This is a genomic window from Cobetia sp. QF-1, from assembly GCF_002213105.1.
In the GTDB taxonomy this organism is placed as follows: domain Bacteria; phylum Pseudomonadota; class Gammaproteobacteria; order Pseudomonadales; family Halomonadaceae; genus Cobetia; species Cobetia crustatorum.
Genome location: NZ_NBVS01000004.1, coordinates 115343 through 230685, shown reverse-complemented (window position 1 = coordinate 230685; position 115343 = coordinate 115343). Strand labels below are relative to the sequence as shown.

General features: G+C 56.4%; 105 protein-coding genes and 2 pseudogenes (2 of these 107 running past the window's edge). 53 read left to right on the top strand and 54 right to left on the bottom strand.

Annotated elements, in window-relative coordinates; all coding sequences use genetic code 11:
• Together CFN46_RS09535 and arfA are read left to right on the top strand one after the other, a co-directional pair.
• Positions 1–637: the 3' portion of a glutamate carboxypeptidase gene (locus CFN46_RS09535; protein WP_088743358.1), read on the top strand. Its footprint begins 611 nt before the window's first position; only the last 637 of its 1248 coding nucleotides appear in the window; the start codon falls outside the window, past its left edge; its stop codon occupies positions 635–637.
• A gap of 235 nt (positions 638–872) precedes the next feature.
• The gene (gene arfA / locus CFN46_RS09530; protein WP_024952257.1) at positions 873–1076 is read left to right on the top strand and encodes an alternative ribosome rescue factor ArfA; all 204 of its coding nucleotides are present in this window, start codon (positions 873–875) and stop codon (positions 1074–1076) included.
• Between the two features lie 86 nt (positions 1077–1162).
• Here the strand turns inward: arfA and CFN46_RS09525 are convergent, their stop codons facing one another.
• The 4 genes from CFN46_RS09525 to CFN46_RS09510 form a co-directional block, all read right to left on the bottom strand.
• A complete protein-coding gene (locus tag CFN46_RS09525) occupies positions 1163–2566 on the bottom strand; it encodes an NAD(P)-binding domain-containing protein (protein WP_088743357.1) in 1404 nt (467 codons plus the stop codon).
• Between the two features lie 366 nt (positions 2567–2932).
• Positions 2933–3301, bottom strand: coding sequence for a hypothetical protein (locus tag CFN46_RS17435; RefSeq protein ID WP_141103651.1), 369 nt, complete (start codon positions 3299–3301; stop codon positions 2933–2935).
• Positions 3302–3688: 387 nt separating this feature from the next.
• Complete coding sequence (locus CFN46_RS09515) at positions 3689–4930, bottom strand: NADH:flavin oxidoreductase/NADH oxidase family protein (protein WP_254918466.1); 1242 nt, start codon at positions 4928–4930, stop codon at positions 3689–3691.
• 204 nt (positions 4931–5134) lie between these two features.
• Positions 5135–6223, bottom strand: a complete 1089-nt coding sequence (locus tag CFN46_RS09510) for a CNNM domain-containing protein (RefSeq protein ID WP_088743355.1) — start codon at positions 6221–6223, stop codon at positions 5135–5137.
• 415 nt (positions 6224–6638) lie between these two features.
• On the opposite strand from CFN46_RS09510, the gene CFN46_RS09505 reads away from it, so the two are divergent.
• Positions 6639–8174 (top strand): NAD(P)/FAD-dependent oxidoreductase, encoded by a 1536-nt coding sequence (locus CFN46_RS09505; protein WP_246116531.1) that lies wholly within the window; start codon positions 6639–6641, stop codon positions 8172–8174.
• Between the two features lie 108 nt (positions 8175–8282).
• On the opposite strand, the gene CFN46_RS09500 is transcribed toward CFN46_RS09505, so the two are convergent.
• The gene (locus CFN46_RS09500) at positions 8283–8981 is read right to left on the bottom strand and encodes a hypothetical protein (RefSeq protein ID WP_024952263.1); all 699 of its coding nucleotides are present in this window, start codon (positions 8979–8981) and stop codon (positions 8283–8285) included.
• Between the two features lie 495 nt (positions 8982–9476).
• On the opposite strand from CFN46_RS09500, the gene CFN46_RS09495 reads away from it, so the two are divergent.
• The gene (locus CFN46_RS09495) at positions 9477–10610 is read left to right on the top strand and encodes a helix-turn-helix transcriptional regulator (RefSeq protein ID WP_176426448.1); all 1134 of its coding nucleotides are present in this window, start codon (positions 9477–9479) and stop codon (positions 10608–10610) included.
• 106 nt (positions 10611–10716) lie between these two features.
• Here the strand turns inward: CFN46_RS09495 and CFN46_RS09490 are convergent, their stop codons facing one another.
• From CFN46_RS09490 to CFN46_RS09475, 3 genes are all read right to left on the bottom strand, one after another.
• Positions 10717–12696, bottom strand: a complete 1980-nt coding sequence (locus CFN46_RS09490) for a tripartite tricarboxylate transporter permease (RefSeq protein ID WP_088743353.1) — start codon at positions 12694–12696, stop codon at positions 10717–10719.
• A 192-nt stretch (positions 12697–12888) separates the two neighbouring features.
• Positions 12889–14043 carry a tricarboxylate transporter gene (locus tag CFN46_RS09480; protein ID WP_088743351.1) on the bottom strand — a complete coding sequence of 385 codons (1155 nt, stop codon included), beginning with the start codon at positions 14041–14043 and terminating at the stop codon, positions 12889–12891.
• 121 nt (positions 14044–14164) lie between these two features.
• Positions 14165–15277 (bottom strand): 4-oxalomesaconate tautomerase, encoded by a 1113-nt coding sequence (locus tag CFN46_RS09475; RefSeq protein ID WP_169734529.1) that lies wholly within the window; start codon positions 15275–15277, stop codon positions 14165–14167.
• A 137-nt stretch (positions 15278–15414) separates the two neighbouring features.
• Between CFN46_RS09475 and CFN46_RS09470 the strand changes: the two genes are divergently transcribed.
• Both CFN46_RS09470 and CFN46_RS09465 read left to right on the top strand, forming a co-directional pair.
• The gene (locus tag CFN46_RS09470; RefSeq protein WP_024952345.1) at positions 15415–16305 is read left to right on the top strand and encodes a LysR family transcriptional regulator; all 891 of its coding nucleotides are present in this window, start codon (positions 15415–15417) and stop codon (positions 16303–16305) included.
• Between the two features lie 210 nt (positions 16306–16515).
• A complete protein-coding gene (locus CFN46_RS09465) occupies positions 16516–18318 on the top strand; it encodes a dipeptidase (protein WP_088743350.1) in 1803 nt (600 codons plus the stop codon).
• A gap of 131 nt (positions 18319–18449) precedes the next feature.
• On the opposite strand, the gene CFN46_RS09460 is transcribed toward CFN46_RS09465, so the two are convergent.
• Entirely contained in the window at positions 18450–19568 is a 1119-nt protein-coding gene (locus CFN46_RS09460; protein ID WP_141103650.1) for a phosphotransferase family protein, read from the bottom strand.
• A 160-nt stretch (positions 19569–19728) separates the two neighbouring features.
• Between CFN46_RS09460 and CFN46_RS09455 the strand changes: the two genes are divergently transcribed.
• Together CFN46_RS09455 and CFN46_RS09450 are read left to right on the top strand one after the other, a co-directional pair.
• Positions 19729–20484, top strand: a complete 756-nt coding sequence (locus tag CFN46_RS09455; RefSeq protein ID WP_024952342.1) for an HAD family phosphatase — start codon at positions 19729–19731, stop codon at positions 20482–20484.
• Between the two features lie 565 nt (positions 20485–21049).
• The gene (locus CFN46_RS09450; RefSeq protein WP_088743349.1) at positions 21050–22681 is read left to right on the top strand and encodes a BCCT family transporter; all 1632 of its coding nucleotides are present in this window, start codon (positions 21050–21052) and stop codon (positions 22679–22681) included.
• A 169-nt stretch (positions 22682–22850) separates the two neighbouring features.
• Here CFN46_RS09450 and CFN46_RS09445 read toward each other — a convergent pair whose 3' ends face one another.
• Positions 22851–23867: an LLM class flavin-dependent oxidoreductase gene (locus CFN46_RS09445; protein WP_088743348.1), complete on the bottom strand. Its 1017-nt coding sequence runs from the start codon at positions 23865–23867 to the stop codon at positions 22851–22853.
• Between the two features lie 226 nt (positions 23868–24093).
• Between CFN46_RS09445 and CFN46_RS09440 the strand changes: the two genes are divergently transcribed.
• Positions 24094–24867 (top strand): extensin family protein, encoded by a 774-nt coding sequence (locus tag CFN46_RS09440; protein WP_088743347.1) that lies wholly within the window; start codon positions 24094–24096, stop codon positions 24865–24867.
• Positions 24868–24909: 42 nt separating this feature from the next.
• Here CFN46_RS09440 and CFN46_RS09435 read toward each other — a convergent pair whose 3' ends face one another.
• On the bottom strand, positions 24910–25332 hold the full coding sequence (locus CFN46_RS09435) for a hypothetical protein (protein ID WP_088743346.1): 423 nt from the start codon (positions 25330–25332) through the stop codon (positions 24910–24912).
• Between the two features lie 298 nt (positions 25333–25630).
• Here CFN46_RS09435 and CFN46_RS09430 point away from each other — a divergent pair, with 298 nt between their 5' ends.
• The 3 genes from CFN46_RS09430 (at position 25631) to CFN46_RS09420 (ending at position 28385) form a co-directional block, all read left to right on the top strand.
• Positions 25631–26284, top strand: a complete 654-nt coding sequence (locus CFN46_RS09430; RefSeq protein WP_088743345.1) for an SCO family protein — start codon at positions 25631–25633, stop codon at positions 26282–26284.
• Positions 26281–26757, top strand: a complete 477-nt coding sequence (locus CFN46_RS09425; protein ID WP_024952336.1) for a DUF2946 family protein — start codon at positions 26281–26283, stop codon at positions 26755–26757. Before CFN46_RS09430 ends, CFN46_RS09425 begins: the two co-directional genes overlap by 4 nt.
• A 110-nt stretch (positions 26758–26867) precedes the next feature.
• Positions 26868–28385 (top strand): PepSY domain-containing protein, encoded by a 1518-nt coding sequence (locus CFN46_RS09420; RefSeq protein WP_088743503.1) that lies wholly within the window; start codon positions 26868–26870, stop codon positions 28383–28385.
• Positions 28386–28615: 230 nt separating this feature from the next.
• On the opposite strand, the gene aguA is transcribed toward CFN46_RS09420, so the two are convergent.
• The 3 genes from aguA to CFN46_RS09405 all read right to left on the bottom strand — a co-directional run bounded on the left by aguA (position 28616) and on the right by CFN46_RS09405 (position 32691).
• Positions 28616–29761: an agmatine deiminase gene (gene aguA / locus CFN46_RS09415; RefSeq protein WP_088743344.1), complete on the bottom strand. Its 1146-nt coding sequence runs from the start codon at positions 29759–29761 to the stop codon at positions 28616–28618.
• A 1-nt stretch (position 29762) separates the two neighbouring features.
• Positions 29763–31109, bottom strand: a complete 1347-nt coding sequence (locus CFN46_RS09410) for a Na+/H+ antiporter NhaC family protein (protein WP_024952333.1) — start codon at positions 31107–31109, stop codon at positions 29763–29765.
• Between the two features lie 151 nt (positions 31110–31260).
• Positions 31261–32691, bottom strand: coding sequence for an aminotransferase (locus tag CFN46_RS09405; protein ID WP_024952332.1), 1431 nt, complete (start codon positions 32689–32691; stop codon positions 31261–31263).
• A 316-nt stretch (positions 32692–33007) separates the two neighbouring features.
• On the opposite strand from CFN46_RS09405, the gene CFN46_RS09400 reads away from it, so the two are divergent.
• The 3 genes from CFN46_RS09400 (at position 33008) to CFN46_RS09390 (ending at position 36898) form a co-directional block, all read left to right on the top strand.
• The gene (locus CFN46_RS09400) at positions 33008–34264 is read left to right on the top strand and encodes a M20 family metallo-hydrolase (protein ID WP_088743343.1); all 1257 of its coding nucleotides are present in this window, start codon (positions 33008–33010) and stop codon (positions 34262–34264) included.
• Positions 34265–34327: 63 nt separating this feature from the next.
• Complete coding sequence (locus tag CFN46_RS09395) at positions 34328–35842, top strand: aldehyde dehydrogenase (protein WP_088743342.1); 1515 nt, start codon at positions 34328–34330, stop codon at positions 35840–35842.
• Between the two features lie 273 nt (positions 35843–36115).
• Positions 36116–36898 (top strand): response regulator transcription factor, encoded by a 783-nt coding sequence (locus tag CFN46_RS09390; protein WP_254918447.1) that lies wholly within the window; start codon positions 36116–36118, stop codon positions 36896–36898.
• An 87-nt stretch (positions 36899–36985) separates the two neighbouring features.
• Here CFN46_RS09390 and CFN46_RS09385 read toward each other — a convergent pair whose 3' ends face one another.
• The 5 genes and pseudogenes from CFN46_RS09385 to CFN46_RS09365 form a co-directional block, all read right to left on the bottom strand.
• Positions 36986–37570, bottom strand: coding sequence for an NAD(P)H-dependent oxidoreductase (locus CFN46_RS09385; RefSeq protein ID WP_024952328.1), 585 nt, complete (start codon positions 37568–37570; stop codon positions 36986–36988).
• A gap of 227 nt (positions 37571–37797) precedes the next feature.
• Positions 37798–38013 (bottom strand): annotated as a pseudogene (locus tag CFN46_RS17735) (transposase); the annotation flags it as partial.
• Positions 38014–38362: 349 nt separating this feature from the next.
• Positions 38363–38674: a putative quinol monooxygenase gene (locus tag CFN46_RS09375; RefSeq protein WP_024952325.1), complete on the bottom strand. Its 312-nt coding sequence runs from the start codon at positions 38672–38674 to the stop codon at positions 38363–38365.
• Between the two features lie 243 nt (positions 38675–38917).
• Entirely contained in the window at positions 38918–40408 is a 1491-nt protein-coding gene (locus CFN46_RS09370) for a CoA-acylating methylmalonate-semialdehyde dehydrogenase (protein ID WP_088743340.1), read from the bottom strand.
• Between the two features lie 71 nt (positions 40409–40479).
• Positions 40480–41829, bottom strand: coding sequence for an aspartate aminotransferase family protein (locus CFN46_RS09365; protein ID WP_088743339.1), 1350 nt, complete (start codon positions 41827–41829; stop codon positions 40480–40482).
• 211 nt (positions 41830–42040) lie between these two features.
• On the opposite strand from CFN46_RS09365, the gene CFN46_RS09360 reads away from it, so the two are divergent.
• Positions 42041–43003, top strand: coding sequence for a LysR family transcriptional regulator (locus tag CFN46_RS09360; protein WP_024952322.1), 963 nt, complete (start codon positions 42041–42043; stop codon positions 43001–43003).
• An 87-nt stretch (positions 43004–43090) separates the two neighbouring features.
• Here the strand turns inward: CFN46_RS09360 and folD are convergent, their stop codons facing one another.
• Positions 43091–44038, bottom strand: coding sequence for a bifunctional methylenetetrahydrofolate dehydrogenase/methenyltetrahydrofolate cyclohydrolase FolD (folD, locus tag CFN46_RS09355; RefSeq protein ID WP_051510930.1), 948 nt, complete (start codon positions 44036–44038; stop codon positions 43091–43093).
• A gap of 37 nt (positions 44039–44075) precedes the next feature.
• Entirely contained in the window at positions 44076–44954 is an 879-nt protein-coding gene (gene purU / locus CFN46_RS09350) for a formyltetrahydrofolate deformylase (RefSeq protein ID WP_024952321.1), read from the bottom strand.
• Positions 44955–45361: 407 nt separating this feature from the next.
• Between purU and CFN46_RS09345 the strand changes: the two genes are divergently transcribed.
• A complete protein-coding gene (locus CFN46_RS09345; protein WP_088743338.1) occupies positions 45362–45667 on the top strand; it encodes a hypothetical protein in 306 nt (101 codons plus the stop codon).
• A 151-nt stretch (positions 45668–45818) separates the two neighbouring features.
• On the opposite strand, the gene CFN46_RS09340 is transcribed toward CFN46_RS09345, so the two are convergent.
• Entirely contained in the window at positions 45819–46703 is an 885-nt protein-coding gene (locus CFN46_RS09340) for a LysR family transcriptional regulator (protein ID WP_088743337.1), read from the bottom strand.
• A gap of 122 nt (positions 46704–46825) precedes the next feature.
• Between CFN46_RS09340 and CFN46_RS09335 the strand changes: the two genes are divergently transcribed.
• The 7 genes from CFN46_RS09335 (at position 46826) to CFN46_RS09310 (ending at position 52057) form a co-directional block, all read left to right on the top strand.
• A complete protein-coding gene (locus tag CFN46_RS09335; protein WP_088743336.1) occupies positions 46826–47116 on the top strand; it encodes a putative quinol monooxygenase in 291 nt (96 codons plus the stop codon).
• A gap of 14 nt (positions 47117–47130) precedes the next feature.
• Positions 47131–47277 carry a hypothetical protein gene (locus CFN46_RS17425; RefSeq protein ID WP_176426447.1) on the top strand — a complete coding sequence of 49 codons (147 nt, stop codon included), beginning with the start codon at positions 47131–47133 and terminating at the stop codon, positions 47275–47277.
• Positions 47278–47415: 138 nt separating this feature from the next.
• Positions 47416–48606: an L-dopachrome tautomerase-related protein gene (locus CFN46_RS09330; protein WP_176426446.1), complete on the top strand. Its 1191-nt coding sequence runs from the start codon at positions 47416–47418 to the stop codon at positions 48604–48606.
• A 325-nt stretch (positions 48607–48931) separates the two neighbouring features.
• Complete coding sequence (locus tag CFN46_RS09325) at positions 48932–49945, top strand: zinc-binding alcohol dehydrogenase family protein (protein WP_088743334.1); 1014 nt, start codon at positions 48932–48934, stop codon at positions 49943–49945.
• A 95-nt stretch (positions 49946–50040) separates the two neighbouring features.
• A complete protein-coding gene (locus CFN46_RS09320; protein ID WP_024952316.1) occupies positions 50041–50421 on the top strand; it encodes a VOC family protein in 381 nt (126 codons plus the stop codon).
• 235 nt (positions 50422–50656) lie between these two features.
• On the top strand, positions 50657–51136 hold the full coding sequence (locus CFN46_RS09315; protein WP_024952315.1) for an RcnB family protein: 480 nt from the start codon (positions 50657–50659) through the stop codon (positions 51134–51136).
• 507 nt (positions 51137–51643) lie between these two features.
• Entirely contained in the window at positions 51644–52057 is a 414-nt protein-coding gene (locus CFN46_RS09310; RefSeq protein WP_088743333.1) for an RcnB family protein, read from the top strand.
• 629 nt (positions 52058–52686) lie between these two features.
• Here the strand turns inward: CFN46_RS09310 and CFN46_RS09305 are convergent.
• Positions 52687–53112 carry a DUF1090 domain-containing protein gene (locus tag CFN46_RS09305; RefSeq protein WP_088743332.1) on the bottom strand — a complete coding sequence of 142 codons (426 nt, stop codon included), beginning with the start codon at positions 53110–53112 and terminating at the stop codon, positions 52687–52689.
• Positions 53113–53269: 157 nt separating this feature from the next.
• Here CFN46_RS09305 and CFN46_RS17730 point away from each other — a divergent pair.
• Together CFN46_RS17730 and CFN46_RS09295 are read left to right on the top strand one after the other, a co-directional pair.
• Positions 53270–53650 (top strand): annotated as a pseudogene (locus tag CFN46_RS17730) (integrase core domain-containing protein); the annotation flags it as partial.
• Between the two features lie 377 nt (positions 53651–54027).
• Positions 54028–54282, top strand: coding sequence for a TAXI family TRAP transporter solute-binding subunit (locus tag CFN46_RS09295; protein WP_176426445.1), 255 nt, complete (start codon positions 54028–54030; stop codon positions 54280–54282).
• A gap of 145 nt (positions 54283–54427) precedes the next feature.
• On the opposite strand, the gene CFN46_RS09290 is transcribed toward CFN46_RS09295, so the two are convergent.
• The 7 genes from CFN46_RS09290 to CFN46_RS09260 all read right to left on the bottom strand — a co-directional run bounded on the left by CFN46_RS09290 (position 54428) and on the right by CFN46_RS09260 (position 61772).
• Positions 54428–55810: an amidase family protein gene (locus CFN46_RS09290; RefSeq protein WP_024952783.1), complete on the bottom strand. Its 1383-nt coding sequence runs from the start codon at positions 55808–55810 to the stop codon at positions 54428–54430.
• Positions 55807–56490, bottom strand: coding sequence for a DUF2848 domain-containing protein (locus tag CFN46_RS09285; RefSeq protein ID WP_088743330.1), 684 nt, complete (start codon positions 56488–56490; stop codon positions 55807–55809). Before CFN46_RS09285 ends, CFN46_RS09290 begins: the two co-directional genes overlap by 4 nt.
• 113 nt (positions 56491–56603) lie before the next feature.
• Positions 56604–57884 (bottom strand): TRAP transporter large permease, encoded by a 1281-nt coding sequence (locus tag CFN46_RS09280; protein WP_088743329.1) that lies wholly within the window; start codon positions 57882–57884, stop codon positions 56604–56606.
• On the bottom strand, positions 57884–58501 hold the full coding sequence (locus tag CFN46_RS09275) for a TRAP transporter small permease subunit (protein WP_024952780.1): 618 nt from the start codon (positions 58499–58501) through the stop codon (positions 57884–57886). Before CFN46_RS09275 ends, CFN46_RS09280 begins: the two co-directional genes overlap by 1 nt.
• 217 nt (positions 58502–58718) lie before the next feature.
• Entirely contained in the window at positions 58719–59765 is a 1047-nt protein-coding gene (locus CFN46_RS09270; protein WP_024952779.1) for a TRAP transporter substrate-binding protein, read from the bottom strand.
• Between the two features lie 88 nt (positions 59766–59853).
• Positions 59854–60654, bottom strand: a complete 801-nt coding sequence (locus CFN46_RS09265) for a putative hydro-lyase (protein WP_024952778.1) — start codon at positions 60652–60654, stop codon at positions 59854–59856.
• A gap of 215 nt (positions 60655–60869) precedes the next feature.
• Positions 60870–61772, bottom strand: coding sequence for a LysR family transcriptional regulator (locus CFN46_RS09260; RefSeq protein ID WP_035160198.1), 903 nt, complete (start codon positions 61770–61772; stop codon positions 60870–60872).
• 438 nt (positions 61773–62210) lie between these two features.
• On the opposite strand from CFN46_RS09260, the gene CFN46_RS09250 reads away from it, so the two are divergent.
• The 6 genes from CFN46_RS09250 to CFN46_RS09225 all read left to right on the top strand — a co-directional run bounded on the left by CFN46_RS09250 (position 62211) and on the right by CFN46_RS09225 (position 68252).
• Complete coding sequence (locus CFN46_RS09250; protein ID WP_254918445.1) at positions 62211–63185, top strand: LysR family transcriptional regulator; 975 nt, start codon at positions 62211–62213, stop codon at positions 63183–63185.
• Positions 63186–63353: 168 nt separating this feature from the next.
• Positions 63354–64217 (top strand): MBL fold metallo-hydrolase, encoded by an 864-nt coding sequence (locus CFN46_RS09245; RefSeq protein ID WP_088743328.1) that lies wholly within the window; start codon positions 63354–63356, stop codon positions 64215–64217.
• 223 nt (positions 64218–64440) lie between these two features.
• A complete protein-coding gene (gene dctP / locus CFN46_RS09240; protein ID WP_088743327.1) occupies positions 64441–65463 on the top strand; it encodes a TRAP transporter substrate-binding protein DctP in 1023 nt (340 codons plus the stop codon).
• Between the two features lie 151 nt (positions 65464–65614).
• Entirely contained in the window at positions 65615–66187 is a 573-nt protein-coding gene (locus CFN46_RS09235; protein ID WP_088743326.1) for a TRAP transporter small permease, read from the top strand.
• Entirely contained in the window at positions 66184–67461 is a 1278-nt protein-coding gene (locus CFN46_RS09230; protein WP_088743325.1) for a TRAP transporter large permease, read from the top strand. The genes CFN46_RS09235 and CFN46_RS09230 overlap by 4 nt, the downstream gene beginning before the upstream one ends.
• A 5-nt stretch (positions 67462–67466) precedes the next feature.
• Entirely contained in the window at positions 67467–68252 is a 786-nt protein-coding gene (locus tag CFN46_RS09225) for a M15 family metallopeptidase (protein ID WP_246116528.1), read from the top strand.
• A gap of 132 nt (positions 68253–68384) precedes the next feature.
• On the opposite strand, the gene CFN46_RS09220 is transcribed toward CFN46_RS09225, so the two are convergent.
• From CFN46_RS09220 to CFN46_RS09210, 3 genes are all read right to left on the bottom strand, one after another.
• Positions 68385–69647: a Zn-dependent hydrolase gene (locus CFN46_RS09220; RefSeq protein ID WP_024952772.1), complete on the bottom strand. Its 1263-nt coding sequence runs from the start codon at positions 69645–69647 to the stop codon at positions 68385–68387.
• A 102-nt stretch (positions 69648–69749) separates the two neighbouring features.
• Positions 69750–70550 carry a FadR/GntR family transcriptional regulator gene (locus CFN46_RS09215; RefSeq protein WP_254918444.1) on the bottom strand — a complete coding sequence of 267 codons (801 nt, stop codon included), beginning with the start codon at positions 70548–70550 and terminating at the stop codon, positions 69750–69752.
• A 191-nt stretch (positions 70551–70741) separates the two neighbouring features.
• On the bottom strand, positions 70742–71935 hold the full coding sequence (locus tag CFN46_RS09210) for an alpha-hydroxy acid oxidase (protein ID WP_211242465.1): 1194 nt from the start codon (positions 71933–71935) through the stop codon (positions 70742–70744).
• 299 nt (positions 71936–72234) lie between these two features.
• On the opposite strand from CFN46_RS09210, the gene bla reads away from it, so the two are divergent.
• The 3 genes from bla (at position 72235) to CFN46_RS09195 (ending at position 75690) form a co-directional block, all read left to right on the top strand.
• On the top strand, positions 72235–73179 hold the full coding sequence (gene bla / locus CFN46_RS09205; protein WP_246116526.1) for a class A beta-lactamase: 945 nt from the start codon (positions 72235–72237) through the stop codon (positions 73177–73179).
• Between the two features lie 218 nt (positions 73180–73397).
• On the top strand, positions 73398–74504 hold the full coding sequence (locus CFN46_RS09200; protein WP_088743501.1) for an NADH:flavin oxidoreductase/NADH oxidase: 1107 nt from the start codon (positions 73398–73400) through the stop codon (positions 74502–74504).
• 292 nt (positions 74505–74796) lie between these two features.
• Positions 74797–75690 carry a DMT family transporter gene (locus CFN46_RS09195; RefSeq protein ID WP_217897807.1) on the top strand — a complete coding sequence of 298 codons (894 nt, stop codon included), beginning with the start codon at positions 74797–74799 and terminating at the stop codon, positions 75688–75690.
• A gap of 176 nt (positions 75691–75866) precedes the next feature.
• Here CFN46_RS09195 and CFN46_RS09190 read toward each other — a convergent pair whose 3' ends face one another.
• The 4 genes from CFN46_RS09190 to CFN46_RS09175 all read right to left on the bottom strand — a co-directional run bounded on the left by CFN46_RS09190 (position 75867) and on the right by CFN46_RS09175 (position 79030).
• Complete coding sequence (locus tag CFN46_RS09190; RefSeq protein WP_088743324.1) at positions 75867–76523, bottom strand: lysophospholipid acyltransferase family protein; 657 nt, start codon at positions 76521–76523, stop codon at positions 75867–75869.
• 8 nt (positions 76524–76531) lie between these two features.
• Positions 76532–77464: a phosphatidate cytidylyltransferase gene (locus CFN46_RS09185; protein ID WP_024950977.1), complete on the bottom strand. Its 933-nt coding sequence runs from the start codon at positions 77462–77464 to the stop codon at positions 76532–76534.
• On the bottom strand, positions 77457–78128 hold the full coding sequence (locus CFN46_RS09180) for a CDP-alcohol phosphatidyltransferase family protein (protein WP_024950978.1): 672 nt from the start codon (positions 78126–78128) through the stop codon (positions 77457–77459). Before CFN46_RS09180 ends, CFN46_RS09185 begins: the two co-directional genes overlap by 8 nt.
• 71 nt (positions 78129–78199) lie before the next feature.
• A complete protein-coding gene (locus tag CFN46_RS09175; RefSeq protein WP_024950979.1) occupies positions 78200–79030 on the bottom strand; it encodes a helix-turn-helix domain-containing protein in 831 nt (276 codons plus the stop codon).
• A 118-nt stretch (positions 79031–79148) separates the two neighbouring features.
• Here CFN46_RS09175 and CFN46_RS09170 point away from each other — a divergent pair, with 118 nt between their 5' ends.
• Positions 79149–80357, top strand: a complete 1209-nt coding sequence (locus CFN46_RS09170; RefSeq protein ID WP_246116524.1) for an MFS transporter — start codon at positions 79149–79151, stop codon at positions 80355–80357.
• A 163-nt stretch (positions 80358–80520) separates the two neighbouring features.
• Positions 80521–82536, top strand: coding sequence for a bifunctional 2',3'-cyclic-nucleotide 2'-phosphodiesterase/3'-nucleotidase (locus tag CFN46_RS09165; RefSeq protein WP_217897806.1), 2016 nt, complete (start codon positions 80521–80523; stop codon positions 82534–82536).
• 97 nt (positions 82537–82633) lie between these two features.
• Here CFN46_RS09165 and CFN46_RS09160 read toward each other — a convergent pair whose 3' ends face one another.
• Positions 82634–82939 (bottom strand): hypothetical protein, encoded by a 306-nt coding sequence (locus tag CFN46_RS09160; protein WP_024950982.1) that lies wholly within the window; start codon positions 82937–82939, stop codon positions 82634–82636.
• 166 nt (positions 82940–83105) lie between these two features.
• On the opposite strand from CFN46_RS09160, the gene CFN46_RS09155 reads away from it, so the two are divergent.
• Positions 83106–83948, top strand: coding sequence for an alpha/beta fold hydrolase (locus tag CFN46_RS09155; protein WP_246116523.1), 843 nt, complete (start codon positions 83106–83108; stop codon positions 83946–83948).
• A 254-nt stretch (positions 83949–84202) separates the two neighbouring features.
• On the opposite strand, the gene CFN46_RS09150 is transcribed toward CFN46_RS09155, so the two are convergent.
• Positions 84203–84787 carry an N-acetyltransferase gene (locus tag CFN46_RS09150; RefSeq protein WP_088743323.1) on the bottom strand — a complete coding sequence of 195 codons (585 nt, stop codon included), beginning with the start codon at positions 84785–84787 and terminating at the stop codon, positions 84203–84205.
• A 461-nt stretch (positions 84788–85248) separates the two neighbouring features.
• Between CFN46_RS09150 and CFN46_RS09145 the strand changes: the two genes are divergently transcribed.
• From CFN46_RS09145 to CFN46_RS09130, 4 genes are read left to right on the top strand one after another with little or no spacing between them, the layout of a single operon-like run.
• Positions 85249–86784, top strand: a complete 1536-nt coding sequence (locus CFN46_RS09145) for an ABC transporter substrate-binding protein (protein ID WP_217897805.1) — start codon at positions 85249–85251, stop codon at positions 86782–86784.
• Complete coding sequence (locus CFN46_RS09140; RefSeq protein WP_088743321.1) at positions 86781–87707, top strand: ABC transporter permease; 927 nt, start codon at positions 86781–86783, stop codon at positions 87705–87707. Before CFN46_RS09145 ends, CFN46_RS09140 begins: the two co-directional genes overlap by 4 nt.
• Entirely contained in the window at positions 87704–88603 is a 900-nt protein-coding gene (locus tag CFN46_RS09135; protein ID WP_217897803.1) for an ABC transporter permease, read from the top strand. Before CFN46_RS09140 ends, CFN46_RS09135 begins: the two co-directional genes overlap by 4 nt.
• Positions 88600–90111 (top strand): ABC transporter ATP-binding protein, encoded by a 1512-nt coding sequence (locus CFN46_RS09130; RefSeq protein ID WP_217897802.1) that lies wholly within the window; start codon positions 88600–88602, stop codon positions 90109–90111. Before CFN46_RS09135 ends, CFN46_RS09130 begins: the two co-directional genes overlap by 4 nt.
• Positions 90112–90247: 136 nt before the next feature.
• Here the strand turns inward: CFN46_RS09130 and CFN46_RS09125 are convergent, their stop codons facing one another.
• Positions 90248–90748 carry a TspO/MBR family protein gene (locus tag CFN46_RS09125; protein ID WP_088743320.1) on the bottom strand — a complete coding sequence of 167 codons (501 nt, stop codon included), beginning with the start codon at positions 90746–90748 and terminating at the stop codon, positions 90248–90250.
• Between the two features lie 111 nt (positions 90749–90859).
• Positions 90860–91750, bottom strand: a complete 891-nt coding sequence (gene rhtA / locus CFN46_RS09120; RefSeq protein ID WP_035158829.1) for a threonine/homoserine exporter RhtA — start codon at positions 91748–91750, stop codon at positions 90860–90862.
• 159 nt (positions 91751–91909) lie between these two features.
• Here rhtA and CFN46_RS09115 point away from each other — a divergent pair, with 159 nt between their 5' ends.
• Entirely contained in the window at positions 91910–92482 is a 573-nt protein-coding gene (locus CFN46_RS09115) for a helix-turn-helix domain-containing protein (RefSeq protein ID WP_088743319.1), read from the top strand.
• A 6-nt stretch (positions 92483–92488) separates the two neighbouring features.
• Here CFN46_RS09115 and CFN46_RS09110 read toward each other — a convergent pair whose 3' ends face one another.
• A complete protein-coding gene (locus tag CFN46_RS09110) occupies positions 92489–93289 on the bottom strand; it encodes a helix-turn-helix transcriptional regulator (RefSeq protein WP_024950990.1) in 801 nt (266 codons plus the stop codon).
• Between the two features lie 205 nt (positions 93290–93494).
• On the opposite strand from CFN46_RS09110, the gene CFN46_RS09105 reads away from it, so the two are divergent.
• From CFN46_RS09105 to CFN46_RS09095, 3 genes are all read left to right on the top strand, one after another.
• A complete protein-coding gene (locus CFN46_RS09105; RefSeq protein WP_088743318.1) occupies positions 93495–94346 on the top strand; it encodes a carbon-nitrogen hydrolase family protein in 852 nt (283 codons plus the stop codon).
• A gap of 98 nt (positions 94347–94444) precedes the next feature.
• On the top strand, positions 94445–95779 hold the full coding sequence (locus CFN46_RS09100) for an APC family permease (protein ID WP_088743317.1): 1335 nt from the start codon (positions 94445–94447) through the stop codon (positions 95777–95779).
• A 299-nt stretch (positions 95780–96078) separates the two neighbouring features.
• Positions 96079–97116, top strand: a complete 1038-nt coding sequence (locus CFN46_RS09095; protein ID WP_024950992.1) for a hypothetical protein — start codon at positions 96079–96081, stop codon at positions 97114–97116.
• A gap of 164 nt (positions 97117–97280) precedes the next feature.
• Here CFN46_RS09095 and CFN46_RS09090 read toward each other — a convergent pair whose 3' ends face one another.
• The 3 genes from CFN46_RS09090 to CFN46_RS09080 all read right to left on the bottom strand — a co-directional run bounded on the left by CFN46_RS09090 (position 97281) and on the right by CFN46_RS09080 (position 99275).
• Positions 97281–97796, bottom strand: a complete 516-nt coding sequence (locus tag CFN46_RS09090; protein WP_024950993.1) for a DUF3455 domain-containing protein — start codon at positions 97794–97796, stop codon at positions 97281–97283.
• Between the two features lie 237 nt (positions 97797–98033).
• On the bottom strand, positions 98034–98573 hold the full coding sequence (locus CFN46_RS09085) for a redoxin domain-containing protein (protein WP_024950994.1): 540 nt from the start codon (positions 98571–98573) through the stop codon (positions 98034–98036).
• A 126-nt stretch (positions 98574–98699) separates the two neighbouring features.
• A complete protein-coding gene (locus tag CFN46_RS09080) occupies positions 98700–99275 on the bottom strand; it encodes a manganese efflux pump MntP family protein (RefSeq protein WP_024950995.1) in 576 nt (191 codons plus the stop codon).
• Positions 99276–99646: 371 nt separating this feature from the next.
• Here CFN46_RS09080 and yghU point away from each other — a divergent pair, with 371 nt between their 5' ends.
• Complete coding sequence (gene yghU, locus CFN46_RS09075; RefSeq protein WP_024950996.1) at positions 99647–100510, top strand: glutathione-dependent disulfide-bond oxidoreductase; 864 nt, start codon at positions 99647–99649, stop codon at positions 100508–100510.
• Between the two features lie 163 nt (positions 100511–100673).
• Here the strand turns inward: yghU and CFN46_RS09070 are convergent, their stop codons facing one another.
• Positions 100674–101741 carry an alcohol dehydrogenase family protein gene (locus CFN46_RS09070; RefSeq protein ID WP_088743316.1) on the bottom strand — a complete coding sequence of 356 codons (1068 nt, stop codon included), beginning with the start codon at positions 101739–101741 and terminating at the stop codon, positions 100674–100676.
• Entirely contained in the window at positions 101738–102259 is a 522-nt protein-coding gene (locus CFN46_RS09065; protein WP_024950997.1) for a TetR/AcrR family transcriptional regulator, read from the bottom strand. Before CFN46_RS09065 ends, CFN46_RS09070 begins: the two co-directional genes overlap by 4 nt.
• A gap of 524 nt (positions 102260–102783) precedes the next feature.
• Between CFN46_RS09065 and CFN46_RS09060 the strand changes: the two genes are divergently transcribed.
• Together CFN46_RS09060 and CFN46_RS09055 are read left to right on the top strand one after the other, a co-directional pair.
• On the top strand, positions 102784–104862 hold the full coding sequence (locus tag CFN46_RS09060; protein ID WP_088743496.1) for a TonB-dependent siderophore receptor: 2079 nt from the start codon (positions 102784–102786) through the stop codon (positions 104860–104862).
• Positions 104863–105178: 316 nt separating this feature from the next.
• Positions 105179–105943, top strand: coding sequence for an HD-GYP domain-containing protein (locus CFN46_RS09055; RefSeq protein ID WP_176426444.1), 765 nt, complete (start codon positions 105179–105181; stop codon positions 105941–105943).
• 254 nt (positions 105944–106197) lie between these two features.
• Here CFN46_RS09055 and CFN46_RS09050 read toward each other — a convergent pair whose 3' ends face one another.
• Positions 106198–107067 carry a DUF1989 domain-containing protein gene (locus tag CFN46_RS09050; RefSeq protein WP_088743314.1) on the bottom strand — a complete coding sequence of 290 codons (870 nt, stop codon included), beginning with the start codon at positions 107065–107067 and terminating at the stop codon, positions 106198–106200.
• A 96-nt stretch (positions 107068–107163) separates the two neighbouring features.
• Complete coding sequence (putP, locus tag CFN46_RS09045) at positions 107164–108648, bottom strand: sodium/proline symporter PutP (protein ID WP_088743313.1); 1485 nt, start codon at positions 108646–108648, stop codon at positions 107164–107166.
• Positions 108649–108831: 183 nt separating this feature from the next.
• Between putP and CFN46_RS09040 the strand changes: the two genes are divergently transcribed.
• Positions 108832–109758, top strand: coding sequence for a LysR substrate-binding domain-containing protein (locus tag CFN46_RS09040; RefSeq protein WP_088743312.1), 927 nt, complete (start codon positions 108832–108834; stop codon positions 109756–109758).
• A gap of 133 nt (positions 109759–109891) precedes the next feature.
• Here the strand turns inward: CFN46_RS09040 and CFN46_RS09035 are convergent, their stop codons facing one another.
• The 4 genes from CFN46_RS09035 to CFN46_RS09020 are packed head-to-tail and all read right to left on the bottom strand — an operon-like array spanning position 109892 to position 112854.
• Positions 109892–111205, bottom strand: a complete 1314-nt coding sequence (locus tag CFN46_RS09035) for an arsenic transporter (RefSeq protein ID WP_088743311.1) — start codon at positions 111203–111205, stop codon at positions 109892–109894.
• 40 nt (positions 111206–111245) lie between these two features.
• Positions 111246–111980, bottom strand: coding sequence for an arsenical resistance protein ArsH (arsH, locus tag CFN46_RS09030; protein WP_088743310.1), 735 nt, complete (start codon positions 111978–111980; stop codon positions 111246–111248).
• A gap of 39 nt (positions 111981–112019) precedes the next feature.
• The gene (arsC, locus tag CFN46_RS09025) at positions 112020–112451 is read right to left on the bottom strand and encodes an arsenate reductase (glutaredoxin) (protein ID WP_088743309.1); all 432 of its coding nucleotides are present in this window, start codon (positions 112449–112451) and stop codon (positions 112020–112022) included.
• The gene (locus CFN46_RS09020; protein ID WP_088743495.1) at positions 112444–112854 is read right to left on the bottom strand and encodes a helix-turn-helix transcriptional regulator; all 411 of its coding nucleotides are present in this window, start codon (positions 112852–112854) and stop codon (positions 112444–112446) included. The genes arsC and CFN46_RS09020 overlap by 8 nt, the downstream gene beginning before the upstream one ends.
• Positions 112855–113305: 451 nt before the next feature.
• Between CFN46_RS09020 and CFN46_RS09015 the strand changes: the two genes are divergently transcribed.
• Entirely contained in the window at positions 113306–113689 is a 384-nt protein-coding gene (locus CFN46_RS09015) for a hypothetical protein (protein ID WP_088743308.1), read from the top strand.
• 146 nt (positions 113690–113835) lie between these two features.
• Entirely contained in the window at positions 113836–114903 is a 1068-nt protein-coding gene (locus CFN46_RS09010) for an NAD-dependent epimerase/dehydratase family protein (RefSeq protein ID WP_088743307.1), read from the top strand.
• A gap of 17 nt (positions 114904–114920) precedes the next feature.
• Here CFN46_RS09010 and CFN46_RS09005 read toward each other — a convergent pair whose 3' ends face one another.
• Positions 114921–115133, bottom strand: a complete 213-nt coding sequence (locus tag CFN46_RS09005; protein WP_052384432.1) for a DUF3820 family protein — start codon at positions 115131–115133, stop codon at positions 114921–114923.
• A gap of 136 nt (positions 115134–115269) precedes the next feature.
• Between CFN46_RS09005 and CFN46_RS09000 the strand changes: the two genes are divergently transcribed.
• Positions 115270–115343, top strand: partial view of an aldehyde dehydrogenase family protein gene (locus CFN46_RS09000; protein ID WP_088743306.1) — the beginning only. 1393 nt of this gene lie beyond the right edge of the window; only the first 74 of its 1467 coding nucleotides appear in the window; its start codon is at positions 115270–115272; its stop codon lies beyond the right edge, outside the window.

Below are 115343 nucleotides of genomic sequence, written 5' to 3'. Positions count from 1 at the left end.
CGTCACTGTTGTCACCAAAGGCATCAATTACGCCTTCCTCGAGGTGAAAGGTCGTGCATCGCATGCCGGTGGAGCGCCCGAAAAAGGCCGCAATGCCATCATGGAGTTGTCTCACCAATTGCTGCAGCTGGATGAGCTTGGTGATCCAGACAAGAAGACGACGCTCAACTGGACGGTTGTTGAAGGTGGCACCAAGCGCAATATCATCCCCGAGCATGCTACGGCAGAAGGGGATATGCGCTATTTCGATAGCGGCGAGTACGAGCGCGTTCTGAATGAGGCTCAGAAGATTACCGAGCACCAGCGGGTTGAGGGTACCGAGGTAGAATTCCGTCTTGAAAAAGGCCGTCCACCACTTCCTGCAAACCCTGAAAGTCAGATGCTTGCTGAGCAAGCTCAGAAGATTTACCAGGAGCTCGGCCTGAATCTTCAGGCAGTTGAGATCGGCGGGGGGACTGATGCAGCCTATGCCTACCACGCGGATGCCGATGGCCCCGCGGTGCTGGAGTCTTTAGGCCTTGTGGGTGGGCGTTATCACAGCGATGAAGAGTTTGTGCTGACGGATAGCGTGGTGCCGCGCCTGTATCTGACGACCCGAATGATCATGGAGCTCTCTCACGAAGCATCTAGGGACTGAGTCTTTAAGCATCGTCATGCTGCTTCTCTGTGAGTGAGAGTGAGAGCGAAAGCGCCCCTGCCTTCCAATGGCAGGGGCGCTTTTAGTAACAAGAGCAGTAGAGGGTAGTAAAGAGTAAGTAATAGAGGGCGTTGCATTTGCGCCTGCGAAGGATATAGTCACAGCGTTCATTCCTTGGGTATTTTCTGAACCGCAGGGATGAGGCGTACAGGATTTTTTCAGGAGATACCGACAGATGACACACAAGCGCAAGGTGCAAGACAACGCTCTCAAGGCGGCATTGCGAACTCCGATGTTCAAGCAACGCATCGTCAAGGCTCGCAAAGGGAAAGGCAGTTATCAGCGTGGTGGCAAGCAGAGCAATCGGCAGGGTAGCGGAGAAAACAGAGAGGCTCCTTCAGTCAGCGTGACGCGTATCGTGGTAATGCGCGCTGCTTGAAGAAGCCTTTTTGATCCATTATCTGGTTCAACACACGAACGCCGTCGGGGCAGCCCGGCGGCGTTCGTGTGTCTTCCTTGCAAGTATCAGACATCGACCAAGGTGGCTTCCTCTGTCTTGGCCGCAGCATTATTTACGGGCGTGTGCTGTGGTTGCGCCAGATAGGTTTCCAGCGAATCATCCATCGCCTCAAGCCACGGCGTGTGATGCTTGGGGGCCAGTGTGCCGGTCATCAGTGAGCGATACGAGTAGTCACGGAAGGTCATGATGTTCTCGTGCTTATGATGCTCCCACTCGAGGAAGGTGCGGTTGACGCCATCGATATCGAAACTCGGATAATCGGTCTCACCAATCAATGATTTCACGTAATCCCCCTGGAAGAGGATCATCGACTCATCGTCATCAAGCGCTTCCTCGCGGGCACGCCATGCCAGGCTATCCGCCTGCATTTCATCTACTGAGGGCAGGGCGATGCCATCGAGAATCACGTCACGTACCCACCAGGCCTGCGCATCGAACATGTTGAAGGTGTACCACTGGTCCTGCATGCCGAGATAGAACAGACGTGGGTTCTCTTCCCACACCACACCCTTGTAGAGGCCCAGCGGCCACATGCGGTTGTCTGTCTTGAGACACAGGGAGTCGTCGAGGAACGGGAAGTGATGCAGATAACCGGTGCACAGGATTATGGCGTCGATGTACTTGCTACTACCATCCTTGAAGTAGGTGGTATCGTTCTCGACCTTCAACAGCAGTGGCTTTTCTTCCCAGTTATCCGGCCAGGCAAAGCCCATCGGAGCGGTGCGATAGCTGGTGGTGATACTGCGCGCACCGTACTTGTAGCATTGCGAGCCGATATCTTCGGCGGAATAGCTGCTGCCAATCAGCAGGAGATCCTTGTCTTTGAATTCCAGAGCGTCACGGAAGTCGTGTGCATGGAGAATGCGGCCATTGAACTCCGAGAATCCAGCGAATTCCGGTACGTTGGGGGTCGAGAAGTGCCCAGATGCCACGATGACGTGATCGAATATTTCGCTGGTGACTTCGTCGCGAGCCTGATCGTGAACACTGACCGTGAATAGCTGCGTCACGTCATTGAAGGTGACCTGACGCACCGGGCAGCCAAAGCGGATGTACTTGCGGACACCGGCCTTCTCGACGCGCCCCTTGATGTAATCGAAGATGACGGCACGTGGCGGATAGGATGCGATGGGCCGATCGAAATGTTCTTCAAAGGAATAGTCGGCGAATTCGAGACATTCCTTGGGACCATTCGACCACAGGTAGCGGTACATGCTGCCGTGGACAGGCTCACCATGGGCATCCAATCCTGTCCGCCAGCTGTAGTTCCATAGGCCGCCCCAGTCATCCTGTTTTTCAAAACAGACCATCTCGGGGATGTCGATACCCTTGTCAGCGGCAGATTGAAAGGCGCGAAGCTGTGCCAGGCCACTGGGCCCTGCGCCGATGATCGCAATGCGTTTTGTCATGGGTATGTTGTCCTGTTGATAAAAATTTAATCAAGAATATTTATAGAATTCGATAAGCAATATATCTGCTAGTGGTTCCTTGCGTTAGGTGGTGATAATTGGGTTTAAGAGTGTAAATTAGACTATCAATAAGCATCTTTTCTAGTCGTTATCAAACAACTAAAATATTCACGAAATTGATCTCGTGAAAGATTGATTTGTCAACCAAGTATGGGGGTTGATATCCAAGTTAGCGTATCATCGCAGAAAAAGGTAACTATCTCAAATTATCATAAAATGTAATTCAATTATCATCAGTAAAAACAGTGCATTTATTTGGAATTTTCATCAGTGAGGGTTTGTCATTGTAGATGTCTCTATACCAAGTCATAGAGAGGGTTCTATTGTTCTATGTAGATTTAATCCATGTAAATCCTCAGTAATGGCTGCGGGAAGCACTAGCGTATCTGCGTTTTTTGCAAAATCGATGAAGTGCGGGTTGGTACCATTCTGATCGGCAGAGATAGCGATGGTGCCTTCTGACGTCTCAATGCGATAGGCGAGATTAGGGACATCACCATGAGGAATTCCCATCGCAGTGATGTTAAGTCCATCCTTTTCATAGACGGTCTGTGGATGAGTGCTTTTATAATCGACATCCTCCATATCTACCTTGAGATTGATGCCATCATTACCACTGAATATACCTGCAAGATAACTATAGACACCCCCATTGGCGCCAAACATTCGCTGCATAAATTGTGTCAGGCTAGGAAAGTAGTGATTGCCTTGGGGACCGCTGATGGTTATTTCCTTCATATTTCAGAAGGGTAGGGTTGAGCCAAGGGAATAGACGCAAGATGGTGGCAAGAGAATGTGTATCGTGGAAAGGAGGGGCACCAGCTAATGGATATCATCTTCGGTAACCTTGACCGTGAGTCGCCAAGATTTTGCCGGCACATGGTCAAGAAGCTTCTCGAGAGAAAGGAGGACACTCTGAACAGCCTCTGAGACGTCGCGAGTGGGTATGACGACGTCTCAGAGATAAAGTCTTCGGGCTAGCTTAGATATGCGTGCCTAGCAGTTGAAACATGCGTTAGGGAATGCCATCACGCAAGGCATCGACCCCGTTGTAGCTACGCGTCAGCCAATAGCCTCATCCCTGAAAACGAAGTGCGCCCGCCATGTTTCGGCACGTGCTGCATCACGTGCTTCATACTCGGCAAGGACTTCGTCCAGTTCGCCGAGAGACTCATGCTCTCTATCCTCGCCCAGTTGCGTCAGGCGCAGGGTATACCAGGCCGTTACGCTCCCTTCGGGAGGAGAAACAAAGCGTGGCAATTCAGGCTCTACACCTTCTCCGGCTTGCCAGTGGTGAGGTAGCGCCGGATCAAGTGCCAGCGATCGGGCGAGCCCCACGATATCGACCGCCCCCTCATTCACCGCGGCCTGTGCCTGGGCTAGGGTCTTGAAGCCGCCGGTCGCCATCAGTGGCAGGGAAGTCACTTCGCGGGCGCGCTTGGCGAATTCGACAAAGTAGGGACCGGAAGCACTGGCATCCGAGGCGGAACGTGCACCGGGGAAGTAGGTGCCGCCGCTGATATCGATCAGGTCGATGGGTGTGCGTTCCAGTGCGGCGATGACGTGCAGCGCTTCGCTTTCCTCGAAGCCGCCTTCTAGTTGGTCGGTGGCGTTGAGCTTCACGGCCACGACGAAATCTGTACCCACAGCCTCACGTACTGCTGCAATGGTTTCGAGGAGCAGGCGCATACGATTCTCAAGGCTGCCGCCGTAATCATCCTTGCGCTGATTGAAGAGTGGCGAGAGAAACTGACTGAGCAGGAAGCCATGCGCGGCATGCACCTGGACGCCACCAAAGCCGGTATCCCGTGCCAGGCGCGCAGTGCGTGCAAAGATACCCGGGAGTGCCTTGATATCCTCCAGACTCAGTGCTTGGCAACTCAGCCCCGGCACGTCGAGTGCGCTCGGTCCGTGCGGGATGCTGGTGGGGGGGTAAGCCATCGCGCCGGCATGCCCAAGTTGTAGCCACAGGCCAGTGTTATGTTGGCTTCCCTGCACGGCAAGCGCCTTGAAGTGTTCAAGGTTAGATGCGTCATTGAGCACCAGATTGCCCGGTTTCTCTGCGTGATGATGGTCCGGCTGTACTTCGCCAATCAGCGATGCCGCCGCGCCGCCTTCGGCCCAGCGCTCATAGAGGCGCATCTGGGCATCTGTCGGGTGGCCGGTGCCATCGCCGAGTGAATCCGACATGGCTGCTTTGATGATGCGGTTTTTCAGCACCTGCCCGCAGCGGAGTGTGAGAGGCGAAAAAAGTCGCTCCTCTGTCGAGCGAGTCGCAGTATCTTGCGAGAGGGGCTTGGTGATCATCAGTGAGCCTTTGCGTGTAATAGGGGAGCAGATATCATTTTGCCATGCTGATAGAGCGCTGATAATCCGTCATCGCGTGGTGTGTGCCGCGGCACGCTATCGGTCGAGTATTTCTCGCCCAACCCAACACGCCGCTGGAGTGTCTCCGGCGGCGTGTTGATCAGCAATGCAGGGTGTGGCAACAGAGATAAGCCTTATCGCTTACTTCAGTACGTCACCCTCAGTCGACGTCTTTCCGCTGTCGGCAGATGCCCCTTTCTGTTCTGACGCCTTTTCCTCATCTGCGCCGATCCGCTTGATCCAGCGCTGCCGTGCAAAGCGACGCAAGTTGGCCACGTTATCCGTCTCGTCGATGATGTCTTCGCCGAGAATAGTTTCCATCACGTCTTCCAGCGTGATGACCCCCAGCCAGTTGCCGAGGTTGTCGTAAACCACGCACAGGTGCTGACGCTCACGCTGCATGCGACCGAAGGCGTGCTCGACGTTATCATCCGCGTGAATCTCGCTGATCGGGCGCATCAGCTCCTTGAGCTGAGTGTCGGGGTCAGCCTGATGCGCGTCAGCACGGTGAATCATGCCTAACGCGCGCTCATCATCTGTCATGACCGGATAGCGACTGAAAGGCCACTTGGCCAGCTGATCATTGAATTCTGCCACCGTCATCTCTGGGCTGACCGTCTGACATACTGGGCGTGGCGTCAGCACATCACGCACTTTCATCTCGTGAAGGTTGAGGATGTTGGTGATGACGCGTTGCTCGTCACTTTCCAGTGCTTTCTTTTCCAGTCCCAACTGCGCCAATGCCTTGATTTCTCCGCGTAGGTCAATGTCATGGGCATGCTTGCCGATGCGTGAGGTAATCATTTCCGACAACCATATCAGTGGCCTCAACCCCAGCACCATCGCGTTGAGTACGCGGGGTAGCATGGGGGAGAGCTGACGCCAGTAAGTGGCACCGATGGTCTTGGGAATGATTTCGGAGGCGACCAGAATCAGCAGTGTCATTACCGCTGATGCCACACCGACCCAGGCTTCGCCAAAGATGACCGAGACCTGAGCACCAACACCGGTAGCACCGACGGTGTGTGCAATAGTATTAAGAGTGAGGATGGCCGCCAGTGGTTTGTCGATGTTGTCCTTGAGCTTGGCGAGGGCAGCATACCGCTTGGGATGCTCGTCCCTCAGGCTTGCGACATAGCTGGGGGAGAGTGATAGCAGCGCTGCTTCAAGCACGGAGCAGATGAACGAGATGCCAATGGCGATGGTAGCAAACAGGATCAGCAGAAACATGCAATGCGCTCCTTGGATAGATAAGCCTCCATTAGCGACAGATGACACATTGCTGTCAAATGGCTGGCGTTGATCTCAAGAGGCTTGTCTTATCATCACGAATACGGTCTTTGCCAGTGTGCTGCCTCATGCACCGGGTGTCCCACTGGCAGTGATGCAATATTTTCCAGCAGCAGGCGCTGAAGATGCGAGGGGGAAGCGCAAGCAAGTGCCCCTCACTGTGGTACCTGTGAGGTCCGGCAGGGCCAATAAAGCAAGTTTCTGGCAGCTTTAGATTTCTCTCTTGAAATGCCCTATTATCCACCTCCCGGCTCATCATGGCCTCATTCTTTCAAGACTCCCATTTTCTATGATTAGACTTACGAATATTCAGCTACCTCTAGATCATAACGATAACGCGTTAGAACGCGTTATCTTGTCTACTTTAGATATTAAATCTGATCAGCTTGTGAGTTTTTCTATTTTCCGCCGCGGCTATGATGCTAGAAAAAAAGCGCGTATTCTTCTGACCTATACATTGGACATAGAAGCTTTAAATGAACAAGAATTATTGGCTCGCTTTGCCAATAATTCGCAAATCAAAGCCACTCCCGATCTGGAATATCATCCGGTCACTCAAGCGCCAGCCACATTGACTGATCGACCAATTATCATCGGTTTTGGTCCTTGCGGCTTATTAGCTGGCCTGCTGCTCGCCCAAATGGGCTATAAACCTATTATTCTAGAACGTGGTAAAGAAGTGCGCGAGAGAACCAAGGACACCTTTGGCTTCTGGCGCAAGAAGATATTGAACACGGAGTCCAATGTTCAATTTGGAGAAGGTGGGGCGGGTACATTCTCGGATGGCAAACTTTATAGCCAAGTCAAAGACCCGAAGCAATACAGCCGAAAGGTACTCAATGAGTTCGTTGCTGCAGGAGCGCCAGACGAAATTCTCTTCGTCAGCAAGCCTCATATCGGCACATTCAAGCTGGTTGCGATGGTAGAGAAAATGCGCGCTCAGATTGTCGAATTAGGGGGCGAGATTCGATTCAGTGCACGGGTTGATGATCTCCATATCGAAAACAATCAAGTCACTGGCGTAACGCTTGCGGATGGTGAGCGCCTTGACTCCAGGCACATCGCATTGGCGATTGGCCATAGTGCGCGCGATACCTTTGAAATGTTGCATGCCAAAGGGGTATATATCGAAGCAAAGCCTTTCTCCATTGGCTTCAGAATCGAACACGAACAAAGTGCCATTGATAAAGCACGTTTTGGCCCGAATGCTGGTAATGAAATACTGGGTGCTGCTGATTACAAGCTGGTACATCACTGCAAGAACGGTCGTTCTGTGTATAGCTTCTGCATGTGCCCGGGGGGCACGGTGGTGGCGGCTACTTCAGAAGAGAACCGTGTCGTGACCAATGGCATGAGCCAGTATTCACGTAACGAGCGCAACGCAAACAGTGCTGTGGTGGTGGGTATCAACCCATCTGATTATCCCGGCGGTCCTTTGGCAGGGATTGAGTTACAACGACAATTGGAAAGCCATGCCTTCGTGATGGGCGGCAGTAACTATGATGCGCCAGCACAAACAGTCGGGGCTTTCTTGAGGAATGAAACGCCTGAGGCGCTAGGCTCTGTCGTCCCTTCGTTCAAGCCAGGCATCAAGCTGACCAACCTTGCAGATGCGTTGCCAGATTTCTGTATCGAGGCGATCCGTGAGGCTATCCCGGCATTCAATAAAAAGATCAAGGGTTTCGCTTTTGAAGATGCGTTGTTGACGGGAGTGGAAACACGGACCTCTGCGCCGATAAGTATCAAGCGTGACCAAAGCCTTCAGAGTATCAATACCAAAGGTTTGTATCCGGCAGGGGAAGGGGCTGGCTACGCTGGGGGGATTATGTCAGCTGCGATAGACGGTATCAAAATTGCTGAAGCGATGGCATTGAGCATCAATCAAGAATAAATGAGATAGGTAGCCATCATAGATGCCAGAGACGCAATGTCTCTGGCATTTTATTATTGATTGATGGTGATGAAAATGACGTTGTCTGGCTAAAAAGATAACACAGTGTCAGATGACATCGAAGCTGATCAGTACTTCTTCATGATATTTTAATGAATTGTGTCCAATGGAGTCCGTTGCGGATGCAAGTCCATTCAATGTCCCCGTAATGAAGAAATAGTCTTTTCCTCCATAACCACGACGAATGCATTCAAGCACCCCTTGCTTGAGAACTTCTCTCTTTTTTACCGCCGCCTGTTCTATCGTGAAAGAAAATATGTAATTTGGATTTCCACCGATGAACGACAGCTCTCCGCAAGCGGGATCTTGTGAGACCAACACCCCGTAGTTGAAATAAAAATCACAGGCAGAGTGATTTGAATTATTTATTTCGGGTCGAATCAGCTCTACGGCGACATATGTGTCCAGGTTGTCAACGTATTCATCAATGAGTCCATCGGAAGTCGGCACTGACAGCATGAAGCAGACTTCCGTTTCCGTGCCAAGCAGTGCTTCACGAGACACTTTTTCGCCTATTGTCGCTAGCACCTGAAAATCAAAGATGGGAGAAATAATGACTCCGTCATTCTTGTCGACTATTTTCCAGCCTGCGATTGTGGCACCTCGCTCAACTAAAGTTGAGATCAATCGATCTTGTTCGGCCATAAGGCTTTCTAATTCAGGCAGTGATATGTCAGTAATGTCCAGGCTGGAAAGTCCTGTGTCATCAAATGTTTGAATTGCCGTCTTGTATTCATTGAAGTTCATGCTTTATTCCTGTCGGTAGCGGGGTGAAAATTATTGAATAGCGGTATTTGAAAACAGTCGAGGAATGACACTTTTTCATTGAGATATCTCTGCTTCCATCATGCTCAGCGTGAGCCGACTTTTTCAAGCAGGAAAGGTGTTGGTGGCAAGGGTGTTCTCATGGCAGACAGAAAGTATCAGTCGCTGATGTCGATAGAGGGGATGAGTGATAGGTGACACCGTGTCGGCAAATGGGTCCTGTGGCGCAAAGGCGAAATTGCCTGAGGGCTTGGAGAACCCCTGTGGATGTGAAGCGAAAATCTCACACAAATCGCCAATGAGATTGATTTGCTTTTGATAATCGTTGTATTTTGAGGTCACTTATCAAGACTTCTTGCATAAATTGTGGTGTAACCGAGTGTTTTACCGCCTTTTCTGGCGTTTGACCTGTATTCGTCAGTGAAGACATCGCAGGAGTGAGGACCATGAATTACGATGCAAGGGATTTGCTCTGACATGCATGATCTATCGAGTGTCTTCGTTGACGTGGGTGACGCAGAGCGACCACGCAAGCCTGTTGGCTCGCCAGCAGAAATCGCACATTTGGCGATGACCTATCCTCAGTCAGGTGATTGGTATCAGGTGCGCTACCCACGCAGCCAAGGATGGGCACGTGAGATATCTCTTTGGCAGGGGGCGATGCTGACGCTGTGTGACATGAGCGTCATGCGTGCACATCAGGGACAGCATGTCTTTCGAGATGGGGTATATCTCTGTCTTGTCCTGGAGGGCACGCTCGCACTGGCAGGGCATGATGGGCGCTGGGTCGATATCGCTGCGGGAGAAGGCGGGGTGTTTCGGGCAGTGAATGCGCATGGGACATCGCCTCATCTACTGAAAAGTTGGCACGCTGTTGGACGATTACGCTGCATCAGTCTTCTTATCGAAGAAGAGCGTCAGCAACCGGAGAATGTACGCAAACGACTTGGCATCTGGGATACCCAGACAACCAGTCATCCGCCATATGCCTCAGATGGCCCTGTCTCACATATCTCCAGCTCATACGCGCATCCATCACGTTGGATGCCGGGGTTCAGCTTGTATCAGCAACTGGAAGCCAGCATGCCAGCCGCTGAAAGTGAGGTGGCCATGTGTGAAGAAGGTTGTCTGCTTCACTGGCAGGGGATTGGACTGCAGCTACTGAGCAAGGCTCTACAAACGGCACGATACGGGACACGCTCCAAGGCCTCGATTTCTCATGGCAGGCCCGTGAGCGAAAGTGCTGGGGACGCCGTGATATCGGCTGCTGCGATTCATGCCTCACCATGTCGACATCTCGAAGCGGTACGCAAGCGGCTCAACACCTCTCCGCAGGTTGTTCATCCCCTGAGTGAGCTTGCGAGACTGGCCTGTATGAGCCCGTCGAGTTTACGTCAGAAGTTTCGAGTAGCTTATGGAAAATCGTTGGGCCATTACCAGCGGGAGTGCCGTATGCAGTGTGCCCAGCAGGCGCTATTGCAGGGCATGAGCATCCAGCAGGTAGCACATCGTGTGGGCTACGCGCACGCCTGTAATTTCGCCACTGCCTATCGCCGCCACTTCGGGCTATCGCCGCAGGAGGCACGTGCCAGGTTTCATGAGACCGGATGAGGGTCAGGTGGCAGATAGATCTCCAGGGCTTGGCAGGCATGAAAAACGGGCAGCCATTGGCTGCCCATTTTTCATTTTGATGCAGAGCGCTCAGAAGGAAAGTGGTCTAGAGGAAAGGCACCATCGGAAGCACCACGTCGTCTAACAGGCCTGTTGGATAGTGCAAATTCATCGTGTGCTGCATGCCCAGCAGGAAGACTGCCACGCCCAGTGAAAACAGGGCGGCGAAGCCCAGCGACTTGCGCGCCACGATCCGCTGGAAACCAAGGCAGAAGATTACTGCAGTGCATACGAAGCCAAGCACTGCGCTGATACCGATCAAGACGAAGAAGCCCAGTACCACAGCAATGCTCTTGGTTGCTGGCTGCTTTACTCGAATCATGCCGCGCCGCCAACCATTGAAGACCACCGCGATTACCGAGAGCAGCGTGATGAAAGCAGCCAGCGTGGGGAAGGCCTTGCCCAGCGGCATCAGGCCGCTTATATCGAAGAGTGCCCATATTCCAACCGCTGCCATCATGAGCAACAGCAGTAGATCGACGCCACCAAAGCCTCGCGATTCCAGTAAATCTTCTTCCGGAGAGGGGGCGCTGTCGACCACCTCGTGCGTCTGACGGCGACGCATGATCGCCTTGCGGATCACCGGCAGGAAGAAGGCCAGCAGAATCAGGCCGAGGATGATCAGCACGCCCGGACGAAGGAAGGCTTCGGCACCGTGGAACTGCAGGCTCTGGTAGAAGTAGTTCTCGGCACCCGGCGCCAGTACGAAACCGATCAGAAAGGCAGGACGTGACCAGCCGGCTGTCTTGAACAGCACGCCCAGCATGCCGATCATGGCCAGCGCTACCCAATCACCCAGCGAGCGACTGGCCTGGTAGGCAGCAAACATGATCAGGATGGTGATGGCGGGTGCCAGAATCGCGAAGGGTACACGGGTCAGCTGCGCCACGGGACGAGCCAGCAGCAAGCACAGGCCTGCCCCGAGGATGTTGGCCAGCGCTAACGACCAGATGATGGTGTAGGTCATGTCGAGATGAGTAGTGATCATCGACACGCCCGGTTCGAGGCCTAACAGCAGGAGCCCTCCCAGGAAGACGGCGGCCGTCCCGGAACCCGGAACCCCGAACAGTAGCGTCGGGACCATGGCGCCACACGCACAGGCGTTGTTGGCAGATTCCGGCGCGATGACGCCGCGAATATCACCCTTGCCGAATTGGCTCGGATCCTTGGCCGTCTTGACCGCGAAGCCGTAGGTGATCCAGTCGACCACGGAGCCGGCAAGACCCGGAATGGTGCCGATCAGACTGCCGATACCGGCACAGCGGACGACCAGCCACTTGTTCTTTACGACATCCTTGATCCCGGCAGACCAGCCCTTGCCCAGGTCGGTATTGCCGTCCTTGGCGATGCTGCCACGACCCATCAGTAGCTCGACGATTTCAGGTACGGCGAAGATACCGAGGCCCAGCACGATCAACGGAATGCCGTCGTACAGGTAGTCGATGTCCAGATTCATCCGATATTCGCCAGTCGCGGGAGCAGCGCCGATTGCACCCACCAGCAGGCCCAGTCCGCAAGCGGCGGTGCCTTTGAAGAGATTCTTGCCAGAAAGCACCGCAACCATCGTCAAGCCGAGTAGCGTCAGCACGAATAATTCAGCCGACGAGAAGGCCAATACCAGTGGGCGGGCGACCAGGATGAAGCCGGTAAGAATGATGGCGCCGATCACGCCGCCACACAGTGAGGAGAGGAAGGCACTGGTCAGCGCGCGCGCTGCCTGGCCCTTCTTGGCCAATGGAAAGCCATCAAGCACTGTGGCTTGAGAGGCACTGGAACCGGGGATGCCCATCAGTACCGAGGCGAAAGTATCGCCAGTGGGAATGACCGCGACCATCCCCATCAGCATGCCCAGTGCGTAACCGGGATCAAGTCCATATAGAAAGGGCAGCAGTAGCGCCATGCCGGCGATGCCACCGAGTCCGGGAATGATGCCGACCAGCAGGCCAACGAAGATGCCGATCATCATGAACAGCAGATGGGTCAGCGTAAAGACATGTCCAATACTGGACAGCAGGGTGTCGATCATGGCGTTTATCAACCTCTTTTTCTTGTCTGGCGCGCAAGCAGATAGCCACTCGGATCAATCGTTTTTCAGGTGCGTTGCAGCCTTCATGGAAGCGCTGTGGCAGTTGCTCACGGGATGGATAAGCCTCATATCCCGTGAGCGCATGACGCTATCTGTGATTCAAGGCACCCGTTATGACACTGGCCTCACGACTTAGCGGGATTGAAGTCGAATATTGTGACGTTCCATCAACCAGTTCTTGACCCAGGCGTGCTGTGCTTCAGTGAGTTGCATGGCGCTATGTAGCTGAGCGGCGGCAGCCTTGCCTACCATCAGGCCATAGGGTCCAACCTTCACGGCAGCTTCCTTGAGGAACTCGGGGTCTTTGGCCAGGTCACGCGCGGCTTGGCGGTACTGTTCCAGTAATTCAGGGTCGATATCCTTAGGCACCAGCAGCATCTTCTGCATGGCGTAACCTGAGGCGAAGAACTTGTGGAAGATCTGATAGGCCTCATCGTCACGAGAGTGTCCTTCCTGTGCCAGATATAGCTCGGAGAAGGTTGGCAGTGCCGGGAAGGACGCGTCTCGCTCGATGTGACCTTCATCGTTCATCATGCCCAGGCTGAACAGCGGGATCGCCTGGCCAGCATCGACCAGTGGTGTGACGTTGCTCTTGAATGCTGAAGTGGTCTGGAAATCCAATGCAACTTCGCCGCGTTCGAAAGCCAGGCGGCCCTCGCCACGGCTCTTCATGCCAAAGACAGGGTCAACCTTGAAACCGAGCAGATCGAATGCCATCAGTACCGGCATCTCCAGTCCCGTCGGGTTCTGGCCAGCGAACTTCACTTCCTGAGAGGACAGGGCTTTCAGCGCGCTGGCGCTGTCCTTGCCCAGCGAACTTGAGGCATAGACGACCCCGCCAGTCGGTGCTGCAAAGATCGGTTCCCAGTCGGCATAGTCATAACGCACGCGGCGGTCACGCAGCATGGCGGGATACTGGGTTGAAGCTGAGGTGATCAGCATCTCATCCCCACCATTGCCAGCCCGCTTGCTGAACAGGTTGACCCCGGAGATTGAGCCGCCGCCGGGCACATTGTCGATCACGACTGCGGGGTGGCCCGGCAGGTCCTTGGTGACCCAGTTGGACATGAAGCGCGCCCAGACATCAGTGCCCCCACCAACGCCGAACGGTACTGTCCACGTCAAGGTGTCGGGGACGTCACTGGCGGCATGGGCGGCTGAAGAAAGCGGTAGCAGGCCTATCATTGGCAACATGACAGCCATGGCAGTCGTGCGTGCATGATGCTTGAGTGAATGGCGGCGTGATGGGGTGGCGTGGTGCTCGCGGGTAGACACAGTAGAGAACATGGTCTGACTCCTGATTATTATTGGAAGACTGCTAATTGGTGGAGCGTTATCTCTGCCCGGGAAGGGCAGAGCTCGTTCGTCAGGCAGAACGGTTGTTATCGTCGGCTATACCGTGGTGCATTCATGTGCGTGGCGGCATGACCACGGAATCTGGCAGGTCGATGAAGACCTCTCCGCTCATGATCTTGCGTGCTGTACGCAGGAGGGAGACTCGGCTCGGCGTCATGGGGTCTGTATTTTCGTGCTCGACCTCGACATCCAGGAAGCCTGCGGGGTGCTCCAGTTGGACGTGCTGCGTCAGGCTATCCGCAGTGATGGTACCCGCAGCGAGTGCGATACGATTCGCCAGAGTTCCCGGGACGCTGGTAGCCACGGCCAGCGTGATGGCACCTGTGACGGCAAGAGCACCGTGGCAACGATGCGGCACGAAATAGCGTGTGCAGAGTGTGCCAGTGTCCGTACGGGGTGCAGAGAGAATCACGGGTTTGGGCAGTACTGAACCACGCACATCTCCCATGCCCATCAGCTCACCTGCCTTGAGGCGAATCTTCTCAAGACGTGCCATGGCTTCCAGATTGGCATCCATCTCGGCCGGTGTTTCGTTGCCTTGCCAGCCCAGGCTTGCCGCCTCGATGAGAATCACCGGTGTCGCGGAGTCCAGGCAGGTCACCTCAATACCATCAATCACATTGATGGCCTGGCCGCTGGGCAGCAATTTGCCTGTCTTGGCACCTACTGCGCCAAGAAAGCCGAGCTTGATGGCATTGCCAGCACCTGGAACGCCACTGATCTGAGTGTCGCCCTGGTAGGCGACGCGGCCGCCGGGCGTTGGTACCTGGCAGTCGATCAGAGTGCGAGTGTTGAGGTTATGAATCCGCAGATGCGTGACCTGGTCCTTGGCTTCGACCATGCCAGTCTCGATGGCGTAAGGCCCTACTGCTGCCAACATATTGCCGCAGTTCGGAGAGAAGTCGACTTGATCACCCTCGACATCCACCTGCGCGAACAGGTAGTCGACATCCGCTTCAGGATGGCTAGGAGGAGCGATGAGGGCGATCTTGCTGGTCAACGAATTGCCTCCGCCAAGACCATCGATCTGCAGTACGTGGCCTGAGCCCATGACCTTGCGCAATACTTCGCGGCGGCCATCGTCATCTTTGGGAAGGTGATCCAATCGCAAGAAGGGGCCTCGAGAGGTTCCGCCACGAAGGATTATGCAAGGAAGTGAATGCATCATGTTGAAACGCGCTCCTGTCTGTTTGCGCCTTTCTGAAGCATTACAGCCTCTCATCCATGCATCAAATGCAAATAAATCCTATAATATATGCAATTCTCACATTAATCCGAAAAATGAATCAATGAGATAATTGCATGCATAGATTGGAGTTTCTGGATTTATCGGCGTTCGTGGAGGTGGCGGAAAACCATTCCTTCAATGAAGCAGCAGAGCGGTTGCATCTTTCCCAGCCGGCGCTTTCGCGACGCATTCAGAAGCTGGAGGATGTGTTGGGAGCCAAGTTGTTGGAGCGGACCACGCGTCGGAGTCGTTTGACGCCTATTGGTCGTGACTTCTTGCCGAAAGCCCGCAAGATTCTCGAAGATTATGAATCATCGCTGGCGGGAGTACGCGAACTGGCGACACATAGGAAGGGCATGCTGACGATTGCCTGTCTGCCAACGGCGGCCTTCTATTTTCTTCCCAGTGTGGTGCGCGAGTTCAATATTGCCTATCCCGGCATCCGTATCCGCATTCTTGATATCAGTGCCAATGAGGGTGTCGAAAGGGTGGTGTCTGGTGAGGCAGACTTTGGTATCAACATGGTCAGCGCACACCACCCTGCGGTGGATTTCACCTCTATCTATCGAGACCCGTTCGTACTGGCTCTTCGCCGTGACCATCCGCTTGCACAAAAAAAGAGTGTCGAATGGAGTGATCTGGATGATGTCAGGCTGATTACCGTGTCTCGTGATAGCGGCAACCGCATTCTGCTCGACAACACCTTGCTCTCGGCCGGGATTCATCTCGATGGCTTCTATGAGGTACAGCATCTATCCACATCACTAGGCTTGGTGGAGAGTGGATTGGGCGTTGCCATCCTGCCCTCAATGGCGATGCCGGGGCCGGAGCATGAAGTGTTGTGCCAGCGCGAGCTCCCTGAGCCGCGCATCGACCGTACCATCGGTCTGTTACGTCGACGTGGTGAGTCATTGTCGCCGATAGCGGAGCTGTTCATCGAGATACTGCTCAAACGCTGGAACTGACGAATCAAGGACTGACAATCCCCAGTTTCGTCGGGGTTGGCGCTGGCCACTTCATTACATAAGATGATCATGTATAAGGCGATTTTGTTTTGCGGTGATGGATCATTGCCGCCACAACTCCATTAGCCTCTTCTCATTGCGCGACAAGTTCTGTCACTAGCTCATCGCTTGCGTGCCGGGACTGACAGTCGCTCATCACAAGGATGCCCCATGTCGATTTCAACACGCGTCACCTCTCGCCAGACCGCACTGACCCTCGGTCTTGCTCTGGGACTAGGCACTGCGTTGCCTGCGATTGCTGCTGAGACCAGTACTCCACCGGGGGAACACACTCTCAAGAGCGACCAGCTGGTCAGCCTGATTGCTCAGAATCAAGAGAAGCTGGCGGAAGACTTCAATGGCTTCCTCAAGCAGGTTGCCGAGCGTAATCACGAAGATACGGCAGTTACTAGCGCCATCGAGCAGCATCTGGCTGGCGAAACGCTGGAGGGCGATGACTTCGTCAATATCTATCGCCTGTTAGGGGTGTATAACCGTCTTCAGTACGGTGATGATGTCGAAGCACTCCTCAAGGAGATGGTCGCGATGCCGACCTTCAAGGTGGGTGAGAAGCCGCAACACGAGAATCCCGAGATTGCGCGTTTCGGTGAGCTGATCAAGTCCAAGGCTGAGGAGTTCGGCCTGACCTTCCGTAACGTCGACAATCGTATCTTTGAGGTGGAGCTGAAAGGCACCGGTGATGACGTATTTGGCATTCTGACTCACGGTGATGTGGTGCCGGCGGGTGAAGAGGGCTGGACACTCGAGGATGGGACGCACCTGAATCCGTTCGACATGACACTGATCGATGGCAAGCTCTATGGGCGTGGTACCGAAGATGACAAGGGCTCCATCGCCGCGGCGCTGTATGCCATGAAGTCGCTCAAGGAGAATGATGTGCCGGTCAAGCGCACCATTCGCCTGATGATCGAGACGACCGAAGAGACTGGTGGTGAGGGCTTTGAGTATTACAAGGCCAAGAATACGCTGCCGGAGTACAACATCGTGCTGGATAGCGGCTATCCGGCGATTACTGCCGAGAACGGATTCGGCACCATTGATGCGCGCTTCCCACTGACGCGTGCAGGGAGTGATGACACGGCGAAAGACGGGCTGCCGGCGATTACCGACTTCAAGGGTGGACTTGCGACCAATCAGATTCCTGAGCGTTCGGTCGCGACCCTGCATGCCAGTGATGCAGAGGGTGCGAAGGCATTGAGCAGCAAGCTCAAGACATTGAGTACTCGCTATGTGGATACGCACGGCAAGGACTTCAGTGTGGCCAATGAAGTGAAGGGCGAGGATGTCATCATCACGGTGACGGGCAAGTCAGCGCATTCCTCTTCCCCCGCTGATGGCATCAATCCGGTGACGCGCCTGGCGGGCTTGTTGGCGACCTCTGACATCGACTTCCAGGACAACGCCTACGAAGATGCCGTTCACTATCTGAACGACAACTACGGGCTGGATTACCACGGTAAGCTATTGGGTGTGGCGTACTCTCATGATTTCATGGGGCCGCTCAAGGTTACACCGACCTATCTCGAGCGCGAAGATGCGGCGCTGCGGGTTGCGGTCAACGTGCGCGCACCCGCCGGTGACAAGTCACCGGAAGAGCTGAGCAAGACGATTCAAGACAAGCTGAGTGCCTATGCCAAGGAACAGGGCATGGACATGGCACTGAATGTGGAGATTCGTGACTGGATGTTGCGCGATCCGAGCGGTGCCTGGCTCAAGACGCTGCTCAATATCTTCGGTGACACTACCGGCATGGATGCCAAGCCGCGTTCGTCTGCGGGTAGCACGACTGCCAAACTGCTACCGAATGCGATCAACTTCGGTCCTTCGATGCCCGGCGAAACCTACACTGGGCATACCTCCGGTGAGTTCAAGCGCGTCGACAACCTGATGTTGGATATACAGATGTTCACCGAGATGATGGCGCGTATCGGTAATCAGGATTCCCTGGACTGATTTGACGAGCCGATAATCGTGTACTGAGCAATTGCGGAAGTTGTTAACACCCGCCGTGTGGCCTCTATGGAGGTTATGCGGCGGGTGTTTACGTTTCTGGGCAGGATTGAATCGGGTCGCGATGTACCAGATCATGCGCGCAGGGCGCTGGCCAGTTGATGCCATTCACTGGTCACGCAGGTAATGCTCTCGGTAGACAGGTAGTGGCGAGCACGTTCACGGACATGGGCGATCAGCGCCTCTTCGCTGAGTTCGCCAGACCAGTCTTCTCCGCTGTGCCCGGTGTCCTGAGTCTGTTGATTGAGTGCCAGCCATTTGGCACACCAGCTGACCGACCACAGCCACATGGCGCGGCGTGCCTGCATGAGGGTGTCAGGGGTTATCAGCTGCTCATCAGCCCCTGCGGCGTGCATCTGGGCACGCCAGTGCCGATAGGCGCTCACGACTTCCTCGGGTGTGAGGACGGCGTAACTGGCAATGTCCCAGGTGGTTGAGGTGTAAAGCGTGGCATGAGCCAAATCGAATCCCGGTAAACCATAGCGACACTTCTCGAGATCGACCAATACCGCCCGCGGCGGTTGGCCTGTTTGCGTATGGCGGGCATGCTCGATCAAGAAGTTACCGGGATGTGCGTCAAAACTTATCAGACTGACGGCAGTGGGAGCCGAGACGCTGCTGACGAAGGATTTCAGCGCGCGGCGTTCAGTCTCGATCAGGGCTTGGCTCTCGCCGGTGATGCCCGCAGAGGCGAGGTGGTCACACTGGGTATTGATCTCGCTCAACATGGCTTGCCAAGGCGAATCGGGTGCAAGTAGCGGGGAGCGATGTGCCTGCTCAGGAAGCGGTAGGGCATGCAGACTGGCGAGTGTCGCCATGATCGCTGGTAGGTCCTCAGGTAGCCTGGCGGGGCGCCCCTCAATAGCTTCAACCAGCAAGCCACCCCGTGGTAAATCCTCATTCGGAGGCAGTACATGATGGAGCTGCGGTGTATTACCACTGGGCTGACAGCGTGCAAAACAGGTGCGTTGGTAGGTGAGATTTTCCTCGGCCGCCAAGCGCATCTGACTCTGCTTGGGGAGACGCGCCATCCATGTCGTCCCGCTTGCAAACGTCACCCGTAGATGGGCATGAGCCAGCCCACTATCCGGCAGTGCCTGGATAGCAGTATGGGAAATATTCTGTGCTTCAAGCGCGAGAACGAGACCATCGTGCAAGCGTGTGAGTGGATCAGTGATGGGGAAAGAGGTCATGTCAGAGAGGACTCGTCGATAAAGATGTCTCAAACCCTACACCACTCACGCCAGCGAGTGGGCTTGTGTACTTGCGTTAGCGGCCTTGCGCCCTCATAGCATGAGGTAACCTGACTTTTTTATTCGCCACTGCCCATTCTCCCTCTTCTCTGGAGCCCGCATGAAGCAACTGATATTTGATTGTGATGGTGTACTCGTCGATAGCGAAATTATTGCCGATAGCGTACTCAAGGAGCAGCTTCCGATCTGGCTGCCGGATCTCGGAAATGATGAACAGATTGAGCATGAGCTGGACCGCTGCCTCGGCATGATGACGCGCGATATCCTGGTGGATATGGAAGGGCGTAGTCAGCACAAGCTTCCAGTCGATGCATTGGAACAAGTGAGACACGAGGTTGATCGACGCCTGGCAGCCTCGCTCAAGGCGCTACCGGGAGTTCGTGAGGCATTGGAGTGGATTCGTGATCAGCGTCTGCCGCTGGCGATTGTCTCCAACAGCTCGGCTTCGCGGATGAAGATCAATCTCGAAAGTTCAGGGCTGCGCGACTTGCTGGACGAAGTTGCTGTCGCGGCAGGTATGCAGAAAGGCGAGCTGCCGATCTTTACGTCAGACGACGTCATCAACCCCAAGCCGGCCCCTGATCTTTATCTTCTTGCCCTGAAGAGTCTGAACCGCTCCGCTGAGGAGTGCCTGGTCGTCGAAGACAGTCGCACCGGTATGCAAGCGGCAGTGGCTGCAGGACTGAAAGTGGTGGGCCATCTCGGTGCTAGCCACATTCCCGACGGGCATGCTCAGGTGCTGCGTGATACCGGTGCCTGGCAGGTCATGAATCACTGGGATGCGTTTGCTGATCTGTGTCGTGAAGCAGGGTATATGGCTGTCGGCACGAAGCAGGCTCAATCAATGAACGTGTGAGCTGATGATTCATCATCTCGGGTATGGAACGAGATGGGGAAAAGACAATGCCCCCTGCAGTGAGTCTGCAGGGGGCATTTTTGATACATGAAAACCAACCATCAAAGCCATTCGTCAAAGGCTACCGCCATGCGCTATAGGAGTGCGCAATGCTCAGCAAAAACAGATTCGCGTTTCCCGCGCGAGTCGTGCTTGTTGATTGAGAAAACTCGAGGTGCTGCCAGCCCCTACACTCACGATTGGTCGACTTATATCAGTGTCTCCTGATAACGTGGTATAAGAATTATCTTATTTTGTACATAAAGTGTATAGCAAATTAAGGCGTTGGTATTAGGCACTTCGTCGTGAGCTGCATGCGCTGGCCGCCATATCTTCTCGAGGCGCTCTGCGATCGGCTGTTCACGCCCTTGTTCAGCTCGATGCCTTGAAGTTTATCGATGCCAGCTGCATGTTTAGGGGACAGTGCGGGTATTGGACGGCCGGAGTGGTATGGCCAATACGTTCAGTATCTGCCCGGTGCGCGATTCACTTCGCCGCTGTCACATCTCACAGGGAGTAGAGACGCATGACATCCGGAGGAAAACGCGTTTTCAGCGCGTCAGTCATTATCATTCTGACGCTAGTCGCGCTAGGTGCAGGTTTCCCGGTACGCTTTGGGGAGCTTGCGGGAGAGGCGCTCGGCGCTGTCACCAGCATGTTTGGCTGGTTTTATCTGATATCTGTCTTTGGCTTCATCATCTTTTTGGTCAGCCTTGCGCTGAGCAAGTACGGCAAGATTCGTCTTGGCCCGCAGGAAAGTCGGCCCTCCTATAGCTTCTTTTCCTGGGTCAGCATGTTGCTGGCGGCCGGATTTGGGGTCGGGCTGGTCTTCTACGGCATGGCTGAGCCCATGCAGCATTACCTCAAACCGCCCTTCGGCGACATGCCGGGTGAGACACCTGAAGCTGCGCGTTACGCTATCCAGTACGCTTTCTTCAACTGGGGCGTTCATCAATGGGCAGCCTTCTCTGTCGTGGGCCTGATCATTGGCTATTTTCAGTTCAGAAAGGGCCAGGCGGGGCTAGTCTCATCGGTACTCTCCTCAGTGACTGCCAAGCATCCTGCGGCGCGCCGCTTTGGTCCGGCGCTTGATGTCTTCGCGGTCGTCGCTACCGTGATGGGGGTCGCGACATCACTGGGGCTGGGTGTGCTGCAGATGAATGGCGGCTTGCACTTCGTCTTTGGTGTCGAAGAAAACTGGCAGTGGCAGTTCATTATCATGGGCGTCATGTTCTGCGCATACATGGCCTCTACCTGGTCGGGGCTCGACAAGGGCATCAAGCGGTTGTCGAACCTGAACATGATCATCTGCATCGGGCTGATGCTATATGTATTGTTTACAGGCCCGACACTGGAAATTCTCAAGACCATTACCATGGGGATTGGGGATTACCTGCAGAACTTCATCGGGATGAGCCTGCGCATGTCGCCCTATGACGGTAATGACTGGAATAGCTCATGGACCGTTTTCTACTGGGCATGGGTCATTGCGTGGTCACCGTTCGTCGGCACCTTCGTGGCGCGCGTTTCGCGAGGCCGGACCATCAAGGAGTATGTGGTGGGCGTGTTGATCGTGCCGCCGCTGCTGGCTTGCTTGTGGATTGGTGTCTTTGGCGGTGCAGCACTCAACATGGAGCTGACCGGCGATATTGGCCTTGCAGCCGCAACTGATGCCAACATTACTTCGGCACTGTTCGAGATGTTTGATCTGATGCCATTCAGTGGTGTGCTATCGGTGGTCGCGATCTGCTTGATCTTCATCTTCCTGGTGACCTCGGCCGATTCTGCTTCTTATATCGTGGCGCAGATGACGGATGGTGGTTCCATCAATCCGCCACTCTACAAGCGTATCGTGTGGGGGGTGTTGATTGCAGCGATCTGTCTGACGCTGATCTCGACAGGTGGCCTCAAGGGGCTGCAGTCGGCTTCAGTGCTGTCGGCCTTACCGTTTACCTTCATCATCTACGGCATGATCGTGGTGCTGGTGAAAGAATTGCGCGCTGACCGCCGTCAGATGCTCAGCCAGCTGTATCGTCGTCACGGCGAAACGCCGGTGGGCGCCGATGTCTTTGAGGCTGATACTCTGGCTGATGAAGAACGCATGCGCCGTGCACCAGAGGTCAAGAATCGTCGCGTGAATCCGCGTGACCATCATTGATGTGAAGCATTAAAGGTCATCACTAGCCTTCATCACTGATGACCCTCGACAGCCTCTGTCGAGTAGTAGAAGAGTGAATGAGAAACGCCGCCTACATCTGATGTAGGCGGCGTTTTTATCGCGCTGACGGTCATGGGCAGCGGGGAATCATCCTGATGACAGGTAACATTCAGCTTTTCCAGACGTTTGCCAGGATCTCGTAGCTCTTGAGGCGGTCAGCCTGATCATAGAAGTCGGAGTTGAACATCAACTCATCCGCCTGCGTGACCTCAAGCAGGTGCTCAAGCTCGCGCTGTATGCGCTCTGGCCCACCAATGATCGCTGCGCCCAGATTCTGACCGACCATGGCTTCTTCACGTGCTGACCAGTCAAGCGTCTCGCGCGGGGGCAGGGCACGGGTACTCTTGCCGCGGATCAGATTCAGAAACTTCTGCTGCTGCGTGGATGCCAGGAAGTGTGCGCGCTCATCGCTTTCGGCGGCAATCAGCGGCAGCCCAAGCATGACATAGGGCGCATCAAGCACAGCTGAAGGGCGGAAGTTGTCACGATAGAGCTTGATCGCTTCCAGCATGTAGCCCGGTGCAAACTGACCGGCAAAGGCGAAGGGGAGACCTTTTTCAGCTGCCAGACGGGCACTGAAGTCACTTGAGCCCAGTAGCCACAACGGCACGTGGGTATCCTGCCCAGGCATGGCCTTGACACGTTGGCCGGGCGCCGGTGTGCCCAGATATTGCTCGAGCTCTGCCAGACGCTGCGGGAAGTCATGTACGCCAGCCGAAGGGTCGCGTCGCATGGCTTGCATGGTAATGCCATCCGAGCCCGGCGCACGGCCAAGCCCCAGATCGATACGATCAGGATATAGCGTGGCCAGGGTGCCGAATTGTTCAGCCACCACCAGCGGGGGGTGATTGGGCAGCATTATGCCACCAGAGCCGATACGTAGACGTGATGTCTTGCCTGCGACGTGGCCAATCAATACTGAAGTGGCCGCACTCGCGATACCGTCGATGTTGTGGTGCTCGGCTAGCCACATGCGGTGATAGCCAAGCGACTCGACGTGCTGTGCAAGGCTAACCGTGTTGGCGAAGGTTTCCGCTACGGTGCCGGTATCGCGGATAGGGGCGAGATCGAGCACCGAGATCGGAATCTGGCCCAGACGCGAGGATGTTGAGAGAGAATCGGTCATTGGAACTCCTGACTATAGCGGGCCGCCAGAGAGTACGTTGGAGGAGGGTGCACGATATGTCGCTGCCAGGCACCTCTTACACGTAGGGCGGAATGCGCCCAGCATAGTGGAAATGCCGCGCTTGCCGACAGCGCTTGCGGTTTCACTTCACTGTTGCTGATATGGCATGAGTATTGGTGGATTAACGCGAGAGGCGAACGTGCCTGATCAAGCACAAGGAGAGTTCATGCTGAAGCGCAAAGGACTGCATGAAAGAGGCAAATCACGCATCATTACACTGCTCTGCCTGATTGCTATCGGCAGCGGGGTTGCCGTGCAGCGTGACATCATCTCGTTGACGGGATTGGTGCCTGCATACCAACTTCCGTGGACACCTCTTGTCCTTGATCAGCCTCTGGGAGTCGTCGCGCGCTGGAAGCTCTCGCGTCTTTCTCGCCAGCCTGAGGCCTGTCGTGACTTTTTATTGCGCGAAGCATCGTCGCGAGTCACGGCACTGCCGGATCGCACTGCCACCAATGGCTGTCAGCTGGTCAATCACTGGCGAGTGGCAGCTGTTGCCGATGACAATGGCGGTAATGAAATAGCCCCAGTGCGCTTCAATAACGCCTTCATAGCCAGCTGCCCGCTGGCGGTCAGCTGGCTATTCTTCGAACGACATGGATTGCAGCCCACTGCACAGACATTCCTGGGTCAACGTGTCACGCAGGTTGATCATCTTGGCAGTTATGCCTGTCGCAATATCTACGGCCGTGAAAATGCCCGACGTAGTGAACATGCCACGGCGGATGCACTGGACGTTGCGGGTTTTCGCTTGGCAGAGGGGCGTCAGATAAATCTTCTGGCTGACTGGGCTAATGAAGACGATGCGGAAGGGCGCTTCCTGAGGGCGATACAGCAGGCCGCCTGCCAAAGCTTTGGCACTGTCCTGGGGCCTGACTACAACGCGGCGCATCGTGATCACTTTCACCTCGGTACGCGCGGATGGCGAGTTTGTCGTTGATCATCCATCGCTGATAGGAGCTGATCTTCTGAACGAGCCTCTTCACGGTGTCAGGCGTACGCCTCTATTGATCATTGGCGCGCAGCGCTCCGGATTGATGCTGACCACGCGCAGGCGATGCCCGTCAGGGAGTACGCAGTCCAGCACCTGCCAGGCACAGCCGGGTGAGCTGCTGCCATGGCTTTCCATCAAGTGGCCGCCGTATGCCTGGAGAGTCTGACTGACGTGAGCGAAATCATCGCGATCGATCTCCAGTGTCAGCTTGCGACTGTCGGGGTGCTCAGCGCTGTCTTGCAGCATCAATACACTGGTGTAGTGATCGCGTGTGTGGCTCAGCTCGAATGTCGCGCTGGAGGAACTTCGCAGCAGTAGAGGTAGGGCCAACGCCTCGCTGAAGAAGCGGCAAGACGCTTCGAGATTACGGACTTCGAGAATGGCGGGGTGCAAGGATAGGCGCTGGATCATGACGAAGCCTCATGGCGTACGGGAGGAGATGCCCATAGTGTCGTTGCCGGACTGCGACTGCGCACTTTGAATCTGTCGATGGCAACGATGGCCTGACGCTATCCCATTCGATGGCCAGGCATGAGTAGTGAAGAAGATGTGGCAACTTGTCGCATTAGCAGATTCCGCCATCTGAATCGCTAGCATTCACTTCCTTGAGGGTGGAAATGCCGTGTGATCAGCCGTCAGGTCCTCTGTACCCTCTGGAGTGCGTCGCGCGCTGTCGCTACGCTGTACCGATATTCTCACCGGGGGTTCCATGTCGCTGCGCAAGCTGGCTCTTATGGGATTCAGTGCCTTTGCCCTGGTGCTGGTCATATTGGTGGTGGGGCTCAATGCCTCACATCAGCCGCGTGAGGCCTGGCCGACGACCTTGGTACTTTCTTCGACGCGTGGGCCACTGGCTCCGGATACTCTGGCGAATGGCGCCGTGGGGCATCTCAACCTGTTGGTTCCGGGGTTCACGCATTGCCCGGATATCTGTCCGTTGTCGCTGGCACGTCTGCAAATGGTGTGGCAAACGCTTGATGGCAGTAAGCGTGAGCGCATTCATCCGCTGTTTCTGACGCTGGACCCGGCACGCGATACGCTCCCCGTGTTGACGCGGTATCTCTCTGCTTTCAGCCTGCCTGTCACGGGTGTTCGATTGCCCGATGAGGGTGACTCGCGTCTGGCCGAGTTCACTCAGCGTCTTGGCATCCAGTATCACGTTCGCCCTCAGAGCTCTCAGCACATGCAGGGGCATCGTGACGCCTATATGGTCGACCACAGCGTGGCGATATTCGTGCTGGATGATCAGGGACGCTTGCGCGATACCTTGCCTTTGAGCCAGACGCCCGCTCAGCTGGCGGATCGCTTGGCGCTACTGCTCAAGGATGTGTCCTCGGCCCCTCTGGCTGAGGGGGCGTCATGATGTTCAGCACTTCTCGCCAGCATGCTTCTCGTCGCCTGCACCCCAGCTATCATCGTGCGCTTGCCGGCCTGACGGCGACCAACGGCCATGTCGTCTTCGTGATGCTGTTGGCACTGGCAGCCATGCTGCTAATGCCGCTGGCTGCGCCACGCGTGGTGATGGTCAATGATCACGCTGTTTTTGAAAGTGCTGGAACAGGTCGCTGGGTCAGCGTCGATAGCGACTGGATCACTCGCGCGGCACGTGAGAGTGGTTCACAGTCACGGATTACTCACAGCTCAGCTGCCTCGGATTGTCCGCTGGCCAGCATTGCAGCGTTCACCCTGGCATTGGTCGCTGTCGCACTGCTACTGGCGCTTGCCATTCTCGGGCGAGACGCCGCTCCGCGCCCATGCCCGGTTTCCCGACTGGGTTTCAGTGCATATCTGCGTCCACCCGGGCGTGCTCCTCCCTCCCTATCAGCCATGTTCTGAACTCTCAGGAGCTGCATTGCGACGGCTCTGAAAATGTTCGGTGACCTCGCGTTGATCGATGGACCATGGATCCATCGCGCGTGGGGGCGCCTGTTGATGGGTATGTGTATATGAGTACAGCGACAAAGAGTGAAACCGCTAGCCGCGCTGGGCGGGGAATTAGTGATATCTATCGAGCCGTCTGGCGCTGGCATTTCTATGCCGGCCTGCTGGTGCTGCCATTTCTGGTACTGCTTTCCGTGACGGGAGGGCTGTATCTTTTCCGCGATGGAATCGATCAGTTCGTTCACTCCGACCTGATGAAGGTCAATACGCCAGTCGTACAGCAAGCATCAGGTGAGGCACCGGTCAGCCTGCCGCTCAGTGAGCAGGTGACTCAGGCGCTGTCCAGTCTGCCGGGCAAGGCAGTGCGTGTCGTACCTTCTCCGGCAGACGACCTGACCACGGAAGTGGACATCGTGCCTGCCGATGGCAGTGGCAAGCAGGCGGTCTACGTCAACCCGTATACCGGTGACGTGCAGGGACAGATGGCCTATCGCGACACCATCATGTGGATGGTGCGTCGCCTGCATAGTCTGGCGATCACTGGGCCGATCGGGAATGCTGCGGTGGAAATTGCCGGTGGCTGGAGCATTCTGCTGGTGCTCAGTGGTCTCTATCTGTGGTGGCCGCGTGGTCAGAAAGGAGGCATCGTCACGCTGCGTACCACACCGGCACGTCGTTTATGGTGGCGTGATCTTCATGCCGTGTCGGGCATCGTCGCAGGGGGCTTTATCGTATTTCTCGCGGTGACAGGTATGCCGTGGTCGATGGTGTGGGGCGCCAAGGTCAACGAGTTGGCCAATGGTCACAACTATGGCTATCCCGATGGCGTGCGTGTGAATACGCCAATGTCGGATATGCGTCTGGTCGATCAGGAGCTGACGACCTGGTCGCTCGAGCAAGCCGTTATCCCGTTATCTTCATTGCCAGCAGCCTCTGCTCCCACGGCCGCTGATGAGGGTGAGCATGCGGGACATGGTGGCTCGGCAGCGAAAGAGGCTCCTGTGGCAGCGACTTCTTCACTGAGTGCCGCCGCGATTGCACAGGCGGATATCGGGCTCGACAAGGCGCAAAGCATCTTTGCAAGAGAAGGGCTGGCGGCAGGTTACGCCATCAACCTGCCGGGTACTCCGCAGGGCGTCTACACCGGCTCTGTCTATCCGGATGAACTGGAGCGGCAGCAGGTCGTGCACATGGACCGTTACTCCGGTGATGTCCTGCTCGACATGCACTACGCCGATTATGGCCCGGTAGGGCAAGCGCTTGAGTGGGGCATCAATGTCCATATGGGGCAACAGTACGGTTTGATCAATCAGCTGATACTGGTGGTCGCCTGTGCCGCCATGGTGCTGATGAGTGTCGGTGCTGGCGCGATGTGGTGGAAGCGCCGGCCGGCAGGTGGGATTGGCATCCCGCCGCTTCCCAAGGAGCGCAGACGGGTCGCCGGTGTCTGGGGCTTGATGATGATCGTCGGTGTCATCTACCCACTGGTCGGACTCTCGCTGATCGTGATGGGGGCGCTTGATTGGATCTGGATTCGTGCGAGCAGCAAGCGCGAGGACAATCTCAAGGAGGCCAGTGCATGAGACGTCGCCAGCTGGAGCTTTTGATCCTGCCAGCTTGAGTGCCGTGTCATGCTAGCGAGTCCTGGCATGTCAGCCCGCCTTGCCACATAAGCGTCAAGCCGCATGAGCCTCTTGTCCCGTGGTATGACATCGACACCTGTGTGTGCATAAAAAGCCCGCTACCGGTTGCCAAACAATGGCCGGTAGCGGGCTTTCGTGTTTCAGGTGGCTTGTTGGTCAAGCAGTGGCCGTCAAACGATAGTCGTCAGGCGTTTGGGCTGCTGTTGAGTAATGCAGTGGATGTTACCGCCACCCAGCAGAATCTCGCGTGCATTGACGCCAAGAATGGTGCGAGTCGGGAAGATGGCTTGCAGCTTCTCACGGGCGGTGTCATCCAGTGCCGGATCAAGCAATGGCATCACGATGGCATTGTTGGCGATGTAGAAATTCACGTAAGACCCCGCCATGCGATCGCCGGGACGTCTCGGGTGAGAGCTACCAAGGCGATCCAGTCCATTGGCCTCATCTTCCTGGATATGCAGCGGGCCTGGCTGTGGCAGCAGATGAACCTTGAAGGCGCGTCCCTTGGCATCGGTGGCAGATTCGAGAACCTCAAGTGCAGCCTTGGAAATCGCGTGCTGCGGATCTTGAGGGTCGTCACTCCAATTGAGGGCGACTTCCGCTGGCCCGACGAAGCAGCACAGGTTGTCCACGTGCCCGTCGGTCTCATCCAGATGGCAGCCATTGGGTAGCCAGATGATGGTTGTGACACCGAGATGATCCTTGAGGATCTGTTCGATTTGCTCGCGGCTGAGGTCAGGGTTGCGGTTGGCGTTGAGTAGACACTCCTCTGTCGTGATCAGGGTGCCTTCGCCATCGACATGAATGGCACCCCCTTCCAGCATGATCGAGGCGTCAAAGCGCGGGATATCCAGCATCTGCGAGATCTTGGTGCGAATTCTGCGGTCCTTGTCCCACGGGAAATACAATCCGCCATTCAGACCGCCCCAGGCATTGAATTCCCAATCAATCATGGCAATGCGGCCATCGAGATGCGTCAGGAAGGTCGGCCCCACATCGCGCATCCAGGCATCATTGCTGGATATCTCGACCACGCGTACATGGTCGGGCAGTTCATTGCGCGCATTCTCGTACTGTTCGTCATTGACGCCGACGATTACCGTTTCACTGGTCGCAATGGCCGTTGCCACGTCCACGAATGCCTGTTGAGCGGGCTTGGCACCATAGCGCCAGGTATCCGGGCGCTGAGGCCACAGCATCCAGCAGGCATCATGCGGCGCGTACTCGGCAGGCATGAAAAAGCCCTTGGCGGCCGGTGATTCAGGGCTGAAAACGTCTGACGAATGGGAGGGCGAGGGACTGGACATGATTTTCATCTCACAGGTAGCCGGCGGCAAGGAAGATAAGGGCGGAAATCGAGGCCGCGATCAGCACATAGGGTAGTTGGGTCAAGGCATGAGACATGGGCGAACAGCCGCTTCCCTGTGCCGAGAGTACCGTAGAGTCACCATAGAAACAGGCGTGACTACCGAAGGCACTTGCCGAAATCAGCGCCCCGACGACCAGCGGCATGTTGGCGTCCATGCTCATGGCGAGCGGCAATACGATAGGCATGGCAACTGCGAACAGCCCCCAGAAGGATGCCGTGGCAAATGCGAGAAATGCCATGGTCAGGAAGATGATCATCGGTAGCAGATGCGGTGTCATGATCGGTTGCACATGAGTGATGACGAAGGTGGTTAGCCCCAGGGTGTCATTGACTTCCTTGAGGAAGAAACCGGCCACCAACGTCCCCAGTGGCAGCAGCATCGATTTGAAGCCTTCCAGTGCCGTATCGAACGTTTCGTTGAAGCTGATCAGGCGCTGAGAAAAGATCATCACGATCAGGATCAACAGTGCCACGATTACGCCACGCAGGATGTCGGTATCAAAGTACCAGGTGAAGAAGACCAGCGAGCACATCGGAATCAGGAAGTTGAGCAGATGCGGGGGTGTTCTGCCGCCATCTTCGACTTCCAATGTGGTATCGGTGGAGTCATCCGGGATGGTCTGGCCTCCGGCAGCGCGGAGTTCTGCAGCTTTCATGGGGCCGATGTTGGGAATCCAGCCCATGGCGACCATCGGCACAATGGCAGCGGCGACCCAGGCATAAAACATGTAAGGAATCGCATCAATGTACATCGAAAGGCCGGCGCCCTTGATGCCGTTCTCTTCCAGTAGGCCTGAGAAGAATACGGCCCAGGTCGAGAAGGGCACCAGTACGCAGACGGGAGCGGCAGTCGAGTCGACGATGTAGGCCAGTTTTTCCCGCGAGATGTTGAATTTATCGGTGATCTTTTTCATCGAAGCACTGATGGTCAGGGCATTCAGGTAATCATCGACGAAAATCACCAGTCCCAATAACCAGGTCGCGAGCAGGCTTTGATTCTTGGTGCGAATGCGGTTGCCGAGGGCGGCGCCAAAGCTGAGTACACCCCCTGTTTTCACCAGCAGGGCGATGAAACTGCCAAACAGTCCGCACACGAGGATGATCCAGGTGACCGTATCATTTGCCAGGACTGTCAGCATGGTATCTGCGCCATCGGAGATGGCATTGTAGGGGTCAATCATCAGTAACCCGACGATGGCCCCTGTCATGAGAGATTCAATCGTTCTGCGCGTGATAAGCGCCATGATGAGCACGATACCGGTAGGTACCAGACTCAGATATCCAAAATTATCCATGTCATACCTTTTATCATTATAGTTTTTAACATCGATGTGAGGCGGACATTACCGCTGACAGAAGGGGCTACAGATCGCCAGCGGTAATTATTGCGGGGAACAAAGATGTCTGTGATGTCTGCTCGTCACTTCAGTCCATGTCGCGAACGGGTTACATGAAGCCGTCTTTCTTGAGTGACTCGGTGACCGCAGAGAAAGAGGCATCGAGGATGGCCACGACGTTGTCGATGATAGCTTCGTCCCAGATAAGGGGAGGAGAGATAATGTTGAGGTGCCCGACAGGGCGAATGATCAGGCCTCTTTGCTGGGCTTCTTCCGCGACGCGATCACCTACGCGTGCTTCCAGCGGCAAGAGTTCACCTGTTTCCTTGTTCGCCACATTTTCCAAGCACATCATGAAGTTACTGCCGCGAACATCGCCAACGGTAGCGTGATGCTTGAGGGTTTTCAACTGAGTCTCGAGATAGGGGCCGACGCGCTGGATGTTCTCGCATAGCGCCTCTCTTTCCATGATCTCGATATTCTTGAGCGCTGCAGCGCAGCTGACGGGATGCCCTGAATAGGTGAAACCGGTGCTCAGTACGCCACCCTTGCCTTGGGGAGTTCCCAATACTTCATAGAGGGAATCCGAGATGAGTGCGGCCCCCAATGGGACGTAACCGGAGGAAAGACCCTTCGCGCAGGTGATGATGTCGGGTGTCAGGCCGAAGACCTTTTCACTGCTGAAGAAGTGGCCGAGACGTCCGAAGGCCGTTACGACCTCATCAACGATCAGCAGGATGTCATTCTGGCGACAGAGCGCCTGCATACGGGTGTGATAGCCCTCGGGTGCCACGAGGACACCACCGGCACCCATGATGGGTTCCATGATGAAGGCGGCAATATTGTCAGCCCCCAATTCAGTGATTCTTGTTTCGAACTCGCCGACAAGGTGATCGCAATAGGCGGCTTCACTCATGCCTGCAGGGCGACGATAGCAGTTCGCTTCGCTCAAGTAGCTCACATGGGAATCCAGTGTATCGAACATCCAGTTGTTGCTTTCGATACCCGTAAGTGTGGCGGCCATGTAGGTGGTGCCATGGTAGGCATTCTTGCGCGAGATGATCTTCTTCTTTTCTGGCTTTCCAATACGGTTGAAGTAGTAATGAACCAGGCGAACGGCGACATCATTGGCTGTTGAGCCACCACAGGTATAGAAGATGTGATTGAGGTGCGCTGGTGCCAGACTGGCAAGCTTTGCGGACAGTTCTGCCGCTGGAATATTGGTCAGGTTATTGAAGGTTGAGAAATACGCCATGCGCGTGGCTTGTTCGGCCATGGCATCCCCGATTTCCTTGCGACCATGCCCCACATTCACGCACCACAGTCCTGCAATTCCATCGATGAAACGATTGCCCTTGATATCAGAAACGTAGATGCCGTCACTGTCACTGATGATGTCGCAGCCTTGTTGATGGAAGGTTGAGAAGTCGGTGAAAGGATGGATGAAGTGATTCTTGTCCTTTTCCCAGACCGCGTGTGCCTGTGAGTCGGTATTGCTGTCATCTACGTTGGAGGCGTGTTTCAGAGATTGGGTATTCATCGGCTTTTACTCTTGTTGTTGGTCATGTTTGAAGTGTCTGGCAACCATGCTGTTAGTCCGTCAGCACGTCCGTGATTCTTCACTTGCTCCAGCCTATCCAGTTCAACTGGTGGCCCGGTATATCCCAATGGGGGTATTTCGCTGTCGATGCATGAATTTCTAAGGTGTCTGCATGCCAGCCAGGCAATTCCAACCATGGAATGCTGGCCCGGTCAGAGCGAACGTTGGCCATGACGGGGCGAAAACTCGGTAATGACGACGCGGCCATGGCGATACGGTCATAGCGATATGGTCACAACAACAAGAGGGCGAAAGAATGCAGGCAGTCACGCAAGGTACCCAGCAGCTCAGGATCGATCAGCAGCGTCTCTGGGAGAGCCTGATGGCTATGGCCGAGATAGGCGCTACGTCAAAAGGTGGTTCCTGCCGTCTGGCGTTCAGCGAGGAAGATACTCAGGGCCGACGCTTGCTGATGGAGTGGTGTGAACAACTCGGCTGCGAAACGCGCGTTGATGATGTCGGCAACATCTTCATCCGTCGTCAAGGGCGGGAACCGGCGCTTGATCCGGTGTCGACGGGAAGTCACCTGGATACTCAGCCCAAGGGCGGCCGTTTCGATGGCATTCTCGGCGTGCTGGCGGGATTGGAGGTCTTCAGGACACTGGATACAGAGGGCATCGTCACGCGTCGCCCACTGGAATTGATCGTCTGGGGCAATGAAGAAGGCAGTCGATTCTCTCCGGCGATGGTCGCCTCCGGTACCTATGCTGGTGTCTTTGAGCCGGCTTATACACTGGCGCGCGAAGACAACGATGGCATCACCTATGGTGAAGCGTTGGCACAGACAGGGTTATGTACCAAAGGCTTCAAGACAGGCCCGATGCTGGATAGCTACTTCGAGCTTCATATCGAGCAAGGGCCTGTGTTGGAGCAGGAGGAAAAGTCGCTGGGCATCGTCACTGGTGTACAGGGAATTCGCTGGTTTGACGTCACGCTATCTGGCGTAGCCGCGCATGCAGGCCCCACTCCGATGCGCTATCGCCGTGATGCCATGATGGCGGCTGCACGCCTGATGGATCAGATTCACCAGCATGTGCAATCAGACCCGACGGGCAATGCCCGCGTGACGGTTGGCACCCTGAACATTCCCTCGGCCTCACGCAATGTCATCCCGGGGGAGGTCAGCATGACGGTGGACCTTCGTCACGTGGAGGAGGCCAAGCTCGAGGCGCTGGAAGTCATGTTCACGTCGATGCTGGAGCAGGTGTCCGAGGACTATGGCGTCAGTGTGACCCAGGAGCGGATCTGGAAGTCGGAAGTGGTCGACTTTGACGAGGCATGCATCGAGATCGTCAGGCAGGCCGTTGCCCGTCAGAAGGCCCCCTCACGAGAGATGATGAGCGGTGCCGGGCATGATGCTGTCTATGTCTCCCGTGTGGCCCCCACGACGATGATCTTCGTGCCGTGTCTCGACGGCATAAGCCACAACGAAGCGGAATATGCCTCGCCTGAAGACTGTGCGCTCGGCTGTCAGGTACTGCTGGAATCCATGTTGGCGCGGGCGGATCGCTGATTCATCGCCTCCGCCATCCCGTTCTCACGCACTCTCGTCCCAGTCATGCTTTGGAGTCCTGTCATGTCCGTCGTACCGTCCATCACACCGTCCATCACCCATGCCCAGTGGCAGCAACGTGCCAGCCAGCTGTCCTTTGAAACGCGCGCCTATCTCAATGGCGAGTTCGTCCCTGCCGCCAGTGGCGAGACCTTTGCCTCGTTCAATCCCGCCACAGGCAACACGCTGGCCAATATCGTCTGTTGCGGCGCTGTCGAGGCCGAGACCGCCGTGGCACATGCCAGAGCCGCCTTCGAGAGTGGCGACTGGTCGCGGTTGGCACCCGCGGCACGCAAGCGTACTTTGCTGGCGCTGGCGGATCTGATCGCCGAACATCAGCAGGAGCTGGCACTGCTCGACACGCTCGACATGGGCAAGCCCATCGGCAGCGCGTTGGGGGATGTGGCGTCTGCCATCGAGTGCCTGCGCTATACCGCCGAGTCTCTCGACAAGCTCTACGGTCAGGTCGCGCCGACAGGAGACGACGCGCTTGGCTTGATCGTGCGTGAGCCGCTTGGCGTGGTGGTGTCGATCGTGCCGTGGAACTTCCCGCTGATGATGACGATCTGGAAGATCGCCCCAGCGCTGGCCACTGGCAACAGTGTCATTCTCAAGCCTTCCGAGAAATCTTCACTCTCGGCGCTGCGACTCGCGCAGCTGGTGGCAGAGACGGCAATCCCCAAGGGAGTCTTCCAGGTACTGCCGGGCTTCGGCGCGGATGTCGGCAAGGCTCTGGCACTCTCGATGCAGGTCGATGCCATTGCCTTCACAGGTTCGACCCAGGTTGGCAAGTTGCTGACGCAATATGCGGGTCAATCGAACCTGAAGCGTACGTTCCTGGAATGCGGCGGCAAGAATCCTAACATCGTCTTCGAAGACTGCGCCGATCTCCCGTCGGTGGCGCATCAGGCAGCGGCCGCCATTTTCCATAATCAAGGCGAGGTGTGTATCGCTGGCTCACGCCTGCTGGTACATAACCGTATTCGCGAGCCTTTCGTGCGAGCGCTGTGCGAGGCTGCCAAGAGCATGCAGCCGGGCGATCCACTGGATCCGCAAAGCTTCATGGGCGCGATTGTCGATCAGGAACAGTATGACAAGATTGCCGGTTATATTGAGCTTGGCGCGCAGCAGGGCGCACATCGGGAAACGATAGAAGCTCAATCCAGTGACCTTCCCGATGGCCTGTTCATTCCTCCTACCGTCTTCAATGATGTGACGCCTGACATGGCGATTGCCACTGAGGAAATCTTCGGCCCGGTGTTGGCAGTGATGGGCTTTGATGATGAGGAAGAAGCAATCGCGCTCGCCAACGATTCAGACTACGGGCTGGCGGCAGGACTCTGGAGTCAGGACGTCAATCGTGTCATCCGGGTCGCGCGCCGACTTCAATCAGGACAGGTCTACATCAACAACTGGGCGGGTCCGGATATGACGATGCCCTTTGGCGGTGTGAAGCAATCCGGCAATGGACGCGATAAATCACTGCAGACGCTTGGGGAGTACACCGAGACGAAGTCCATCTGGTTAGCGATCCACTGATCTCGCCAAGCCGTGTTATGGCGGAATGAAGGGAGAGTCACGCCGAGAGAGTCAATGAAGAGCGGAAAAGTACGGGGCAGGTATGTGTCTGCCCCGTTTTCATCCTCCTCATGCCAAGTAACATGAGCAGCTTGCCAGTCGTGATGGTACCGATCCCCTTTCATTGGCTATGCTAGGATGTCGGAAAAACGTTACTAGGGTCGGCTCATGATTCACAAAGAGTTGTTATGCTCTCCAGGAATATCGGGCTGGCATTGCGTTCTTGCGAAGCTGATGACATCGGCTCCCACAGCTGATTTTCCCCGACTATTACAGGATGTCTTCCACGATATTCTGCACTTTGACACGATACTGGTCAGCACCTACAAGCAAGGGTGTGCGCCAATCCTGATCTACGATAACTATCCCTCGGAGCGCCGCCAGCAAGGTGTCGAGCGTTATATTGGCGATGCTTATATTCTGGATCCTTTCTACACATCAACCCAGCAAGAGTGTCGGCCCGGCGTCTATCGGTTGAATGAACTGGCACCGGATTGCTTCGAAGAAAGTGAGTACTACAAGCATTATTATGGAGCGCTGGGACTCAAGGATGAGATTGGTATCTTCGTGATCTTGCCCGAGAATATCGTGATGGTATTTTCACTGGGATTGCATGAGATCTCGTTGCCACTGACACGAAAATCATTGCTGGCACTCAAGAATCTGCAACCCATCATCGAACCGCTCGCCCGCGAATACTGGAAGTGGCAGGGGGCGAGTTTCGTGGACCGCCTTGAGCAACACGAACCCGTGGAGGCGGCTTTTGACAGCTTCGGCGATGGGCTGCTGACTCAGCGCGAGCAGGATATCGTCAAGCTACTGCTGGCGGGTCACTCGACCAAATCTGCTGCGAGTGAATTATCGATCAGCGATGGAACCGTGAAGGTCCATCGCAAACATATCTACCAGCGTCTGGCTGTTTCCAGTCAGGCACAGATGTTTCGTCTGTTTCTGGATCATGTCTCCTTGGTATCACGCCAGAACGGTGCATTAGGTCAGTCATCTCAAGAGCAATAGTCAGAGCAGACGTTGGACCACGCAAAAGGCTGCCGATTGGCAGCCTTTTGCGTGTGATGTCACGAGGGTCACTCAGGAATGCTCAGCTTATGCGTGACCCACATGCTCACGTAGATGATCACGATATGTCTGGGTATAGGCGGCAAGATCCGGATTCTTGATCACGTCGTTGGCCAGGTAAGTCGGCAGGGCCGTCAAGCCGAGGAACTCCATCGCCTTGTGCACCGGGAAGTAGACGCCATCGATGCCCTTGCCCTCGAAGAAGTTGTCTGTTTCATCAAAGGCTTCAATCGGCGCGTTCCAGGTCAGTGACAGCATGTATTGGCGGCCCTGCATCAAGCCGCCAGTGCCGTAGCCCTGGGTCGGTGCGGTACGGTGGCGGCCATCGCTGGCATATAGCGAGCCATGCCCCTCAGTCAGGATGTCATCGAGATATTTCTTCACCGTCCACGGCAGCCCCATCCACCAGCCAGGCGTTTGATAGATGATGAGATCAGCCCACAGTTGCTTCTCGACTTCCTCCTTGGCCTCGAAGCCTTGTTCGATGACGGTTTCCTTGACGGTGTGTCCCAGCTCCGCCAACTCACCGCGCGCCAGTTCATGCAGCGTCGCGTTCAGCTCGCCATTGGAATGGGCGTAGGCTTTACCGCCGTTGATCAGCAGGATGTTCATGTCGCGTGCTCCGAAAGCAGGGGTTATCTATCAATGGAGCGCAGCATGTAGGCTATCGACGAAAGGATAAAGCGGAACGGGTGTAAAACACCTTTGCTGTGGGTGCAACAATCTACTCAGGTGGTGCGTGTCATTACGGAATTGATGGCATTCATCATTGAATAATAGTGATCATAAAGTTTATGGGTGACGGTTGTTTCTTATTGCAATGCTTTTAATACCTGGATTCAAACAACAAGTGCAGCACCTGCGGTACCCAAGGCTCCTGAATACTCTCCCAAGAATATTTGGGCCGGTGTCGGATAGCCGAGGCGTTTTCGGGGGAGGTCATTTAGTTTCTCGACCACTTTACGTAGTTCTACATTGCTGACCTGCCGGAAGTCCGTTCCCTTGGGAAAGTACTGCCGTATTAAGTCATTGGTGTTTGTGTTGGTGCCTCGCTGGCCCGAGCAGTAGGGGCGTGGCAGTGCACAGGGCTCAGGTGCCGGGTGAGGGCGAGCCAGCGATGCGCGGGATGGCTGAGCGGCAGATGCGATCTTGGATGGGGTCTCCTACCGACACTGTATATAGATGCAGTATTGGTGCTTAGGCGCTCGCAGGCGACAGCTGGTCCACACGAGCGCTACACATTAATGAGACGCAGACCTTGAACGATGCACTTGTGTCCAATGGTGAACGGCGATAAAAACTGCTATTGGAAGTTGCTGAGCGATACCCCATGAAGAGAAAGTCCAGCCTCCAGTTTATGGAGGCCTCGAGCTTTCACTTGTTTTCACTAAGGTTATCTGACTGTTACCCAGCGGGGCTCAAGATCCGAATATCACCATCGGTGATCCATTCACCGGCATTGTCACGAAAGCGCTGCATATGCTCGGTCTCGCGGTGAGCTTGCAGAGCATCGTGGGACTCCCAGGCTTCCACCACGGTGATGGTGTCAGGCCGCGCTTCGTTGTCCTTGCTGGCGACACGCTCGGAATCCAGGCAGGGATGATAGGCATGGCAGCCGTCTTCCTCCCGCACTGTGGGCGCGACGGCGCAAAGTTCATTGAAGACATCTTTACCGTGGCCTTGCTTGGCGGTAACAGTGGCGACTACCCAGATCATGTCGACTCCTTTAGCGGTGACGGACGCTGTTTGAGATTACGTGGCTTCGTTGCGTGCTCGTCATTGTGATGTGGTGTCTTTTTCGAGGACTGCAAGGGCCAAGGGCTTATCTGAAGCGCGCGCTCTGCGGGGCTTATCTATAGGCTTTTGCGTAAAGTGATTTCCTCGCGCCATGGAAACGCCGGATAGCGAGGCTATCCGGCGTTGGTTGTTACAACGACTTGCTTGATGAGGGCTGACGAATCAGGCAGGGAAGGCGAACTGAGCACCTTCACGCAGACCCGCCGATGGCCAGCGCTGAGTGATGGTCTTGCGACGGGTGTAGAAGCGAACGGCATCTGGACCGTAGGCGGACAGATCGCCGAACAGCGAGCGCTTCCAGCCACCGAAGCTGTGATAGGCGACCGGTACCGGCAGCGGCACGTTGATACCGACCATGCCGACCTGGATGTGATCACTGAAATAGCGGGCGGCTTCGCCATCACGGGTATAGATGCAGGTGCCGTTGCCGTATTCGTGATCATTGATCAGTTTCATGGCTGCCTCCATCGTGTCGGCACGCACCACCAGCAGTACTGGTCCGAAGATCTCTTCCTGATAGCAGGTCATCTCGGTGGTGACGCCATCGATCAAGGTACCGCCGACAAAGAAGCCATTCTCGCCGCCATCGATCTGCGGATTGCGACCATCGACGACGACCTTCGCACCTTGTTGCTCGGCGCTGTCGATGAACCCCACCACCTTGTCACGATGCGCGGCGGTGATCAGCGGGCCGAAGTCGTTGTCCTTGTTGCTGTAAATGCCGACCTTGAGGCTTTCCATCTGCTGCTTCATCTGAGCGATCAGCTTGTCGGCAGCGTCGTCACCGACAGCGACGGCGACAGACAGCGCCATGCAGCGCTCACCGGAGGAACCGAAGGCGGCACCGTTCAGCGAGTTGGCGACATATTCCATGTCAGCATCAGGCATGATGATCGCGTGGTTCTTGGCCCCACCCAGTGCCTGGCAACGCTTGCCGTTAGCGGCGGCACGACTATAGATATACTCGGCAATCGGCGTGGAGCCAACGAAGCTGACGGCCTGAACGCGTGGGTCATCCAGCAAGGTGTCGACGGCTTCTTTATCGCCATTGACCACGTTCATGACGCCTGCCGGCAGGCCCGCTTCCATCAGCAGTTCGGCAATAAATAACGTTGAGGTCGGATCACGCTCGGACGGCTTGAGGATGAAGGTGTTACCGCAGGCGATGGCCATCGGGTACATCCACAACGGCACCATGGCGGGGAAGTTGAAGGGGGTGATACCGGCAACGACGCCCAGCGGCTGGAATTCACTCCAGGAGTCGATGCCCGGCCCCGTATTGCGGCTGTGCTCGCCCTTTAGCAGTTCCGGCGCGCCGCAGGCATATTCGACATTCTCGATGCCGCGCTGCAGCTCGCCCAACGCATCGTGACAGATCTTGCCGTGCTCCTGCCCGATTAGACGGGCGATCTCATCGGCGTGTTCTTCCAGCAGCTGCTTGAAGCGGAACATCACGCGCGCGCGCTTGATGGGTGGAGTATTGCGCCAGGCCGGGAAGGCGGCTTCGGCGGCAGCGATGGCTTCTTCAACGGTTGACTTGCTGGCCAGGCGAACCTGACCGCCGACCTCACCGGTAGAAGGGTTGAAGATATCCTGGGTGCGACCTTCGCTGTGATCGATATTGCCGTTGATGAGGTGACCGAGCGTTTTCATTGTTAACTCCAATAAGTCAATAGGCAGTGGCGATGAGTGTTCGGAATCGATGAACGAGTGAGAAAGATGGCTCAGTCCTGTGCTGCAAAGGCATCGCCGAGTGCATTGATCAATCGATCGAGCTCATCGTGTTCCGTAATGAAAGGCAGCCCCAGTTGGATGGTATCGCCGCCGTAACGTACATAGAAACCGGCTTTCCAGCAGTGCATCGCAATCTCATAAGGTCGGCGTGCCGGTTCGCCGGGATAGGCTTCGACCTGTAGAGCGCCTGCCAGACCGTAATTGCGTATGTCGCTGATATAGCGTGTGCCCTTGAGTTCGTGCAGCTTCTGCTCGAACACCGGGCTCAGTTCACGCACGCGCGAGATGAGCTGGTCATTCTCGAGAATATCGAGCGAGGCTAGCGCTGCGGCGCACGCGACAGGATGGCCGGAATAGGTGTAACCGTGAGGCAGTTCCATCATGTAGTCAGGGCCACCGGTATCCATGAAGGTCTGATAGATATCGCTCTTGACGATGACCGCGCCCATTGGCACTGCACCATTGGTGATCTGCTTGGCGACGTTCATGATATCCGGCGTCACACCGAATTCTTCCGCGCCGGTCATGGAGCCCATCCGGCCGAATCCAGTGATGACCTCATCGAAGATCAGCAGAATTTCATGTTGATCACACAGCTCGCGCAGACGCTTGAGATAGCCTACCGGTGGCGGCAACACGCCCGCGGACCCGGCCATGGGTTCGACGATGACGGCGGCAATGTTGGATGCATCGTGCAATGCGATCAGCTCTAACAGCTCATCGGCGCGTTCGGCACCGGTCTGAGGCATGCCGCGGGTAAAGACGTTTTCCTTGAGCAGTGTGTGCGGAAGGTGATCAGCATCGACGCCTTGGCCATAGAGCGTGCGATTGGCACCGATACCGCCAACGCTGAAGCCACCAAAGTTGACGCCATGGTAGCCCTTGCTACGGCCGATCAGCTTGGTCTTGGTTGCCTTGCCTTTCTTGCGCCAGTAAGCGCGGGCGATCTTGAGCGACGTATCGGCACTTTCAGAGCCGGAGCCGGTGAAGAAGACATGATCCAATCCTTCTGGCGTCAGTTCTTTCAAGCGATGCGCTAGCTCAAAGGCTTTGGGGTGCCCGTACTGGAAGGAGGGCGCGTAATCGAGCTGGTGCAATTGCTGAGAGACCGCCTCGGCAATTTCAGGACGACAGTGGCCAGCACCGCAGGTCCAAAGGCCCGACAGTCCGTCGAAGATCTGACGACCATGCGAGTCCGTGAAATAGGCACCCTTGGCCTTGGTGATGATGCGCGGATCCTTTTTGAACTGCCGATTGGCCGTGTAAGGCATCCAATAGGCATCAAGCTGTTCTGCGCTAAGTCCTGCTTGGGCGGCTGCCGAGGTGTCGAAGGCTGTCATCACGTCTCCCACGAAATAATGAGTGTTGTTGTTTTGAAGCTGTTGCGTTGATGACCTCAGACTAGGATGCCGAAAGGATAAGTTAAATCTAGTTGTACTGATGTTCAGGAAAGCATTTACTTAACTTTATGCATGCATCTTGCATGACGTCGATAGCCTTGTGCGGATTGCAAGGTCCACAACAAGACAAGATGTTTTATCGGGAGGTTTGATGTCCAGGCGAAGCGAGGCCATGAGCGGACAACTCGGTGACGCGGATCTACGCTTGCTGAGAATCTTCCGCAAGGTGGTGGAGTGCGGTGGCTTTTCGGCCGCCGAAGTGGAGCTCAATATCAGCCGTGCGGCGATCAGCATGGCGATGAGTGATCTGGAAACACGCTTGAGTCTCAAGCTTTGCCAGCGAGGGCGAAGTGGCTTTTCATTGAGCAATGAAGGCCGTGAGGTCTATGAAGCCGCGACACAGCTGCTAGCGGCCACCGAAGGGTTTCGTACGCGAGTCAACGGGCTGCATGCCTGGCTCAAGGGTGAGTTGAACATCGGCATCACCGACAATCTCGTCACCATGCCCGAAATGCACATCACACATGCCCTGAGCGCCCTGAAACGCCATGGGCCGGAAGTGATGATCAACATTCGCATGATTCCCCCCAACGAGATCGAGCGTGCCGTGCTGGATGGCCGTCTGCATACCGGCGTGATCCCCACGCTCAAGACCTTGCCGGGGCTTGAGTATCGGCCGCTCTACGAGGAGACCTCCTGCCTTTACTGTGCACGCGGCCATGCCCTGTTTCGAGAACCCGCGCAGGGAGAGACGCTGGCGCGGGGGCGTCCCGTGGGCGAAGAGGCCATACGCCAGCACGACGCGGTACTGCCGGCCTATGCGCAGACGCCCGTCATCAAGGCCCTGCATGAGCCGCTCAAGGCCGCCGCGTCTGCCACTGATCGTGAGGGCATCGCCTTCCTGATTCTTTCCGGCAGCTATCTGGGCTACCTGCCCACGCACTATGCCGAGCGCTGGGTCCGTGATGGCAAGATGCAGGCCATCAGCCCCGTGGCCTATTCCTATGTCACCTATTACAGCGCCATCACGCGCAAGAGTCGCGCGCCCAATCTGGTGCTGGAACGCTATTTGAAGGAGCTGGATGCTCTGCGGCAGGCACATTGCGCTCATTAGCGTGAAGCAGATCATCAGCGCCAATCATGCCAGTGGCATGAACCAGGTCAGAGGAACGCAGCCAATAGGCCCGTTTTCTTTTGTTGATCAGGCTGACTGACGGCGGGCGGCAGTCAAAGTATTGGCGAGTAGGCAGGCGATGGTCATTGGGCCCACGCCACCGGGTACGGGGGTGATGGCTCCAGCGACCGAGACCACGGTATCGAAGTCCACGTCGCCAACCAGACGCGTGCGAGCTTTTCCGGTCGGGCTGTCCTCGGCGGGCTGCTCGATACGGTTGATGCCGACATCGATGACCACGGCGCCGGGCTTGATCCACTCGGCATTGATCATGTTCGGACGGCCAACGGCCGCAACCACGATGTCGGCCTGACGGCACAGGTCAGCGGAGTTCTGGCTACGCGAGTGCAGCTGGGTCACGGTGCAGTTGGCCGCCAATAACAGGATGGCCATTGGCTTGCCGACGATATTGGAGCGCCCGATGACCACGGCGTGCAGGCCCGAGAGGTCACCGCCTTGCTCAGTGAAGGTGTCACGCAACAGACGCATGCAGCCGGTGGGCGTACAGGGTGCCAAGGCATCCGCGCCTTGTACCAGCGCGCCGACGTTCATGCGGTGAAATCCATCGACATCCTTGGCGGGGTCGATCGCCTCCAGTACTGCCGCTTCCTCGATATGGGCGGGCAGGGGCAGTTGCACCAGAATGCCGTGAACCTCGGCAGAGGCGTTCAGCATAGCGACCAATGTCAGCAGCTCGGCTTCAGTGGTCTGTACTGGAAGACGATGCTCGAAAGACTGCATGCCACACTCGACGGTACGTTTGAGCTTGTTGCGTACATACACGCCACTGGCGGGGTCATCACCTACCAACACTACCGCAAGGCCCGGCGTCACACCCTGTGCGGCCAAGGTTGCAACTCCAGCCGTGACTTCCGTGAGCAGGCGGATCGAGGCAGCTTTGCCATCGATCAAACGCGCCGTTTGCTGATGAGCCGTTTCTTGAAATGTGGCTGCTGGGGCCGTCGGCGTATTCATGAGAGCGCTTCCCTTGTATGGATTGTCTTTCATCGACTTACTTGAAGATGACGGTACGGTCATTGGCGAGGAAGACGCGGCGCTCGATGTGATAGCGCACCGCATTGGTGAGTGCCTCGGTTTCAGTATTGCGTCCGACTGCTACCAAATCATCGGGTGCGAAGTTGTGCTCTACCCGCTGAACTGCCTGGTCGATGATAGGCCCTTCATCCAGGTCGGCGGTGACATAGTGCGCGGTTGCCCCGATCAGCTTCACGCCGCGTGCATGGGCCTGATGATAAGGCTTGGCTCCCTTGAATCCGGGCAGGAAGGAGTGATGGATATTGATGGCGCGCCCGGAGAGCTTGTGACAAAGCTCATTTGAGAGTATCTGCATATAGCGCGCCAGCACCACCAATTCGGTGCCGGTTTCCTCGACGATGTCCATCAGTGCCGCTTCCTGACGCGCCTTGGTGTCCTTGGTGATGGGCAGATAGACAAAGCGAATGCCTTCACGCTCGACCATCGGACGCAGATCAAGGTGATTGGAAACGACCGCCGTGATCTGCATGTTCAGCTCACCCTTGCGGTAGTGATAGAGCAAGTCATCCAGGCAGTGATCAAACTTGGATACCATGATCAACACCGGCATCTTCTGGCGTGCACCATGCATCTGCCACTCCATCCCAAACGGTGAGGCGATATCCTCGAATGCCTGGCGCATGTGCTCCACGTCGCCTTTTACCCCTTCATTGAAGCGGAAGCGGGCTCGTAGAAAGAATTGCCCCATGTCCTCATCATCGTATTGGGCCAGTTCGCTGATATAGCACTCATGCGAGCTGAGGAAGGTCGTGATGGCGGCCACGATGCCTGATGTAGCAGGACAACTGATGGTGAGGATGTAGTGATTCTCTGAAGTGCAGGTCGCGTGGGGCATTTCTGGAGCTCCTGGGTAGGCCGAAACGTGTTTTTATTCTCGTAGAGAGAAGTGACTGGATTGATAATGGATATCGTTAAGTGGCGCCAATGAAAGATGATCTTCGGCCGACGCTTGAGTATTCGTCTGCTGTTGATATGAATGAGAGTGTTTTTCTCGCAAGGGGTCAAGGGAGTTCGTCGGCATGCCCGTTGTTGAGTCTCAAATTGAGATTTGAGAGTGCAGGACGCACGTCTAGTGTCGGTAAAATCATACAACGAAAGTTCAGGGTGCAAGAATTCGTCATGTCATCGCGGTAGGCTTGCGAGTAGGAATATCAAGCGGTTAGTGTCTTCTCACGGTGTGCCTTGAGAGATATCTCTCAACAGCGCAAGCAGCTTTCAGCAGGTTGAGACAAGGAAGACATGATGCGCAATATTACATTGGCAACACTGATGGTCATGGCGATGGCAGGTTCTTCAGTGGCATTGGCGTCACAGTTCGGTGATGAGCAGAAAGCCAGTGCCAAGGCTCAGTACTCGCAAACCAAGGACAGTGCCAAATCTCAGATCAGAGATCAGAAGAGTAATGCCAAGTCCCAGGTCAGCGATCAGAAGAGCAATGCCAAATCTCAGGGCAACGCTCACAAGGACAGCGCCAAGTCCAAGGTGAGCGATACCAAGTCTCAGTATCAGAAGAAGAGCTATGCAGATGTGCTGAAGAACGAGCATTGATCACTGGGTGACGCGCTTGTCTTGAAGGAGTATGAGAGCGACGAGTGATTGATCAATCCCCCCGCAAGCTAGTGGCTTGTGGGGGGATTTGCGTTTGTGGGTAGTCTGGGGAGAGTGACAGGTCTGCGGCGAAGCCCCACTTGCGGAAACATCAACCGAGCAGGAATTGGATGAGGTGTTGGGAAAATGCCTGAACGCGTCGCGGCTGAGTACGCGACGGTGGGAAGAGCAATTGCAGAGGTGCCGAGGCTGTGGGGTAGTCAGGTAGCAGTTCTATCAGACGGCCCTCAGCAAGATCATCCTGTACGTCCAGCTCCGATTTCAGGGCAATACCCAAGCCTTCGAGGCACCACTGACGTACCAGCTCACCATCGTTGGCGACGCGATTGCCAGCTACCGTGACCACGTGTCTTTTCTTGTCAGCTCCCAAGTGCCATTCATTGTCGAGACTTCTGCCAAAGCGCATCACCAGACAATTGTGCTGCTTGAGGTCCGTGGGCTCTACAGGCATGGCATGGCGTGTCAGATACTCAGGTGATGCGCACAGCACGCGCCGAAACTGACCAAGACTGCGAACCCGCAAGCTACTGTCCATGATGGTGCCGAAACGCAGGGCAAGATCGATCCCCTGACTGACGATATCGACGTAACTGTCCGACAGCAGCAGCTCTATCTCGATGGTGGGGTGCTGACGCTGAAATTCGGTGACGGCGCGTGACAGGGCGTTGCGACCCAGATCGCTCGGCGCGCTGATGCGAATTCGACCGGTGAGTGTCTGGGCGCCCAGGCGGATGCGGGTCTCAAGCTCCGAGACACTGTCGAGCAGACCACGGGCTTCTTCCATCAGCGTGCGGCCCTCTTCGGTCAGGCTGATGGCACGTGTGGTGCGGTTGAGCAGCACCACCCCGTAGTGCGCCTCTAGTGAAGCCAGACGCTCCGATACCGTCGTCGGCGACAGTCCCGTCTCGCGCCCCGCGGCGGTCAGGCTGCCTTTCTCGACGATGGTCAGAAACAGCGCGATGTTGTCCAGTAGCATTGTGCGGTTTTTCCGAATTATCTTTGCGAAAAGGGGATGTTTATACGGACAAGGCTTGTGACTAGGATGATCACATCGCTTGAGCAACTCAAGCCTTCCTGACACATCACGGAGTTCCTTCCATGTCCCGGTTGACCATCATCGCCAATATCCACGCCAAGCCGGACCAGATCGAGAAGGTCAAGGCGGCGCTTCTCAAGCTGGTGCCGATCACCCGCGCTGAAGAAGGCTGCCTCACTTACACCCTGCATCAGAACAACGAGAACCCGGCACATTTCACCTTTCACGAGAACTGGGTCTCGCGTGAGCTGTGGCAGCAGCACATGCGGGCACCGCATCTGGAAGAGTACGTGGCAGCGACAGAAGGCGCGGTCACTGAGTTCACCTTGCAAGAGATGACGGCTTTCGCTTGAGGTGTGGCCTCCGGGTGATAGGTGGTCCTGATATTCCACACAGACAATACAGGCTTGCTCGCCAGCTCATCGGCGCCGCGGCGCTCAAGGATCTCTCCCAGCTCTACATCGGCAATCCGCGTCTCAGTGAACTGGAAGATGAACTGCGCCGTCGCGCCTGATTCTTTGCGCCTGATTCGTCGCACCTGAATCTCTACAACCCCCGGGCGATGACCACGTCATCATCCAGTCTCTTTATCTCATCTTCATCGTCCCTGCCGGCCCGGCGCACGGCGCCAACCGGCGGGCAAGGAGTCCCCATGCGTTTTTCTCGCCTCAAGACGGCCATCTTCATCGCCTCGCTGGGCGTCAGCGCTGTCTCTGTCGTGCAGGCTGATGCCACAGCGGCCGAAGCATCCGCCGACAACCACCAGAGCGCCGCAGCCAGTACCTGGAGCCACGCGACCCTCAGTACCTTTGCCGAGTACTCGGACACCCGCCCCGGCAATATCACCTTCACGCCGGATGGCCGCCTGATCATGTCCCAGCAGCCACTCGATGCTCCGGCCCTGCGCGTGGTCGAGATCACCCAGGACGGCAAGCGTGTGCCATTCCCGACCCTGGATTGGGCCGATGGCCCGGCAAAAGGCGAGGTCGGCATCGCGTCAATCATCGGCGTACATTCCGACCGTCAGGGCGTGGTGTGGATGCTCGACATGGGCAGTCAGGACAGTGCGCCCAAGCTGGTGGGCTGGGATACCCGCAGTGATTCGCTCAAGAAGGTGATCCCGCTTGGGGGAGACAGCGTGCTGCCGATCTCCTTCCTGCAGGATTTCGTCATCGATGAAAGGCGCGGCAAGATCTATATCGCGGACATGACCTTCACTGCACCCGCCTCCCACATGAAACCGGCCTTCGTGGTGGTGGATATCGCCAGTGGCAAGACGCGTCGTGTGCTGCAGAGCGATGAAAGGCTGATGCCGGTGGCGCATGACATGGTCATCAATGGGCGTCTGATGGCGGCCAAGGGCGATGGTGATGGGGAGGGAGAGCAGAGTGGCGGGCCGAAGCCCTGGTACCTGGGATTGAACGCCATCGCCTTCGACCCGGCAGAAGACGTCGTCTATTTCGGTGGCGTGAATGGCAGTGATATCTATCGTCTGCCGGCGGCTGAGCTGGCCGATGACACCGCCACGGAGGCGGAGCTGTCGCGCGCCATCACGCATTACGCCGCCAAGCGTCCCAATGATGGCTTCATCTTCGACGCCAGTCGCGGCGGCATCATCGCCGGTGACGCAGAGCACAATGCGCTGACCTTCTCCTCTCCCGAAGGCATGTCGGTCATTGCCCAGGATGATGAGCGTCTGCGCTGGCCGGATGGCTTCGCCTTCGCGCCCGATGGCAGCCTCTACCTCACCACCAATCAGCTGAATGCTCACCCGGCGCTCAATCAGGGTGTCGATGGCAGTGACAAGCATTACTACCTGCTCAAGCTGACACCCGCCAACTGACAGGCTCTGCTTGCGGCAGGCTAAGGGCTTGTCTGACCAGTCCTTCGCCCTGTCTTGCCTGTCAGCGTATTTCCCCAACGCAGGACGTGTCTGATGACCGTCCTGCGTTGTCGTCTCTTGCCCCTCGCCTCTGTAGCCGACTACCCGCTGGTGTCTCCCTGGAGGCAACCCGCAAACTCGCTGCTCATTATCCGCTTTATCCGGATTAACTTTGCGGATATGGGTCGTTTTTACGCTCAGCCCATGGAGTTAGCATGGTGTCATCGCTTCACGGCAAAGCCATTCAGCGCTGCCGCCACTGACATGATGTTCTGGAGAGACTCTGATGAAAGCCATTGGTTACTACGCTGCCGGTTCCATCGATCGTGATGATGCCCTGGTCGATATCGAATTGGACACACCGGTCGCCACCGGTCACGACCTGCTGGTCAAGGTTGCCGCTGTCTCGGTCAACCCGGTGGACTACAAGATCCGCGAGAGCCGCGAGCCGGCCGCAGGCGAAGCTGCCGTCATCGGCTGGGACGCCGTAGGGGAAGTCGTCGCCGTCGGTGACAAGGTCACTTCCTTCGCCGCAGGTGACAAGGTCTGGTATGCCGGCGATATCACCCGCGCCGGCACCAACAGCGAATTCCATCTGGTAGATGAGCGCATCGTCGGTCATGCCCCCAGGTCCGTGGCGGTCCATGAGGCGGCTGCGCTGCCGCTGACCACGCTGACCGGCTTCGAGATGCTCTTCGATCGCCTGCGTGTCACCGAGCCGGTACCCGGCGCTGCACGTGCCATCCTGATCATCGGCGGTGCCGGTGGCGTGGGCTCCATCACCATCCAGCTGCTGCGCGCACTGACGGATCTGACCATCATTGCCACCGCCTCACGTCCAGAAACCCAAGCGTGGGTCACGTCGCTGGGCGCGCATCACGTCATCGACCACAGCCAGCCGTTGCCGGCGCAGATCGAGGCGTTGGGTATCGGTGCACCGGCCTTCGTGTTCTCGACCAATTTCTCCGAGCACTACGCACCGCAAGTGGCTGAGTTGATCGCACCGCAGGGTCGTTTCGGCATGATCGATGACCCGCAGACTCTCGATATCGTGCCGTTCAAGGGCAAGGCCGTGTCCATCCACTGGGAGCTGATGTTCACTCGCTCACTGTTCACCACCGCTGATATCGCGCGTCAGGGCGAGATCCTCACCAAGGTGGCGGGTCTGCTGGACACTGGCAAGATCACCTCCACGGCAACGGAAACCTTCGGCACCATCAACGCCGAAAATCTCAAGCGCGCACATGCCTTGCTGGAGAGCGGCAAGGCCAGGGGAAAGATCGTGCTTGAAGGCTTCTAGTCACTCACCACGATTCAGTGGAAGTGTTGGCGTATGAATCATGAATGCGGCCGGGAAACCGGCCGCACTCTTTCGTCTGGAAGAGGGTGATAGGCATGGGCATACAACGTCTCGATCATGTGAATATTCGCACTGGTCAGCTGAACGAGATGATGAGTTGGTATGGCGAGGTACTTGGCTTATATCCCGGTGATCGGCCTGATTTCTCCTTTGGTGGTGCCTGGCTCTACGCCGAGAAGGCCGTGGTCATACACCTGATCGATATTGGAGAGGAAGCGGCCGTGGGTGGGGAGGCTAATCTTAAGCTTGAACATTTTTCTCTCGCCGCGACTGATATCGAGTCATTCGAGTCGGAATTAGAGGCATCGAATACTCCCTATCAACGGATTGTTCTTGCGTCCATCGGCGAGATACAGCTGCACATGCGTGATCCGGATGGCAATCATCTGCATATCGATTTTTCGACATCGGGATGATATGAACACAGCTCATATTCATCCGGATAGGTGATATCTGGCGTCAAGTGACTGCCAGGCTGCTGAAAAACAATCATATTCCGAGTTATCCAACCGCAAATTGCGCTGCTGGCGCGATATGCTAGTGGCAGTAATAAAGCAGATCTGGAGGCCATGCTTCCTGACTTAAATCATGGTTGTCTGAGTGTCTCTCAGCGCGCCTCAAAAGTACTGAATCTGTCGAGGAGGCTACAACATGGCGAAAAGATCATTTGCCGTTCTGGCCTTGGCGTTTGCATTGGTGGGGCCTATCGTCGTGCATGCTGACTCATCGGAGGACGGCAAGAGCGACAAGAGTAGCGAGCAACATCTCAAGAAGAAGCACGAAGCTCTTGAGGGGCAGGCGAAGGCGGAACGCGTTCAGCGCCAACAGATGCAGGAGTTGAAGCAGATTCAGCAGAAGGAGCAGCTCAAGGAGCAGCTCAGTGAAGAACAGAAGAATGAGCCCGTGGTAGCGAAGGACTCGCCAAGCACAGAGAAGCGTTCACACCTCTGGAGGCGGGGGGCGCAAGTACCAGCTGATTTTGCTGAGGACAAGAGTCACTGGATAGAGGATTGGCAGCAGCACTCTCTCTCGGAACCTGGGCAAGACAAGCGCTGGCTTCAGGTAAAGAGTGGCTTCGTGCTGATGGATATCAAGACGAGTGTCATCGAAGAGATCGTGCTGGGCCAGTGAACCTTCTGCCACGAGGCCGCCATTTCCCGAGGCGGCTTTTCTACGTGTTTATTCGGCCGTTCCACCGCCATACAAAGATGAACTAGACATGCGGCCGCATATCCGGCCGCATTTTTGTCCCATTTGATGGCCTTGAGTTGCATCCATCCTTATCTCAAGGCCATCAAGTTGTGAAGAGTCATTGAGTGGATAGGTGCAGGGTAACGATATTCGACATTGCGAATATTTGCGTCCGTCACTGGCGACACGTCGGTGGGATGATTTGGGGCTGGTCGAAGTAAATTGTCACGAAAGCCTGATTATTCGCGAGGTGGGTGATGCTTGCCTTCTGTAGGTGATCTGCGACTGAACATGGTTGTGATGCGACAAAAGAGACGATAATGGCGACATAATACGATATCGTGCCAGTAACTTGCGTCGTTCAGTGAATGTCGATAAGGTTGCGCAACACTGTTTCCTAACCACCTGGTATCTTGAGTTTATCCGGGCACACTGAGGAGGCCAGCTATGCGTAATCGCACACTGACCGTTCTGATGATGATTTTCACGTTGATGATCGCGCCGTTGGCGCTGGCATCCCCTCATGATCGAGATGGACGCGGGCATGGCCACGGGCACGGGCACGGGCATCAACAGCACGACCGCAAACATCAAAAACAGCATCGCAAGCATGAAAAGCAACAGCGTAAGCACGAGAGACGTCACGCAAAGGAGCATCGTCGTCAGGCTTCTCATCATTGGAAGCGGGGTGACCATATCCCACGCCAGTACTACTCCAATGAGCGCTACTGGGTGAACGATTGGCATGGCCGTCATCTCTCGAAGCCGCCACGGGGCCATCGTTGGTTGAACATTGATGGTCGTTACGTGCTGGCAGCTGTTGCCGGCGGGGCCATCACGGCGATCATTCTCAACCGCTAAGCATGATCAGCGCTGGCGAGAATGCTCGTTGATATCCGAAACGATAAGAGGGCCGCAATCGCGGCCCTCTTATCGTTTGTGTTTGTTGAAGAGAGGAAGGGGGAATGTTGAGAGAGGGCGGGCCGTTGACGGAGCTTGCGGTTGGCATGCTGGCCTCCCTGATCCGAGTGGGACATGACTTTCTCTGACTGACCGCGCTGTTGTCAGGCGTAATTCAGAGTTTTACCACCAGAGCGCTTTCATCGCTTCTCAAGGACACACTGGCTTCCAGCTTCCTGCTTGAACACGGGATAGTCATTAGACACATCGTTTATGGTGGCGATATTACTACTTACACTGGTGTCCGGAATCATTGGGCCAATACACTACATATGAATTTCAAAGTAAAAGCATCACTAAGCTATTATTTTAATCCCCTTGGCTCTAATGGCCTCGAGTTCCCGATATAGTTTGCCATAATAATAGAGGGAAGGATGAAAAATTGTCTTTGAGCGACAGGTCGCAGCGCAGAGATTCACAGACAAGAAAATAATAGAGTAGGAGGGGTTTTAAGTGTGCTCAACCTGCAGCCATAAGCGTAGCGCTCTATAGACAATATAAAGCGCTACACCGTATTATTATTGTAATAACTATAGGTCATCACTGCCGGTCAATTCACTCTTAACCTCACTTAGTGCCTTCTGAGCCTCGGTCAATTTTCTCTCTCTTTTACTTATCTTGTCACTATCACCTTCTGACAAGGCCTCTTCTAGCTCGTCTCTACGTTCTTCTACTTTTTCCTCTTTTTCTTTGATCTTGTCTTTTCTGTCTTTAAGCAAAGACTCCTCATCACAGCTAGTCTCAACAGCGGTGAGAGCTTTCTTTAGCCCTTCCACTTTATGAGTATTGCTATGTTCATTGGCATATTCGATTTGCTTCTTGATCGAATTCGCCTTGTCCTGACAGCCGGACACTAGTTCTTGCGAGTCTGCAAATGCCGAAAATGAAAAAGCCACCAAGCCTAAGCTAATGAAATGCAAAGCGATAACGCGCCTGAGATTGTGTTTTTTTAACATGATAGTCCCCATTTTGCGTGCCGAAGAGTAATCTCTACAGTAATAGCTAATGAAAGACAACCCGTAAGGAGATTATGTAAAATTCAAATTCTGTATTTTTGACCTAGATGCGATTGAAACGGTAGATGAGAAGGTCGGTGATAACGAGAAGCCACGGTACGTGCACATCGACATCAAGCATCTGCCCCCAATGCCTGATGAGGATTAGAAGCGATATCTATACGTCTAACGGAAAATCATTCACCGATCGCTTCACCGTGGGAGGTGAACGAAAACCCAGTGGATGCCACCTCTCCGATCAGGAGCGTCAGGCCCATGGTATCGAGCATCAATTGATCAAACTGGGAAGAGCGCAGATGAACGACATGGGGGAGCGTTTCAATGGCTGCATCAGTGACGTACTGGTGATTCGGCGCTATGACTCAAGTGTGAGGGCATGGAACAGACGTTCGAACGCTACTGTTGGCTATACAACCAACATATTCCTCAGAAAGCACTGCACCACAAGTCGCCAATCGCAGCGATGAAGAAATGGTAGACCAAGCGGCCGGAGTTATTTACCAAACCGTAGTTAACCACGCGGGACCCGGCATTTGGACAAGGGTCTACTATAAGTGAGAAAGCACCCTTCACCCGTGAATGCGCAGTGCAATCTTTCTAGTGGCAACCCACCTCGATAAAGAACTCACCTTTCCGTATCCAGGTTTTCTGCAGGGAAAGTAAAAATCTAGGAGGCGGTCGTTCGCATGCCGGGCGCTCTTCTTGAGTCACCTGCGCTTCTAACATGACGAAAACACTCCCCTGTGATTTGGATCTCTACATCGTGCACTCGGATATAAAATGCTTCAGAGAGTTGCCACAAGGGGCGATAGCTGTCTAGACGTGCGTTCGGGAATAGAGTGTCACCGAGTGACAATGCCATTGGTGTGGTGGAAGGCCCGACTCACATGGATCGAGGTGGACTTCTATCTGGTGGCTGATGTGAATGACGAGATGGTCTCCGAGCTCGTCAGGACGCTGTATGCCAACAAGACAGTGCTGACCAATGCCTATGGCGTCTTTACGCGTTTTGACCCTCAGGCGATGGTGGGGGACAGCAAGGTGCCGTATCACCCGGGGGCCATCAAGGCGTACAAGAAACTGGGTCTTTGGCTGTGGACTGAGTCGTGATCATTGTCTGACTTCTCTCGCCAGACTATCGCTGCCGATCTGTCCTTGTCGGAGTTCCTTCTGCGCATATCCACTGACTGAATGAAAACGCCCCTCAGGGCTCACCTGAGGGGCGTTTTCGTCACGACTCACTTCATTCGGCTCATCAATCAGTCGCGTGAATCAGACTCTCCAGCGCCTCAGCGACACGCAGCAATGCAACATCCTGCCCTCGAGGGCGTGACAGCATCAGGCCGATCGGTTCCGCGCCTGCTGGCGCTGGTGCCGGAATCGAGATCGAGCTGGCATCCAGGTAGTTGAATACGCTGGTGTTGCGCAGGGCACGCTTGTTGAGCGCCGCGAAGGCTTCGGCATCCCGCTCCAGCAGATCACGACGCGGAGCGCGCATGGCGACAGTCGGCATCAACACCGCATCGACATCCTGCACTTGCTGAGCGAAGCGTTGCTGAATGGCCGCACGTGGCCACAGACGCGTCAGATACTCACTGGCCGTGATGTCGCGGCCACTGCGCAGCCGGTCAGCGATCAGGGGGTCATAGTCAGCCTCATGCTGCGCCATCAATTCATGATGGACAGCGGCAGCCTCGGGAATTACCAGGCCGCCGCGCTGGTTGATTCCCCAGGCCTCCTCGATGGCCGCCAATGGACGACGGACCAAGGTCACGCCCAGCGCTTCAATACGCGCCAGCAGTGCTGAGAAGTCTCTGATGACATCCTCATCGACGTCGCTCACCAGCTCACTGTCCGGTACCAGCAGGGTCAGTGGGCGGGTAAGACGGGAGGCTTCTGCGGACTGGCCACTCAGCACTTCCCAGAGTCGACGGCAGCACGCCACTGTCGGAGCGATCGGTCCGAGACAATCGAGGCTGGGGGATAACGGAAAGGCACCGTCTCCCGGGACACTGGCTTGTGAGGGCTTGAAGCCGGTCAGGCCACAGAAGGCGGCCGGAATGCGCAGTGATCCACCGGTATCACTGCCCAGCGTGGCGGCTGCCAATCCCAGGGCGACCGAGGCCGCGCCACCTGAGGTCGAGCCACCCGTGATGCGTTCAGCGTCGAAGGGGTTGGGCGGCGTACCGACATGTGGGTTGAGACCCAGTCCCGAGAAGGCGAATTCGCTCATGCTGGTGCGCCCGGCATGCACGATGCCGGCGGCTTTGAGACGCGTCAGAGCAGGGGCATCTCTTTGTGCCGGCGAGGTGCTCGCGAGGGCTTTGGAACCCGCCAACGTGATGGCACCGGCTTCATCGATGAGGTCCTTGATGGTAATCGGCATGCCGGACAGCGGCAGACGAACTCCGCTGGCGAGCAGGTGTTGCTGCGCACTGGCCTGCGCCGCCGCAGCGTCATTGTCGAGATGAATGACGCTGCGGCTGGCGGCATCCTTGAGCGTGTGATGACGCTCTTTGATGATGTCGGCAGTATCTTCTGGCGTGAAGTCGCCCACCTGATAGGCCTGCTCAAGCGCGATTAGCGAACGCTCTCGCGGTGAGCGCTGCCAGAATTCGTGGGCTTTAGCCTGATTCATGCGACTACCTCCAGTTCCTCTACCACGTAACGATGCTCGATGCTGCGGTTCAGTATCGGGTCCATCAAACGCATGGTAAAGCTGGGGCTGGGGCGGATGCCACCAATGGCCGGTACGGTACCGCACAGCAGCACGCTGTTGGGGGCCAGGCTGCCATCCTTGGCGATGGCGGCGGGCAGGCGCTCCATCAAGGTGGCGACCGGCAGCAACTCGGCGAGGGTGCCTTGCTGGTAGCGCACGGTCTTGCCGGCGTCCTCGATTTCGCTCTCGATCTGCAAGCTGTCCCAGTGATCGATGACATCACTGAGCTTCCAGGCATGGCGGGCGATCGGCTTGGCGCACAGCTGCTTGGATTCGGCGACGCCGACGGCCTCGAGCTTGCGGTCGGTGTGATCCGAGGCGATCGTTACCCACAGGGTGCCCTCGGCGTCGCTGACCAGACAAGTCTCGACCTCACCGGAGCCTTCGCCGCCGAGCATCGCGACCTGAGAGGCCTGGGTCAGCGTCTCGCGGCTCACGCGGTAGAACAGCGGAGTCTGGGAGGGCGGTGCCACACCCAGCAGCTTGAGCTCGTCGATATGGTGCTGCACGCCCGCCTGGTCGCGTCCGGCCCAGCCAGCGATGGCGACGCGCTGGATATCAACAGTGAATTCGCCGTTATCATGGGTAAAGGTCAGCATGGTTTATCGCTCCGTTATCGGGGTTGTCGTTGTTCTTTGAAAAATTCTTGAATGAACGGTGTGGCGCCAATGACACCTGCCGGCTTGCCAGCAGGTGCCAGGCAAGAGCAGGTTTACAGTGCCGAAGGCAGCCACAGCGCGATCTGCGGGAAGGCCACCAGCAGCGCTGCCATCACCAGCATCGCGCCCAGATACGGCAGGGTGCCGATGATGATGTCGGCAAAGGCTTCACCACGTCGCGAGGCCTGCACGATGTAGAGATTGAGTCCCACGGGGGGCGTGATCAGTGCCAGCTCGACGAACAGGATCATTACGATGCCGAACCACACCTTGTCGTAACCGGCCGCCACGATCAGCGGAGTGACGATGGGGATGGTGATGACCATCAGTGACAGGGTTTCGATGAAGAAGCCCAGTACGATGAACAGTGCGATGACGGCCATCAGCAGCGCGAAGGGCCCCAGGTCATAGGCCTCGAGCAGGCCGGTGACCTGCTGGACCATGCCGGAGGAGGCCAGCGCGAAGTTGAGGAAGGAGGCCGCCATGATGATGAACAGGATCATCGAGGTGGTCTTGACGGTGCCGTCCAGCGCGCGGCTGATCATCGACAGGTTCAGCGAACGGTTGATGGCGGCGAGGCCCAGTGAGGCCAGCACGCCGATGGCGGCGGCTTCGGTGGGCGTCGCCCAGCCCAGATAGATGGAGCCGACGATGACGATGAACAGCACCAGCAGCGGCAGCAGGAACGACAAGCTCTTGAAGCGGGTGCTCCAGGAGGCGCTCTTGCGCGGACCGCCCAGTGACGGCTTCCAGACACACAGCAGCAGTGAGGCCAGCATGAACAGCGCTGCCAGGCCCAGGCCCGGTACCAGCCCCGCCATGAACAGCTTCGGGATCGAGGTTTCGGTCAAGAAGCCATAGACGATCAGGTTGATCGAGGGCGGAATCAGGATGCCGAGGGTGCCGCCCGCGGCGATGCTGCCGCAGAACAGCTTGGGGTCGTAGCCGAGCTTCTTGCCCTGGGGGAGCGCCACGGTCGAGACCGTCGCCGCTGTTGCCACCGAGGAGCCGGAGGTCGCCGAGAACAGCGCAGAGGTGGTGATGTTGGCGTGCAGCAGGCCGCCGGGCAGCCACGACAGCCAGTGGTCCATGGCGCGATAGGCCTTTTCGGCAATGCCGGCACGTACGATGATCTCGCCCATCAGCACGAACAGCGGAATCGCGATCAGCAGAAAGGAATCCGCGGCGGACCACAGGTTCTGTCCAAGCGCCTTGGTCAGCGGAAAGAAGGAATAGAGCTGATCCACGCCGAAGGCGAGCAGAAACAGCGTGACAGCGACCGGTATGCCGGCCAGTAGCAGCGTGAGGATACCCACGGAGAGAAAACCCAACATCAGCGCGACTCCTTGCCAGCGGTGGTTGTCGTGGAGGCGGCCTGAGCCAATGCTGCTTCACCTTCGCCATGATCGGGGCCGGCTAGCATATTCAACGTGTCGGTATCGCGCAGGAAGGCTGCTGCCAGTACGCGCAGACCCAATACGCTGGTCGTGATGGCGAACCAGGCATAGCCCGCCAACCAGAGAATCTGGGGAATCCACAGTGGGGTGGCCAGTGGTGTATTGGCGGTTGAGCCATTGCTCAGCGACTTGTCCAATACCGGCCAGGCATTGATGAGAATGATCCAGGCCACCAGATTGAGTGCCAGCATCGCGATGATGTCGAGCGTATGGCGTGATAGCGCCGGTAGCTTGCCATGGACCACGTCGATACGGATGTGGGCCCGCTCCATCAGGGTGTGTGACAGTCCCCACGCGGAGAGCATGGCCAGCACGTAGCCGGCGTATTCATGTACGCCGGGCAGGGGATGGTTGAAGACCTGGCGCATCAGGATTTCAGCGCCGATGAAGGCGACGACCGCAAGCAGCAGCAGCCCCATCAGGCGTGCAGCGTGGCGTGAGATGGCGCGTGTCAGCGACACGGCGACATCGAGTGCGTGGATGAAGGTACTCATGAGTCGGGTCCTGCCTGGGCGCAGAGCATCAGAATGTGATGTTCTGCGGCTGAGAGCCGCCTGTCAGCGACGAGTGGAGATCTGCGTATGCCGCAGTGGGACGTCATGAGCTGACAGTGCATTCGCTTCATGAGATGCCGTTTTCGACATGCCATTCCTGAAGCCTGATGTTCGATGCACTGTCAGCTCGACGCATGACAAATACAGAGTGCGGCGCTTACTTCACTTCAGCGGTCAGGCCAACGACCTTGCCGACACTCTCGTTCCAGGCGGTGCGCGTTGCCTCATCGACACGGGCAGCCCAGGCGGGGAGCACGGTGGACTCGAGGGCAGCACGTGCGCGCTTGGCATCACTATCGCTGGATGCCACCAGGGTCATGTCCGCGCTTTCACCCAGCGGGCACTCGCCTTGACCGGTCAGGCAAGCCACGCCACGGGCCGTCTCGCCCTGAGCGTTTTCCCAGACCGGCGCCGTGAACTGAGTATCGATCTGCTCTTGCATCAAGGCCTGGGTGTCTTCACCGAGACTCTGCCATTTGTCCTGGTTGATCGCCGTGATGACGTAATCCCATCCGCCCAGCGGCAGCGGCAGCAGGTGACTGGAGACCTCATGCCAACCAGCGCTGTAACCGGAGAGCGAGCCGGTGACGGCGCAGTCGATCACGCCGCGTTCCAGTGACCCCGGGACCTCGTTGAAGGCGATATTCAAGCTCTGAGCGCCCAGCGCCTCGATGAATTCACCGGTGGAGCGGCCACTGGCACGCACCTTCTTGTCCTTCAGACCATCAAGTCCTTCAATCGGGGTATTGCAGAACAGCACCTGAGCCGGATACGGCACGATGGCCAGCACATGGCTGTTGAAGCGCTTGTTCATGGTGGATTCGGCCAGCGGACGGAAGGCCTCGGCGACTTGCTTGGCCTCTGCGGCACTCGGCGCCATCATCGGCAGATCCAGGCCTTCAAGTTCCGGCGCGTCCGACACGGTGTAGTCAGCCACGGTCATGCCGACATCAAAGACACCATCACCCAGGTAGCGATAGACGTCAGAACCGGGAATGCCCATCTGGTCAAAGGTGGTGACCTGAGTGCTCAGCTCACCTTGGCTTGCGGCTGGCAGTGTCTCGCTCCAGAAGGGCTTCTCGAACTGACGGTTCAGCTCCAGGCTGCTCCAGCTGCCCACCACGTTGAGGGAGTCGGCAGCATGAGCACTGCCGGCGGCGGCTAGCGCGAGACCAAGGGCGGAGAGGGCAAAACGTGTCTTCATGTGAGTCACCATTGTTGTTGTGAATCTGGTGTTGTGCTTTTGATGTCAGGGGGAAAGAGCGGAGCACATCCCTGGCCCCATCAGCTTGTCATCCGTATTTGAGGCGATGATTGGGAATGTCGGTAATCAGCATGTGGCCCGGGCTATGCGCTATTGCCAAGGGTAGCTGGGCATTCTCCAGCGCCAGTTGCGGCGTGACGCCACAGGCCCAGAACACCGGCAGATCGCCTGTCTCAAGCGTAGGCGCATCGCCAAAATCAGGGGTGTTGATATCGGAAATACCGATCAAGGCGGGGTCGCCCAGATGGACGGGCGCGCCGTGAACACGGGGCATGTCGGTGGTGATCTGGATCGCACGAATGGCGTGCGCCGCCGACATCGGACGCAGGGACACCACCAGGTTGCCGTAGAAGCGTCCGGCACTGATCAGCGGAATATTGGTGCGATACATCGGCACATTGCGCTTAAGGCGCGCATGGCGGACCTCGACACCCTCGTTGAGTAGTGCCTCTTCGAACGAGAACGAGCAGCCGATGGAGAACGCCACGAAATCGTCCTGCCACAGGGCGGCGATATCCGCGCGCGTTTCTTCCAGCACACCGTGACGGTAGATGTGATAGGCAGGCAGGTCGTGGCGCAGGTCGATGTTCTCACCGAGCCCTGTCGAGGCGGGAGAACCGACGGCCGTGACATCCAGCAACGGGCAGGCCTTGGGATTGGCCTGACAGAATTGCAGGAACTCACTGGCAGCCTCTGCTGGCAGGATGATCAGGTTGGTCTGGGCAAAGCCGGCAGCGATACCGCTGGTGTGGCTGGCCCATTGTCCGCTACGGATCTGCTCGCGTGCCTCGCGGGGGGACGACGCGGCACTGAGAAGTGTCTGGGGCATCGTGGGGGCTTCTTGTGAAGTTGTTGTTGTCTGTCTTCACCATAAGAAGCACGCCCGGATAAATCCAATCGATTTTTATCGAGTCAAGCCATCGGAAATTCCTTTCATGTGGTGTGTGAAATGGCCCGTCGCAGGCCCGCGAGACGTGAGCGAGACAGGAAACGTGGGAGCAGGAACATGGGGAATGCGAGAGCGTCGTTGGCAGACAGCGATGCTCAGGACAGGCGTGAATGCGCCTCCTGATCCTGGCGGGCGATCTCGATGGCAAGCTCGCAGACCCCTTCGGCGAGGGCGCTTTCCATATGGGTCGGCCAGGAGGCGGTGAAGGTCAGTTCGGGGAGGTCGCAGGGCAGGCTGAGCAGGGTGCCCTGGCGGATTTCCTCGGCGACGATGCGCGGCGGGATGGCGCCGACGCCCAGGCCATCCAGGGTCATGCGCACGATGGTCCACAAGGAGCTTGAGCAATGCAGCTTCACGTCATCGAGTCCCATCTGATGCAGCATGGAGCCAAGTTCATGGTGCGGCCGGCTGTTGCGGGCAAACGAGATCAGCGGCAGATGATTCAGGCGCCGTAACGAGAAGTTGTCTTCGGTGAAGCCAAGAGCTGGACTGATCACGAAGCCCATCGTGTAGTTGCACAGAAAACGATTGAGCACGTTCTCCGCCGTGACTGGCCCCATCAGGAAGGCGAGGTCGATATCGCCGGCGGTGAGCATGGCGGCAAGCCCCGGGGAGCTGTCGACCTCCAGTTCCAGCGTGAGATCCGGGTAGCGGCGCGCCAGTTCGGCCAGAAAGCCGGGCAGCCAGCTATGCGCCACGGTCTCCACGACGCCCAGTCGCAACACTCCCTGGAAGGGCGTGCTCAACGCCATCATGGACAGGGCTTTCTGGCGCGCTTCCAGCAGCGCCTCGGCGTGGCGATAGAATTCGCGCCCCTTGAGAGTGGGCTGTACCGGCCGGCGAGTGCGCTCCAACAGGCGAGTTTCCAAGGTGGTTTCCAGCTTGTTGATACGCTCGGAAATCGACGGCTGGGTCAGATGCAGATGCTGGGCAGCCAGCCGGAACGACCCCAGGCGTGTGATCCACACGAAGGCTTCCACTTCCTTGAAATCGAACATGGTCAGATCCTGTCGTGATTGATGCCGCAATCTTGGGACTCACATTACCACTCGTTGAGAAATTGCGTTCTCGATGGCGTGCATTCCGGTACGATGTGGGGCATCGAGAAATGTGTTTTTTCATGAAAAGGAATGATGATGAAGTCTAGCGTGCGAGTTGTCAGCCTTGTGATGCTGAGTGCCCTTTTCGTGGCAGGGTGCAGTTATACACCGGCGCGGATCGATGCCGAACCCATCATTGAGATCGGTGATGGACACCATGACCACAAGCGTGGAGGCGGCGACTTCTGCCCACCAGGCCAGGCCAAGAAAGGCAACTGCTGATCACGTCGAACCACAAGGAGCCGCTCATGCGGCTCCTTTTTCGTTGTCGCTCGCTTCCTGATATGGGCCTCTGGAGTCGCTTGATCTGCAAGGATATCCTGAGTGATCCGAGTCTTGCCTCTTCCTCCACTGCTGCTGGCGGGTACTGTCTTCATGCTCAATCCCAAGGCGCTGACGGCGCTGAATGAAATCATCCGTCGCGGCTCACTGCGCCGTGCGGCACGGCACCTGAATCTCGACCCTTCCGCGGTCAGCCGCCAGATCAAGCAGCTGGAAGAAGAGGTGGGTGTCGCGCTGTGCGAGCGCAGCGAGACGGGCATGCGTGCGACCCAGGCCGGGGTGTTGCTGCTGGATCACTTTCATCGTCAGCAGGCGGCAGAGGCCGCAGCGCTCTCGCAGCTGAGTGCCCTGCAGGGGCTGCGTAGCGGTGAGGTGCGAATCGCGGTGGGCGAGGGCTTCATCGCCGATCTGATCTCGCTGCCTCTGCAGAGCTTCATGGCGCGTCATCCGGGTATCGAGGTGGTGGTGCGCATGGCGGGGGTGAATGAGGCGACCGAGCTGTTGCGCGACTTCGAGGTGGATATCGCGCTGCTCTACGCCCCGCCCGTAGACCCTATTCTGTGCTGTCATGTCGAAACCTGTCAGCCGCTGGATCTTATCGTGCCGCCCTCGCATCCGTTACTCGAGATTGGCAAGCCGCTGACACTGGCGCAGGTCGCTGACTATCCGTTGGCCTTGATTGATGAATGCACCGGCATGCGTCAGATGGTCAATCAGGCAGCACAACAAGAGCGGGTCGCGCTACGTGCGCAGTTGCGTACCAACTCGGTCTCGGTGCTCAAGAATTTCGTGCGCTCGGGGATTGGTGTGACTTTCATGCCAGAGTTGAGTGTGGTGGAAGAGCTGAAACGTGGCGATATCTGTCTGCTGCCGATGCAACATCCGGCGCTGGCGGCCACCCGAGCACAGATCTGTACGCGTAGCGGACGCGAGATGACCGTGGCGGTTGAGGCATGTCTTGCGCATCTGCAAAAAGGGCTCAGGTTCTTCACTGCTGATGCACCACGCTTGCTCAGTGCCTTTCATTGAGGAGGATGAGATTGCTAGTTGATCAGGCGACCTCTTTTCCAAACCTCGTTTCTGCCCGCATTGAGTGGGCATCCATGTCGATAGCTCTTGCGTATCACGTAGGGACTCTACGTGACGCAGAGTAGTGGGAGATCACGACAACAACACCTGATGCGAGGATTTCCTCCGATGCTGAGCCCCCTCAAGACACTACTGGCGCTGGCAGCGCTTCCTTTCAGTCTGCAGGCCCAGGCCTATGAGATAGAACCTCTCGGAGAGGGGCTCTATCGCTTCATCGATGATCGCCATCGCTCCGTGTTCATGATCACCGATCAGGGCGCACTGGTGACGGACCCGATGAATCACGCCGCAGCGAGCTGGTTGAGCAACGAGATCAAGCAGCGCTTCGACACTCCGGTTCGCTATGTGGTGTATAGCCACAACCACAGTGATCACATCTATGGCGGCGAGGTCTTCGACACGCCGGATACCACCTTCATCGCGCACCGGCTGGCAGCTCAGGATATCGCCAATACCCGGGCGAAGGCCGTACCGCCGGATCTCGTCTTCGAGGATGAAATGACCTTGCGACTGGGCGGCAAGGAAGTCCAGCTGCGCTATCACGGCCCGAATGACGGGCGCGGGTCGATCAGCATGTACTTCAAGGACCACGCCACGATGTTCGTGGTGGACTGGATCGTCATCGGACGCATGCCATGGCAGAAGCTCTGGAGTTATGACATCCAGGGCATGATCAACTCGACGCGTGAAGTGCTGGAATATGACTTCGATACCTTCGTTGGCGGGCATGCCGAGACCGGTGATCACGCCGATGTCGAACGCTACCTGACCTATCTGGAGTCACTGTATTCCCAGGTGACGGATGGCATTCTCGCCGGCAAGTCACTGGAGCAGATCAAGCAGGATACCGACCTCTCGGCCTACAGCGACTTTGCCAACTATGAAGACTGGGTTGAGCTCAACATCGAGGGTGTGCATGAGCGCCTGATGGAAGAGTCCGGCATGGGCTGGCGGAGCGATCTTGTGAAGTGATCTTGTGCAGTGGACTTTTGAAATGCTCTGCCCCGTTTCAGCAATGGCTGACGGGGCAGATGCATGTTGGGGATGCCATATTCCGGGTGTGGACAAAAAAACAACACAGAAGCGATTGATTAGTCCACAGCGTCAACGCTAGTTTCGAGGTGAGCAGTAATCGATAATGATATTTGTGTTACCTACAATAATATTGGATCACAACAATAAAGGGATCACCTTCATGTCCACAGCTTCCTTACTTCGCAAGACACTGACGGGCTCTACCCTCGCACTTAGCCTGTTGGCGGCCAGCGTTCATGCACAGACCATCAATCTCAGCTACAACGGCGCCCCAGATGCCGACAAGAATGCCGTCCACGTCTTCGCGACCAATCTGAAGTCATTGGTTGAGGAGAAGACCGATGGTGAGTTGGAGCTGAAATTATATCCAAACAGCATGCTGGGAGAAGAGCAGGAACGCATGGAGCAGGTCATCAGCGCACCGAGCCTGAACATCGCCTCCTTCGCGGGCATGGCCCCCATCGTGCCGGAAGTCTATGTCAGCGCGACGCCGTTCATGTTCGACGGCTTTGATGAGGCGCGTCGTTTCTTCGATGAAGGTCAGTACTGGCAGCAGGTGCAGCAACTATTCAGTGAGCGCACCAATGGGGCCGAGATTCTGGCCGTCGTGGAGGAGGGGGGCTTTCTGGCCTTCACCAACGACAAGCGTCCGATCACCAGCCCGGATGACTTCGAAGGGCTTCGCTTCCGCGCCATGGACCCGAGCCAGGTAGCGCTCTATGAGGCCTTCGGTGCCTCGGGTACGCCGATTCCGTGGACGGAAGTCTACATGGCGCTGCGCACCGGGGTAGCGGATGGTCAGATGAACCCGCCGATGTACATCCTGCTGGGCAGTCTGCAGGAAGTGCAGAAGTACCTGACGCTGGCCAACATCCAGTATTCCGATCAATTCCTGGTCGCCAATGGTCAGCTGCTGGCGAGTCTTTCAGAAGATGAACGCACTGCACTCATGGCTGCCGTGAAGGAAGCCAATGCCCAGGCACGTCAGGACAATCAGAGTCAGGTGGAGTCACGCATTACGTCGCTGGAAGAGCAGGGCATGGAAGTGATTCGCCCGAGCAAGGCCGATATCGATGCCTTCCGCACCAAAGGACAGCCCGCTTATCTGGAGTGGTTGAAGACGCAGGACATTGCGCCTGGGCTGATTGATGCTGCGATGAAGGATGCCGGTATTTCCTCGTGATTCTGAGCGTATCGGGTCATTGATCAAGACAATGGCCATTGGTTGATTCCTCCCTCTTCATCGGTATCTGAAGCAGACAGCAGTGAGTCCGTTGCCTGCTTCAGGTCCCGATTGTCGGGAATGTTCTCTACACACTTGTTGGTTACTGCGCATGAACCCTCTTTCTTCACCGCACGTCCCGACATTCAGGGACAGTGCGCTGCTTTGGTGTGGCCGTCTGACGCTCGGGGCTGCCGCCGCGATTCTGGCCTCGACCGTCTTGATCATGCTCTACGGCGTCGTGATGCGGTATGTACTGGGCGGCGCGCCCATCTGGGTGGATGAACTGACGCGTTATCTGATCATTGCCAGCGTTATGCTGGCGCTGGGAGCGGTATGGGTCGAGGGCGCGCACATGCGAGTCGCTCTCCTGGAGCGTCGCCTGCCACCGCGCCTGGCATCCTTGCTTGTCCATTACCAATGGTGGCTGACACTGGTCCTCATGCTTGGGGCAACCTGGATGACCTGGCACTACGCCATGTCAGCGAGCATGTTCCGCACCATGGGGATGGGCATCAGTCGCAGTATCCCGATGCTTTCCATGCCGGTCGGCTTTGCACTGATGACACTGCAGGTGGTGTTGCATGGCCCGCGTCCGCTTGCCACCCAGGCACTTGATAACGCTGACGATGAAACCCCGGGTGAGAGTGGGCCTTCTTCGACGTCATCGGAGCCGCGCACATGATCTGGGCAATGTTGGCCATCTTTGTCGTGCATGTCCTGCTGGGACTGCCGCTATTTCTTTCTCTGCTCGTGACTGCCGTGACCGGCTTCTTGTTCATTGATGTCTCGATGCTGGAACGTCTTGGGCCTCAGCAATTCTTTGGCGGCATCAATGCTTTTTCATTGATGGCGATTCCTCTGTTCATACTCGCGGGCAATCTGATGAATGCCAGTGGTCTGACCGAGCGTCTCATGCGTCTCGCGCGCTTGATGGTAGGTCACCTGCGCGGCGGTATGGGGCACGTCAATGTGGTGTCCAGCGTATTCTTTGCCGGCGTCAATGGCTCGGCGGTGGCGGATACCTCAGCATTGGGCTCTTTGCTGGTACCTGCCATGCGCAAGGAGGGCTACTCGACGTCCTTCGCGGCAGGGCTGACGGCGGGCAGTTCGCTGATTGGACCGATCATTCCTCCCAGTATCTTCATGATTCTCTATGCCTCGCTCACCAATACTTCGGTAGGTAGTCTGTTTCTGGCCGGCGTGGTGCCCGGCTTGATTCTCGCCATCGCGTTCATGGCCATGAATGCCTGGTATGCCCGCCGTCATGGACTGGAGGCACGCGGCCAAGCTCCATCACGGAGTGAAGTGCTATCCGCCGTCATTGGTGCGCTCCCGGCACTGGTGGCACCAGTGATCATTGTCTCCGGTATCGTTTTGGGAGTGGTGACTCCGACAGAGTCCGGCTCGTTGATCGTGGCTTATGTCATTCTATGCGGACTCTGGCAGGGGCCACTCAAGCTTGTCGCGATATGGAGTGCGGTCAAGGAAACTGCCCGCCTGACCAGTGCTATCTTCGTGATCATGGCGGTGTCCTCCATCGTCAGCTGGTTGTTGTCTTATGCTCAGATTCCCAATCAGTTTGTGGTGTTGCTGGCACCTTACGTAGATAGCCCGATCCTGATTCTTCTGTTGCTCAGTGCGATCACTTTCGTGACAGGCATGTTCATGGAAGAAGTATCTTCCTTGATGCTGCTGACACCGATTTTCGTGCCAGTGGCGATGGCGGCAGGCATTGATCCGATTCATCTCGGCGTCATCATCACGCTCAACATCACGATTGCCCTCATCACGCCTCCGATGGGTGCCTGTGTCTTCGTGGCAGCAGCGGTAAGCAAGCTTGAGATCACGTCGCTGTTCCGTACTATCTGGCCGTTCGTGCTGGTCGCCATTGCAGTGTTGCTGATGCTGATTGTCTTCCCACCTCTTACTCTGTGGTTGCCGACCCTGTCTGGATAACACTCATGTCTTCACGCCTGTCATCAAGCGCGTCATCCCCTATGTCACCGTCCAATCCTCCTATTCCGAGTCATGACGAGCCGGACTGGGCTCGGGTCAGTCAAATAGCCGTGCAGGGCAGTGATAGCCCGCTGGTACCGACAAGTCTCGCGCCTGCGTGTTTGCGGGTCTATCCAGCCTATGCACGCCTTGACATCCCTGGGGCTGTCAATGAATGTCTGGTGCGTCGTGAAGTGCACCAACGACTGCTGCTTGCTGCTCGAGCATTGCCGGAAGGGCTCTCATTGGTCGTATTGGATGGTTGGCGGCCGTGGCGGGTGCAGCAATATCTGTTCGATACTCTGTATGAGTCGCTGCGCAGTCATGATCCGTCACTTGACGATGCTCAGCTGCTGGCGCGCACTCGCGAGTTCGTCTCGTTGCCCAGTCGTGACCCGCAAGCGCCCAGCCCGCATCTCACCGGTGGCGCCGTGGATGTCACGATCTGCGATGCCGATGGCCTGCTACTGGAGATGGGCACCCAGTTCGATGAAGCCACGCCGGCGTCGCATACTGATCACTTCGAGCGCCATCCGCCTGCCAGTGATACGTCCCAGAGTGAGGCGCGGGACAATCGGCGTCTGCTCTATCGAGTGATGTCAGAGGCAGGCTTTACCAATCTGCCTAGCGAGTGGTGGCACTTCGATTTCGGTGATCAATTGTGGGCCTGGTACCGCGGTGAACCTCGGGCGCTTTATGGTCCTGCCGAGATGGACAGTATCGAGACACTCTGGAAGAGGTCGTTGGGATAAGGTGACCTTGGGGTTGTTCTTCTCGCTGGACATCTGTTGCTGGAAACGCAAAGCCCCGCTCGACATGACTGTCGTGCGGGGCTTTGCGTTGGGTTCATTCATTGTCGATTGAAGGCGAATGTGGTGCTTGGGTTACTGAACCACCTCAGCCTGATCCAGCATCGCGTGCAGCAGAACGTTGCAGCCGGCGTGAAGATCGGTAGGTGCGGCGTTCTCGATCTCGTTGTGGCTGATCCCGCCTTCACAGGGCACGAAGATCATGCCCGCCGGCGCAATGCGCCCCATGAAGATGGCGTCATGGCCCGCGCCACTGACGATATCGCGATGCGAGTAGCCCAGCTGACGGGCAGCATCACGCACTGCCGTGACGCAGTTGTCGGCAAAGTGTTCAGGCACGAAGTCAGCGGTCGGGGTCAGTTCTGCCGTCAGGCGATGGCGCTGACTGACGTCCTGGACGACCTGCTTGAGCTCGTCGGCCATGGCCGTCAAAGAGTCTGGTTCCAGTGAGCGTAGGTCGATAGTCATGTTGACCTGACCCGGAATGACGTTACGTGAGCCGGGATAGACCTGCATCACCCCGACAGTGCCACGCCCATGCGGTTGGTGAGCAATGGCGATGCGATTGACGGCCACGGTGATTTCGGCGGCGCCGAGCATGGCATCCTGACGGAGCATCATGGGCGTCGGTCCGGCATGCGCTTCCTGGCCAGTCAGTGTCAGATCGAACCAGCGCTGACCGAGCGCGCCCATCACCACGCCAATGGTGGTTTCCTCATCCTCGAGAATGGGTCCCTGCTCGATGTGGCTCTCGAAGAAGGCACGCACGTTCTCGCGCGGTATTTCATCACTGCCACGGTAGCCGATCGCATCCAGTGCTTCGCCCGCGGTCACTCCCTCGATATCCTTCTGGGCCAGCATCTCATGCAGCGACAGCTGCCCGGTATGCACACCGGATCCCATCATGCAGGGGGCGAAACGACAGCCTTCCTCGTTGGTCCAGACCACCACTTCCACCGGGCAGCGTGTCTTGATGTCGTACTGGTTGAGGCTACGCACTACCTCAAGGCCTGCCATCACCCCGAAGCAGCCATCGAACTTGCCGCCAGTGGGCTGGGTATCGATGTGACTGCCTGTCATCACGGCAGGTGCATCGGGATCAGTTCCGGCACGCCGCGCAAAGATATTGCCGATGGCATCAATGCGAATGGTGCAGCCTTCGGCCTTGCACCATTTTATGAACAGATCGCGTGCCTGTCGGTCCAGCTCAGTCAGTGCCTGACGGTTGACGCCACCCTTGGGGGTAGCGCCAAGCGTGGCCAGCTCCATCAGCGTTTGCCACAGGCGTTCGCTGTCAGTGCGTAGCTCCGTCAGGGAGGTGAGGTGTGCAGTAGTCATCGATTTTCCTCTTGTTGTTGTCAGGCTGCTGTCGTCATGTCACCGATCTTGTCTACCTGGGATGTCCCAGGCAGAGCTTGCGTGCAAGTCAGTTGTCATCAGCTAGTGGTTAGTCTTGAGGTACTCGGGAGTGACGAGTAGTTGATCTGCCATTTCCATTTCGAGCGCGGTCATATGATGCTCGGCATCGCGCATGTGCTCGGTCATCAGCTGGCGTACCCGCTCGGTATCCTGCTCACGTAATGCCGTAATAAGCCCATCGTGATAGTGCTGATTGGCCTGATCGAACTGCTTGCGTTCAGGTAGATAGGCTTTCTTGATCACCACGAGGTCATGTAGCAGGTCGTTGAGAAACTGGCACATGAAGCTCAGCAGGGGGTTGGGGCAGGCGCGTGCCAGAACGTGATGGAACTCGATTTCGAGAAAGCGCTGACGGCGTTGATCTTCATCATCCAGACGATGGCAGGTGCACTCATTGATGTTGTGCTCAAGCGTCGCGAAGTCTTCCTCGCTGAGAAGACCCACTACCGAGACAGCCATCTCCACTTCCAGTAGTCGTCGTAGCTGATAGACCTGACCGCCGCTGAGCGTCTTGAAGTGCAAGAAGCTGCGCAACATGCGACTGGCGGGCTCCATGCTAGGGGCATTGAGAATGGCGCCACCATTGGGGCCGGTCTTCAGTGTAATCAGCCCCTCGACCTCCAGGATCATCAGCGCTTCACGTACCGTGCCCTTGGCACAGCCGTATAACGCCATCAGCGCTTTTTCGTTGGGTAGTCGATCACCTTCTGCCAAGGTATCCCGGATGATGGTGCGCTTGAGATCGTCACTGATCAGCTCTGCCAGTTTCTGGCGTCGTGGCACTGACGTGGCCGATGGTGATGAGGGCATTGTCGACGGCATGCAGATTCCCTGAGGCGCGAAACAGATCAATGGTATTTATTCGTATAAATAGGATTCGTATAAATAAGCTTTAGTCGCACAAAAAGGCGCTGTCAATGCGGGAATGAAATCTCGCATAGGACAGCGCCTGTTACTCGCCGTGTAGATAGGCGATCAGATGAACGCTAGAGAGGCTCTTGAGGTGAGCATTGTCACTCCGTGCTTCGTGTCGATGAAGCCCACAAACTGGCACTGCCCGCTAACGGATAGGTGCCTTCGCGTAGCACTCGGTGATTCACGTCATGAATGTCGCGCAGACCGCACAATGCCAGTGTGGTATCCAGCTCCCTTTGGATGATCTCCAGGGTCTGGGTCACGCCTTGCTCACCCTTTGCGCCCAGGCCATAGAGGAAAGCGCGTCCGATGTAGACACCCTTGGCGCCTAGTGCCACGGCTTTGAGCACGTCCTGACCGGAGCGGATGCCGCCATCCATATGCACTTCGGTTGAGGAGCCGACGGCTGACACGATATCCGGTAGCGCTGAAATGGAGGATGGTGCGCCATCGAGTTGTCGCCCCCCGTGATTCGAGACAATTACGGCATCAGCCCCGGCACGCACCGCCATCTCGGCATCTTCGGGCTCCATGATGCCTTTGATGATGAGCTTGCCGCCCCACTTGTCCTTGATCCACTTGATATCATCCCAGCTCAGACTGGGATCAAACTGGCTGGCGGTCCATTTCGAGAGCGAGCTGAGATTATCGGCATCCTTCACGTGACCGGCAATATTGCCAAAAGTGCGGCGTTGCGTCCGCATCATGCCGGCACACCAGCGCCACTTGGTGGCTAGATTTAGCGCCGTTGCCACGGTGGGGCGCGGCGGTACACTCAGGCCATTGATCAGGTCCTTGTGGCGCTGACCAATGATCTGCAGGTCGGCCGTCAGCACCAATGCTGAGCATTGCGCGGCCTTGGCACGATCGATCAGGCGGCTGATGTAGTCCTTGTCGCGCATGACATAAAGCTGGAACCAGAATGGCCGTGAACTAACTTCTGCCACATCCTCGATGGAGCAGATGCTCATGGTCGAGAGAGTGAAGGGCACTCCGAAGTTGGCGGCAGCTCGGGCGGCCAGCATTTCACCATCAGCGTGCTGCATGCCGGTCAATCCGGTAGGCGCCAGTGCTACTGGCATTGATACCTCTTCGCCAAGCATCCTGGTTGCCAACGAACGGTTGTCCATGTCGACCATGACTCGCTGACGCAGACCGATACGGGCAAAATCCGACTCATTGGCACGGTAGGTACTCTCGGTCCATGAACCGGAATCGGCGTAGTCATAAAACATCTTGGGGACACGCCGACGCGCAAGGCGCTGCAGATCTTTGATGCAAGTGATGGTCATTCGGGACTCCATCCGAAACAACAGGGCTGATGACAGAAACGCGGGATATGAATATCTGACGGAAATGCCGCGTCAGGGCAGGACGCCATGCATTGCCTTCCTTTACTGTCTATTACTCGAGGCAAGATGGGCTATTGGCGATACGTCTAGCTATCGTTTGAATCAAGGAAAGTACTGGATCAATCTGCCTTGGCCCGTATGCGTCATGTACCAATGTCAATAGGGACTAAAGTCGCCAAGAATAAAGTGCGCATAAAGCGGTCAAACACCGTAGATAGGCATAATAGGGAGTACCAAGAGTGAATATCACCAGAGATATGACCACACATACGGCGTCTACATCGGTAGGCCATTCGCGAGGCCTGACAAGCCGATTTCTCTCACGTATTGCACTGATGAGCGTCGTGGCGCTGTTATCCGTGCCTGCCGTTGCTCAGACGTCGAGTGGACTGTCCCAGGAGGCACTTCGCGCGATTGAGAAAAAGGTGGATGCACGTATTGGTGTGACCGTACTGGATACCGCGGATGGTTCTCGCTTCAGTTATCGTGGCGACGAGCGGTTTCCGATGAGCAGCACCTTCAAAGCATTGGCGTGCGGCAGTCTGCTGGCATTGGTGGATGACAAGCAAGAGTCTCTGCAGCGCAAGGTAAAGATCATGCCGGACGATGTTGTGACCTACTCGCCGGTAACGGAGACGCAAACCGAGGGTGATGGCATGACACTCTCCGAGCTGTGTAGCGCAACTATCACTACCAGTGATAACACCGCAGGTAATTTGATTCTTGCCGCCTTGGGTGGGCCGCAAGGATTGACCGGCTATCTGCGTTCGCTGGGAGATGAGAAGACGCGACTGGATCGCACCGAGACCGCGCTCAACGAAGCGACTCCAGGCGATGTGCGAGATACCACGACACCCACTGCCATGGTGATGACGTTGGAGAAGCTGCTGCTGGGGGACGCGCTATCAGAAACCTCGCGACTCAAGCTGCAAGGTTGGTTGCTGGCCAATACCACGGGTGACGACAAGTTGCGTGCTGCCTTGCCTGCTGACTGGCAGATCGGCGACAAGACTGGCGGCGGGGGATATGGCACCAACAATGATATCGCGATCATCTGGCCGCCAGGAAATGCTCCACTGATCGTCGCGGTCTATCTCACGAAAAGTACTGCCAGTATCGCCGAGCGTAATGCGGCGATTGCAGACATTGGGCGCCTGTTGGTCAGCCAGACACAGCAGCGTTAAGGAGGGCGGCAGAATAGCAGGTAGAGAGTCCGGCTCACCTCCGGCAACGAACAGTTGCCCTATGGGCGCGCAAGGTGCCTTGTGAGAAGGCATGAATGCCCGCATCTGTTGTATATGCATCAGGAAATACGGGGATGGCGATCAACGCCATCCCCGTTGTCGTTGAGGTCGTAGGCTTTCCTGTCTTCTTTTCGCTTCGTCATCTTCAGGGAATCATCATGTCCACATTATTCTCCCCACTGCGCCTGGGGCCAGTCACGCTGAATAACCGCATTATCATTGCCCCCATGTGCCAGTACTCTGCCGAAGAGGGGCACATGCAGGCTTGGCATGATCAACACTTGGGCAGTCTTGCTCAGTCTGGCGCTGGCCTGTTGATCTTTGAAGCTAGTGCCGTCACCCCTGAAGGGCGCATTACCCAAGGTGATGTTGGGCTTTGGGATGATGCGACACGTGACGCAGTGAAGACGGTGGTCGATAACATTCGCCGCTATTCACCGATGCCACTGGCTGTGCAGATAGGCCATGCAGGGCGCAAGGCATCATGTCAGAAACCTTGGGATGGCGGGACAGCCATTTCCCCGGAACAGGACAATGGCTGGCAGACGCTTGCACCCAGCGCCATTCCCTTCAGTGAAGGGGGGCCGCTGCCAGAGGCCATGACGGCTCAGCAGATTGCTCGGACCATCGAAGACTTTGTTCTGGCAGCGCGGCGTGCTGTCGATGCAGGACTTGAGGGCATCGAGTTGCATGCGGCACATGGCTATCTTTTGCATCAGTTCCTGTCGCCCTTGAGCAATCAGCGTGAAGACGCCTATGGCGGCACACTCGAAAACCGCATGCGCCTGACACTGGATATCTTCGATGCCGTGCGTGCCTCGATTCCAGATCACATCGTGCTAGGTGTGCGCATCAGTGCCACGGATTGGGTCGAAGGAGGATGGGATCTGGCACAAAGCATCGAGCTTGCCAAACAGCTGGACACTCGTGGCTGCCATTATCTGCATGTGTCCAGCGGTGGTTTGAGTGAACAGCAGCAGATACCGGTTGAGCCCAATTACCAGGTACCGCATGCAGAGGCACTGAAGTCGCATGTCGTGATGCCGGTCATTGCGGTAGGGCTGATCACGGAGCCGCAACAAGCAGAAGATTTGCTGAGCAATGAGTGTGCCGATGCGGTGGCGCTGGCACGTGGCATTCTTTATGACCCACGTTGGCCATGGCACGCCGCTGCAGCGTTGGGCGAGACACTCAAGGCATCTCCGCAGTATCTGCGGTGTCAGCCACATGGTCTGAAGCATTTGCTGGAAAATCAGCAGGACTGATCCTCGAGGTTTTTTACTAGCAAGAGCGCCCGCGGCACGTGATGATATTCTCAGTGCCGCGGGCGCTTTGCGTTGCATGGAGTCGCTGAGACACCTTTGAGTCATTTAGAAGTGAGTGGATATTTCGATGCGACGTTATCGCAGGCCATTCAAGAAGGTGTTCAATGGCGACTAGGCAGCCTGTAATAATTAAAGATATGTCATGGGCGTGTGGCACGAATGATGGAAGGTATAGTGGGTCAAGAATGGGCCATTGATAACGATAAAAATATCATGCTTGGAGGTGATTCGATTGGATAATACACGTGGTAGCCTATTCATGATTTTAGCAATGGCTGCATTTTCCGTTGAGGATATGCTGTTCAAACTGGCGGCGGATTATACCTCTATCGGTATTCTACTGATCATGTTTGGCTTGGGGGGTATGTCGATTTTCATGGTGCTTACCTGGCGTCGACGGGAAACTCTCGTGCCCCTCGCTATTTTCTCTCGTCCTATCTTCATTCGTGTCGCATGCGAAATAACCGCCCGGCTATGTTTCGCACTGGCCATCACGTTGACACCATTATCCAGTGCATCCGCCATTTTGCAGGCAACGCCGCTTGTCGTGGTCTTGGGAGCAGCACTGATCTTTGGAGAATCGGTCAGCGTGAAGCGCTGGCTAGCCATTGGCGTTGGTTTCATCGGGGTATTGATGATCGTGCGCCCGGGCCTCGATAGCTTCAATGCTGCTTCATTGTTCGCTGTGATCAGCACACTAGGCTTTGCAGGACGAGATCTGGCCACGCGAGGCGCTTCTTCGACCATTTCCAATGTGCAGCTGGGGATCTATGGTTTTCTTGCCTTGATTCCCGCAGGCATTCTGTTTGAGCTGTACCAGCCAGCACCATTTCGCTTTGCGTCAGAAGCGGCCTGGTTGATCGCAGGCATCGTGGTCTTTGGGGTCATGGCCTATAACGCCCTGACTATTGCCATGCGTAAGGGAGCGGTCTCAATTGTGACGCCATTTCGCTATACACGACTATTGTTTGCGCTGATATTAGGAGTAGTGGTCTTTAACGAGACGCCTGACGCCATGACGCTCATGGGGGCTAGTGTGATCATCCTGAGTGGGATTTATATTCTGACCCAGAAGGACAGCAATACCGTTGCACCGATAACTCGATTGGATATCACAAGCAAGTAATAGTGCTTGTTGACTGAGTGTCTCATTACTCTTGAAACAGGAGTGGCGCATTTCACGACATTCCTGTTTTTTGTTCAATGACCTATTTTTCATTCAGGCGATAGGAGATGTTCACTCATGGCATGAAGCCATGATGCTGAGGGGGCATTTCTTGATAAAGACAACGCGCTGGAGCGCTACTCGTCGTCCTCCACAACGGCCTGACGCGTCAAGCACAGTGCCAGCAGAGTATTGAGGGCGTCGGATATTGAGGCGATATATCGCGGGGAATCCTCGATGAAAGGTAGAGACTCGCCGATCACGACATCACAATTGAAGGGCACCAGAATTGCTTCGCCTTTAGGAAGCGCACGTCCTAGGCCATGTAGCATGACAGGCACGACGTTGACGTCAGGGCGTGCTTTGACGAGATGGTAGATTCCTTTTTTCAATGCACTCAATTGCTCGGGGGCACCTCGTGAACCTTCTGGAAATATCAATAGTATATCGCCATTGTCTAGTGCCTGATAACACTTGTCGAATAGTACTGTCTTGTCTGTTATCTGGCTGCGTGTAATAGGAATGATACCGATGACATTCAATGAGAACCACGCAATGTATCTGTTTGCCAGAAAATAATCTGCCGCCGCAACAGGTCTGACTCTATGGATCTGGCTGAGAGGATAGAGACTCATCAGCACCATTGTATCCAGGTGGCTATTGTGATTGGCGACGATGATGGCAGGGCCTGTCTGTGGGAGTCTGAATTTGAAGAATACATTCAATCCCAGTCCTAGCAAGACAATAGGTTTTATGAACAATCCCAAAAAGAGTATTTTTAGAATACGATTCATGGAAATTCTCAATAGTGGGTGTAGTAAAGGAAGTGGAAAAATAATGGAGCTGTATAAATGAGGCTGTCCACTCTATCCAGCAGTCCGCCATGTCCTGGAATTAGTGTTCCGCTGTCCTTGATGGCTAAGTCTCGTTTTACTGATGAAATAACTACATCGCCAATGAATCCACTGATAGCTATCAGAGCGCCTGCAATAAAGCCTTGCCCTGTCGTCAAGGGGGTTAGATAGGGAGCGAGCATTCCTGAGATGATAGTGACTGTAATGACGCCGCCAATGAATCCTTCCCACGTCTTTTTAGGGCTGACCTTGGGGATGATCTTATGCTTCCCTAATGTCTTTCCCCAGATATACTGGCATACATCATTGAATTGCGTGATGAATATCAAGAACAATACAAGCCCCAGTCCACCAGCCTGCTCATTCTTGACGGGCAGTTGTAGCAGGTAGGCAATATGGCTGATGCATAATACCGACAGCATGACAGCCCAGTGTATCGTCCCAAGAGAGCGTATGAAGCCGCTGGTTTCTCCTACGAAAACAGCTCTCATTGGTAGGAACAAGAATACATAAATAGGGATGAATATCAGGAACATGCCATACCATTCCGTCGCAACCCAATAATATTGGATGGGTATCGCCAAATAGGCCCACAGTAATATCCGTCGATCAGCTTGTCGTGTGGGCATGATTGAAAAGAATTCTTTCAGTGCGAGGAAGCTTAGCAACGCGAAAAAGACGATAGAGACCGTATCTGATGCAACCAAAATCCCGAAGAGGATAGCGATCATCCACCACCAAGACTGAATTCTCTGCTTTAGTTCAGTATGGTCAGCATGTGGCTTTTTACGTTTTATGCTCCATCGTGCGAACGAGGCAATAATGAGAAGACCGACGACAAACAGCATCATGTAAAGAGAGTGAAGAGGTATGTCAAACATGACGCGACTCCTGAGGAGAGGCTGATTCAAGGTATTGATAAGCATCTCGCGCACGGTAATAAAGAGTCAGCAGCGAGCCGAGATTAACGATGATCAATGCGATCAACAATACGTAACCTTGAGTGCCGAACCAGAGAGATTCTAGTGGCATCACCAGTAATCCGATCGTCATGACCGCCATCCGGTGTTGCTTGGCCATCGGACCTGTGAACAAGGTGGGTGCTCCAATGGAGCTGGCTAATGTACGCACGTAGGCTGTTTTGACGGCCAGGAGACCTGCTAGCCAACCGAATTCAATAGCCCATGGGAAAAGGGCGATAGCATAACCGGCAGAGACGAGAATAAGGGGGTCAGCAATTCGGTCCGGGATGTCATTGAATAACTCGCCCGAAGGCGTTGATTTTCCTCCTTCCATTGCTACCATGCCATCGAAAAGATTACATAATAGGCGACATTGCACAAAGAGTGCGGCAAGCCAGCTCCACCATATACTGTATCCTGCACCAATGGCGAGTAAACAGAGTCCACATAATAGCGCAAAGATAATACTTGTCATCGAAATTTGATTGGGAGTGATGTTTCGTTGACTCAGCACGATGGCGATAGTATTCATTAATTTGATGTTGCGTATTTTAAGTGGACGCCGTCCATCCATGTCGCTCATTGCATGTCCTTATCGAGTGTTTAAAGATAGCGCTGGTATTATTTGGTAAAGATGATTGTTATTTTAATATCTTACTCGTTCAAGGATCTATTGTCACCGGGAGTGATGACATAACGCGCAGGCGTAGCCCCCAATAATTTCTTGAACATGCTGATGAAAGCATTGACGGACTGATAGCCGATTTCTTCGGAGACACGCTGCACGCTCATGCCTTCGGCGAGATGGCGAATCGCCACGATCAGATGCAGCTGTTGGCGCCAGCGGCTGAAGGTGAGTCCAGTATCTCGCTGAATAAGGCGTGCGAGGGTGCGTTCGCTCATCGCGAGCCCACTTGCCCATTCTTTTAGCGTTCGACGGTCATCTGGGGCGCTGATCAAGGCCTCGCTGATACGGATAAGGCGAGGATCATTTGGCAGAGGCAAGTGCAAGCGTTCTGCTGGCATGTGTACCAATTCCTCCAGCAGTACCGATACCAAGCGTCCGATGGGATTGTCAGTCGCGCCTTTCACTGGAAGGTCATTCACGGGAATGTCTGCCAAACGCAGTACGAGCTCCCTCAGCAGGGGAGAGATGGAAAGAGTGCAACTGTGGCTCGGCATTTCAATGATACCGGGCTCCACGAATAGAAAGCAGAGGCGTCCACCACGCGTGACACGATTGCTATGGGCGACGCCACCGGGAATCCAGACCCCACTGCGTGGCGGTACCATCCAGAGACCATCCGGCACTCGACAGGTCACGACGCCATGTAGAGCGATGACCAGCTGGCCCTTGCGATGTTGATGAAAGGGCAGCTCCATCGCTTGTCGTTCTGAATCGACATGCAATGCGATGCCCGGAGTGTTGGTCTGGTCAGGATCAAATTGACAGAGGAAAGATGTCTCACGGGATAAGTCGATCATGGTGTCAGTAGATTGTCAGTTTTGAGGTATCTAAAGTCATTATGGCTTAATTCAGGCGAAGTTGTGATGGTTACACTCCTATCGTGTGCCTGACTGACTTTGAAAATGAGAATCCGAAATGTCTGATACTTCCTGTACTCGTGTAATGCCTTCTCGACGATGGGGACATCACCCAGCGGTGTTGGTTGCGGGTATCTTGTTGATTGCGATGAACTTGCGTGCGCCTTTCACCAGCGTAGCGCCGCTGCTGGAGAGTTTGCAGCAGGCGCTGGGGTTTAACGCTACCGCGGCAGGTTTGTTAATGATTCTGCCGTTACTGGCTTTCGTGATTGTTTCCCCGTTGGTGCCACGTCTGGCACGAGGACTGGGACTTGAGCGTAGTGCTTTTCTAGCGTTGCTCATTATCGCGCTAGGTATTGTGCTGCGTGCCCAAGGTTCAGTGCTGGCCCTCTATCTTGGTCTGGCATTGGTTGGTGCGGGTATTGCTATAGGTAACGTGCTGCTGCCTAGCCTTGTGAAGCGAGACTTCCCCAATCACATCGCCTTGTTGACCTCCTGTTATGTCCTGACCATGGGCATCATGGCAGCGATTGCGTCTTCGACAGCGATTCCGCTGGAACAAGCGACGACCTCGGGTTGGAGGTTCGCACTGGTTGCGATGTTGGTGTTACCTATCATCACCATGCTCGTGTGGTGGCCGCAATTATCAAGCCGTACGGCTCCTCTCATCGCTTGTGCGCCTGTCGCACGGAGTACAAGCATCTGGAAGTCTCCACTTGCCTGGCAAGTGACGATATTCATGGGGTTCAATTCACTGGTGTATTACACCGTCAATAGCTGGCTACCGACGATATTGGCGGATAGTGGCTTTACGGCGGAGCAGGCGGGTTCGCTACATGGTGTTTTACAGCTGGCATCCGCCGTTCCTGGCTTGGTATTGGTTCCCTTGATGCCACGCCTCAAGGATCAGCGGATGATTGCCTGTCTGGCGCCTGGCATGTCTCTGGCCGGCTTCATCGGGCTGTTATTGGCCCCTGAGTGGGCGCTTGCGTGGGTGATACTGATTGGTGGTGGTGCTGGAGCGGCCTTTATCCTGGCGCTGTCTTTTGTCGGCATGCGTTCTCGTAATTCCAGCCAGGCAGCATCGCTATCAAGCATGGCGCAAACGGTAGGCTATCTGGTCGCCGCGATGGGGCCGCCGATTATCGGTGGCATGCACGATTGGTTCGGTAACTGGCAGTTAGCTCTCATGGTATGCGTAGGGGCTTGTGCTCTGATGGCCTGCTTTGGCTTCCTGGCAGGACGTAATCTCCAGCTACCTGAATAGCATTAGCGTTAGCGCTCCACCTTGAGTCTTTCTTTGTTTGAGAGGGTAGCACTGAGAGGTAATATCGAAGAAGATTTACTGATCATCTGGTCAGGTCTCGATATTGGACTATCTTGCGACTGGTATTCTCTCTTGCCCGTTTATCATGACAAGGATGTCTTGAATGTCACCCATTGCCCAAATGCCTCGCTCAACGAAGACTCGTGTGCCAAGCCATACGCGCCTGATCCCCACCTATTGGGCCTTGGCGAGTCTAGGTGTTGCGATGACTGTCAGCATCTCGGCGACTGCCGCCACGCTTTCGCTGAGAGTGATCGAAACGACTGACATTCATGCCAATGTGATGGACTTCGATTACTACAAGGATCGCCCCAGTGTGCGTATTGGCCTGGTACGGGCCGCTGGTCTTATCACGCAAGCGCGAAGCGAGGTTGTTAACAGTGTCTTGCTCGATAATGGTGACCTGATTCAGGGAAGTCCGATGGGCGATTACATGGCGGATGAAGGGCTAAAGGATGACGAGGTCTTTCCTGCCTACAAGGTCATGAATCAGCTTGATTACGATGTCGGCAATATCGGTAATCACGAGTTCAACTACGGGCTTGAGTATCTCAAGCGTGTTCTGGCTGGTGCGCAGTTCCCTTATGTGAATGCCAATCTGCTGGATGCAAAGACGGGCAAGCCTTACTTCACTCCCTATCGGATCATTGCGCATACTTTCACCGATACGAATGGCGATGCCCATGCGTTGAAGATTGGCTACATCGGCTTTGCTCCGCCGCAGGTCATGACGTGGGATAGCAAACATCTCAAAGGGCGTTTGACCGCGGAAGACATTACGGTCAGTGCGCGTCGCTGGGTGCCCGAGATGCGAAAGGCAGGTGCTGACGTGGTGATCGCCATTCCGCACTCCGGTATCTCGACGGACCCTTATCGTGTGATGGCCGAGAATTCGGTCTATTACCTGTCTCAGGTCAAGGGTATCGATGGCATTGCTTTTGGGCATGCGCATGCTGTCTTCCCCAGCGATGAATTTGCTGAGGTACCGGGGGCTGATATCGCTAGAGGGACGCTCAATGGCGTACCTGCGATGATGCCGGGACATTGGGGGAGCCACGTCGGGGTGATGGACCTGACGTTGAGCAATGACTCCGGGAAATGGCAGGTCATCGATGGCAAGGCACAGGCACGTCCCATACAAGTCGACGGCAAGCCTCAGGTGGAGGAGGATGCCAAGTTGGCTGCCTTGGTGAAGCCAGAGCACGATGCCACGCGCGAGTACGTCAATCGAGATATTGGTCGTGCCAGCGCCTCGATGAAAAGCTATCTCGCGTTGGTGCAGGATGATCCTACCATCCAGATCGTCAATCGTGCTCAGGCTGATTATGTCGAACGCTTCGTCGAGGGAGATCCTGATCTCGAGGGACTATCGATTCTGTCAGCAGCAGCGCCTTTCAAGGTGGGCGGACGGCATAATGATCCGACCCAATTCACCGAGATGGAGGCGGGCGAGCTCAGCTTCCGTAATGCGGCAGACCTTTATCTGTATCCCAATACCCTGGTCACCCTGAAAGTCACGGGTCAGCAGGTGCGCGAATGGCTGGAGTGTAGCGCCGGCCAGTTCAATCAGATTGATCCGCAACGCAGTGAGCCGCAGATGCTGATCAACTGGGAAGGGTTCCGCAGCTACAACTTCGATGTCATTGATGGGGTGGAGTATCAGGTAGATGTCACGCAGCCTGCGCGTTACGACGGTGACTGTGCGTTGGTCAACCCTGGGTCACATCGTATCAACTCGTTGATGCGTGATGGCAAGCCAGTACAGGATGACGATACCTTCCTGTTGGCGACCAACAACTATCGTGCTTATGGCGAGACCTTCCCCGGGACTGGTGAGTCGCATGTTGTCTTTGCCTCACCGGACGAGAATCGCACCATTCTTGCGCAATACATCAGTCATCAGACAAAGGAACAGGGCGCGGTTGATCCTACCGCTGACCATAACTGGCGCTTGGCCTCGATCAATGCCGATACTGCATTGGATATCCGCTTCACTACTGCCAATGGGGATCAGGCGGCTGAATTCATTGATTCGCACGCCGTCTATCCGATGACGCAGGTAGGGGAAGATGAGGCTGGCTTTGCACTCTATCGCGTCGGTCTGGACAAGATGCCCTAGTTCTCAAGGGCAAGCCCGTGTCAGAACGCCAGTCGGCCTTTGCTGACTGGCGTTTTGGTGTGTGGCTGCCAACTCGCTGTCCATTTGTCCATTCGGATCAGCGCCACGGCGCATGCAGAGCAATGCTCAACAGCACGCGCTTACCTTGTTCGATACGGCTGACGCTGTGTTCATGAAGGTCTGGTCTGAAGAATACGATGCGATCAAATAGCGAGAAGATGGTGTCATCGGTTTCAAAGATACCGCCTTGTGCAGGCTTCTTGAGAACGACATTGAACTTGTAATAACTGCCGCTTCCCATCGGATCATTGTGACGCATGACACTGTGGCCTTCGGGGTAGGTCACAAGGTTGATCGTCAAGCGAGGAAAGTCGAGCAGACTGCGGTTGATGACACGGGCCATGGGCGTTTCCCTGAAATTGGATGAACATATTAGACCCTATTTTGAGTGATTGATCAAAATTGTTCTTGAGTGACCGCTCAATAGTGGGTTAAGGTGACCTCACGTTCATGATGCAAGCGCACAACGGCTTGTAGTGATTGAAGTTCTTTTGCCAGAAGAGGTAATGATGACTAACGCCAACACGCAGATGGAAGCCCTTGAAACGCAATATGCAATGATCGAAGGACACCGCATTGCTTACAAGGAAATGGGCGAAGGCCAACCATTATTGTTGATTCATGGTATTCCAACCAACAAGCTGATGTGGCGTGAAGTGATGCCGGAGCTGGCCAAGCACTATCGTGTCATTGCGCCGGATATGCTCAACTATGGTGAGTCGGATATGCCGCTGGACGCTGATGTTTCCATCAACGCTCAAACGCGTATTTTCATCAAATTGATGGATGCATTGGGTATCGCACGTGCCGACGTCGTTTCACACGATATTGGTGGCGGTATTGGTCAACTGATGGCGGTCAACCATCCTGAACGTATACGTCGTCAGGTGTTGATTGATAGCGTGTGTTTTGATTCCTGGCCGATTCCGGAGTTCAAGCAATTGCTGGAGCCGGGTGTTGAAGAGGCGACCAGTGTCGAAGAGTTCATCAGCACCATGCGCGGCTTCATGCCGAGCGGTGTGTATGATCCGGCAGTGGCCACTGAAGAAATGGTCGAGCGTTATGTCGCACAATGGAACAGCGCTGAAGGCAAGGCAGCCTTCTTCCGCAACATGCGCCGGCTCAACAAGGAATACACTGAAGCGATCGCCGGTGATCTCAAGAATATCGAGATTGACACCTTGGTACTGTGGGGAGACAAGGATAGCTTTCAGAAGCCGGATTATGGGCCCATGTTGGCAGAGGCTATTCCAGGTGCTGAGCTTGTCTGGGTCGAGAATGCGGGTCACTGGGTAACGGATGAAAAGCCGCAAGAAACGACTCGTTATATTCTGGAATTCCTGGCGCGTTGATCGAGTCGCAATGTTCAGGGCAATGATCTAGAGGGCGTGTGATTACTACTCGCTCATCATGAACGCCAACGCCCAGTCAATTGACTGGGCGTTGGCGTTTTTTATAGGTATCACTTCTGACTGCTGGGTCGCTGAATTACGTCCGTGTGCGCAGCGAAGCTGAACTACTCTCTTGCTAGATCTGCTTCTTGTTGAGGGTAATGTGGCTGTTGCGTGAATATTTCAGACAGACTCTGTGCTACCAATGTTGCTTGTTACACGCTAGCTTTCACATCGCTGTCAGTATGAAGAGTGCTATCCGCTATGACCTGAGTCGAGACAGTAGAGTGAGGGTTATGCTGCAGTGCGAGGATGCCACCGGCTCGAGTCGGTGTGCATTGCTCGCTGACCTGCTCAAAGCCATGACGCTCATAAAGCGCTAGCGCGGGGCTATCAGAAAAGACTCGCAGTCGTAGTGATCTGGCGTGTTTCTGTATCTTCATTTCATGAGTATCTACTGTTTGCAGGCTGATCTCTGGCTGGCGAGCAAGGGAAATCAGCCATTCCAGACATGCTGAACCAACGCCGCGCCGTTGCCAGTCAGGCAAGAGCTGCAGATCACGTAGATATAGCATATCAGTCAGGATTTTCAGGCTAAGAAAGCCGACCCACTCACCATTGATGCGTATCGCGAAATTCTTGTTGTCCTGCCACTTCTCCTTGAACTGATCCTCGTTCCAGTGGAGGCCATGCCGTTTGTACGTCACGAGCATGTTGCCACAACACAGGCGCTGTGCCGCATCGATTAGATAGCGGTTGGCCGGTGTGTCGTTGATTGGGGTAATGCTGAGATCATCCATGATCCTTCCGTTTTCATTGGAGTTTGTACGGGGAAAATTGTCCAACGCGATATCTATGATGCAGCCTGACTCTCTAGTCAGTTAGTACACACTGATATAAGCACACCATCTTCAGGTTTTGTGGGTTTTTTGACAAGTGAATGTCTGTCCAGTACCCGAAGTGAAGTCGATGGTTGCTAGAATGTGTTAGTTATACTATAACATTGCGTTTCTTGGCTGGCGTTTCTTGGCTGGCGTTCCTTGAGCGGTAGCAGTGAAGCTAATTTTCAGGATGCGCAATGCAGATGTTCAACAGCCTTTCAAGGTTCCGATGGTGTCACCGTGGACGACTTTCTGGTCGGCCGCTAGCCACGCCTTTCTCCACTGGATCAATCAAGCTCAGCCAACTCCATTTTCTGCACAGTTGGCGGCAGACGTTGTCCAGCAAGGCTTCCCGGTGGTCATGGCTGGCAGTGATGACAATGAGCGCTGGTTTGACACCGGCGGTACATGCAGCAGAAGGGGAGGCACTCTCATCACGAGAAAGTGCTGTGCGGAGACTGGAAATCGTCGCACCGTTCGACATCAAAGGGGCAGACCCGCTGCTCAGCGGTATCCTGTTCCAACGGATGCAGATGGTGGAGACGCTGGTGGATGTGGATGCCACGGGACAGCTGCGGCCTGGGCTGGCGACTGAGTGGTCGGTGAGTGATGACAGCCTGATATGGAAATTCACGTTGCGCTCCAAGGTGAAATTTCATGATGGCAGTCTCTTGACGGCCCAAGCGGCGGTGCAGGCTCTTGAGATAGCGCGTGCAAAGCCGGGGTTGCTCAAGTCGGTCCCCGTGACCGACATCGTGGCTCAGGGTGACACCTTGTTGATTCACTTGAGTGAACCATTCGCAGCGCTCCCTGCGTATCTAGCCGATTACCGTCAGCAGATATTGGCGCCATCTGCTTATGACGACTCAGGGACTGCGCTTGCCGTGATTGGTACCGGGCCTTATCGCATGATGAGCATGTCACCGCCATTGAGTCTTGAGGTGGCTGCTTTTGCAGATTATTGGGGTGAGCAGCCCGACATACGGCGCGCACGCTATCAGGCGGTGAGTCGTGCCGAAGGCCGAGCACTGATGGCAGAAAGCGGTGATGCTGATTTTACCTATTCTCTGGACCCTGCCAGTCGCCAGCGTCTGAGGGATTCACCTCGTGTCTCGCTGGCCTCTGCGCCGACCCCGCGTACCTTGCTGCTCAAGGTCAATGCCAATCATGCGGCTTTCAGCTCGCCAGATGTCCGTCGTGCATTGAGTCTGGCGATTGACCGGACTGCCATCGCTCAGGTGGTGCTGCGCTATCCCGAAGGTGCCAGCCAGCTGTTTCCCCCGATGATCGAAGGCTGGCACAACGCGGCACTGCCGGCGTTGCATCAGGATGTCATCAAGGCGCGTGAGTTACTGGAGGCTGCCGGTTGGCAGGTAGGGGAAGACGGTATTCGTCACAAGGGCGACCAGCAGCTCGCAGTCTCGCTGATCACCTTCTCTGATCGTCCTGAACTCCCGCTGGTGGCCACGGTACTGGAGCGTCAGTTCCATGCCATCGGTATCGCGACACGTCTCGATATCACCAACTTCTCCGCGATTCCTTCAGGCCATCATGATGGCAGTCTTGAACTCGCCCTGTTCGCGCGGAATCTGGCCCTGGTGCCAGACCCCATCGGCACCTTGCTGAGCGACTATGCCGGCACAGCTGAGGCGCCAGGTGGCGATTGGGGAGCAATGGGCTGGCATGACGTGGATTTCACGGCTGATCTTGCCCGAATGGCACGCGAAGGACATGGCGCTTCCGATGATGGGCGCGACCCGCGTGGCGAGGCCAGTCGCGTATTGCAGGACGCACTGCCGGTGATTCCGATTGCCTGGTATTACCAGAATCTGGCGATCTCGAATCGTCTTGAAAGCGCTCAGGTAGACCCCTGGGAGCGTAGTTTTGGCCTTTCTGATCTGCGGTGGGCACCATGAATATCCCATCACGTTTGTTACAGCTATTGATGGTGGTGCTGATGGTGGGCGGCGCCAGCTATCTGATGATGCAAAGTCTGCCGGGGGATGCTTCGTGGAGAATCGCCGCTGGCCGTTATGGGTACGATGCGCTGGATGCGGCAGCCGCAGCCTCGGTGCGTGCGGAGATGGGGATGGAGTCTTCCGGCGGGCTGAGCTTCCTTTACTGGCTGGGCGATATCCTGCGGCTTGAACTGGGCACATCGCTGATTTCCGGTGAGCCGGTCTGGAACGAAATACGCCACCAGTTGGGTAATTCGCTGTCACTGGCAGGTGCAGCGCTTGGTTTGTCACTGTTGATCGGCCCTCCGCTGGGCTTGCTGGCAGGGCTGCGTGCCGGAGGCATGCTGGACCGCTGCCTGCTGGCGGTTTGCAGTCTACTGCGCGCCATCCCTCAGTTTCTGCTCGCGCTGGTATTGATCCTGTTGTTGGCGGTGGAGATGGGGGTGTTGCCTGCTGCCGGACATGGCGAGGCTCAGCACTTCATCCTTCCCGCACTGACGCTCGCGCTTGGGCTCGCGGCGGTATCAGCTCGCCTGGCGCGAGATGCCATGGCGGCAGTGACGCAAACCGCCTTTCACGACTTCGCGCGCTGGAAGGGGCTCACCACTGCGCAGACCTTCTGGCGGCATGGCCTGCGGCATGTCGCGTTGCCATTGGTGACCTACCTGGGCCTGCAGTTCGTCACATTGGTGGAGGGAGTGGTCGTGATCGAGAGCATCTTCGGCTGGCCAGGGATAGGTCATGCGTTGGTGCATGCCATCTTCTCGCGTGATGTACCGATGGTGCAGGGCACTGCTTTGGTGCTGGGTGTCGGTTTCGTGGTGATCAATCTGCTCGTTGATCTGCTGGGCCGCCAACTGGATCCCCGAGGTGTGCAATGAACCTGCTTGAACAGACTTCAACGCATCATGTGCGAAGAACCCTCTCGGGCTCCCGCTGGTCGCTGCGTCACATGATCGGTGCCGGGCTGGTCGCGAGTCTGGTGTTGCTGGCCTTGCTGGGCAATCTAGTGATACCGGGTGATCCGCTGGAGCAGCACCTTTACCGTGCACTGCAAGGCATGAATGCCGGAGGGGCAGAGAGTGGGGTCGCATTGGCCCCACTGGGCTACGACCATCTGGGACGCTCGCTGTATCACCGTCTGGTGGCAGCGCTTGGCCTGTCATTGTCCATCGCGGCGGGAGCCGTGGTCTGTGCCGTGTTAGCGGGTATCTCGCTGGGCTTGCTTGCTGCCGGGCGTGGTGGCTGGGTGGAGCGCCTTCTGAATCTCGTGGCCGATAGCCTGTTGGCTCTGCCCGGGCTGCTACTGGTGCTGATGGTCAGCGTCATTGTGCCGTCCACGCCGCTGGCGCTGTGGCTGGGCCTGTCGCTGGTGCTGTGGGTCGAATTCTTCCGCCTGTCACGCGCCACCGGACGCAGCGTGCTGGCAAGTCCCGGTATCGAGGCCAGTCGCCTGTTGGGTTTCGGGGCGTTCTATCGTTTTCGTCATCACCTGTGGCCAGAGATGGCCCCCGTGATGCTGACGGCGATGGCCTTCGGCATGGCCAATGCGCTGATGGCGATTGCCGCGCTGGGCTTCGTGCATGTCGGTATTCCGGCACCCACGCCGGAGCTTGGGACCATGATGGTCGAGCTGTTGCCGTACTGGCGTGAGGCACCTTTAGCGCTTCTGGCTCCCGTTCTGGTCACTTTTCTGCTTCTACTGGGACTGCTGCTGATGTCCGGTGGCGATACCAAGGCATCCACCGCAGGCAATATTGCAGGAGCACGCGCATGAATGCCGTGATAGAGCATGTGAAGCCAGCAGACGCATCCGAGACGGCCATCGTGCTGGAAGCGGAGGCAGTCAGTGTGATGCTACGGGGCGCAGTATCAGCTCGGCCCCCTTTGTTATCGCCGCTGTCGCTTTCACTACAGGCGGGTGAGCCGCTGGTGGTGATCGGTGAGACAGGGTCCGGCAAGAGTCTCCTGGCGCAGTCGCTATTGGGGACTTTGCCACGTGAGCTGGCTGCCTCTGGCAGCTTGTGGCTCGACGGAACTGAGTACCCGTTGCACACGCCAGCCAATCGGCAGCCGCTGTGGGGGCGTCGCATGGCAGTGCTCCCACAGGAGCCATGGTTGGCGTTGGATCCTTTGATGAAAGTAGTCAAGCAAGTCGGTGAGGCCTATCGGCTGGTGGCAAGGCGTGGGGCGCAGGCATCTCGTCAAGCTGCTCAGGCGGATCTCGCACAACTTGGTATCGCCGCAGCCAGCGAGCAGCTGCCCGGCAAGCTTTCTGGCGGGATGGCGCAGCGTGTGGCGTTCGCCGCCGCGCGTGCGGGTGGAGCGCCATTGTTGATTGCCGATGAGCCGACCAAGGGGGTGGACGCCGTACGTGTCAGCGAGATTGGCGACATGCTGCTCAAGTCACTGGCAGAGACGCCACGAGCGGGTCTGCTGGTGATCACCCATGATATGGCGCTGGCGCGCCAGATTGGTGGGCGCCTCATGGTGATGTGCAAGGGGGAAGTCATCGAGCAAGGTGAAACACGCGAGGTCATGGCGGCGCCGACGCATCCTTATACTCGTCGGCTGATCGCGGCTGCACCTGAGGCATGGCCTGAGGTGCCACGCTCCATGTGTGATGCGCCAGCTGAGTCTAGCTCCCGCAAGGCCATCATTCGTGCCGAGGGTCTGACGGTAGCGCGGAGCAAGCAACCTCTGCTGCGTGACGTGAATCTCAGTATGAGCAATGGCGAGATAGTCGGCATTCAGGGCGTATCTGGCTGCGGAAAATCATCGTTGGGAGATGCGCTGCTGGGGCTGCTCGCGTCCCGTGAAGGGCAGGTGCTGCGTGATGATGTGGCAATGCATTATCAGAAGCTGTATCAGGACCCTGTCGCGATCTTCCCGCCGTATCGCACCTTGGGCCGCTTGCTGAAAGATATCATTTCACGCCACCGGCTCGATGATGGTGAATTGCCCGGGTTGATGGAGCGACTGGCCCTGGCACCAGAACTGTTGGCGCGATTGCCGGGACAGGTATCTGGCGGTGAGCTGCAACGCTTTGCACTGCTGCAGTTGATGCTGATCAAGCCTCGCTTCATCTTCGCCGACGAGCCGACATCGCGACTGGACCCACTCGTGCAGCAGGAAGTGATCGCTCAGATGGTCGCGATGGTTCGTGAGCAGGGGATGGCATTGATGCTGGTCAGTCATGATACGGCCCTGCTGCGCAAGGTCGCTGATCGCGTGCTGGTAGTCGAAGAGGGAAGACTGCGGGAGTTGACCTGTGATGGATGGTAGGGCGAGAGCCAGGTGCGCCCCCTGATGATGAGGACACACAGATAGAGACAAGCTAGCCCGGCCAATGGTCGGGCTAGCTTGTTGTAAGAGCCGCGGCGATGGCAAGCGCGTGGCTCAGTTCAGGCTAAACATACCGTCAACCTAATAGTGCTGGGTTAGCCTGCCAAACTGACCAGGTCAGGGCGCTCGCTAGTGTCACCCACAGTAGATAAGGCAGCATCAGCAGGCCCGCCAGAGGCTTGATGCGCCAGAAGGCGACTAGCGTGAATGCAATGAGCACCCACAATAGCAGAACATCAATGAAAGCGGCTGCGCCTAGATGCCATGCAAAGAATAGCCAGCTCCACAGCGCATTGACGATCAATTGTGCGATGAACACTCCGAGCGCGCGTCGATGACGTGCTTGTTTGCCATCACGTACCACCAGCCAGGCAGCGAGAGCCATCATCACGAAGAGCGTTGTCCATACTGGCCCGAAAGCTCCTGCAGGAGGTGCCCAGTCAGGTTGAGTGAGGCTGGCATAGAAGGTCTTGGCGTCAACTGAGGCAATCGCTCCGACTGCCGCCGTGAGAAAGCTCAGTCCGAACCATACAATCATTTGGCCTGTAGAGCGTGAGGGGGAAGAAACAGAAGACATGTCACTCGCTCCTTATCGCAGCAATATCGTGGCAAGGCAGATGACGATATACCACTCTTCTAGCCCTATAAATGACTGTCTCTGATGTCATGGGATGCCAGATTATCTTGATTAATCCGGCACTGGTGCTTCGATGATATCGCGAGACTTGCCTGTCAATGTAGTGCCCACTGATGCCGTGATCACTAATCCAATGGCTAGCCACTGTAGCGTCCCTAACTCTTGGCCGAGGAACAACAATCCCGATACTGCAGCGATGGCAGGTTCCAGGCTCATCAACGTACCGAAGGTATGCGTTGGCAGGCGCGGCATGGCACACATTTCCAGCGTATAGGGCAATGCGGTCGAGAGTACGGCAACGGCCAGTGCCAAGGGGAGCACCTCCAGGCTGAAAATAGCCGTGCCAGCCTCCATCAGGCCTATGGGGGCGACGACAATCGCGGCAATGGTGATGCCGAGTGCAGCACTTTGCGTGCCGTTACCCGCACCAGCCTTCTGACCAAACAAGATATATAGCGCCCAGCAGACACCCGCCCCCAGCGCGTAGGCAGCACCGACCGGATCGATGGGTGCTGCCGTATCCTCACCGAGTAACAGGAGCAGTACCAGTCCAAGAATTGCCAGTGCTACCCAACCGAGATCCAACCAGCGACGGGAGCTGAGCAGGGCGACGGCCAGTGGGCCGGTGAATTCCAGTGCGACTGCGATGCCTAGCGGTACCGTCTGGATAGCCTGATAGAACAGCAGGTTCATCACGCCTAACGCGATGCCATAGATCGTGATCGACTTCCATGCCTTACGTGTTACCGGCTTGCGCCACGGGCGTAGAATCGCCAATAGCAATGCTGAGGCGATCAGCAAGCGGATGGCAGTAGCCCCGCTGGCACCTACCATCGGGAAAAGTGATGTCGCAAGCGAGGCGCCGCTTTGGATGGAACACATGGCGACCAGCAGCATGGCGACTGGCCACAGACGAGAAGTCGAGATCACAGCGGCTGACATGATGGGCTCCTTTGGCAGGGCAGGGTAGGGCATGGCCAGCGACAGGCACATGCGGCATGATTCAGGAAATGAAAGGGATCTTGGCGAACTTTCGATGGTGATGGGCTCGTTCGCCAAGCACCTGATCACCAAGCACTCAGGCTCAGCAGGATTGTACGTATGCGCACTATATTGCACAACAGTAAAGATCGTCCTGATGTATTGGTTCATGTCGCGACGAATGTGCGGCGATTGCGGTTGGCAGCCGAATTGAGTCAACAACTATTGGCGGAGCAGGCGGGCATCAGTCGCCGCATGTTGGTCAATATTGAGAAGGGCGATGTCAATGTCAGCCTGAGCACACTTGATAAACTGGCTGAAGCGCTGGGCGTACTGTTTTACGCACTGGTACAGCCACCGGAGAGTCAGGACTCTGCACGTATTAATGAAGTGGCTTGGGTGGGTAGCACTCCCGAGAGCCGCGCGGTGCTTCTGGCGAGCAAGCCCGCGACCCAGGAAGTCGAGCTATGGTCCTGGACACTAGCGCCTGACGAGGAATACTTCTGTGCAGCCGACGGAGCGGGCTGGCACGAGATGTTGGTGGTCACCGAAGGTGAGCTGACGCTTGAGCTTGAGTCAGGTACTCATGTGATTGCGGCGGGTGACTTCCACGTCTATCCCAGCGATCAACCCTACCGTTATCATAATGCTGGTACTGGCACATTGCGTTTCATTCGCAATGTGCTGCATTGAGATAGATTACGGTTGCTCCTGCCAGAAACGCGAAAACAGCTCGGCCTGTGTATTAATTCCCAGCTTGGAATACAGATGCTTCTTGTGAGCGCGTACTGTTTCAATGGAAATACCCAGCCGACGGGCAATTTCCTTGGTCGAGCAACCTCCGAGCATCAACTGGCTCACCTCTCGTTCACGCTCGGTCAGGCCATGACGTGAGGTGCCTGGCAGTTGTTGATCACCCATTGGGTGCCAGGGATGTACGCGAGGAGGATGGCTTCGTGAGGTTTCATGGGCAATGCGTAGTCGCATCAACTCGCAAAGCCATGGCTGGATCAATTGCAACAAGCCGAGTGCAGCCGTATTGAAGGTTTCAACCGACCCTAGTGAGAGACACAAGAGACTGCCATTTTCCAACGGCTGATTTAGTTGAACTTCATCCGCGACAATATTGCGCCTGAAATAGCGTTGGTAATATTCGGTCTGCGTAAACTGCTCGGGAGCGACATCGTCCAGGGTGACCAATGTACAGACGGGTGTCGCACGCGCTGCAACATAGAAGGGATCCAATAAATACAGCCCCTTCTGATAATCCTGGAAGAGCATCTCATCTGCACCGTCATCTTCATCACTGTCTGCCAGAATTGTGGGCGGATGATCACGGTGGAATACCAGTGCGACCCATGTGTTGAAACACAGATGACGTGAAAGCACGCGACTCGTCGAGCGCCAGAATGTTTCCTTTTCAAGCTCGCGCAGGAGTAGCGAGAAGTCTCTGTGCCATCCGAGCGAGGTCAGCACGTCTGCTGATTCTTCGGTGCTCATGGTGAAGCATGTCCCTTTCATCAAGAATCTTTTGGCAGCTCACATGATGCACATGACAGAGGAGCCGTGTCTGTACGCTGTTGGCAGGCCCCTTTCTGGGGTAACCCTGTCAGGTAATTGGCAACCGCCGTGAAATGCGGATACTCGATCTCACTCTCCTTCAATCCCCCGTCACGCCTTTGGATATGAGGCACTGGAGTTCTGCATGAAGATAGCGTTAGCACAAGTTCCGAGTGTCGAGGGTGATATCGCACGTAACCTTACCACGGCACTTGATGCCATCACTCGTCATGGTGACGCAGTTTCCTTGATGATATTCCCCGAGACACACCTCAGTGGATTTGCCGAAATAGGGCACGTGGCAGATCGCGCGCTGTCTCTGGACGGGCCTGAAATCGAGATGTTGTGCGACGCGAGCCGTCATCATGACTGTGCGCTTGCCATTGGGCTATTGGAAAAAGGCGAGCAAGAAACCTACAACACGACGCTATTGATCACGCCTGAATCGGGTGTCGCGCTGAGCTATCGCAAGACACACCTGTGGCCAGACGAGCGAAACCTGGTGGTTCCCGGCGACCGCATGGGTGTCATTGAATGGCGTGGGCTGACCTTGGGATTGATGATCTGCTACGACATCGAATTCCCGGAGACCTCACGCGCGCTAGCGCAGTTGGGCGTCGATGTCATCGTGGTAACCAATGGCAACATGGACCCCTATGGCCCGACACATCATCGTGCCGCGCAAGCACGTGCTCAGGATAATCAGTGTTTTCTTGCGATGAGCAACCGGTGTGGCGAGGGGGCAGGACTGACCTTCGCGGGCGAGAGCGGCGTATTTTCACCGTCAGGAGAGACCGTGTTTCAGGCAGAGCGGGAAGAAGGTATCTATCTCGTCACACTGGATATTGCGTTGCTTTCACGCGCGCGCAAGGACTACGACTATCTCGCTGATCGTCGGATTGCACTCGCGGGAGAGCCGAGTGCTCCGCTTCCTACCTCGTCTCAGGATGCTCTCAGCCAGGCGAGCACTTCCAACAGCACTGCCTGGCGCTTCTGAAGAGAGCGCCGACGGGATTCAGCGCAACATTTTTCGGGCTGATGCCTTTGCCGGGAAAGGTAGTCAATAAAGATCAATAATTATAAAAGGTAATGAAGATGTCTCGACAGAAAAGCTTGCTCTCTTTGAGTCAGGTCGTCATGTTCGGCTTGGCGTACATGACGCCGATTATCGTATTGGGCACCTTTGGCGTATTGGCGATGGTGACTTCAGGTGCCGTGTCAGGTGCCTATGCGGTAGCGCTGCTTGCGATGTTGTTCACGGCGCATAGTTATGGGCGCATGGCCTGTGCCTACCCTGTGGCGGGCTCCGCCTATGCCTATGTTCGGCATGCCATTGATGAGCGTCTCGGGTTCATCGCCGGTTGGGCAATCATCCTGGATTACTTGTTCTTGCCAATGGTGATCTGGCTGATTGGGGCGGCTTACCTCAACTCGGCTTTTCCGGCAATTCCCGTTGCTGCGTGGTTGATTGCCTTCATCATTGTCACGACACTCATCAATATTGTCGGGCTGAGATTGGCGAGTGCCATCAATGGCGTGATGATGCTGATACAGATGCTGGTAATCGTGGCATTTGTGGCATTGGCCATTCGCTACATCGTCGGCGATGCCTCGCAGCCGTTGTTCAGCCTCGTGCCCTTTACCGGAATGGGAGAAGCATCAGGGACGCTACCGATGTTGATGGCCGGTGCTGCCATTGCCTGTTACTCCTTCCTCGGGTTTGATGCAGTGACGACCCTGACGGAGGAGACGCGTGATCCTCAGCGTACTTTGCCGCGTGCCATCTTGTTGATCACGTTGATTGGCGGTCTCATCTTCGTTGTCGTGTCTTATTTCGTGCAATTGGCAGCACCTGGAGGGGTCTTTGAAAATCCTGATGCAGCAGCGTATGAGATAGCACGCAATATCGGTGGAGACCTCTTCGTCAGCATCTTCCTGATTGGCCTTGTAGTGGGACAGTTTGCCTCCGGTATAGCAGCACAGGCGAGTGGCGCGCGCTTACTGTATGCAATGGGACGTGATGGACTCCTTCCCAAGCGGCTTCTTGGTCAGCTGGGGCGCTATGGAACACCTGTCGGAGGGCTAGTGTTGAGTGGGATGGTGGCGCTGTTGGCACTGACCATGGACGTCCTCTCTGCCGCATCCTTCATCAACTTCGGGGCCTTTGTCGCCTTCGCCTTGGTCAATATTGCAGTGATGGCTCATTACTATGTTCGAGAGAAACGTAGAGGCCTGCACGGAGCTGTCTTCTTTTTACTTTTCCCCTTGATTGGCTTGTTTGCCATCGTATGGCTGATGGTCAGTCTCGATGCGCGGGCGCTGTTGCTAGGTGGCGTCTGGCTTGCCATCGGTATGCTCTGGCTGTGTTGGTTGACGCGAGGCTTCAGGCAGCCCATGCCTGAACTGGCCAGCCTGACGGCTGCGCAATAGACCGATAAGATAGCGCTGGAAAAATGATACAACGATGCCCCGCCCGTCATGGTGGGGCATCGTTGTATTGGGCGCTTAAAACTGACTGACAGAAGCTGGCATCCTGCTTCTCGGCACAAGCTGGATTTTGCCCCGTTGTGTCGGTGCTGCTTGGTAGGTCGCGCCACGGCTGGAGCCCCAGAAATGGCGACCGTCAGAGTGTGACCATGACAATACGAACTCCGCTGCTCATCGCCTGTCCCATCTGCTATCGAGATAAAACGTTCCAAGATTTATTTTCTTCACGATAGGGAGCACACATGGCCCAGGTACGCATTACACAACAGGGCACGATTCATTGCTTTCCAGCAGGATTGAAAGATGCATCAGGAAAGCTGGTCAATGCTGAAATATCCGCAGTTGCCTATGACGGTGAGCGGCTATTGATGGCGAGTGACAAGCCGATTCCGGGAGAGGGACGATCGGCGGTGTTCTCGCTACCATTGGATTCCAGCGGTCCGGATGACAGTCAGCTTGAGTACCTGACCGCGGCGCGTATCCGTCAGGCAGTCAAATATGAGGATTTCGCACTGACGACAGACGGTCGGCACATGCTTGCAACGACAGGTTTCGACCGCATCGATAGCGAAAGTCATGATCTCAATGATTATAATCACTTGTTGATCTGGCCGCTGGATGAGCCAGACAAGGTGCAGGTGGTGGACCCTGACCCTCGTGATGGGGTTGAAGGCTCATTGGAGTTTCGGCAGAAACTCGACGCTGCGATTGGTGAGCCGTACTACAAGATAGAAGGGTTGGCGGTGGTGCCGAGTGACAAGGGCGATGGCCTGCTGTTGTTCGGTGTCCGTGAACAGGGTAATTCCCACGATGACTTCCAGTATGTGCGGCGCGTCATCGGTGCGCGCTATGCGTTGACCGATAGCGACAACATCGAGTTCATCGAGGAGCTGCACGACGTCTACGCGTTCGATCCAGCCGAGTACGCTGGTGTGCGACACGAGTGTGGGCTGTCTAGTCTCGAATATGATCCCTATCATGCGCGTCTGTATCTGGTCACCAGTTTCGAGACCGAACAGGCAGGAGAGGAGGTGATCGGTGGTTATCTCTGGGTGCTCTCACTGGCCGACTTTCATGCTGGGAAGGCGCCGACACTGGTGAAGAATGAAGCGGGAGAAGTGCTTGAGTTCGAGCACAAGGCTGAGGGTTTGGCGGTGTTGGATCGTGAGCGACTGTTCGTCGTCTATGACAACGATCGCAATTACGCGTTGGGCAGCGTTGATGCACGTGATGAACGTCATGCCTGTGAAGCGCCCTATACCTTGCTGACACTGACGTGAGGTAGTCATCCTCAAGTCTCGATGCTTGCCATGCATTGTATTGATCGTCAGACATGAAAAAGCCCGACACTCATTTTCGTGTGTCGGGCTTTTCTCATTCCAGGTTCATGCAGGAATGTCTCGCGTGTCATGTGTACGAGATATCATGTCATGAAATGCCTGATTTACATGGCCTTATAGAAGAGATAATCGGCCTGGTAGGTCACAATTTCAACCTTGTCCTTGTGCGCGTCATCACAGGCCATGGCCGGTGCTGCGCCACCCTGGGTATTGAGGCGCTGAACGTAGGTCACGCCCATCATGTGACCTTCGCCCTCGGCAGGATTGGCCTGCACGAGCTGCAGCGGAATGTTGCCCTTGCCATTCGGTTCGATACCCAGCTGCTTGCCGGTGATCTTGGAACCATCCATGGACTCCCAGGTAGCCGGCGGGCCGTAGTACTTGCCGACTTGCTTGCCATCAGCATCATTGAGCGCGGCGTCCGGGCCCTTGAAGACCCAGCCCATGGTGCCATCATCCTTGGCTTCACATGCCCATTTGATCTTGCCAACACCGACGGTTTCCATGGCGACCTTGTTGCCTTCTGGCACCATCACACTTTCCGGTACATCCATGGCCAGTGTCATCGGGCTAAGGGTGAGAGCGGCCAGCAGGCCAGAGATGCAGATAGTTGTTTTCATTATGACGACTCCGTAAACAGAAAAGGATAATGCTAGCGGCAAAATGTGTGTTGTTGTCTCCCTTGCCTTATCTCTAACGCCTGTCATTCGTTTTCAGATGTCGCGGATGAAAACTTTTTTTGATGAAATCTGGAACGCAAACACCCCAGTGCACGAGATGCACTGGGGTGTTGATAGCAGAGGCTTGGCATGATGCCATTTGCCCCAATTCTATGGTGTTATCTTGTTCATGCCATCTTATTCGTAGTGCTTTGTTCCGCGGATAGGATAGTGGTTATCCGGCTTGCGAATGAATTCGATGCCGCCTACCAACGTGTCGAGGTCCGGACGAACGAAGGGCGCGTTTGCCACTTCTTCTATCTGCACCTTGCCTTCGGCATTGAGGACAAAGAAAGCGGGTTCCGGGAAATCGTGGTCGGTCTCCTTCTCACTGCGAGGCTCCGAAATGAACAGCCCAAGTGTCTGCATCTGCTCCAGGCTCAGTCCGCAGGCGAGTGGGAAGTTGAGGTCAAGCGATTCCATGTGTTCGGTCAACTGTTGCTGGCTATCAGCCGATACTGCGACCAGATCGACGCCCTGGGCACTGAAACGTTCGCGATAGCTTTCTAGCTTGTTGAGGAACTTGGTACAGATCGGACAATGCTTGCCGCGATACACGATGATCAGCTGCCAGTCATGTTCGCCCTGTGGCTTGCCAAGTGTCAGCGTCTCGCCATCGCTTCGTGTGACGTCAATCGCGGGGAAATCGCTGCCGGGATGCAGTTTACGGGTATACATGACATTAACTCCCTAATGATAAAGCACGCCGTGACCAGTGATTCTGCCACGGCATTGATCTGCGGGCTGGCGTGAACCGGCTACCCAAGACATGCAGGCAGTTGCGCTCATTTCAAGGGGGAGGGCTCAGCCTAAATGACCCGTGTGTTCAAGCAAGATGGTCGTCCCGATACCGATCAAGACGATACCGCCGACAATTTCGGCACGTTTACCGACCATCTTGCCGAGTACGCCGCCTAGCATTACGCCAATAGTCGCCATCAGGAAGGTGGCAGTGCCGATCGCCAGAGCGGTGGTGATGATATTGACGCCAGCAAAGGCCAGACCGGCGCCCACTGCCATGGCATCGATACTGGTTGAGAGGCCTGTCAGGATCAGGCGAGGGAGAGATAACTGTGCACTATTGCAGTCATCATCAGCCACTTCGTTCTTTGATAGGCCTTCGTGAATCATGTGCAGGCCAAGCATCAAGAGTAAGCCGAAGGCGATCCAGTGGTCCCACTGCTCCACGTAGCTTGCGACGGAGCGTCCGATCAGCCAGCCGAGCATGGGCGTGATGGTTTCGATGATGCCAAAGATGAGGCCGATACGCAGGGCGTCGGACAAGGTGGGTCGCCGGATGACAGCCCCCTTGCATAGCGCTGCCGCGAAGGCATCACAAGACATGGAGAAGGCGAGTAACAGGATGGAAAAGAATGGCATGTGTCAGGATTTCCAAGGCCGGTAACGAGACAATAACAAAATCACGCCACCGGCCGGGAGCGTCATTCTGTCATTGGTCTCGCCGAACCTCATCCTGGCAGATCATGGGCGTGATCTGATGGTGGGTCCTCGGTGCCACGGCAATGCCTGCCGACTGTGTTGACATCCGAGACTCTCGATAGGGCATCGAAAGCGGGCTACTCCCCAAAAACTGTTGGCATATTAGCAACAAACTTTAGCCATTTCACCCCCTTGTGATACTTAAGGTCAGCCGTCATAACTAGTGCATCCGGTTGAGTTGGGAATGTCCACTCGTTCTCTGACGCAGACTGTAATGTTCAAGCCCGCCAAGGGCACAAGGAGTTCAGATAATGAGCGATAGCTATCAGCCACCCAAGGTCTGGAAATGGGAAAACGAGAGCGGCGGCAAGTTTGCCAGCACCAATCGCCCGATCGCTGGCCCGACGCACGACAAGGAACTACCGGTGGGTGAGCATCCCTTTCAGCTGTATTCCATGGCGACGCCGAATGGTGTGAAGGCCACCATCATGTTCGAGGAGTTGTTGGCGCTGGGTCACAAGGGTGCTGAATACGATGCCTGGCCGATTCGTATCGGCGATGGTGACCAATTCGGCAGCGGGTTTGTCGCGATCAATCCGAACTCCAAGATCCCGGCCCTCGTCGACAACACGGGTGACGCGCCTTTGAGAGTGTTCGAGTCGGGCTCCATCCTGCTACACCTTGCGGACAAGTTCGGTGCCCTGATGCCGAAGGATCCGGCACAGCGTGTTGAGGTGATGAACTGGCTGTTCTGGCAGATGGGCTCCGCGCCGTATCTGGGCGGCGGTTTCGGTCACTTCTACAACTACGCACCAGAGAAGCTTGAGTACCCGATCAATCGCTTCACCATGGAGACCAAGCGTCAGCTCGACGTGCTTGATCGCCAGTTGGCTGATAATGCCTATATCGCGGGAGATGAGTACACCATCGCCGATATTGCCATCTACGCCTGGTATGGCTCTCTGGTGGAAGGCAAGCTCTATGACGCTGCCGAGTTCCTGGCGGTGCAGGACTACACCCACGTGCAACGCTGGGCGAAGTCGATTGCCGAGCGTCCTGCAGTCAAGCGAGGTCGCATGGTCAATCGCTTCTGGGGTGAGCCTGAAGAGCAGTTGATCGAGCGACATTCGGCGAGTGACTTCGAGACCAATACTGAAGACAAGCGCGCGCAGTAATCGCCAGCATCTGTCAGTGGCATGAAGATCAGTGGCATGAAAAGGGCTACCCATCGGGTAGCCCTTTTTACGTGTCACGTCTGAAGTGCCAGATCCGCGTTATCTGATCGTCGTCTATTGTGGCGCTTTTGTCAGTCGCGGGAGCTCAGCCAGTCGCAGGAGCTCAGTCAGCCTGGCTGACGCTCAGGACGATCTTGCCCACGTGACTCTTCTGTTGGAACATTTCCTGAGCCTTGGCGATATCCTCAAGCGGGAACGTCTCAGCGACCAGTGGCACGATATTGCCTTGCTCGATATGGCGGATCAGGTTTGGAAACACTTCGGGTGCCAGTACCGTGCAACCGAAGAAGCTCAAGTCCTTGAGATACAGCGTGCGCAGGTCAAGCTCCACCACTGGCCCTGCAATCGCACCAGAGACGGCATAGCGGCCCCCTTGGCGTAGCAGCTCAAGCAGCTGCGGCCATTGAGGACCCCCGACCAGATCAATGACCACATCCACACTGTTGCCTGCCAACGCCGTCGTCAGTGCCTCGTCTCTCAACACGACCTGATCGGCCCCCAATTCACGCAGTGTCTGCGCCTTGGCCTGGCTGGTCACGGCAGTGACATGCGCGCCGCGCGCCTTGGCAAGCTGGATGGCCGCTGAGCCGACGCCGCCGGAGGCGCCCGTGATCAGAACGCTTTCTCCCTGAGCAAGGCTGGCGCGGGTAAGCAGGTTCTCAGCCGTCGAGTAGGAGCAGGGGAAGGAGGCGAGTTCAATATCGCTCAAGGGACTGTTGATGCAATGTGCCTGGCCGGCGGCGACTGTCGTGTACTCGGCAAAGCCACCACTGCATTCGGCGCCGAAGTACCACGGTGGGGAGAGGGCGATGCCGTCATGCTCGAACAGACAAGGGTCGATCAACACGCGCTCACCTACTCGTGACGGGTCCACGTCGCGGCCCACGGCGGTGATCTCGCCGCAGACGTCAGCGCCTTGAATGCGGGGGAACTCCATCGGCTTGCCAGACCAGCTGGCATCTTCATCGTCGGCATTGCCCTTGGAGTACCAAGCCAGACGAATGTTGATGTCAGTATTGTTGACGCCTGCCGCACCGACGCGCACTAGTACGTCGCGCGGACCGGGTATCGGGCAAGGGATATCATCGCGCACTTCCAGAACTTCCGGGCCACCGTGGCCGGTCAAGTAGACGCCGCGCATATTGTCGTTGCCTGCGGAAAGAGGGCTCATGAGCGTGGTTCTCCCAATAGTGTGAGGGTTGCTGATCGCGCTGCTTCGATGGCTGCTTTGCCTAATACCAGCCAGGCCGATGAAGCGCCTTCGTGGATCAGAAACAGTTCAGTGGCAAGGGCTGGCTGGCCGCTACGTTCGCCAAGCCATTGCAGGATTTCCTGCTTGTGGCGCTGCACGGCATCGCGAACGTCAGCGTTGTCTGGGAAGGCTGCCAGCGCGTTGACTGACATGCAGCCATTGGGGGCCTCGTACTGCATCCAATGCGCCAGACGCTGGTAAAGATGGGAGAGCGCATCTCTACCTTGTGCTGGCACATCCTCTTCCAGAAAGGCCAGATAGCGCTCATGGCGATGCTGGAGAGCTCCAATCACCATGCTTTCCTTGGAGGGGAAGTGGCGATAAAGCGTGCGCAAACTGACGCTTGACGCCGCCTTTAGCTCGGAAACGCTGGGTTCTGCAAAGCCGCGTTGGCTGAAGAGAGACTCCAGGCGGGCGGCGATATCGTGTTGAATCATGTCGAGGCCATTGGAGAGAACTCAAAGGAGAACAAACGTTCTACGTGTGCAAGGTAGAATGTTTACTCTCCCTGTGTCAAGACGTCTTGATTCGCTCTCGCGGTGACTAAATTTTGGTGCATGAGCACTGTTGACCTGGCATCGGGATCGCATCCTGACTTAACGAATTCTACGCGAGGACAACAATGTTTTTGACGAGTGGTGCACAAGCCACTGTTTATTAAGCCTTAAATGAGACGGTATTAATGGCGTTTTAGAGGAGGAATGCGCATATCATGTTGCGCTTGTTATTGATAAGAATTAGCATTCGCAACCAAATTCGCTGGCGCGAGGCGCGTCAGCCATGACCACTCCCTGCCATGCAGTTCGACGCGTGAAGCTCGGCTCATGAAGCATGGGTAAGATGTTGAATCAGCAGGATGCTGTCGCATCGCGTACCAAAAGGTTTTCAGGTGCCAAGTCATTTTCGGGATAGCGAAGCAAACACGTACAAGGGGCATTTTTCCTGCTTGATCTTCAGCCTCATGGCACTGCCGTCAGCCGCAATGGCGGAAGAGGAGGGGGTGGCGAACGGCTCAGATGTCGTGAGCTCGGTAATCGTGGTGACAGGGGAGCGTGAATCAGATGTGGTGCCGGGCAGCTATCGCGCAGACGCCTCGAGTCTTGCCAGCAAGCAGTCCGTCAGTTTTCTGGAGCAGGCGCGCACCATCAACGTCGTGACCCAGCAAGTCATTCATGACTTCAACCTGGATGATCTGGAAGAAGCATTGCAGCCTGTCGCCGGCATTCAGTTGGGTAACACGCTAGGCGGCACCGAGGATGGCTTCGTCAAGCGGGGCTTTGGTAGCAACAGTGATGGCTCGATGCTCATTGACGGCATTCGCCAACCAAGGCGCACCTATACCACGGCCACCATCGATCGGGTCGAAGTCCTCAAGGGCCCCGCCTCGCTCTTTCAGGGCCAACAGGACCCCGGCGGCGTGATCAATCTGGTCAGCAAGCGCCCACAGTACGAGACGCATACCGAGGTGAGTGGGGAGGTCAGCTCTTTCGGTGGCACAAACACGACGCTGGATACCACCGGCGCACTGGGGGATACGGGCCTTGCCTATCGTTTCATTCTCTCGCATGAAGACGAAGATTCCTGGCGTGAGTTTGGCAATGATCGCCGCACCACCCTCGCACCCTCGCTGCGCTGGGAGGGTGAGAACAGCAGTGCTCAGATCACTTATGAGTATCAGGATTACGAGCTGGATCTGGATCGTGGCACCGTCTTCTACAACGGTGAGGCTGCGGATGTCACACGTAGCACGCGTTTCGATGAATCCTGGAACCGTGTCTACGGTCATGATGAAACCCTGAATGCCTGGTGGAAGCAGAAGGTCGCCGACGACTGGGATCTCAAACTGACCTATGGCTGGACGCGTCGGCAATACAGCGATGCGCGTGCCAACGTCACCAATGTCAGCGATACGGGGGATGTCACCGTGCGCGCTGAAGAAAATCAGGGCTATGATCGCAGCGAGCATTACACGGCGTTGGATGCTCTGGGCAATGTCGAGATTGCCGGCCAGCGCCATGAACTGGTGATCGGCGGGGATTACGAAACGACACGTGACTATCTGGCCGAGCGCTATTTCGGAGATTCGGTCACAACCTCGACCGTTACCAGCGTGACACACGGCCAGCTCTCGCAAGTGACCTCCGATGACATCAATACCTCGCGCAGCAATCGTCTCGACGAAACCCAGGCGATCGGTCTCTACGTCAATGATCGCTGGTACCTGAATGATCAGTGGATTCTCGGCCTGGGTGGCCGCTACACCTGGTTCGAGCAGCAGAGTGGAGAGGGCGAAGCCTTCGTCTCTGATCCGGACTATAGCGATAGCCTCTTCCTGCCCTCCGTCAGCCTGCTCTACCGCATCGATGATGCAAGTTCGGCCTACGTCAGTTACAGCGAGTCTTTCGTGCCCAATGGTACGGATAGCGACAGCGGAGAAGGTCTGGATCCTGAGCGCGGCAAGGGATATGAGGTCGGCTACAAGCGCCAGTGGAATCCGCGTCTGGCGACGTCGGTCGCGCTTTATCAGCTGCGCAAGGAAAACGTCGCCGTCTCGGACAATGGTGTCACGCGAACCATCGGCGAGGCGGGATCTCAAGGGCTGGAGTTCAGCCTGGAAGGTGCCTTGAGTGACCGGACCACGTTGTTGTTCAGCTACGCCTATACCGACACTGAAGTCATCGAGGATACCGAGGGCACCGAAGGCAATCGCCTGCCGAATGCAGCGCTCAATGCCGCGAGCCTCTATCTGGCACATGACTTGGCGATTGATCCGCACTATGGCGAGTGGCGTATCGGTGGTGGAGTCCGTTATGTCGGTGAGCGCGAAGGCAATGATGACAACAGCTTCTCGATGGATGCCTATACCGTCGCGGATGCCTTCGTGGGGTGGCGCCATGATTTCTTTGGTCCAGATACCGAGTTCAAGCTCAACGCCAAGAACCTCTTTGATACTGCTTATTACTACGGCAGTGGCGGCGATACCCGTGTGTTGGTGGGTGATCCGATGGAAGTGACACTGTCTGCCAGTGTCGGCTGGTAATACCATCTCTTTTGAAGGCCATGTCGCAAGCGAGATGAAAAAAGTGGGGTATAACGAGAGGTATAGGTAATCGGTTATTTAGTACTTTTTTATTAAATAGCCGGTTCATGAGCAGATGGCTTTTCTGATGTCTAACAATGCATCAAGAATGTCTCTAGACTAGTACATTACTGCTGGCTGATTGAGTGATGTGCGGTTACGTCTCATCCTATGTGCCAACGCTGCACGATCCCGCGTTGGCCATCATCAACTGTTCAGTCGTCGTAGTGTCAATAAAGGGCTTTTACGCCCGCATTCTATGAAGCAGGGAGCTTCAATGAACCCCATATTGTCCATGTCTCTGATGCCTGTATCAGGGGATGGCGCGGCAAGGGCAGTTGCCGTTCAGTCCAGTTCCCCGACGAACTCGTTTGATGATCGATTACCTGATTACATCAAGTCTTCTCCACCGGGCTTGAAGCCGTTGGAACCGGCGGTGCTGACCCTGGTGATGGCCATCTATCGGCATGATCCCGATACGTTGGCGCACTCTTGGCGGGTCGCCGGTCTTTGCGTTTATCTGTATAGGCGCTTGTTGGAGGAGGGGCAGCGCAAGGTGCCACTGGATGATCTCTACAGCGCTGCATTGCTGCATGATATCGGCAAGGTGACGGTACCAAGTGACTTGTTGCAGGCCCCGCGCTCATTGCAAGTGGAGGAACGTACGCTGGTGCAGAAGCATGCTGCTGAAGGGGGGAGAATGCTGCAATCCTTGCGTGGTCCACTCAAGGCGTTGGCATGCTCGTTGGCGGTATCTCATCATGAATGCTGGAATGGCTCGGGATATCCCGTAGGGTTGCCATCGCGGCTGTTGCCGCTGCATTGTCGTATCGCGGGGCTGATGGATGTCTTCGATGCGCTTGCGTCTCCCCGCGCTTACAAGCCGGGCTGGCCGCTGGATAAATTGGTGGCGTTGTTCGTGGCGCAGGCAGGCAAGCAGTTTGATCCCAAACTGATCAATAGACTGGCACCCTACTGGACGTCCTTGCTGCAAGAGCACGGTCGATTGATGGACATCACCCTCGATACCCCATCTTCCTGACGCCAGACTGATGGAAGGTTCAGGGCCCATGGGGCGTGCCGCAATGGCAAGTACCTCATCCTGAATCCTCCAGTGCAGTGATCAAACGACAAGGCCCCAACCTGAATATCCAGGTTGGGGCCTTGTCGTATTGTCGTCGTGCTTCACTCACTTCATTTCAGTTCACGCTCATACCTCATCGCCCCGATAGAGCTGGAGGCAACTAGCTGGGGGCGACTAGTAGGGGACAACTAGCAGGGGATAACTAGCAGGGTTCAGCTACAGCGCTCGCGCTTGATGGCTGCCCAGTCAGTCGTCGGGTTCTGGCGGCCGTGATTACCGGCATATGGCGCCACCTTGGGCGATTCCCAACCATCCAGCGCATTGTCTTCCAAGCGGTAGATCTCCACGCCCAGCGGGTGGCAGGTGTCCAGCGGATCGCGTGCTTCAGGGCCCCACAGGTCCACCGACAGATCACCGCCCGGACAGCAGGACATGGCACACAGGAGATCCGTCTCGGCGAAGAATTCCAAGTAGTCGCCCTTGCGCGCAGGGCAGGCCTTCATGAAGTACTTGTCTTCGCTATTCAGGCCAGTGCACTGAAAGATGTTGAGCACGTCGTGGATATCAAATTCAGTCAGGCCCCAGGGAGCGACTGCTCGCACCAGATTGGAGTGGCAGTGATGATCGAAATCCTCGCCGGTCAGCAGACGATTGACGTAAGGGTCGCAGCGAGTGCCCAGCAGGTCATGCACGCGGCCGCCGTCCTCGTCGACGCCGTAATTTGCCAGGGTGTCGTCGATAATGGTCGCCATGGGACGCAGGTAAGGTAGCGTCGACCACAGGCGGTCATAGGTGCTGACATGCGCGCGCTGCAGCTGGCGAGTCCGGGAAGCCCACATGCGTTCGCGCGGATTGTGTAGATTCCACATGTTGAAATCACCGACCTGTGAACCCTCGGTAATCTTGATACGGAACACATGGCCCGCCGGCACTTCCCAGGCCAGACCATCGCGCATGGGAACCGAATGGGTCGCCACCAGTGTGCGCCGAGCCTGGCCATCGGTCAGCCCGTCATAGAAGTCATGATCGACATCCAGGATCGAGCCCTTGGTCGCTTGATAGGCGGCAGAAACATTACTCATGGCAAGACTCCTCGTGAAATGAAACAGGGGCGGTATGGTGATTCATGCGGTCGCTTGGCAGACCGTGGGAGATGGGCGTGTCACTCATGGACTTGCTCATGCCTCCTCACGGTGCCAATGCTTCATCAGGCGATCAAAGCAGGCGCTGGCCGTCGGCTGAGTACTCATGCGACTGACGATGATCACCGCCATCAGGGCGAACAGGAAGCCGGGCACGACCTCGAACATGTCGAAGATCTCCAGTGGGCCACCGCTCAGCGGCTTCCAGATCGCGACGGTGAGTGCCCCCACCAGCAGGCCAGCGATAGCCCCGTTGCGCGTCATGCCACGCCAGAACAGCGACAGCAGGATGACAGGGCCGAAGGCGGCGCCGAATCCGCCCCAGGCATAGGACACCAGGTCGAGAATGCTGCTGTCGCGGTCGGTACCCATCACGGTCGCCAACAGGGCGATGGCGATCACGCTGGCACGACTCAGCCACACCAGTTCTTTCTGTGAGGCCTTGGGGCGGATCAGACCACGATAGATATCCTCGGCAATCGCACTGGAGCAGACCAGCAATTGGGAATCGACGGTGCTCATGATGGCCGCCAGCACGCCGGCGAGAATGAAGCCTGCCACCCATGGGTTGAGCATGATCTGGCTGAGGGTGATGAAGACACGCTCACTGTCCTTGAGCCCATCGCCCAGCTCGCCGCCGAACCAGTAGTAGCCCAGTACGCCGACCGACACGGCAGCCGCCATCGTCACGGCGGACCACAGCAGGGCAATCCGACGAGCTACCCTGATGTCCTCGCGCTTGCGAACGGCCATGAAGCGCACCACGACATGGGGTTGGCCACAGTAGCCAATCGCCCAGCCTGCCAGTGACAGCATGCCCAGCAAAGTCACGTCTTCCAGCATGCCGCCGATCGGGGCGACATCCATCGTCGCGGCTGGCGCCGCAGCGGGATCACTGAACAGCGCCACTGCCGTCATGGCTGCCACGGCACAAAGTGAGGCTGCCATCATCAGGCCCTGAATGAGGTCGGTCCACGAGGCGGCGAGAAAACCGCCGAGGAAGGTATAGCCGACGATGACCAGGGCACCCAACCACAGCGCGACGCGATAATCGATCTCGAAAATGCCCTCGAACAGTACCGCGCCACCGACCAGTCCGGCTGAGACGTAGAAGGTGAAGAACACCAGCATGACGACGGATGACAGGGTGCGCAGTACACGAGAGCGGTCCTCGAAGCGTGCTTCCAGATAATCCGGAACGGTCAGCGCATTGCCCGCCGCCTCAGTGAAGACACGGAGTCGCTCGGCAACCAATGTCCAGTTCAGATAGACGCCAACCAGTGTCCAGACTGCGATCCAGGCCTGCGAGAGGCCGCCACTGAAGATGGCGCCCGGCAGGCCCATCAACGCCCAACCACTGAGATCTGACGCGCCGGCACTCAAGGCCGCGACGCTGGGCGGCAAGCCGCGGCCACCGAGGATGTAATCCGACAGGTTGTGGGTGATGCGATAGAAGTAGATGCCGATGCCCAGCATCAGCAGCAGATAGAGTCCGAATGACAGCAGGACAGGTAGGTTCATCCAATATGGCCTCATGATGACGCAGGAGCGTCTTGTTCTTGTTGGCGGTCGTCGGTCATGCCAGCAGAGAGACTGTACGGCCGACGCCAGTGACATCTACCTTACCCATGAGTAGAATTTCTAATAACTGATAAATACTGATCCGATAGATGATTTCATATCATGTATTGAAAGGACGATATCATGCGGCCCAGCCTGTCTTCATTGAATACCTTCGAGGTCGTCTCACGACTGGGCAGCATTACTGCCGCGGCCGATGCGCTGAACATCACCCAGTCGGCCGTCAGCCATCAGATACGCCGCCTGGAGGCCGCGTTGGACGTCAGTCTGCTTGAGCGTGTCGGGCGCGGCGTGATGTTGTCAGAGGCCGGGCGCAGACTGGCGGATGGCCTGCAGGTCGGCTTTGCCAAGATCGAACAGTCAGTCGCGGAATTCGACGGTCATCAACCGCATGGGCAGCGGCGTCGACAGTTGCGCGTCAGCTGCCTGCCATCGGTGGCGGTGCGCTGGTTGATTCCAAGGCTCAACAGCTTTCGCGAATGCTGCCCCGATATCGCGGTCAGTCTGCAATACGCGGGTATCAGTGCCCGTGGCTTGCTGCCGGAGGTTGATGTGATGATCACCTGGCAGGACGAGCTGCCAGGCAAGGATGCGCAGGGATTCCGGTTGTTTTCCGGGGCCACCCAACCGGTGGCCAGCCCGCTGTACCTGGAATATCACCGCCGCCCGACCCAGCCGGCAGACCTGCTCAAGCTCGAGCTGATCCATGATCAATCGCGTCAGCCGTGGCATGACTGGTTCAACAACTGCAGCCTGTATCCCTCTCAGCTCGACAAGGGCGATCTCTATCAGGACTTCAGTCTGCTGAGTGCCGCGGTGGTTGCGGGCCAAGGCGTTGCTCTCTGCCCGCCGCGCTTGATTCGCAAGGAGCTGGAAGACGGCACCCTTGAGTGCCTGTTCGACATGGCCGCCAATCAACAGCGCGCCTATTGGCTGTTCCATCACGCGCAGCCAGCTCAGCACGTGCAGCAGTTCTGTGACTGGATGCGTGAGCAGATCGCGGCCGAGGGCGAGGAGGTGGATAGAGGCGTCATCACCCTAAGCCGCTAGCCACTGACATCGCACTTGAGCCATCGTCGAAAGAGACGAGAAAGCCCCACCGAGAGACTCGGCAGGGCTTTTATTCAGCAAGGCATCAGGTCGTAACCTGTGTCGTGATCTGCGACGCGAACTGGCGAGACCGTCAGCCGTTGAGTATCCCCAACCAGCCCCATAATCCCAGTAGCGCCGCCAGCAGCACCGGCGGTGTCAGTATCAGGCCGACCTTCATGTACTGCCCCCAGCTGATGTGGTGGCCTTTCTGATCGAGCACATGCAGCCACAGCAGCGTGGCGAGACTGCCGATCGGGGTGAACTTGGGGCCCAGATCATTGCCGATCACGTTGGCGTAGACCATCAGCTCCCGCGTCGTGTCACTGACCTGCTGTGCACTCAGGTGATCAATGGCGAGTGCGCCGATCAGCGTGGCAGGCATGTTGTTCATCACCGAGGCGGTGATAGCCGCCAGTACACCGGTGCCGAGAGTGGCGATCAGGCTGCCTTGACTCGCAAGCCAGGCAAGAATGTCGCTGGCGTGGTCGGTCAGGCCGGCATTGCCCAGCCCGTAGACCACCAGATACATGCCCACTGAGAACAGTACGATCTGCCACGGTGCCCCGCGCAGTACTGGTCCGAGGGCTATGACTGCGTCGCCCGAGCCCAGCCAGCGCCCGGCAATGGCCAGCAGTGTCAAGGCAGCGCTGCCCGTGACGACGCACAATGGTACGCCCAGCGGGGCAGTGACGAAGTAGGCGATCAACAGCACGCCCAGCAGCGGAAAGGCCGCGCGGAACACCTGGGGGTCCTTGATGGCGCTCGACGGTGCCTCGAGCTTCTCAAGCGTATAGTGCGAGGGCAACTCCTTGCGGAACATCAGCCACAGCACGATCAGCGTGGCGGCCAGCGCGATAAGATCGACCGGCACCATCACGGCGGCGTAATGCGTGAAGGAGATATCGAAATAGTTGGCACTGACGATGTTGACCAGATTCGAGATCACCAGCGGCAGGCTGGTGGAGTCGGCCACGAACCCGGTGGCGATGATGAAGGCTAGCGATGTGGCAGCGCTGAACTCCAGACGCACCAGAATCGCGATCACGATCGGCGTGAGCAGCAGGGCCGCGCCATCATTGGCGAAGAAGGCTGCGATCACCGCACCCAGTAGCACGATCAGCGGGAACAGCTTGCGTCCATTGCCGCCGCCCCAACGCGCGACATGCAGTGCCGCCCAGCTGAAGAAGCCCGCCTCATCGAGGATCAGCGAGATGATGATCAGCGCCACGAAGGTGAAGGTGGCGTCCCACACGATATCCCACACCACCAGTACATCCGGCAGATTGACCACGCCGCAGGCCAGCGCGACCACGGCGCCGCCCAGGGCGCTGGTGCCGATCCCCAGCCCACGTGGCTGCCAGATCACCAGTGCCAGCGTGATGGCGAAGATTGTCAGGGCAAGCATGACGTTTCCTTGTCGAGAGTGGAGGAAGAACTCGAGGGCATCAGATCGCGGATTGATTGACGCGTTTCGAGACGTCTTCGGCGCTCTCGACCCGCTCCGAATAGCGCTCGGTCAGATAGGCGCTGCGGTCGCGGTTCATCCAGGTGAACTTCATCAGCTCTTCACAGACATCGACGATGCGCAGATAGAGCGGCGACAGGCGCATGCGGCCCGTCTCATCGAATTCATTGAAGGCCTTGGGCACGGATGACTGGTTGGGGATGGTCAGCATGCGCATCCAGCGACCCAGAATGCGCATCTGGTTGACACTGTTGAAGCTTTGGCTACCACCGCTGACTTGCATGACGGCCAGGGTCTTGCCTTGGGTCGGGCGTACACCGCCGAGCGAGAGCGGAATCCAATCGATCTGAGCCTTCATCACCGAGGTCATTGCACCGTGGCGCTCCGGGCTCGCCCACAGCATGCCCTCGGACCACTGAGCCAGCTCGCGCAGCTCCTGCACCTTGGGATGATCGGCCTCGCAGTCATCCGGCAATGGCAGGCCGGCCGGCGAGTAAAGGCGCACCTCGGCGCCGAATGCGTGCAGCAGGCGCGCCGCTTCCTCGGCGGCAAAGCGCGAGAAGGAACGCTCACGCAGGGAGCCGTACAGCACCAGTATGCGCGGTGCATGACGCGGTGCATCCGGCCCGACCAGGCGCTCGATCTCCAGCGGTCGCCAGTGCTCGGCGTCGATATTGGGCAGGTCGGCCAGCGCCGCTTTCATCTCTTCTGTCATCGTGTCGCTCATGTGCTCAGGGGTGTATGAATTCATTGCTCAAGCCTTGGGAGCATGGACGACGTCGCCGTCTTCCTTGGTGTATTGCGCGACCGGATTGTCCAGCAACGCCAGTACTGCTTCAGATGGGCGACACAGGCGGGTGGCTTCGGGCGTCACCACGATGGGGCGGTTGATCAGGATCGGGTGGGCCATCATGGCGTCGATCAGCTCGGCATCGCTCAAGGCGGGATCATCCAGTTCGAGCTCCTCAAAAGGCGTGCCCTTGCGGCGCAGCAGCGGGCGCGGTCCTCCGCCCATGGCGTCGATCAATGCTTCCAGCGTCTCGCGCATCGGGGGGGTGACCAGATACTCGATCACCTCTGGTGTCTCGCCGGAGGCCTTGAGCATGGCCAGCACATTGCGTGACGTACCGCAGGCCGGATTGTGATACATCGTGATCTTGCCGGAAGAACGGGCGGAATCAGTCATCGTTGTCAGGCTCCTGAGAAGCACAGGGGGTGGGAGAGACGCTGCAGTCGGGCACGGTGAGCGAGGCCAGTAGTGGGTCGCAGACCACCGAGGAGCCAGCGCAGCAGTCGCGTACCAGAAACTGCACGGTGGCGAGCATGTGCTCGAGGTTGGCGCGGTAGATCAGTGAACGGCCTTCGCGCTGGGAGTGGATCAGTCCGGCGCGGCTCAATACACCCAGATGCGTCGAGAGCGTGTTGTGGGGGACCTCGAGACGACGGGCGATCTCGCCGGCCGGCAGTCCCTCTGGCTCATGGCGTACCAGGAGGCGAAACGTGTCCAGGCGCGTGGCCTGGGATAGCGCCGCGAAGGTATCCAGCGTGGCCTGCGGGTCGACTGCGGTGGGTACGGTATTGATATTCATGTCCATATGTCGGGATATATCGACATGATAGTCACTATCGTGATGTTTTCAAGTGGAAAGCGTTCAAGTAGGGATCTTTCAAGTGCAGGCCCTTCAGGAGCAAGGCTTTCAAGCTCAGGGCTGAAGCGTTCAGTTCTGATGTGCCAACTTCTCCAGCATCCGCATCCGCTTCAGTACCGGCCTCTGATCCAGCAGGGCTTGAAATGAGAGTGCGGGTCCTGGAGTAAGAGCCCTGGAATGCCATGTGCTGGCCTTGTATCTCCAAGTGCTTGCTTCCTCGAAGACCCGCAGGCTGTCAAACGGTGGTTGGTGATGAGATAGGGGAGTGTGAGCCGGGATCCTCACGCCCATCTGCACGCCATGCACGTACGCTAGCCGCGTAAATCAGGCATTTGCCCGACAGTGTTGGTAGCATGTGCGCCATTGGCTACACGACAAAGGAAATGGCGCGATGGAAATGGTGTTGCAGGTGATAGGTGGGTTGGTGCTGACCGTTGGCGTGTTGCTGACAGCGGTGCCGGAGCTTGTGAACCGGTTCAAGGGGCCAGGCGATACCCCACTCCAGGTTCCCAAGGAACGCCATGCCGCGATTGCACGACGCATTCGCTGGGGCTGGCTGATCGCGGTGGGGTATCTGTTGATGTATCCGCCGATTGGTCTTGGCTGGCTGCCGATACTCTTGACGCTCGCGGTGGCGGGTATCGCCGGCATCATGACCGCGCGTCTGATGGGCCTGATGCTGGATGGTCTCGACATGCGTCATCTGTTCCGCTTTGCCGCGGAATCGCTGATTCTGGGCGGGCTGTGGACATGGTTCGTCAAGTTGTCTGCCTGACATTGACGTAGCGTTGCTGTCCATCAGTGGTCACGTGATTCGTCTTTCAAGCCCCGGCCTTCGCCGGGGCTTTTTCTTGATGCGAGTCTTGATATACGTATTTATGCAAGTATGGGTACATGTAAACCGATACTTCACGGAGTTCCATGATATCTCTCTCTGACAATGATCGCGCAGCGCCGGTACTGGTCACAGGGGCGACCGGCTATGTCGCGGGTCAACTAGTGCGACGATTGCTCGAAGAAGGGCTGACAGTCCATGCCGCCGTGCGGGATCCGAGTGATCACAAGCGTCTGGCGGCACTGAAGGCACTGGAAGACAGCTTGCCGGGCAAGCTGCGCGTCTTCGCCAGTGATCTGCTCGAGCAAGGCTCTTACGCCGAGGCGATGGCGGGATGTCGCGTGGTCTTTCACACCGCCTCGCCCTTCGTGGTCAGTGTCGAGGATCCCGAGCGCGATCTGGTGCGGCCAGCAGTGGAGGGCACTCGCAACGTGCTCCAGGAGGCCAATCGTCAGAGCAGTGTCGAACGCGTGGTGCTGACCAGCAGTTGTGCTGCCATATACAGTGACAATGCCGATGCGCTGGACACCCCGCGTGGCTGTTTCGACGAGAGTGTCTGGAATACCACGGCGTCGCTGACACACCAGGCCTACTCCCACTCCAAGACGCTGGCGGAACAGGCCGCCTGGCAGATCGCCGAGCGGCAGTCGCGCTGGCGGCTGGTGGTGATCAACCCCTCGCTGGTGCTTGGCCCCGCGATCAGCGATGACACGCACGGCGAATCCTTCGGCCTGATGACGCAGCTCTGTGACGGCACGCTCAGGATAGGCGCGCCGGATTACGGCATGGGCGTGGTGGATGTGCGTGATGTCGCCGAGGCGCATCTGGCCGCGGGATTTTTGCCCACGGCTACTGGGCGTCATCTGGTCGCCGGGCACTCCTCAAGCTTCATTGCGCTGGGGCGCCTGTTGAGTCATCACGCCGGCCCGCAATATGCGATTCCCACTCGCCAGTTGCCCAAATGGCTGGTGTGGCTGGCGGGCCCGCTGGCCAACAGGGCGGTGACCCGCAAGATCGTCTCACGCAACGTGGGGCATGCCTTCGTGTTCGACAACACTCGCAGCCGTGAGCAGCTGGGACTGGTCTACCGGCCCCTCGAGACGACGCTGCACGACATGTTCGATCAACTGGAGGCCAGCGGCCGCCTGTCGTGACCGTCAGCTTTTGCACGTCAGCGACGTCGCAGCGGCTCCAGCAGGGCATTCAATCCGTTGTGATCTATCTCGTGCATCAGCGCCAGCAAGCGACCTATCTCGCCTTGCGGAAATCCCTTGCGCGCAAACCAGCCCAAGTAGTCGCCGGGCAGGTCGGCAATCAAGCGTCCGGCGTACTTGCCATAGGGCATCTGGCGGGTCGTCAGTTTCTGCAGGTCTTCGGGGCTCATCCAGTGACTCTCATTCCACTCGGTTAAGGACGGTCTGGTCAGTTGCAGGTGCCATTCTGGCACAGCTGTGATGCAACGGTTGGGTTTTGCTCCGGCACCGCCATGTCCTGATCATACTCATGACACGGAGTGACTCATGTCCCGCGACTATCAGAACCTCGAGCAGCTACCCCTCGCCGGAGAATGGCGTAACGGCCGAGCCGGCAGGAC

Bases quoted from the DNA above. Each gene is read 5' to 3' on its own strand.
- CFN46_RS09470 (WP_024952345.1), top strand. From the start codon at position 15,415: ATGCATAGATTGGAGTTTCTGGATTTATCGGCGTTCGTGGAGGTGGCG.
- CFN46_RS09440 (WP_088743347.1), top strand. From the start codon at position 24,094: ATGCTGAAGCGCAAAGGACTGCATGAAAGAGGCAAATCACGCATCATT.
- CFN46_RS09040 (WP_088743312.1), top strand. From the start codon at position 108,832: ATGCGGCCCAGCCTGTCTTCATTGAATACCTTCGAGGTCGTCTCACGA.
- putP (WP_088743313.1), bottom strand. From the start codon at position 108,648: ATGAACCTACCTGTCCTGCTGTCATTCGGACTCTATCTGCTGCTGATG.
- CFN46_RS09055 (WP_176426444.1), top strand. From the start codon at position 105,179: ATGAACCCCATATTGTCCATGTCTCTGATGCCTGTATCAGGGGATGGC.
- CFN46_RS09110 (WP_024950990.1), bottom strand. From the start codon at position 93,289: ATGAGCACCGAAGAATCAGCAGACGTGCTGACCTCGCTCGGATGGCAC.
- CFN46_RS09465 (WP_088743350.1), top strand. From the start codon at position 16,516: ATGTCGATTTCAACACGCGTCACCTCTCGCCAGACCGCACTGACCCTC.
- CFN46_RS09475 (WP_169734529.1), bottom strand. From the start codon at position 15,277: ATGCATTCACTTCCTTGCATAATCCTTCGTGGCGGAACCTCTCGAGGC.
- CFN46_RS09400 (WP_088743343.1), top strand. From the start codon at position 33,008: ATGCAGGCAGTCACGCAAGGTACCCAGCAGCTCAGGATCGATCAGCAG.
- CFN46_RS09510 (WP_088743355.1), bottom strand. From the start codon at position 6,223: ATGTTTCTGCTGATCCTGTTTGCTACCATCGCCATTGGCATCTCGTTC.
- CFN46_RS09230 (WP_088743325.1), top strand. From the start codon at position 66,184: ATGATCTGGGCAATGTTGGCCATCTTTGTCGTGCATGTCCTGCTGGGA.
- CFN46_RS09090 (WP_024950993.1), bottom strand. From the start codon at position 97,796: ATGAAAACAACTATCTGCATCTCTGGCCTGCTGGCCGCTCTCACCCTT.
- CFN46_RS09270 (WP_024952779.1), bottom strand. From the start codon at position 59,765: ATGAAGACACGTTTTGCCCTCTCCGCCCTTGGTCTCGCGCTAGCCGCC.
- CFN46_RS09495 (WP_176426448.1), top strand. From the start codon at position 9,477: ATGCATGATCTATCGAGTGTCTTCGTTGACGTGGGTGACGCAGAGCGA.
- CFN46_RS09525 (WP_088743357.1), bottom strand. From the start codon at position 2,566: ATGACAAAACGCATTGCGATCATCGGCGCAGGGCCCAGTGGCCTGGCA.
- CFN46_RS09410 (WP_024952333.1), bottom strand. From the start codon at position 31,109: ATGGATAATTTTGGATATCTGAGTCTGGTACCTACCGGTATCGTGCTC.
- dctP (WP_088743327.1), top strand. From the start codon at position 64,441: ATGTCCACAGCTTCCTTACTTCGCAAGACACTGACGGGCTCTACCCTC.
- CFN46_RS09245 (WP_088743328.1), top strand. From the start codon at position 63,354: ATGCTGAGCCCCCTCAAGACACTACTGGCGCTGGCAGCGCTTCCTTTC.
- CFN46_RS09360 (WP_024952322.1), top strand. From the start codon at position 42,041: ATGTCCAGGCGAAGCGAGGCCATGAGCGGACAACTCGGTGACGCGGAT.
- CFN46_RS09160 (WP_024950982.1), bottom strand. From the start codon at position 82,939: ATGGCCCGTGTCATCAACCGCAGTCTGCTCGACTTTCCTCGCTTGACG.
- CFN46_RS09080 (WP_024950995.1), bottom strand. From the start codon at position 99,275: ATGCCATTCTTTTCCATCCTGTTACTCGCCTTCTCCATGTCTTGTGAT.
- CFN46_RS09010 (WP_088743307.1), top strand. From the start codon at position 113,836: ATGATATCTCTCTCTGACAATGATCGCGCAGCGCCGGTACTGGTCACA.
- CFN46_RS09305 (WP_088743332.1), bottom strand. From the start codon at position 53,112: ATGTTAAAAAAACACAATCTCAGGCGCGTTATCGCTTTGCATTTCATT.
- yghU (WP_024950996.1), top strand. From the start codon at position 99,647: ATGAGCGATAGCTATCAGCCACCCAAGGTCTGGAAATGGGAAAACGAG.
- CFN46_RS09375 (WP_024952325.1), bottom strand. From the start codon at position 38,674: ATGATCTGGGTAGTCGCCACTGTTACCGCCAAGCAAGGCCACGGTAAA.
- CFN46_RS09420 (WP_088743503.1), top strand. From the start codon at position 26,868: ATGAGTACAGCGACAAAGAGTGAAACCGCTAGCCGCGCTGGGCGGGGA.
- CFN46_RS09215 (WP_254918444.1), bottom strand. From the start codon at position 70,550: ATGCCGTCGACAATGCCCTCATCACCATCGGCCACGTCAGTGCCACGA.
- CFN46_RS09335 (WP_088743336.1), top strand. From the start codon at position 46,826: ATGTCCCGGTTGACCATCATCGCCAATATCCACGCCAAGCCGGACCAG.
- CFN46_RS09035 (WP_088743311.1), bottom strand. From the start codon at position 111,205: ATGCTTGCCCTGACAATCTTCGCCATCACGCTGGCACTGGTGATCTGG.
- folD (WP_051510930.1), bottom strand. From the start codon at position 44,038: ATGAATACGCCGACGGCCCCAGCAGCCACATTTCAAGAAACGGCTCAT.
- CFN46_RS09260 (WP_035160198.1), bottom strand. From the start codon at position 61,772: ATGTTCGATTTCAAGGAAGTGGAAGCCTTCGTGTGGATCACACGCCTG.
- CFN46_RS09365 (WP_088743339.1), bottom strand. From the start codon at position 41,829: ATGACAGCCTTCGACACCTCGGCAGCCGCCCAAGCAGGACTTAGCGCA.
- CFN46_RS09385 (WP_024952328.1), bottom strand. From the start codon at position 37,570: ATGAACATCCTGCTGATCAACGGCGGTAAAGCCTACGCCCATTCCAAT.
- CFN46_RS17435 (WP_141103651.1), bottom strand. From the start codon at position 3,301: ATGCAGCGAATGTTTGGCGCCAATGGGGGTGTCTATAGTTATCTTGCA.
- rhtA (WP_035158829.1), bottom strand. From the start codon at position 91,750: ATGTCAGCCGCTGTGATCTCGACTTCTCGTCTGTGGCCAGTCGCCATG.
- CFN46_RS09220 (WP_024952772.1), bottom strand. From the start codon at position 69,647: ATGACTACTGCACACCTCACCTCCCTGACGGAGCTACGCACTGACAGC.
- CFN46_RS09425 (WP_024952336.1), top strand. From the start codon at position 26,281: ATGATGTTCAGCACTTCTCGCCAGCATGCTTCTCGTCGCCTGCACCCC.
- CFN46_RS09500 (WP_024952263.1), bottom strand. From the start codon at position 8,981: ATGAACTTCAATGAATACAAGACGGCAATTCAAACATTTGATGACACA.
- CFN46_RS09325 (WP_088743334.1), top strand. From the start codon at position 48,932: ATGAAAGCCATTGGTTACTACGCTGCCGGTTCCATCGATCGTGATGAT.
- CFN46_RS09125 (WP_088743320.1), bottom strand. From the start codon at position 90,748: ATGTCTTCTGTTTCTTCCCCCTCACGCTCTACAGGCCAAATGATTGTA.
- CFN46_RS09280 (WP_088743329.1), bottom strand. From the start codon at position 57,884: ATGTTGGGTTTTCTCTCCGTGGGTATCCTCACGCTGCTACTGGCCGGC.
- CFN46_RS09265 (WP_024952778.1), bottom strand. From the start codon at position 60,654: ATGCCCCAGACACTTCTCAGTGCCGCGTCGTCCCCCCGCGAGGCACGC.
- CFN46_RS09295 (WP_176426445.1), top strand. From the start codon at position 54,028: ATGCCATTGGTGTGGTGGAAGGCCCGACTCACATGGATCGAGGTGGAC.
- CFN46_RS09405 (WP_024952332.1), bottom strand. From the start codon at position 32,691: ATGAATACCCAATCTCTGAAACACGCCTCCAACGTAGATGACAGCAAT.
- CFN46_RS09140 (WP_088743321.1), top strand. From the start codon at position 86,781: ATGAATATCCCATCACGTTTGTTACAGCTATTGATGGTGGTGCTGATG.
- CFN46_RS09070 (WP_088743316.1), bottom strand. From the start codon at position 101,741: ATGAGCCCTCTTTCCGCAGGCAACGACAATATGCGCGGCGTCTACTTG.
- CFN46_RS09060 (WP_088743496.1), top strand. From the start codon at position 102,784: ATGGCACTGCCGTCAGCCGCAATGGCGGAAGAGGAGGGGGTGGCGAAC.
- CFN46_RS09135 (WP_217897803.1), top strand. From the start codon at position 87,704: ATGAACCTGCTTGAACAGACTTCAACGCATCATGTGCGAAGAACCCTC.
- arfA (WP_024952257.1), top strand. From the start codon at position 873: ATGACACACAAGCGCAAGGTGCAAGACAACGCTCTCAAGGCGGCATTG.
- arsC (WP_088743309.1), bottom strand. From the start codon at position 112,451: ATGACTGATTCCGCCCGTTCTTCCGGCAAGATCACGATGTATCACAAT.
- CFN46_RS09185 (WP_024950977.1), bottom strand. From the start codon at position 77,464: ATGTTTGACATACCTCTTCACTCTCTTTACATGATGCTGTTTGTCGTC.
- arsH (WP_088743310.1), bottom strand. From the start codon at position 111,980: ATGACAGAAGAGATGAAAGCGGCGCTGGCCGACCTGCCCAATATCGAC.
- CFN46_RS09145 (WP_217897805.1), top strand. From the start codon at position 85,249: ATGAGCGCTGGTTTGACACCGGCGGTACATGCAGCAGAAGGGGAGGCA.
- CFN46_RS09105 (WP_088743318.1), top strand. From the start codon at position 93,495: ATGAAGATAGCGTTAGCACAAGTTCCGAGTGTCGAGGGTGATATCGCA.
- CFN46_RS09490 (WP_088743353.1), bottom strand. From the start codon at position 12,696: ATGATCGACACCCTGCTGTCCAGTATTGGACATGTCTTTACGCTGACC.
- CFN46_RS09340 (WP_088743337.1), bottom strand. From the start codon at position 46,703: ATGCTACTGGACAACATCGCGCTGTTTCTGACCATCGTCGAGAAAGGC.
- CFN46_RS09460 (WP_141103650.1), bottom strand. From the start codon at position 19,568: ATGACCTCTTTCCCCATCACTGATCCACTCACACGCTTGCACGATGGT.
- CFN46_RS09100 (WP_088743317.1), top strand. From the start codon at position 94,445: ATGTCTCGACAGAAAAGCTTGCTCTCTTTGAGTCAGGTCGTCATGTTC.
- CFN46_RS09450 (WP_088743349.1), top strand. From the start codon at position 21,050: ATGACATCCGGAGGAAAACGCGTTTTCAGCGCGTCAGTCATTATCATT.
- CFN46_RS09190 (WP_088743324.1), bottom strand. From the start codon at position 76,523: ATGAATCGTATTCTAAAAATACTCTTTTTGGGATTGTTCATAAAACCT.
- CFN46_RS09180 (WP_024950978.1), bottom strand. From the start codon at position 78,128: ATGAGCGACATGGATGGACGGCGTCCACTTAAAATACGCAACATCAAA.
- CFN46_RS09370 (WP_088743340.1), bottom strand. From the start codon at position 40,408: ATGAAAACGCTCGGTCACCTCATCAACGGCAATATCGATCACAGCGAA.
- CFN46_RS09275 (WP_024952780.1), bottom strand. From the start codon at position 58,501: ATGAGTACCTTCATCCACGCACTCGATGTCGCCGTGTCGCTGACACGC.
- CFN46_RS09390 (WP_254918447.1), top strand. From the start codon at position 36,116: ATGACATCGGCTCCCACAGCTGATTTTCCCCGACTATTACAGGATGTC.
- CFN46_RS09095 (WP_024950992.1), top strand. From the start codon at position 96,079: ATGGCCCAGGTACGCATTACACAACAGGGCACGATTCATTGCTTTCCA.
- CFN46_RS09345 (WP_088743338.1), top strand. From the start codon at position 45,362: ATGCGCAATATTACATTGGCAACACTGATGGTCATGGCGATGGCAGGT.
- CFN46_RS09430 (WP_088743345.1), top strand. From the start codon at position 25,631: ATGTCGCTGCGCAAGCTGGCTCTTATGGGATTCAGTGCCTTTGCCCTG.
- purU (WP_024952321.1), bottom strand. From the start codon at position 44,954: ATGCCCCACGCGACCTGCACTTCAGAGAATCACTACATCCTCACCATC.
- CFN46_RS09020 (WP_088743495.1), bottom strand. From the start codon at position 112,854: ATGAATATCAATACCGTACCCACCGCAGTCGACCCGCAGGCCACGCTG.
- CFN46_RS09050 (WP_088743314.1), bottom strand. From the start codon at position 107,067: ATGAGTAATGTTTCTGCCGCCTATCAAGCGACCAAGGGCTCGATCCTG.
- CFN46_RS09155 (WP_246116523.1), top strand. From the start codon at position 83,106: ATGACTAACGCCAACACGCAGATGGAAGCCCTTGAAACGCAATATGCA.
- CFN46_RS09395 (WP_088743342.1), top strand. From the start codon at position 34,328: ATGTCCGTCGTACCGTCCATCACACCGTCCATCACCCATGCCCAGTGG.
- CFN46_RS09085 (WP_024950994.1), bottom strand. From the start codon at position 98,573: ATGTATACCCGTAAACTGCATCCCGGCAGCGATTTCCCCGCGATTGAC.
- CFN46_RS09130 (WP_217897802.1), top strand. From the start codon at position 88,600: ATGAATGCCGTGATAGAGCATGTGAAGCCAGCAGACGCATCCGAGACG.
- CFN46_RS09290 (WP_024952783.1), bottom strand. From the start codon at position 55,810: ATGAATCAGGCTAAAGCCCACGAATTCTGGCAGCGCTCACCGCGAGAG.
- CFN46_RS09170 (WP_246116524.1), top strand. From the start codon at position 79,149: ATGTCTGATACTTCCTGTACTCGTGTAATGCCTTCTCGACGATGGGGA.
- aguA (WP_088743344.1), bottom strand. From the start codon at position 29,761: ATGAAAATCATGTCCAGTCCCTCGCCCTCCCATTCGTCAGACGTTTTC.
- CFN46_RS09200 (WP_088743501.1), top strand. From the start codon at position 73,398: ATGTCCACATTATTCTCCCCACTGCGCCTGGGGCCAGTCACGCTGAAT.
- CFN46_RS09330 (WP_176426446.1), top strand. From the start codon at position 47,416: ATGCGTTTTTCTCGCCTCAAGACGGCCATCTTCATCGCCTCGCTGGGC.
- CFN46_RS09445 (WP_088743348.1), bottom strand. From the start codon at position 23,867: ATGACCGATTCTCTCTCAACATCCTCGCGTCTGGGCCAGATTCCGATC.
- CFN46_RS09285 (WP_088743330.1), bottom strand. From the start codon at position 56,490: ATGCTGACCTTTACCCATGATAACGGCGAATTCACTGTTGATATCCAG.
- CFN46_RS09320 (WP_024952316.1), top strand. From the start codon at position 50,041: ATGGGCATACAACGTCTCGATCATGTGAATATTCGCACTGGTCAGCTG.
- CFN46_RS09165 (WP_217897806.1), top strand. From the start codon at position 80,521: ATGTCACCCATTGCCCAAATGCCTCGCTCAACGAAGACTCGTGTGCCA.
- CFN46_RS09175 (WP_024950979.1), bottom strand. From the start codon at position 79,030: ATGATCGACTTATCCCGTGAGACATCTTTCCTCTGTCAATTTGATCCT.
- CFN46_RS09115 (WP_088743319.1), top strand. From the start codon at position 91,910: ATGCGCACTATATTGCACAACAGTAAAGATCGTCCTGATGTATTGGTT.
- CFN46_RS09315 (WP_024952315.1), top strand. From the start codon at position 50,657: ATGGCGAAAAGATCATTTGCCGTTCTGGCCTTGGCGTTTGCATTGGTG.
- CFN46_RS09210 (WP_211242465.1), bottom strand. From the start codon at position 71,935: ATGACCATCACTTGCATCAAAGATCTGCAGCGCCTTGCGCGTCGGCGT.
- CFN46_RS09015 (WP_088743308.1), top strand. From the start codon at position 113,306: ATGGAAATGGTGTTGCAGGTGATAGGTGGGTTGGTGCTGACCGTTGGC.
- CFN46_RS09480 (WP_088743351.1), bottom strand. From the start codon at position 14,043: ATGTTCTCTACTGTGTCTACCCGCGAGCACCACGCCACCCCATCACGC.
- CFN46_RS09150 (WP_088743323.1), bottom strand. From the start codon at position 84,787: ATGGATGATCTCAGCATTACCCCAATCAACGACACACCGGCCAACCGC.
- CFN46_RS09065 (WP_024950997.1), bottom strand. From the start codon at position 102,259: ATGATTCAACACGATATCGCCGCCCGCCTGGAGTCTCTCTTCAGCCAA.
- CFN46_RS09225 (WP_246116528.1), top strand. From the start codon at position 67,467: ATGTCTTCACGCCTGTCATCAAGCGCGTCATCCCCTATGTCACCGTCC.
- CFN46_RS09235 (WP_088743326.1), top strand. From the start codon at position 65,615: ATGAACCCTCTTTCTTCACCGCACGTCCCGACATTCAGGGACAGTGCG.
- CFN46_RS09455 (WP_024952342.1), top strand. From the start codon at position 19,729: ATGAAGCAACTGATATTTGATTGTGATGGTGTACTCGTCGATAGCGAA.
- CFN46_RS09005 (WP_052384432.1), bottom strand. From the start codon at position 115,133: ATGAGCCCCGAAGACCTGCAGAAACTGACGACCCGCCAGATGCCCTAT.
- CFN46_RS09435 (WP_088743346.1), bottom strand. From the start codon at position 25,332: ATGATCCAGCGCCTATCCTTGCACCCCGCCATTCTCGAAGTCCGTAAT.
- CFN46_RS09310 (WP_088743333.1), top strand. From the start codon at position 51,644: ATGCGTAATCGCACACTGACCGTTCTGATGATGATTTTCACGTTGATG.